A 112,743-nucleotide genomic window follows, 5' to 3' on the forward strand; every position below is an offset into this window, starting at 1 on the left:
TACTTCTCCGACGTTCGCATCAGTGTCTCCGGCAGCACGCTCGTCGTTGTCGTCGACGAGAACCGTCTGATCAACCAGGTCGTCTTCAACGGCAACCGCAAGATCAAGGACGACAAGCTTGCAGGAATCGTCCGTTCCCAGTCGCTCGGCCCGTTCAGCGAGTCGACGATCGAAAGCGACATTCAGTCGATCAAGGACGCCTATGCGGCGATCGGGCGCAGCGATGCGACGGTCACGACGCAGACCTACGATGTCGGCAACGGTCGCGTGAATCTTGCTTTCGTGATCAACGAAGGCGATCGCACGAAGATCGCGGGGATCAACTTCGTCGGCAACAATGCCTATAGCGACGGTCGCCTGCGTTCTGTCGTGAACACGAAGAAGTCCGGACCGCTATCGTTCCTGACCCGCAAGGACGTCTATGACGAGATGAAGATGCGCGCCGACGAAGAGGCGCTGCGCCAGTTCTACTTCAACCGTGGCTATGCCGACTTCCAGGTCGTCTCTTCCGATGCCGTTCTGGACGAGAGCACGAACGAATACACCATCACCTTCACCGTCGAGGAAGGCGAACGTTACAAGTTCGGCGACATCACGGTCGAATCGACAGTCGAAGGTGTCGATGCGAACGAGCTGAGGGCGCTGCTGGAATCGCGCGCCGGTGAAGTCTACCGCGCCAACGATGTTCAGGATTCGATGTCGGAGATTTCCCGCGTCGTGTCGGCGAGAGGCTATCCGTTTGCCCGTGTCACGCCCCGCGGCAACCGCGATTTCGCGAACCATACGATTGCGGTGGATTATCTGGTCGACCAGGGCGATCGCGCCTATGTCGAGCGGATCGAGATCCGCGGCAACACCCGCACGCGCGATTTCGTCATCCGTCGCGAATTCGACATCAGTGAAGGCGACGCGTTCAACCAGGAGGTCGTCAACAGCGCCAAGCGGCGCCTGGATGCCCTCGGCTTCTTCTCGACGGTCAATATCACTACCGCTCCGGGCAGCGCGTCCGACCGCGTCGTTCTCATCGTCGACGTTCAGGATCAGTCGACCGGTACCTTCGGTATCGGTGCTGGCTATTCGACGGGCAGCGACGGCGGCTTCAAGCTGGAAGCCTCGATCGAAGAGCGCAACTTCCTCGGACGCGGACAGTACATCCGCATCGCCGCAGGCGGCGGTTCGGATACGCGCAATTACAACCTTTCGTTCACGGAGCCGTATTTCCTCGGTTACCGTCTTGCTGCCGGTTTCGACATCTTCAGCAACACGGACGATTCGGAAGACTTCTACGACGTCGACAACCGGGGCTTCACGCTGCGCGTGACGGCGCCGATCACCGAGGATCTGTCGACGACGCTGCGCTACAACTACACCAAGTTCGACTACACGACGAGCGTGGACGAGGAAGAGGATCTGGCGAAGGCGCCGGAAGATCGCAAGTTGTCGCGTCCTTATTGGGATGCTGTCGATGGCAGCCCCTGGGTGCGTTCGTCGATTTCTCATTCGATGACCTACGATACGCTTGATGACCGCAAGCTGCCGCGCGACGGTATCTATGCGACCTTCACGCAGGAATTTGCGGGCGTCGGCGGCGACTCCGATTTCTACAAGATCTACGGTAAGGCGCGTTACTTCCGCACGCTCTTGGAAGATGCCGACGTCATCGGTTCGCTTTCTGCGGGTGCGGGCTACATGACGCCGACCAGCGGCGACCTGCTCGTATTCGACCAGTTCCAGCTGAACGCCAACGACCTTCGCGGTTTCGAAAGCGGCGGCATCGGCCCACGCATGGCCAATGGCGATGCGCTCGGCGGTACCACCTACTTCACCCTTTCGGCCGAGACGTCGTTCCCGCTGCCATTCATCGCGCGTGACGCCGGTTTCCGTGGCGCATTCTTCGCTGACGCCGGCACGCTCTACGGCAACGACGTCGATATCGGAGACGACAGCGCCCGTGGTACGAGTATGGCCTGGCGTGCATCCGTCGGTGCGAGCTTGATCTGGTCGTCGCCGTTCGGTCCGCTGCGTGTCGATTACGCGGTTCCGGTGGTCAAGGAAGACTTCGACAAGACGCAGCGGTTCAAGTTCGGCATTTCGTCGAGCTTCTGATCCTGGCAGTCCAGAACTGCGTAGAACGGACTGTTCTGGAGTCTATGCTGATGGAACACAATTGGTTCTTCCCGCCGCATGACGGCGTTCGCCTCGACGATCTGGCGACGCGTCTTGGGGCGGAACTCTCCGACCAGGGAGCGGCCGCAAAGGTCGTGCGCAACGTTTCGCCCGTCTATCGGGCGAAGGACGGCGACCTTTGCTATCTTCTTTCGCGCAAGGGCAAGGCCGAGCTTGAAACCTGTCAGGCGACGGCGATCCTTTGCGACCCGTCTCTGGCCTCTCTGGTCCCCGCGCACATCACGGTTCTGCTGACACCGCGCGCGCACATGGCTTTTGCCCTTGCCGGCGAAATCCTCCAGCCTGCCGCCATGCGGCCTGCCTTTGTCACCTCGGACGTCTCCGGTGTCTCGCCCATGGCCTATGTCGATTCGACAGCGCGGCTCGAGGCGGATGTCATTGTCGAGCCGATGGCTGTTATCGGTGCTAATGTCGAGATAGGCGAGGGAACGCGCATCGGGCCGGGCGTCGTGATCGGGGCGGGTGTCCGGATCGGCCGGGACTGCACCATATCGGCAGGCGCGAAGATCCAATGCGCCCTGATCGGCAACCGCGTCATTCTCCATCCCGGCGCCTGCATCGGGCAGGACGGTTTCGGCTACGGTCCGAGCCCCAAGGGCGGCATGATCAAGATCGTCCAGGTCGGACGGGTGATCATACAGGACGATGTTGAGATCGGCGCGAATACGACGATCGACCGCGGAACGATGGACGATACCGTCATCGGAGAAGGCACCAAGATCGACAATCAGGTGCAGATTGGCCACAACGTCCGGATTGGCCGTCATTGCGGCATCGTCAGCAAGGTCGGGATTGCAGGCAGCACGACTGTCGGTGATGGCGTGATGATCGGCGGCGCTGCCGGTGTCAACGGTCACATCAAGATCGGCGACGGCGTCCAGATCGCTGCGATGAGCGGCGTGGTGTCGGACGTTCCCGCCGGCGAACGCTATGGCGGCATACCGGCAAGGCCGATGCGCGACTTTCTCCGGGACGTGGCAGAGATGACGGCGCGAATCAACAACAGAAAAAAGACGGGTGACAAGGAATGAGCGAGGAAAAGAAGGAGGCCCTGGGCGTCGCGGAACTGAAGGATATCCTGAAGCTTCTGCCGCACCGCTACCCGTTCCTCCTGGTTGACAAGATCATCGAGATCGATGGCGACAACTCCGCGATCGGCGTGAAGAACGTCACCGTCAACGAGCCCCAGTTCACCGGGCATTTTCCTGATCATCCGATCATGCCGGGCGTTCTCTTGATCGAGGGAATGGCGCAGACGGCTGGCGCCATCTGCGCGCGCAAGACCGGCACGGGCACCAATCTCGTCTACTTCATGACGATCGACAATGCCCGTTTCCGCAAGCCGGTCGTGCCCGGTGACCGGGTCGAGTATCATGTGGTCAAGCAGAAGCAGCGCGGGAATATCTGGAAATTTCATTGCGACGCAAAAGTTGATGGGCAACTTGTCGCCGAAGCTGATATCGGCGCGATGATCGTCAACAAGGAAGACGCCTGAACATGATTGCTGCCAGTGCCAAGATCCATCCGTTGTCCGTCGTCGACGATGGGGCGGTGGTCGGCGAAAACGTCGTCGTCGGTCCGTTCTGCCACGTGGGGCCGAAGGTCGTTCTGGGTGACGATGTCGAACTGCTGACCCATGTCGTGGTCTCAGGGCGCACGACCATCGGCCGCGGCACGCGCATCTTTCCGTCGGCGGTCATTGGCGGCGATCCGCAGAGCATTCATCACGCCGGTGAGGAGACGACGCTGACCGTCGGTGAGCGCAACGTCATCCGCGAAGGCGTGACGATGAACACGGGGACGACGGGCGGCGGCGGCAAGACGGTCGTCGGCGACGACAACCTGTTCCTGGCCTATTCGCACATCGCCCACGACTGCATCGTCGGCAACGGCGTCATCCTGTCGAACAACGTCATGCTGGCGGGCCACGTGACGGTCGAGGACCGCGCCATTCTCGGCGGCGGCTCGGCGGTGCACCAGTTTGCCCGTGTCGGCCGCCATGCTTTCGTCGGAGGACTTTCGGCCGTCGCCTACGATGTCATTCCCTACGGCATGCTGAACGGCAATCCCGGCATCCTTGGCGGCATTAACGTCGTCGGCATGTCGCGTTCGGGCATGGACAAGGCGACGATCCATCGCGTCCGTCGCGCCTTCAAGCAGATCTTCGAGGGCGACGGCTCGATCCGCGCCAACGCAGCCGCCATCCGAGACGAGTATTTCGACAGCGAGCAGGTGCTGCACATCCTCGACTTTATCGCCGCCGACAGCGATCGGGCACTTTCCTCGCCGAACCGAAACAAGGGCTGAGCCACATGGAGGCCCCCCGGCCGGAGACGGGCTCGCGGCTGGGCATCATCGCCGGCGGCGGCCGGCTGCCGCTCTATGTGGCCGAGGCCGCCCGGGTTCATGGCGAAGATCCCTATATCCTGGCCCTGACAGACGAATCCGAACAGGATTGGACGGGGTTCGACCACGCCGTTGTCGGCGTCGGTGACTATGGCGGCCTGAGCCGGATATTCGCGCGCGAAGGCATCGGGCGCGTGGTTCTGTCGGGAGCTGTCCGGAGGCGGCCGGAATGGCGCGAAATCCGCCCGAACATCCGCACGCTCCTGCAGGTTCCCGCCATCATTCGCACGCTTTTGAACGGCGGCGACGATACGGTGCTAAAAATGGTTATCCGCCTGATCGAGGCGAACGGAGTGCGGGTCGTCGGCGCCGACGAGATCGCGCCGGAGTTGCTGGCGTCGGAAGGACCCATTGGCGAGATGTCGCCGGATGCCGATGATCGCCGCGATATCGCAGCCGCGTCCGCTGCGGCGCTCGCGCTGGGGGCGCTCGATGTCGGGCAGGGCGCTGTCGCCGTCGGCGGGCGCGTGATCGCGCTCGAGGGGGCCGAGGGGACGGACCAGATGCTGGAGCGGGTGACGGCGCTGCGCCAGGAGGGACGGATATCCCGCCGGCGGAAAGGGGTGCTCGTCAAGCTGTGCAAGCCGCGCCAGGATACGCGGGCCGATCTGCCATCGATCGGCGCGGACACGGTGCGTCGCGCCGCGGCGGCAGGTCTGGCCGGCATTGCCTGCGAGGCGGGTCGGTCGCTCGTGCTCGACCGCGACCGGCTGGTGGAGGAGGCAAACCGGGCCGGGCTGTTCGTGACCGGTATCGTGCCGCGTGTCGGGGGAGAGGGAAAATGACCCGGTCGCTCAAACTGGCCGTCATCGCCGGGGAAGTGTCCGGCGACCTTCTCGGCGGCGACCTCGTAGCTGCGTTGCGACGACAGGTTCGAAACGAGATTTCGCTCGTGGGCGTCGGCGGTGAGGCCCTTCAGGCCGAGGGGCTCATATCGCTGTTCGATTATTCCGAGCTGTCGATCATGGGATTTTCACAGGTCGTGGCGAAGCTGCCGAAGTTGATGCGGCTGATACGGCAGACCGCTGCTGCCATCGTTGCCGCACGGCCGGACATGCTGGTCATCATCGACAGCCCGGATTTTACCCATCGCGTCGCCCGGCTTGTCCGCAAGGACCTGCCCGATCTCCCGGTCGTGAACTATGTCTGCCCGAGCGTCTGGGCGTGGAAGGAGGAGCGCGCGCCGCGCATGCGCTCCTACGTCGACCACGTCCTTGCGGTACTGCCGTTCGAGCCGTCGGTGATGGCGCGGCTGCAGGGGCCGCCGACGACCTATGTCGGGCACCGGCTTTCCAGCGACCCGCACGTGGAAGCCGTCAGGTCTGCCCAGATGGCGAAGGCCGCACCGCTGCTTGGCAGCGGCGAGCGGCGGACTTGCCTGTTGCTGCCGGGATCGCGGGCCGGGGAGATCAGTCGGCTGCTGCCGGCCTTCGGTGAGGCGGTCGCGGAGCTGTCGACAGGCGAGGTCCAGTTCGAATTTCGTCTGCCGACCGTTCCCCGCCAGGCGGAACTGGTCCGCAAGATCATTGCGGACTGGCCGGTGAAGCCGGCGGTCACCGTGGAAAATTCCGAAAAGTGGAAGGCGTTTCAGGCGGCGGATGTCGCCATCGCGGCGTCGGGCACTGTTCTGCTCGAACTCGGTCTCGCACGCGTGCCGGTCGTGTCCTGCTACAAGCTGGACTGGATCGCAAAACTGATGACCCGCAAGATCAAGACCTGGACCGGGGCCCTGCCGAACCTGATTGCGGACTATCCGGTGATACCGGAATACCTGAACGAAGTGGTCCGCCCCGGAAGCCTGGCGCGCTGGGCCGTGCGCCTGTCGCATGACACGCTGCAGCGCCGTGCGATGCTGGAAGGCTTCGATCTTGTCCACTCGCGGATGCGCGAGGAGCGATCGCCTGGCGACAAGGCCGCGGATGTCATCATCGACGTGCTGAAACAAAAAAAGCCCGGCCTGATCTGACCGGGCTTTTATTGTGATGGGCGGCGAATATCAGCGCTTGGAAACGGGCACGTAGTCGCGCTTCGGTGCACCGATATAGAGCTGGCGCGGACGGCCGATCCGCTGCTCCGGATCCTCGATCATTTCGTTCCACTGCGCGATCCAGCCGACGGTACGAGCCAGCGCAAACAGAACGGTGAACATGGTGGTGGGGAAGCCCAGCGCCTTCAGCGTGATGCCGGAGTAGAAGTCGATGTTCGGATAGAGCTTTTTCTCGATGAAGTATTCATCGGTCAGCGCGATGCGCTCCAGTTCCATCGCGACTTCGAGCATCGGGTCGTCCTTGATGCCGAGTTCGCCCAGAACCTCATGCGTGGTCTTCTGCATGATGCGGGCGCGCGGGTCGTAATTCTTGTACACGCGGTGGCCGAAGCCCATCAGGCGGAACGGATCGTTCTTGTCCTTGGCCCTGGCGACATATTCCGGAATACGGTCGACGGAGCCGATTTCGGAAAGCATGTTCAGTGCTGCCTCGTTGGCGCCGCCATGGGCCGGACCCCACAGGCAAGCGATGCCGGCCGCGATGCAGGCGAACGGGTTGGCACCCGAGGAGCCGGCAAGGCGAACCGTCGAGGTCGACGCGTTCTGCTCGTGGTCTGCGTGCAGGATGAAGATGCGGTCCATCGCGCGCGACAGCACCGGATTGACGACATACTCCTCACACGGGACGGCAAAGCACATGCGCAGGAAGTTCGAGGCGTAGTCGAGATCGTTCTTCGGGTAAACGAAGGGCTGGCCGATGTGGTACTTGTAGGCCATTGCCGCAATCGTCGGCATCTTGGCGATCATGCGCAGCGAAGCAACCATGCGCTGATGCGGATCGGTGATGTCCGTCGAGTCGTGATAGAAGGCCGACAGGGCGCCGACGCAGCCGCACATCACGGCCATCGGGTGGGCGTCGCGGCGGAAGCCGGTGAAGAAGCGCGACATCTGCTCGTGCACCATGGTGTGGTGCGTCACGCGGTAGTCGAAGTCGTCCTTCTGGGTCTTCGTCGGCAGTTCGCCGTAGAGCAGCAGGTAGCAGACTTCGAGAAAATCGCCATGTTCTGCAAGCTGTTCGATCGGGTAACCGCGATGCAGCAGAACGCCTTCGTCGCCGTCGATATAGGTGATCTTGGATTCGCAGGAGGCCGTCGAGGTGAAGCCTGGGTCGTAGGTGAAAGTTTCGGTCTGCTTGTACAGCGTGCCGATGTCCACCACCGACGGACCGATCGTACCCTGTCGCAGGGGCAGCTCCACCTTCTTGTCACCGATGGTGACGTCCGCGCTCTTTCCCGTCATGAGGACCTCCATTGCTTCATTGTGGCACGGGCGTGCCCAAACCTTGCGGTGCCGCTTTGCTACCCCATTTGCCCCGCCCTGCCAAGCAGAACTAAAGGCACATTTGTGCGATGCAATACGACGCCCCGGCAACGCAATATCTACTCTTCCGCGTCAGTTGCAAGCAACTTATAAGGGAGCTGCCGGGATTATTGAGGTGGCATTCTTTTTCGATGCGTATGCGTGGCGTTAACTCTTTTCAGTTGCGGGCCTAAATCCTGAGTTGCAGTATGGCGAGGTCTGGGGGCGAGGGGCTTCGACATGGCATTGGGACCTGCGACAAATGCCGCCAAGCCGGTGCGGCTACCGGTCGAGACGCCGGCGACCGCGTTGCCTACCATTCGGCAGGAGGCCACGCCACGGGCGACGGAGCGCTCGGCGCAGGCGGTTCGCGCCACAAAAGCCGTTCTGTCGGCCGTATTCGATGCCGGACGCCTTGGCGCAGCCTGGCGCAGCGAGAGGGAGTATGGAGCGGGGTTTCTCTTCATCCCGCTCTTCGTCGGGGGCGGCGCCTGGAGTTGGTATCTCTATGCACCAACACCGTATTTGCTGGTCATCGGCCTTGTCACAGCGGGCCTCGCGTCCTGCGTGACATGGCATCGGCCGGGGATGCTGCCGCCCGCCATACGGCTCGGCTTTTTCCTGCTTCTCGGGCTGGTCCTTGCGGCGATCGAAAGCTTACGGTTGTCGACCGTGCTGCTCGATCAGCCGGTGACGACGTTCATTGCTGGGCAGGTATTGTCGCGGGAGGCTGACGATCGGGGGCGCATGCGCTACCGCGTCGCTCTGGAGCGCACGGAAGATCCCGTGTTGAGGCGGCCGCCGTCCGTTGTCAACCTGCTTGCCCGCAGCCCTCATGAGGCGGTCGCCATCGGCGGGACGATCGCGGGGCGCGCGCGACTAAGCCCGCCCTCCGGCCCCGCCTTGCCCGGCCTGAACGATTTCGCCTTCGATGCCTATTTCGCCGGCACTGGCGCGGTTGGCTTCTTCTATGGCAGGCCGACGGCACTCCCTCCAGCGCCCGCCGCCGATGGCGGCACCCTTGCCATCGACGCCAGCAAGATGATCGCCGGCTGGCGCAATGCGATCACCGAGCGGATCCGCGGCCAGATCGGCGGCGATGCCGGGGCGATTGCCGCAGCGCTCGTGACCGCCGAGCAGCGTGGCATCAGTCCGGATACGGTCGAGGCGCTGCGCCAGGCCGGGCTGGCGCATGTGCTTGCGATCTCCGGCCTGAACATGGTGCTGGCCGCAGGCACCTTTCTTGTCGGCGCCCGCCTGCTGCTGGCGCTCCTGCCCGGTATTGCTGAGCGATATGCCGTCAAGAAGATCGCCGCCGCCGGCGGACTGGTGATGGTGACGCTGTACATCCTGATCTCGGGCGGCGCGATTTCCGCCATCCGCTCGTGGCTAATGATCGTCGTCATGCTGACCGCGGTACTGTTCGATCGCGTCGCGATCAGCATGCGCAACATCGCCTTGTCGGCGCTGATCATCCTGGTCGTGACGCCATCGGCGGTCACGGGCCCAGGCTTCCAGATGTCTTACGCTGCGACACTGGGGCTTGTCGCCGGCTATGCCGCCTGGCGCGAGCGTTCCATTCATCGCGAACGGCCGAAGAATCCCTATCTCCGGCTGGCGGAGGCGGCATCGACCTTCTTTGCCGGATTGCTTCTCTCCTCGCTGATCGGTGGTGCTGCGACGTTCATCTATTCCGTCGGCCATTTTCACCGCATTCCGGCATATGGGCTCGTTGGCAATCTCGTCGCCATGCCGATCATCTCGATCGTGGTGATGCCGATGGCGGTCATTGCGATGATGCTGATGCCGTTCGGGCTCGATTGGCTGCCGCTGAAGATCATGGGCTGGGGCATCGAGTGGATGATCGCCATGGCGGCGTGGGTCTCGGGCTGGGATGGCGACATCGTGACCGGGCGCCTACCTGCGCCGGCCTTCGTCCTCATCGCGCTTGGCGGTGGGCTCATCTGCCTGTTCCGCACGCGCCTGGCTTTCGTGGGCCTTTTGCCGGTTGCGGCAGGGGTGGCGCTCGCGATGGCCGATGGACCGATGTCCCGGCCGCAACTTCTCGTTTCAGAGGACGCAAAACTCGTCGCGCTTGTTTCAGGCGATGGCGTGGCGACCAACCGGCCACGGCCTCCGGGCTTCCTCTATGACCAGTGGCGCCGTGCCTTGCAGCTTTCCACGCATCAGCCGCCACGCTTGCTCACCGACTTAGATCGAGGAGGGCAAGGTGAAAGTGCGGCGGCGCCCGAACTCGGACACGGCAAGGATCGCGGCAGGTTGAGCGAGGCCGAACTTGCCCGGGCGCGCGCGGAGATACCCGCGGCCCTCGCCGACGCGGCTGACGAGGGGCGTTTCCTATGCCGGCGCGCGGCTTGGTGCGCCGGCGTGGCACAGGCAGGCTGGCGTGTCGTGTGGATAGAAAACCCAGGCTATCTCGGGGTCGCCTGCGACAGCGCCGAAATTGTCGTTTCCACCCATTATCGTGGCTTGGAAGCCTGTCGCTCCGGTAGTCGGCTGGTCACGGCGGGTTCGCTACGAAGAACCGGCGCTCTGGAATTCTCGCCCGTCAAGGATGCGCGCCTGGCCACCGATCGCCCCGCCTACACAGTCACGCAAGCGGTTACGGCACTCGATCGTCCCTGGAACCGGCACCGCCTCTATGACTGGCGAACGAACCGATAAGCCGACGCGCCGGAAGACGCGACACCTACTGATAGCGGCGAATGAGGCCGACGAGCTTGCCCTGGATCTTGACGCGGTCGGGTCCGAAGATCCTGGTCTCGTAGGCCGGGTTTGCCGCCTCGAGCGCGATCGAGGCGCCTTTGCGGCGGAAGCGCTTCAGCGTCGCCTCCTCGTCGTCGACAAGTGCCACGACAATGTCTCCGGGAGAGGCGGTGTTGATGTTGCGGATGATGACGGTATCGCCGTCGAGAATACCGGCCTCGATCATCGAGTCACCCTTGACCTCCAGCGCATAATGCTCGCCCCCGCCAAGCATTTCCATCGGTACGGCAATGTCGTGCGTGTTGTTCTGAATAGCCGAAATCGGAACGCCAGCGGCGATCCTGCCCATGACCGGCACCGATACCGAACCTTCGGCTGCCGCTGGCGCCTGTTTTTCCTCGGCCGGCCTGGCCTTGCCGAGGCTGCCTTCGATGACCGATGGCGAGAAGCCGCGGCGCGCCTTCAGGCTTGGCGTATAGGCCTCGGGCAGTTTGATGACCTCAAGCGCCCGCGCCCTGTTCGGCAGCCTGCGAATGAAGCCCCGCTCTTCGAGCGCCGTGATGAGACGGTGGATACCCGACTTGGAGGCGAGATCCAGCGCGTCCTTCATTTCGTCGAAAGAAGGCGGAATACCGCTCTCCTTCATCCGTTCGTGAATGAAGAGAAGCAATTCCTGTTGCTTGCGGGTCAGCATGGCTCATCCACCAGAATCTTGAAACAAATACGGAACAAACACTATCTGTTCCATATGTGTTCCGCAAGCCTCTAAATTTCCGCGAACATATTGGAGGCGCGAAAGCGAATCCGGTTTCTGGCGGTATAACCAAGCTTCTGCGGCTGCGTTCATCCGAATATCGTCAGTGAAAGGTTAGGGCACCGCGCGATCGTCCCCTTCCTCGTGCGCTATCCGCCTATCGCGCCGGGGCTGCAGGCAATTGCGGTGGAGCAAGTTGACGCGGCAATCAAAGCTGTTAAAAAGCGAACCATCGAGTGATTGGGTAGAAAAGCGGTGGCAAATGCCGTTTTCGAGAAATCCGGAATTCTTGGTTTTCTCAATCTGATCGATCAGATGGAAGAGTGTCCGAGTGGTTTAAGGAACCGGTCTTGAAATTCTATTTCGCCGGTCCTCGCTCATCCCAATTGATCCCAACAATCCCCGGCTTATCAGTGCATTGACGGCGACAGCGTGGCTGTCGGTGCCGAACGATACCTGAACGTGCCGCGGAGTTCAGTTGCAAAAATCGTAGCAATCTGTTCTGCTATCGTTCTCCGGCCTTTTCCTCGTTGGGTCGGGACGATCCAGCGACATTGAAGGTGCGACGGGACGCGATATGCCTGACAAGAACGGTGACGAGAAGCTGCTGTACAGTGCCGCCGAGACGGCTAGGCTTTTGAGCATATCCACCAAGACGCTCCGAGAGTTCGTCCGTGCAGGGGAGATCGTCTATGTCCCCCTCGGCCGCGGGAGGACGAAGCCGCGCCTCGGGTTCCACCTGGACGACATCAACGACTTCGTCAAAGGACGGAGGGTGCGCGAGCCTCTGCCGGCTACCACACGAACTGTAAGAACTACGTCAATCCATCAGTCTCCGGTCTATAGCTTCATGGCGCTCCGCGAACAGCGAAACGCAGAAAAACAGGCGAAGAAAAACAAGAAGTAGGCGGCACCGGACCACCTACTGGCTGGCAGCCATGCCGGCGTGGTTGCCTGGCCCCGTGACGCCGACCCGAGACTGGGCGAGTATGGACCGCCCGAGGTACTGTTTCACGCCGGCGACATTCCGGATATGGAATGACCGAGCGCGGTTGCGAAGTTCAACGGAGGAGGAACTTGCGTGGAAGAAGCAGATATTGAGACCATAAAGGACGCCGTTCATTTCCTTCTCAGCGAGGAATACAACAAGCTACGACGATATCCCTTCAACGTGGCCCGCCTTGCCGGCAAGATCGAGGAGACGGAATCTGCGCGGGGCATTGATGTTACAACCAACGAAGCGCAAGCGATCATTGAAGAAACCATCGTGCGTGAAGTCGAACGACAAGCGGCGCGAGGTCAGCAGATACGCTATGTCGAGGTCCACGAAGTTATCCCCGGTGAACGCAGGTGGCTATGGCAAGACACTGACCCGGTGGAGTTCAAGGAGCGGGGATAACGCATGATGCGTGATCCCTGGTGGGCCTACGCGGTTGGGGCCATCGCGGCGTTGGCCGCGGTGGCGAGTGTCGTGGGGAGAGCCGGACAGGCGTTTGGCTGGTGGTGAGCGGGAGGAGCGGCGCCAAAACCTCGCCGTTTCTGTCACGCGGCGGGAAACGGCTTCCTGCCCGTGGTTTTGAACAGTTCGTATTCCATTTTCGCGTGGCTGTCGGCGTCAGCCATTTTTATCCGGTTCTCATAGCCCGGAAACCAGCGCTTTGGCGGTAACTGGCTTGTTGTTTTGGAGCGTAATTTAGTCGAATAGCTTTGCCACTAGGTTTGCCGCAATGGCCACACAAGTGGCCTCATCATTGCTTCCAATCAGCAAGCCGGCGAGCTCGGTTCCATTTGCCACAACCGGTCCGCCTGAATAGCCGAGTTCGGCTTTGATGGTGCAATGTACAACATTGTCTAGGGCTTTACCTTTAGCTTTTTGCTGGTCGGGCGGCCACTGCGCTCCAGCATCGGGATAACCGTACGCCACCAGCTTCTGTCCCTTTTTGCAAAGGTAGGGCTTATCAAGCTGAAATACATAGCATTTCTCCGCTAGGGAGGAGATAACACTTTCAGACAATTCGAAAGAGAGCATGTCCGCAATAGTTCCATCTGCCCACCTCTTGAAAGTAAATGACGGATCTCCGTCCTTGGTAAAGAGAGGAAAGGATTTCCAGGCGCCATCAATTCTCAGTTCAAATTCCCTCGGCCAGTTATGAAAATCGTCGGTGACATGCTTTCCCTGGGGGGTGTGGGCGCAGGTTACAAGGAGTATATTTCCATTGCGCTTAGCAAGAAACGCTGACCCTATTCCGTTGTCAGTGTCCGATCTACGAACTAGAAAAGGAAGTGCATAATTCATTGATTAGAAACTCCCGCGAATATTTCGCAGCTTACCTACGCTCACGCAAGAGTTCTGTCTACTCCATAGACCAGAGAGTGGAGTCAGTATGATGGGCGCGAGCTCGTCCCGGCGGACCCTTGGGCTGATCAACCGGGAATGTGGAATCCGCCCTTGACCATGAAGGCAACCACAGCCGCCAGCATTGCGCCGAGGATGACCTTTACCGCCCATTTAAGGGTACCGTTCAGATCGTCGATCTTTTTGTTGAGAAGCGAGAAGCTGTCCGTCAGCGCCTTGAACTGCTCGTCGCGGCGAGCGTTGAAAATGTCCATTTGACGCTGCCACGCCTCGAGCGCCGATAGCCTGGTGTCTAACGTCATCAGCTTCTGCTCGTTTGCGGCATTGCGAGCGCGAAGATCCGCGACTTCCATAACTTCATCCTCAGCCATCTATCCCCATGCCCTCATAATGCGTCGTGCGGTATTCAGTTCATTTTCTGGTGTCACTTGCCGGTCACGACGATATCGGGCACCCCGGCAGGCGTCTTGATCACCACCGGGCTCTCGTCCGGGATCTGTTTGTCGATAGCCTTAGCTGCCTCGGCGGCCTTGTCCGAGCTGGACTTGGTCCAGATGGCATAGAGCGGCACTGCCGCAGTTACGACGGCCGCGACAGCGCCAAGCAGTTCCGGTACCTGCCGCGTCAATGCTTCCGCCTGCTCCGGCGTCAGCCAGCCGAGGATAGCCAAAATTGCGATGACCGATCCGACGATCGTGGTGAGGTAGCGGACGGCGACACCGATAGAGGTTGCCGTGGTCAAGGGTGTGAGAAGCTTTTCGAACATGCTGAAATCCTTTCAGGCTAGCTTGGCGCGCACTTCGGCACGCATCTTGTCGCCGCACGCTTTGGCACCGACGACGGATAGATCGAAGGCAAGTCGGGTGACGTCCCACTTGCCCCGCTGCGGGATGCCGAGGTTGTTCTGCACTTCGGCATGGGTGAGGACGGTCTTGTCCGTGACCGGGATGCCGTAGCGCCGGCACAGATCAGCGACGGCCCAGGTCATGGCGTCCCACTGCTCGAGCGTCATCGGGTACTTGCCGGCACTGAAGGGACTTTCGACAGCCCCACCCATGCAGCACATCGAGACGCCGATGGCGCCGGAGTTGCAGTTCAGGGTGTGCGCCGCATACCCGCTTCCCGCCTTCACAACCTCATTGAGCTTGATCGACGGCTTGCCGCGCACAGGCTTGCCCGAGCCCTCTAGCAGCACATGATAGTGGGCGCGGTCGTTCTCGCTCGCGACATGCGTGCCCGCAGTCCAGTGCACGATGATGCGCTGCATCTTCGCATCAGGCATCCAGTCGGCCGGGATCGTGTATGCCAGGAAGGACTTTACCGGCGATAGAGCTGGATCAGCACCACCGCGCCGCTTCACCAGCTCGTCGAGCGCTTTATCCATGGCAGCTATCGTCTCACCGCCAGGATCGCCGTCAGCGCCGAACCTTGGGAGAGGAAAGCCAAGCGCGATCAAGCGCCGCTGCAGGTCCTGCACGGTCGAAGTCATGTGATGTCCTTTGATTTCGCCTTGCGGTTGTCGCCCTGCTAAGGCATATCGGTAAACGAGATTGGGCGAAGGAGGACCGGCATGGCAGTAGGTGGCAAGCAGGAAATGAATGACGAGCTCGAACTCGCAGTGTACTCGGTGCCGGATGCCTTATCGTATGGGCAGAGTCGCATTATCGTCGCTGCTATAGAAGCGCTTTGCGCCAATTCCGAAAATCCAGCGCGCGTCAAGGCTGATATCCTCAGCGCTCTTTCCGCGTTAAGTGCCGAGTCCTTCAAAAATGTCGGCAGTTCCTACGGCTCAATGGGATCGGAAGTACTGCGAGCAGCAACGGCAACGGCTGAGACGCTTGTTGCCGCGTGCGACCGCGCAGAAACTCGGATGGCGCCGGTAGATTAAACCGCAATTCCCATCCGCGAAGCGACCTCCTGTGCGACCGGATAGAGGGCTCTGGCCTCGTCGAGCGTAATTGCACGCTGCAGGATGCCAGCCATTATGTGATCGCTCCGCCCTGGATACGATGACGAATAGCTAGAGCCGATCCTGTATGTGTTCGAACCCAGCGCCCGGGGGTACGTGAGATTCGCGCTCTTATCGATCCCGTGAGTGAGGTCGAGATAACGGGCGGCGCCAGAGGCATTAACGATCCACACCCTGAACCCCCAGGCGTTGGGATTCTGCGTCTCCGTCGCGGACACAATGACGGAAGATCCGCCATTGTTGCCCTGCAGCGACCCGCCGATACGCACCTCGTCAGGTGCATAGATGCTGCTGCCGGCGCTGCCGATCCCGGCGGCAGAGAAGTTGCTAATGAACATGGCGCGCGTGCCGGTGTCCACGATACCGACGCCCCGGCTGAGCGTGACCAGTGTCAGGTTGCTCGTCTCTGCAATTCCGCTCTGCAGATAGTTTGCCTGTCCGGTGAACTCAGCCCACCCAGCTGCATTGAAGGTCGGCAATCCTGCGGCGGTCAGGGCTGGTTTACCGTTGATAAGGTTGCGGCGAAGCGTGGCCGCACCGTCGAATATATTGAAGTACTCAAAGCCAGAGATCGGCGGCTCGAAATCGAGGCTGTCGCTTGCGTCCAGCCCAGGCATAATGATGTGCGTCATGGTGTCCTCACAGGTTGAGAAGATAGGCAATGGGACTAGCAGCAACCCCGTAGCCGTAAAGGTTCGGGTGCAGGTTGTCGGTGACGAGCCCGGCGGTATTCGCAGCGCCCCAGGTTCCCAACACCTCGCCGATGTCCGCAAGCGGAAGGTCATACTCGGCGGCCAGATCGTACATGATCGCCCGGTACTCTGACCAAGCCCACGTCCTTGAGCCGTTAGGCGTCATCGGAATGACCATGATCACGTCCTTACCGCCGCCTCGGATCGTCTCAATGATCTCGCGCATGCTGGCTTCGAATAGCTCGGGGGCACGCTCCTCGCTCCAGTCGTTGAGCCCAAGGGACAGGACAAACACCGAGGCGCCGGTCGAAAGCAGCGCGCTGCGGGGGCTGAACCATCCCGCTGCATGTGCGTAATCGTCAGATCGCCAGCCGGATTTGCCGCCACCAAGCACGGAGACGCCCTTCTTGGTGCTGTCGTAGCAGTCCCACCCAATCAGCCTTACGCCGCCACTGATACGTTTGATCTGGAACTGCTGAATAGCAACGGCCGGCGCGGTATAGGTTAGCTTCACGATTGACCCCGTGGCGGGAGTATACGGAGTGAGAGAGCCAGCAACGCCGACTTCCAGCGAGGCGGCCGCATCAATTGCAACCCACACATCAATCGTGTCGCACGGAACCGTCGGCGTGTACCCCAGCACGTTAGTGGTGGTGCTGTTGACCCACATTTCTCCACCCAGCGAGTTTGAGGAACTGGTGGCCCCCCATCCCGCGCCAACGCTGATCCTAGGGTCGTATGTCTCGTAACCAGCGTCAGCGATGATCGCGCGACCGAAGTAATTCTCGGATGTTGCGCTCAATGCCTTGCCGAGGAGTTTGGAGACGACCATTGGGATAGACTGGAGACGATTGTGCGTTCCAGACGAGCCACCGGCGTTCCAGCCCATCATGTTGCTGTCGCCGATGCAGAAGACGGCGGTGCGAGCCGCACCCTGGACGACACCAGCGCGCGCCTTCTGCCACACCCCGATGCTACGCACGTCCGTCCGCTTAGCGGCGTGTCGGTTGAACTCTATGTCGGCAGGCGATGTGGTGGCGGGCGTCAAAGGCTGCCCCATATGGCTGATGCCATCCTTGTCGGCGCGGAGGAGGACGAAACCAAGGCTGTCCTTGATGACGAAACTGTCACCAAGAAAGTCAGCCAGAACCTGACGCCCCTTAAACGCGATTCCCGCTTCCGAGAGCCTGTAGAGTACGAAGCCGAGAGCATCGCGGATCGCGAGACTGGCCCCGAGAAGATCACCAAGGAACGGACGCCCCCGGTATTTCATAAGGCCATCAAGGAAGCGATAAACAGCAAACCCGATGCTGTCTCCGAAGACGACAGACCCGTCGTCGCCCGGCCGAACCGAAGTAAGACGAGCTGCGGCCTCGCCATCCACAGCCTCCACGATATCCGCCTCGTAATTGAGTGCTGCGCGCGCTTGGGCCACTGTCATGTCGGTTGGTGCGCCCGTACCGGCACCCGCTACCCGGCCTTTAAAGGTTGCCTCGGGCATCTGGGCCAAGCCAACGCCATCCACATCGATCGAAAGGCCCCTAACCGTGGCGAGCTGTTCGACGGCGCCGGTACCGGACGAACGGCGGCCAAGAATTCGATTGGTCGCGGACGTGTTGTCGAGCTTTCCCGTCTCCAGCAAGTCAACCTGAGCCTGTAGTTCCGAGACGTCACCACCTGGCAGAGGACCAATTCTGGTCCAAGAGCCGGAACCGGACGCCCCGGACTTCTTATAGATGCCTATGTAGGCCTCGTTGCTGTCGCCAAAGACACGACCGATCTTTCCAGCCGCCCAGTTCAGATCAGCATAGAGCTGCGCCCGCGTCTCGTAGGAGACATCGTACCCCTGAGGCAAGCCATAGATGATGTCCTCGATCAGCCCGAATAACCGGCGGATTAGGCTCTTCTCCGGTTTGTCTGGATTAGACGACTGCCCATCCTCATAGGTCGCGTTGGCGGCATCTCTGATTTGTCCCATGACGATTTCCCATGTGAAAACACGCCGCGGCGGCAGCGTTTTGTTGCTCGCCTATCGGCAGCGACTAGACGATTGTGACAGTGATTGGTCCCGACGCAGGACCGTCGATTCCTGATCCATTGAACGGCACGGCGTAGTAGTCCCACCGCCCTTGCGGGGCGCAAGAGGGCGTGGAGATGTATGCGTACCAGTCGTCAAGTGATCCCACGAATGACGCGTCCTTACGGATACTGATAGTCGTGGAACCACCAGACGGAACCGCCAGCGTTTCGAGGAACGTGCCGTTTGCAGTCTTGTCGGCGCCGTCGGCTATGGCTGTGCCCTGGAGCCTCATACGTACTGCGCCGGCCGTCCTAGAGGAGACCGTGAGTGCGGCTCTGACGACGGCTCCATCGGAGAACGTTGCGGCTTGACTGGCGAAGCTGGCAACTCCTGCTGCCCCATTGAGCTTGCCACTCCCAACCGACCACCCCGTCCCAAGAAGGGTGAACCCTGAGGAATCGTCGAACGTGGAATTGGGGACCGCGTTCGTGCGCGTGCCATCTCCGTCAAGGTAGTCGTAGGACTGCGACGGGCCAACATAGATCGGAACCGAGTTCACGGCTGTTGCGGTATTCACATTAAACGGCGCGCCGGCGGCCACTCGGTAGAGATTTACCCAACGGACACTGCGATCGTTGCCGGTCCGAATTTCAAACTGGACGCGACCGAGATTCACCGTCGACGTCAATAGGAAGTTGGCAAGCCCCGCAGGCGGCGTTGGGTTGGAGACTGCGAGGATGTTCTCGAAAAGCACCCAGCCGGACGGCTTCCCATCCGGCTCCAGCCACCGCACCCGCACGTCGTAAAGCTCACCGTCGACCAGACCGATCGCCTCGGCCCTGACCTCGTTGTCGGCGACGGTAATGTTGCTCCAGTCCTCCTCGTCGGCGATCGAGATCTGCGCCTGCGCCGAAAGGTCATCGCGATCCGGATAAGCGTCCCACGTCGCCACCAGCAGCGCTACAGTATCGCCGCCAACGTTCCGCTGTTGCATCGAGACCGCGAAGTTCTGAGGCGGCGTAAGCGTCTCATCGTCTAGATCCTCTGGAATGGTCGGCGGCGTTCCTTCCTCGGCGAATGTGAGGTCGTGCATCGTTTCGGGATCTTCCGGCAGACTGACAACGTCGATGATGACGGTCATGTCATCGTCGCCCTCGCGGATATCCATGATTTCGAAAGGCTCGAAGTCGATGCCGAGGTCGCGCACCTCGAGGTAAATGTACTGCTCCTCCCAGGCCTCCAGGCCGAAGAGATCAGTGACGATCGTGCCGCGCCACCGCGCCGTTGCCCGCTGCGCCCGCCGCTTGGCAACGCGCCGCGCATGGTGGTGCTCCTGGATCTCGTAGGCCTGGATCGGGATCGGCTTGCGCGTCCCGTCCGTATCGATGATCCATGGATCGCAGGTCGCCTCTGTGTGCCGCGCCAGCTTGTTCTGGTAGCGGACGGTGACTTCGGTGCCTTCGCGCAGCGGCCCGCTGGAATCCTTCAGCGAATAACTGACGATCACGGCATCGGGGATCGACACCGTAGGCGCCACGTACTTGCCTGCCCTGTAACCGATCTTGCCGGAGCGCTTCAGGAACAGCCGTCCGTCCGTAGCCGTGATCATCCGCTCGATGATATCGATCGGCTCTTCTTCCAGCTTGTAGTCGAGCTGGCCGTGATACCGCCGGACCGTGCCGCCGCCGGATGTCGCCAGCAGTTCGTCGCCGATATCCGCCGCCAGCTCGAAATCGTCTTCATCGATCATGCTGGCCGGCAGACCGGCGCCGTCGAGGTCGATGAGATAGCTGCGAAAGATCAGCGGCAGGTTTGCCGAATAGGCGGTCAATCCCGTCCGCGGATCGAAGACCTTGTTTCGACGGGCGACCGGCACGAGCTGCGGCAGGCGGTTCGGATAGACCTCGGTGATCTTCTCCGTCTTGACCTTGTTGGCCTTGACCATGACGGTGACGCAACCGCGGCAACGGTGCGTCGCGTCGTAGATCTCCGGGAAAATGTCCGCGACGCGGTCATAGTGGAGCTGGCTCGCGGATCCAAGGCGAAACTCGACCTCCACCTTTCCATCGATCGGCGAGGTGTTGATGTTTCCATCCGGCTCTACGGTGACGATACGCTCGTCCAGGCGCCATTCGGTGAAGGCGTCGATCCCCAGTTCGCCGCCCTCGCCGAGATAGAGGATCTGCACCAGCGCGCCGTCGCGGACCTCGAAAAAGATGATGGCGGCGCCCATCGGCCCCTCGCCATAACTCTTGCGCCGCGGGGCCACCGACTGCCGGACAGTTCCGCGCATCTCTGCCGGCTTCGGCGCATCCTCCCGGAACAGCGCGTTTGCACCATAGGAGATGCCGAACCCGATAGCGCCGGCCAGAAGGTTGCCGCCGAGTGTCAGCGCGCCGGACGCGGTAACGAGGCCGGGGATCCCGGCCGCAGCGATGAGACCAACGATCGCCTGAGGCATTAGACGCTCCACGCCGCCAGAACGGCGCAGCCGCGAAATCCGGCAACGCCCCGCTCAGCCTTCACGATCCAGCGGCCGGTGGCGGACAGGATCGCACAATACTGCACGCCTGCGACCTCGATCACGCCGAAGTCGCCGGGCTTGTTACCGACGGACCTGGAAGCGCCGGCCGATTCAGCAATCGCGGCAATCATCGGCACAAGACCGCCGCGATCGGCGATCAATTGCTTGGCGCCGACCGCATCAGCAACCGCCCCCCGAAGGTCCGCCGCAGGATCGACGCCGTGATTGACCTGCCACCAGTCGGCCAGCTCCAGCCCGCAATTCATCTCACGCCAGCAAAACGGCTTTTGCGCCATGTCGGCGATGAAGGCGTCGAGAACAGTCAAAGCCATTTGTATTCTTTCGCATCAATGCCGGCAGTGCGGCTCATCCCATTGTCACCGGGATAGCGGTTCTGCTGGTCACGATCGGTAACGTATCCGAATGGTGCCCGACGCTTGTTCGAGAAAGGGCCTTCGGCCGAGATCGAAACGGTTCGGACGAAGCCGCCGCTGTCATCAGCTGCGCGGGTTGCTTCCATTCCGCGCATCTTCCCCCACGTCACGGCATAGGGATCGTCGAGGCACTGGGCGTCCTCGTCGAAGTATTGCGAGAACACGGTAACAAGCCGGTCGAAATATTCTGAAGCCTCCCCCTTCACCTTGCTCCCAAATGTCTCATCGACCCCGGACACGGTGAACCGCAGTTCTGGCGCTTTCCCGTTGATCGCCTGGGCAATTCCCGAAACCTGTCCCAGCTCGCCGAAGCCGAGCCACGTGCGGCCGTCATTCGTCTCCAGGCGCCCGAACCCGTTCCAGACACCGATCGGCCCGGAAGCGAAGTCGAACAGCACGAGGCGGCCACGTCGAACCACGCGCCCTGCGTGCTGCGCACGGACTGCTGCACTGAAGGTCATGGATCAGAGCCCGTTCCAGCTTTCGACAAGTTCAAGCGACGGCCTGCCCCACCGCCCCATATCGAGGTCGAGCGCGCCTTCGTCGGACGAAGCCAGGTTCATGACAGCCTTCGGCGTGGCGAAATCGACCGTCTCGCCGCTCTTGACGGGAAAACGCAGCGGCGGTCGAAACTGTATCGTCGCCTGATCGCCCGAGATTTCCGGTGTCTTCGTGATGATATGCAGGGAGGGACGCAACCCATCATAAACCGAGAAATACATTCCGCGCCGCAGCGCCCCGGCCTGATGCACGGTCACGACCGCCGATGTCGCGCGAAGCGGCAGATCACCGGCAAGCGTGATGCGAATGGTCGACTGGCTGTAACCGCTCCCATCGGAAAACTTCGCGCCGTCGGAATGCGGAATGCCGGTAATGACCGGTGGAAAGGACCCGAACGTCGGCGCACGCAAATCGTCGAAGGGCCCGACGACGAGATCGCCCGCCATCCCCTCCAGCGATGCGACGATCCCGCGCCAGTCGAGGATCTGGTCGCGGTGAACGATCGGAAACTCAGCCAGACTGGCAACCCAGTACCCGGAATCGGTCACCCCCACTTGCTGCTTGCCGCTGAAGGAACGAGGACCGAGCGTCTGGAGCGGCTTGATCCGGAACATCAGCCGCACTGGAACAATGTGCGAAGGCAGAACTTCCATCAGCGCCACTCGTTCTCGCGGGCATAAGCCAGCTTCTGGTTGTTCTCGTTGATCGCCTGGCGGATCAGTCCGACCGTTTTCTCGGACGCGTCGCCCTGGATGATGATGTCGCCGCCACGAATGCTCGTCGCGCCGCTCCGGCGACCTTGCGTGTTTGGATCGTAGATATCGACCTGTTCACTGGGCTTCTTGCGGAAGGCCACCACCTGGCTATCGACGCCGGTGAAGTTCGAAGCTCCGCCCGGAAGGATGGACCCGCCCTGCGAAAACCCGAACAGGGATTTCACGATGCTCCCGACAATATTACCGAAGCCGCCGCCAGCGCCCCCCGCGCCAGCCGCTCCGCCACCAAAGGCATTGGTGAGCGCCTGAAGGCCGGAGTTGAGCGCCGCTTCGCCCAGCTGCTTCAGCAGCCCCTTGATCGCCTGCTTCGCCTCGTCGCCACCTTTGACCAGGCCGGAGAATACGTCTCCGATACTGGAGGCAAGGCTCTGCCCCACGCTCTGCAACTCGCCGAATGCACCGGTAACATCGTTCGCGGTCTGGGCGGCGACCCCCTGCACATTGCCCTGCAGGCTGGCCATGCCGTTCGAGAGACCCTGCATGATATTGACGCCGACCTCGTGCATGACACGAGACGGCGAATGGATACCGAGGGTGCTCTTGACGGTATCGGCAATGCCCGTGCCGAGATCCCGAATGCCGCCCTTTACCGTTTCCCATTTGGCCTTGATGCCATTCCAGAGCCCGTCGATGATCTGCCCGCCGATCTCCATCATCTTCGCCGGCAGCGCGGCAAAAGCTGCAATCACATCATTGGTGAACTGCACCACGGCCTGTCCGACCGAGCGGACCTTCTCGATCATGCCATCCCAGGCTGAGACGAAGCCCGCCCAGGCGCCCGAAAGGAAAGACTGGATGGCCGCGGCCGCCGCATTGATCTCCGGCCAGAACGCCACGATAGCAACCGTCAGGGCCGTGACACCGGCGACGACGGCCAGTACCGGTGCGCTGATCGCCGCAATTGCGGTGAGGAAAAGACCAAGCCCGGCAACGATGGGGCCGATCGCAGCAGCGGCGCCAGCAATCACCGTGCCCCATTTCAGCAGTTCCGGGTTCGTCTTTGCCAGCGCCTGGACGATCGAGGTCAGTTGCTGGACGAGGCTCGTGATGAACTCCAGCACGCCGCTCGAAGCAATGGCGATCGTCACGCCCTTGATCGCCTCTCCAAGCGCCCGCATGGAGTCGTTGTAGCTCTTCAGTCCCGCCGCCTGATCTTCGGAAATGACGGCAGCCCCTTCGCCCAGCTTGCGGAAGCCTTCGCCGCCTTGCTCGAGGAGTGGGATCAGCGCGGTTGCGTCCGATGCCATCGCTTCGAGATAGAAGGTAAGATCCTGCTGGGAAGCACCTGCCTTTTTCAGGCTGTCATAATAGAGCTGCAGCGCCTGCGGTCCGGACAGGTTCTTGAAGGCATCGGCAGTGAGGCCGATCTTCGGCGCGATGGTCTCGAAGAAATCCTTCATCGGGCCGCCGCCCGTGGCATTGAAGTCGCCAACCCGGTCGTTCACATCCTTGAAGATGTCGGCCAGCTTGTCGCCCTCGATCCCGACAGATCGGGCAGCGAAGGCGAGCTTCTGGAATTCCTCAAACCCTACATTCGAGATCTGCGCGGACTTGCGCAGCTCGTCGATATCCTTCGCCATCTGGCCCGCGGCAATCGCGACTGCACCGCCGGCGGCGGCAAGCGGTGCGGTGATATAGGTCGAGAGCTTTACGCCCCATCCCTGCAGCTGCTTGCCGACATTCGCCATGCTGGCGCGAACGCCGTTCAGCCCCTCGGTGAACTGGGCGGTATCAATGCCCAGGTTGACGCGCAGCGCGCCGATGACCGCCGATGCCATGCTTCACCTTCTCGTTCGGGATGACAGCCATGAGCGCGTGATCGCTTCGATCTGCTCCGGGCTCATTCGCCTGCCTGTCGGCTTCGTCTGGCTGCCGAGGAGGGATTCCAGCTTCGGCAACTTCTTTGTTCGCGCTAGCGCCTCAATGTGCCAGGCCAGCCACGCAAGCTCGCTTCGCTCTCGTCGCAGGCGCGAAACGGCGCCATCCATGATCACGCTGATCTCGCGTGGGGTCAGGCTCCAGAACTGCGAGGGATCCTGGCCGCATTCCACCCATGACGTGAGCAGACCTAGCGGCGAGAAGCCCCCGCCTTCCGAGGGTTTGCCTTCTTCTCCCCCTCCGGAAACGCCAGCTTGAAGGCTTTCCCGATCGCCTCCATGCACACTGGCACGGTCGCTTCGGTCATAACGGCGCCGGCCTCCTTCAGATCGATTTCCGGATGATGATCCTGAAGACCGGCCCAGACGATCGTCCGAACCGTCGACATCCGGATATTGGCCTGATCGTTCAGGCCCTCCGCCACCTTGCCAATCGGCGCGCCCAGCTCGTCCTCGAGAACGCAAAGCGCGTTGATCGAAAAAGACATGGTGAATGTGCGATCGCCGACCGGAAGCGAAACGGAACCACGAATCGGATTTGCCATTTAAGCGGCCTCTCCCCAGGTCTCCGCGCCGGAAACGGCGACAGTGATGGTGGCGGTCATGCGGTCGTCGATGGGGGCCGTCTTCTCGTAGCCCGTGATGACGGCCTTGTAGGTAACCGTCACGTTGTTCGGGAACGTGATCCGATGATCGACCGATGCGCCGGATTCGAACAGCCCGCGGATAAGTTCGTCGGTCGAGCTTCCCGGAACCCAGTTGATCTCGAATGAAGCCTCGCCGTTGTCGATCAGGCCGGCAATGTACTCCCGACGCCGGTTCGGGCTCTTCATATGGGTGGCGTCAATCCGGTCGGCCGTGGACGCGCCCGGAGTGACGTTGATCACCTCGGCTGCCTCGACGAAGGCAGGTGTCGAAAGCGACGCATCCCAGATCGCGTATCCGGTATTGTAGCCGATCATTGCATCGGTCATGGCTCAGTCTCCATGGTGAATGGTAAAGTCGATGGAAGTGCGGAAAAGGCTTGAAACATCGCCAGCGTCCGCAGCCGGCAGATCCCGTTGACCGTCGAGGAACATCCCCTGGATGGTGCCGCCCCTGTAGCCGGAGAGCGCTGCGGTGACAGCGCGTGCGGTGACCTTCGCCTCCGTCCTCGTGTCGGCATAGCAGTCGATCTGAACGCGGCTAAGCACGTATCCGCTCGGACCCTTCATGTGGTAATTCGCACGCCCGGTAATGCGCTGCATCACGACATAGGGGCGAGGCGCGTCCTGCGGTGCCTGGAACCAGTGCCGGCGGCCGCCAGCGACACCAGCGAGGAGAGCGGTGATCTCTTCCTCCATCACGCGCCGCCTTTCTTCGCTAGCCGCTTGGCCGCCTTCTCGATCGAGACCCACAGACCGTCCGAGATGAGCGTGATCGTGCTCATCTTATGGGCGTCCCACGCTGGCCGCATGAACGGCTGTGCGATGTGGCCGGGCCCGGTACCGAACTCCTGGAAGACGCCGGCGGGATTGTTTGTGCCGACGAACATCTCCTGAAAGGTCGGCTTGTTTTCTTCGCGATGAAGCCCGCGCTGGCGCCCGTTCAGCCGGGTAGAGACGTCGATGCTCTCGTAGAGGTGCATGTCGTGCCGAGGCGCACCCAGGCGCGCCGCGCGCGCGATCGGCTCGCCGGCATCCTTCAGCACCTGGCGCAGCACCGCCTTTGCCGTAGACTTCGGGAGGGCGCCGAGTGCCCGATCTAGCTCCCGCAGACCTTCAACTTTCACCGTGGACTTTGCCATCAGTCCACACTCACGCTGGCGGTGATCTCAAGGAAGCGATGACGACCTTCGGAGGTCTCCTTGATGCCTTTGATGTCCCAGTCCTTGCCCTCGTGGCGAAGCATGTCACTCGGCACGATGCCCCGCGTGTTGACGCTGGATCGCACCACGAAGCGCGCCTGCAGGTATGCCCCCACGGTGCCGGCCGCAGAGCGCTCGCCATCGGAGACATCCCGCCGACTGGCGCGGACGGCTACGACGGGCACCCAGACGCCTACAGCTTCGTTCAGCGTGTTGCGTGCGCTCTCGTCGAACCGCAACACCGTAATGGCGCGATCGAGTTCCTGGACGGTCGTCATGTCAGGCCAGCGTCGGTTTGCGCATCATGCAGAGCAGTGCGACGATCGGGTTCTTCGGGTCCGAAGTACCCAGCCCCGATAGCAGTTCGACCTGGTCGGGATCATATAGACCCTGAACGGCGATCACGACGGCTTGGCGCACCGCCGCCGGCGTGGTGGATTCATCCCAATCGTCGTTGGCTCCCTCCTTCAGGTACCGGACGACCGCCTCCGAAGCCGTGTCGATGTAGGCCTGCAGAACGCCGTCGTCCTCGTGATCAAGGATGTTGCCTTCATCATCGCGCTCGGCGATCCGAAGCGCCTGTTTGACGAAATCCAGGCTGACCAACGCCATTATCGGACATCCCCGCCGGCGCGGATGCGGAGCGGTGCGTGTGCCTTCGCTTCCTTCATCACGCCATCCTTGCCGTCGCGACCCTTCTTCGCCGCAAGCGTCCAGTGCTTCTCGGCGCTGTCGGGCTTCTCGTCGGTCTTGTCGGCGTCGCAGTGCCAGAGACTGCCACCCCAGGTGACAGTGTCACCCTTCTGGTAGGAGCTGCCGTCCTGATAGACGCCGCGGTAGATCATGGTCGGAATGCCGAGTTCGACCTTGAACGACTGGTCGTTGCTGACGAACGCGAGCAGGACGGTCCTGCCATCATCCATCAGGGTAGCGTCGAAGTCTTCGAGCGAGAACCCATCTCGACCAGGCTTGCCCGGCTCGCCATCCTTGCCTACCACCGGCCCGAGATCCTTCACTGTGCCGTCGGACATGGTCAGGACGAGATTGCCGGTGCGATCGATTAGCGCGTTGACGACGTCGACCGGGGTGCCGGCATCGGCCAGACGCTTTTCCAGATCTGCGATGCGCGCTTCCATCGGGGAGATCTGCGCCTTGACGATCGCGGCGAGTTCCTGGCCGAGGGCCTTTGCGTCGATCATGCCGCGATACCTTTCTGGAACGACAGAGCCAGCTCGGCCGCAAATGCCCGCTGCTCGGCTTCCTCCCGCGACGCGTCGTCATCCTCGGCAGGAGGCGGCACCGGTGCAGCGACGGGAGCGGGCGGGTTCTTGGACTGCTCGATTAGCTGCGCATCTCGCGCGGCGATCGCCTCGAGCGAGTGATCCTGCTGCTGCATGTAGATCGTGTCGCCGCCGGTAACGCTCTTGAGGTCGAGGCGCTTGCGGCGCTCGTCGAGGGTCATAACGCTCTTCGCCTTATCCAGGACGTCCATCTGCGTGACGCTGTCCATGCGGAGAAGGTTATCGACGTCGAGCTCGGTGCCCACGCCTTCCTTCATTTCCAGACCTTCGTCGAGGCAAAGCTCGATGGATTCGATCAGCACCTGGAGGCACTGCGAATAGTATTCGACGTTGAGCGCCTGGACGTTGTTGTGGCTCGGCATGCTGCCGACGCCGATCTTGTAGGGCGGAACGTGGTAGGTCGAGCAGACGACCTCGGCTGTCCATTTCAGGGACTCGATCATCTGGGAGTCCGTCGCCTTGGCTTTCATGGCCTCGTATTTGAGGCCATCGCCGAGCACCGCGACCTTGCCCGAGTTCTCGCCGGCAAAGTTGGTATCCCAGTAGTCCTTTACCCGCTTGGCCGTATCGTCTTCGATAGCGCCGGGCGCCGTGAGGACACCGCCGGGATTCGCGCCGTTCTGGAAGAACCTCGCGTTGTCGTTCTGGATGGCGAGGCCCTGCATGGCAGCTAGGCCGCCGGCGAAGATCGGCGAGAGGCCGACCAGCGGGTGGTAGAAGCAGTTGAACCGGTCGTGGATGATCTCACGCGCAGGGACGATCACTGACTGCTTCACGCCCGTCAGATCGTCCGCGTTGAGCTGATAGAACACGCTGCCGTCGCTGGACACGAGAGGGGTCACCAGACGCGGATCGAGCACGTAGAGCTTCCGCACTACGCCGCTGCCGTCCCGCTGCTTCAGGACGTAGGTATTGCCGTGCTGCAGCTTCGACAGCACCCAGGATTCCATGAACTGGATGCGGTTCTGGAAGTCGTTCGGCTTGCGCAGGACCGGCGAATGGGCAGTATTGCTGAACTCGGTCCAGACGCCTTCCTTGTCCCGGCCGACCAGCTTAATCCGAAGCTTCGAGATATCGGAAGCGATCAGCGTACGGCAGGCGAAGTCGGCATGGTTGGAAAGCACGCTGTCGAACCGAACCTCGACGTTCCGCTGGAATGCGCCCGGGAAGCTCTCGAAGATCCGATACCAGCCGCCACGGCCCTGCGTGACAGGGGCGATAGCCTTCTCGAACATCGGCTCAACGCGCCGCTCTCGCGAGATTTGCGGCACACGCATCAGGCGGCTCCTGCCTCTTTGATCTTCGCTCGAAGCGCGTCCGCATCCCAGCCGTGATAGGGGCGCTTCCCGATCGACTTGAAATACTGATCACGCAGGACGGTGAGGTCGTCTGCCTTGGCGGGCTGCACCTTCGGCTTGCTCTTCGGCTCTGCAGCAACGAGGTCCGTCCGCTCATAGCCGAGTTTGCCGAGAATACGAGCGAAGCGCGGGTCGCGGGCCCTAAGGGCGCGGGTCATATAGGAGTTCATGGCCGTCTCCTCGTTGAGGTACCGGCCCCATGAGCGGGGCCGGCTGTCATCAGATCCGGGAGGATCAGGGAGTTACGACCGGGTCGCCCCAGGTGATGTTGTCCATCCAGGCGACGGCCGATGCGCGACGACGAGCCCAGTTCAGGGTCCGTTCGGCGCGGAAGGCCACGCTATTGGTCTGGAACATCGAGACGAGCTCGCTGTCGACCGGAGTGGCGGCACCCGAATCCTGCGTCGGGTTATCGACCATCTCGAGCGAGGCTTCCGTCGACATCGCGATATCGATGCCGCCTTCGTCTGCGAACCAGATGTCCTCGGCGTTCACCAGAGCGACATAGTCGGTCAGGTAATTGGACACGATAACCGGCAGCTCGAAGAACGTCCCACCCTGCATGGTGATGCCGGGGAATTCCCGCTGACCGAGGGGGTTCAGCATCATCATGAGCCGCAGAGCGTAGGTCGCGGACATCACCCAGACGCCGGACTGCAGCGCGTTATTCGCCGCGACGAAGGCACCGATTAGCGCCTGGACGTCTTCGCGGACGCCATCGGCACCGGTGGCTTCGCTGTTCACGATAGCGGTTACGCCGTTAAGGATCGAGCCCGGCTTCACACCGGCGCTGGCCGCCGAAGTCGGATCGATGAACGACAGGTCCGAGCGCTTCGCGATGGCCTTCGCCAGCGAGTTGCGGATCAAGACGTCGGAGGACGGCGAGCTGTCCCGGATCAGTTCCATCGTCTGGACGGCGATGGTGGCGATCTTGAGCGGGCCGAGCTCGGTTCTGCCGGCGCCCATCTTCGTCAGGGGCTTACCCTTGCCTTCACCAACCCACTGCGCATCGCTCTCCGAGGTCTCGGAAATCAGCGGCACCCGGAAGGGAACACGCGTCAGCGCCGGGATATTGCCGGTACCGAAACGGCCGAGAACGGTCATGGGACGAAGGAACTCGACGAAGTCGGCGAAGCCGCCCTCGTTGCCGATCAGGGCGTCGGTGTTCGCCGACGTCATCGCCGAGACCGCTGCCTTCACGATGTCGACGAGATCCGGGTCGCTCTTACCATAGAGACCTTCGGCCACGCGGTCGAGCGGCTGGTGGGTCTTGTGGGCGATGCCGAGGCACTTCGCGTAGCGGGCGAAGCGAATGCCCTTTTCCGGCGCCGGTGGGGCAAGCGGCAGGCCGTTCCGCAGTGCGGTGGCATCGGCGGCGGTCTTGATCTGGTTGGCGATAACCGGCTTTGCCGTTACGGCCTGCGCCTTTTCCAGCGACCGGAGACGCTTGAGGTCGCCGTCGATCTGGTCGATCTCCTGCTCGAGGGTGTCGAACTCTTCCTGCTCGGCCTGGTCGGTGGAGCGGTTTTCGTCGATCGACTTCTGCATGATGGAAGCCATGCGGCCGGCATTCGCGGCGCGCTTGGATTCGAGAGCAACGATCTGCTCGGCAAGGGTCTTCATGTCGGTGGCCTCCTTCGGCCTCAGGTTCACGGATTTGATGGTTTTCCCCGAGACGCCGGGAGAGACATCGGCAGCGGGTCCAGTATGGCCGGACGCGGCCGGGACACCGGTGTCGAAGGACTTGATGACCGCGATAGCCGCGGCATCCATGTTCTTGCCGAAGCTGGTGATTACCGCATCGGACTGGGCTGGGATCGTGACGGCGGAGAGCTCGTAAACCTCGGTCTCCGAAAACCGGATGCCGCCGTTCTCGATGAAGCTGTATTCGATGGCTCGGAAGCCGATGGACACGGCACGAACGAGGCCGATCTTGATGCTCTGCCAGGCTTCGTCGACGCGATCCTTCAGCGTGCCGGGCTCGTCGATGATCGGGATCTCGGCCTCGAAGGTGATGCCGTCGGCGGTCGGCTTGTCGAACTTGACCGTGCCGATCGGCTGCTTGTGGTCGTGCTGCCACAGAAAGGCGAGCGGGTTCTGAAACTTCACCCCCAGCGGCTCGACGATGTCGCCGACGCGATCGACGGCGGGCGTCGTGGCGATGCCGCGGATGATCCGCTTTTCCTCGTTGACCGCCTTGACCTCGAATAACGAGTAAGCGCGCCGCGTCATGGTCATGACCGGACCTCCGGATTCAATCAGTTTTCGGGTTGCTCAGCGGCCGACGACCAGCATCTGATACGTCGGCTTCAGCTTGGTCTGGACCGTGCTCGCTATGCTGCGCGCCATCGCCAGGGCGATCATTCCGTCGATGCGGCCGCTGGCCTTTGCCTTGTCGAGTTTCCGGTCGCCGGCCGGGTTCTGGGTAACGACGGCGTTTGCAGCGCACATTGTCAGCACTGGATGATTGCCGTGGACGATCCGCCCGTCGAGAAGATCAGCTTCGAGCGTCCGCAGCGCGGGAGACATCGAGGCGAACCCTTGCCCGAACGGATGGAACAGTGACCCGTCGTCATCCTCGGATACCTGCTTTTCCGAAAACCCCACCTTCAAAAGCCAGGGTTTCAGGTGCCGAAAGTTCCAGCGATCGAAAGCAATCTTCCTTATGTCCATCGACTCACAGTCTCGGAATAGCGAGGCGGCCACGAACTCATAGTCTACCGTCCGTCCAGGACAGGTCCGCAGGTGGCCTTGCTCCGCCCATGTGTCATAGGGCACACGGTCGTTGCGAGACTTCTCCTTCAGACCTTCCTTCGGGAGCCAGAAGGTCGAGCGAACGTGCCAGTCCAGGCCGACGCCGGCGACGTAGACCTTCGCTGTCAGGTCGCTGACGCTGGAGAGATCGAGGCCGCCATAGACTGGCAGGCCCTGCCAATCGGTCGAGATCGCTCCGCCGCATGCCGCCCATACCGAGCGGGAGACAAACGGGGAGAACATTTCGACCCGTTGGTTCAGGATCAGGTTCCGATATTCGGGCTCCCGGCTCGGCATGCGCCTGGCGTCCTCGGCCATCGCCTGCACTTCGTCGGCGTTCTGAAAATCTCCGTAGGCTGGATTTGCCAGCTTGATCGTCTTCGGCGCGAACGGGTCGGCATCGTCCGGCGCTGTGTAGAGGCTCAGCACGACGCGAGGATCAAGGCCGGTCTGCGCATCGTCGATCAGCACCGACAGCAGATCATCCGGGTTCGGCGCCTGCGTCGAGATGACGATCGACAGCGGGTTGTCCTGCGCGCCTGTCGCCGTCTCCAGCGCCTCATACAGCTCCGACCGAGGTCCGCGGACCTGGCCGAGTTCGTCGTGAACGATGAACACCGGTGATAGGCCGTAGGCCGTTGCCGCTTCCGCCGACAGCGCCCGGTAAGTCGTCCCAAGCTCCGGGCAGTGAATGCGCTTGCTCGAATCGACGATTGTCACGCAGTCGTTGAGATCCGAAGACAGCCGGACCACCTTCGCCGCCAGGCTGAAGAGGATGGCCGCCTGATCTCTCGACTGTGCTGCCGAGTAAAGCTGCGAGTTGGGGCGAGCCTCGGGGCCGCAGGTGTGCAGCAGCAGGAGGAAGGACGCCAACGCCGTCTTGCCGTTCTTTCTCCCGAACGAGATGATGGCGCGGCGGGTACCGGCCGGATTGTCGTAGATCTTGCGGATCTCCTTACGCTGCCATTCGCGCAACCGGACAGGCTGTCCGACGTGGCGACCTTCCGGCACACGGCAATAGCGTTCAATCCATTTGATGTTGCGCTCAGCGCGCGTCTTAGCCTTCCCAGGGCTTCCGGGCTGCGGTCTTGGTTTTGTTGCCACGGTGGTTCGTCAGCGCCTGGTTGGTGATCCGCATCTTCGTCGCCATTGTGGCGATCGCCCGGCTCTCCCGTTCCTGCATCTTCAGCAGGCGGTCATAGTCGAGGATAGAGAGTTCGGGATCAGAGACGGCCTTCTCGATCAGTTCAGCGATCCGACGAGCGGATATGACATGCCGGCAGTAAGCAGCGACGATCGGCGCGGTAGATGCCGCAAACCAGTCCGCAGGGTGGCTGTCGACGACCGTAGCCCAGACTTCGACCTCCTCATCGGTAAGGTCATGTGGAGCCTGGAGGCGAGGGACGATCTCCACCGGCACAACGGCATTGATTTCGACCGCTGCGGCGGAGACGCGACCTCTGGTTTTCATCCGGCTATTCCTCAAATCTTACGGTTTAGCGAAAGAAAACTCCCCGCGCCGGTCCCAGAGGGGTCTCCTCCGGCCTTCTGGATACCCCCCCCCAGTTCGGGTCACTTGATCGGGGCTGCGAGGTCCGCTCCGTTGCCGTTGCTGTTGTCGATCTCGATCACTGCAACGTTCGGGTCCACCTCAAGCCGCTGCTCATCGAACCAGCGACCTTCCTTCTCCCCGTTCTTCGGGATGAGGAGGTACTGATCGCAGCCGGTGATGTAGGTGGCCTTACCGGTGACGACGCCTGCGAATGTGCTGATGCGGTCGGATGCGAATGCGCCAAGCTTGATCATGATTTCCCTTGGAGTTGACGGGCTGAGATTTCAGCCGGTTGAGCTTGAATGCCGCCACCACAAGCGTTGGCAGGGTGTGCCTCGTCGATCGGCCAGCCGTCTTCACCTATGGCCTTGTCGTAGCCTCTGGCCTCGATGCTCTGCTTCTCGCTGTCGTGGCATGGAGCGCATAGGCTCTGGGTATTGCTAAAGGCGAAGAAGAGATCCCTGTCACCCTTGTGCTCGGTGATGTGGTCGACAACGGTGGCGACGGTGATGTGCCCACGCTTGCTGCACGTCCGGCATAGGGGCTCCAGGGATAGGCGCCTGGCACGAATGCCGTGTTTCCCTCGCCAGCGCTTGTCCTTGTAGAAGGCGCGATACGCCTCCGCCTCAGGCGAGCGATGCGCTGAAAATCGTTGCGTCACGCTTTTTGTGGACGGCTATGAGAACGGGTTGCCTGCGCGTCAGACCAATCTAGCGTTGAGATAATGAGATTCGGAGGGTGTGATGGACAAATTTCTCATCGATGTATTCCGCGGGCAAATAAAACTTCAGTGCCAGTTTGTTGTCGCCTCAGCCCTGGAGATCAACTCTGGTCTCCAGAATCGACGTACTCAGCAAGTTTTCTACGCACTACAAAATCTTCTGAATGCGAGTGCCAATATCTCTAAGGCACTGTGGGGCGCAGGCGGCAAAAAAGCGGATGAGCGGAAGGCTCTTCGCGAACATCTCGGCGTTCAAGATGACTCTCCCTTGCGAGAAGTCACCATGCGAAATAACTTCGAGCACATTGATGAACGAATTCTTCACTGGGCTGCCAACAGTAAGCTTAGACATTACGTTGACATCTGTTATGGCCCTAAAGGAAGCTTCGAAACAGCTGAGCCAATCGACGCGTTCCGCGTGTTCGAAACAGACACAACCAACCTCGTGTTTTGGGGCCAGGAATTCAACGTGAACCGTATTGTGGAGGCAACTGAGGATCTTCTCGATCGTATCGTCGAGATCCAGAACCGCGAATTCAGCCCGTTTGCTCGGCCATTCAATACAGCAAACTGATGCTGCGGAGGCTGCTCGAAGAGCCGTGCCGCGTCGACGCAACTTCCCCGTCGCGCCGAGTGCTATCGCTCGGCAGTTGGGACCGGCAGCAGCCCAGCGCGAAGCATGGGGAGCGCAAAGGAATTCTGTCATCCCGCGTAGGAATTTATACCGCTTCGCGATATTCATCAAGGGCCTTGTCGTCCTCAATCGCATCCAATGCGGACATAATTCCCATGACTCGTTCACGCACTCGATCGGGCAGCAACTGTATGCAGGCGTCGGCGTGGGACCTTAGCGACACGGTCCTGCTCCTGCCGCGGGGGAGGAGACGGCCGAGTTCGCCGTGCAGGTTCTGGCGCCTCTTGATGCGGGCTGTTTCGATCTTGTGCTCACGGTGGAGGCGGTAGTCCTGGTGACGGTGGAACATCTCCATCATCAGGAACCGAATGTCGTCCTCGTTGAGTTCGGCGGGGCCACTCCCGTTCCTAACAATATCGAGGACGCCGTCTACGTCGCGCACGGCCGCGAAACCACGCGATGGATCGTGTCGGATGAAGACGTAGCCCACCAGAAGCGGGAATCGCCGCTCCCGGAGCTTCCGGCTGCGATGCGCGCGTATCTCTCGCCAGAAGGCCGGCATGCATACATCGATCCCGGCCTCGCGCAGATTGCGCTCGATAACGGTCTCTCCGCGACGATGCTCTGGAACGTCCTTCAGCTGCCTCGCCATAGCCTGCGACCCAGGCCTTGTGCGGATAGCGAACCACCGTTCCCCCGTAGCTCGCGCCGTGCTCGGATGTCTGCTGTCTATCGTCATGCTCGGTTCTGCTCCGCTATCCTGCGCTTCAAAAGGCTTCGACGTTCCGGCGTAAGCCGCACAAATGCGGGGCGCCAATTGATCGGAGTGAGCCAAACACGCGACGGCGGATCTATCCGGTACCAGCAGCCATCGGTGTCGAGGAAGTAGTGCAGCCCCTCAGTCCCGAAGTCGCCGACCATATCGTTGAACAGTAGTTCGCAGATTGTACCGTCGGCTTTAACGTCCTTCATCGGGCGCCAGGGGTTTTCGCGATTGTAGGCCTCCCGGGCCTGTCGCTCAGCTATGGTCATGTTGTGCTCCTTGTTATTGCTGAGTGAGGCGGTCCGTCGGCTTTGCTCGGAACCAAGGTGCCGTCCGCCCGTTCCAAGAGCGCGGCATCCCGCCCACGGAGGAGATTTCAATGGGCATCGAACATGCACCGACGAAGCAGGGCAACGAATCCGCGCGCGGCCTGCGTAAGGCCGCTGCCGCCGAGGAACGCAAGATCGAAGCCGAAAAGGGCTCTGACCTCGCCAAGGGCGCGGATCGGTTCGAGGAGCGGTCGCGCAGTTCCGACGGCAAGAGCGCCAACGAGAAGCAGCAGGACTGAGTTCTGGTAGCAGGGTGGACGCTTCGAGCGTTCATCTGCGCACCCTCGATGCAACGGACAACTTGTCCAGTGCATCCTGTCTGCCAATCTCTGCCAGTTGATCGGCACGCTCGTTGCCGACGATGCCGGCATGGCCCTTGACCCACTTGATGGCGACGTAACCAGTTTCGGACGCACCTAGAGCTGCGTCGATCGCCTGCCAGATCTCAGCATTCTTCACGAGCTCGGACGCTCGGGGGGATTTGCGCCAGCCCTGGCGCTTCCATTTATGTCTCCAGTCGTTTGCCCCGTTGACGCAGTACTTGCTGTCAGACCAGATCGTGACGCGGGCAGGTATCCGCGCGGCAGTCTCGATAGCGATCAGAAGCGCGCTCATCTCCATGCGGTTATTTGTGGTGTCGGGCTCGCCACCCTTAAGGGCTTCAACCTCGACACCGTCACGATAGACGACAACGCCCCAACCGCCGGCCCCCGGATTTGGTACTGCCGCGCCATCAGCAAAGATGTGATACCCGGTGGAGAATTGGCATCTGGCCTCGTTCCATTCTGCGGTGGGCCGAGAAGAGATGGTTGTCTCTGCTCTCGAGCCGCCCAGATCTTTTTCGAAGCAATCGAAGACAGGTTGCACATTGGTCAAGCTGCACCGCCATTTCCGCGCCCGCCGCAGTAGGCCAGACGGACCATCTCGGAGTGAACCGCTTCGTGAAAGCTACCCAGTTCGGCTTCGATGTCATCTTGATCCAAGCCGATCCGCGTCAAATGCTTTCGGTTCGCCGCCATGACCTGTTTCCAGTAGAGGATGGCATCCTCGCCATGCTTCGAGGACAGCAGTTGAGCCGTGTGACGGACCTTGCCAACGCGTTTGACCAGCGGGAACAGGATCACCTTGCAGGGCGGTGTCCAGCTGAGGAGAGGAAGATCATCGTCCCTCATTGGCCTTACCTCCCATGGTATATCTATATGTGGGCCTGAGGTGCCCCTGTGAAATGCCGAAAAATGGCTCCACAGGGCTTGAGGTGCCCCTGTCACGCATGAAAAGCCTCCTTTTTCGGTGCCGTGTGGACCTGTGATGCCCCTGTATGGACCTGTGGTGCCCCTGTGTTTTTTTCGCAGGGCTGCCAGCGGATGAACTCTTTCGTCGGCAATTCGCCAGTCACGTCGCAGGAGTACTCGGTCAGTCGCCATTCCGTTGCGACCCGGCTCTTCATGTTGAAGCCGCTAAGTTTGGCCTTCTTGATCAAGCCCTTTTCGATGAGTTCGCCAAGGGCACGGCGGGCGGTCTCCCGGCTCGTGTGGAGGTCCGCAGCGAGTTCTCGCTCGCCAAGCGCGATCCGGCCGTTGTTGGTCCCGTCGTAACGCCATTTCACTTCGAGGTAGGTGGCACGAGCATTCGGCGTCAGAGCCCTCCAAGCGGCACTGCGCTTCACGTAGGCCTCGATCATGATGAACTTGGCTTTGCCTTTCCGTTTGAATTTGCTGCTCAACCGTGAGCCCTCCTGAGCGTGCGGAACCGGTCGGCCATGGCGATTGCCTGGCAGGCCTCAAGTGCCGACAGATTGAACCGCCCCTTCAGGGCAGGCACGGCCCGGGAAGGCGGCGGGGTTTGATCTGCGAGCCACTGGGCGGCCACAAGGACCGCCTCGCTGTGTTCGGGAGTGACTTCTGCGCTCATGCTCGCCTCCCATGCGCCGCATTGACGACGCTGCGGGCTGCATCAAGCTTCCGGAGACCGTTGTCGATGGTGGCGGCAACGTGGAGGAGCATGTCATTGTCCACCCATTGGGTTGCGTTCAGCGCCAGCCAAGCGGTCTTGATGAGGTCGCGGGCCTCATCGATCTGGTCAATAAGCGGCTCCTCTTTCATCTTTGGTCTCCCAGAAGAGGGGCGGCGTATATCGTGGCCGCCATGTAGTCGTCCTGCATTACGTACCAAAGTGATTTCCCGCTGACCTCCCGCATGGCCTGGGACGCCCTCTTAAGGTGCCAGAGGGCGCGATCCTCCGCGTCGAGCCGTTCGACCTCGATCGGGATTTTCACGTCGTTGCAGGAATCGGTGACGACGAACGCGATCGGGAACTTCCGCTTCGTCGAAGGATAGACGACAGCATGGAAACGCTTGTCGGCGTGCTCGTCGAGTGCTTCCGACAGCTCGGCGGTTAGACGCTTGACGCGTTCGGCCGCGGTTTCTGTTTGCTTGTCGAAGGAACGGGTATCGCGATCGGACCCGGTGTGTACTTCCTTTTTCCGGGTGACGATGGTATCAATTGCTGTGTTCATCTCTTTCTCCTTGCCGGGATTGTTTGAACCGTGGCTCGGAGAGGTTGCAGCCTCTGCCGGGCCTTTTGTTTCGCTGAGCTTGTCGGTCATTGGTGTCTTGCCCCTTCTTCGTGCAGCATGAAAACAATGCTGTTGCCTTCAGCGATGATCGAGCGGCGTACGATGTCGATCGAGACTGCGATGTCGGCGCTGCACACACCATTGCTTTCAAGGAAGTCGCGGGTGTCTTCGGTCGCTGCCTCTAAGCCGGCATTAAACTGGTCGAGCGACAGGTTGTCCGAGATGACCGCTTGCATGATTGCCCGACCATAGGGGCGACCAATGTCCCTGAGCATCTGGACGCATGCCCCCGCATCTTCGGCATGGCTAAGCCGCTGTGCTGGGGAGCCGATCATGCTGACAGACCAAAGTTCGTCCGGAGCCCCAGCTTCGCGGCCAGCGGCGCGACGGGGACCATGAGGCGACCACCGACTTCGATTGTCTGGAAATCGCCCCGCTTTGCTGCGGCATAAGACGTGTTTCGGCCGATTCCGAAAAACAGTTTGCCTGCGTCTGGGACGGGGATGGTTGGGCGGGATAGGGCTTCTTCCAAGGTCATGTCATCGAACTCCTCTGTTCTAAATCAGCGCCTTTTGTGCCGATTTTTGGAGCTTAAGGCTATATTAAGATGTTTGCAATACTCTCTTGTGCTGCTTGTGCCGATTTTATAATGTTGCGTAACTCTGAAGGTGGGGAAAATGGTGAAGCCGCGTGAAAACCGTGTTCCGATCATGATGTCGGATGCAGAGTTGAAGGCGATCGACGATTGGCGTTTTGCAAACAGGGTAGCCACGCGATCCGAAGCGGTCCGGCGCCTATGTCAGATCGGCCTTCAAGTCGAGGAGCCTCTACTGAAGCTCTTTGACAGTGCGAGGGCGCACCTTGCGGAAACCGAGACCCCAGAGTTTTTGTCCATGTGGAATGATGAAGCTCTCAAGGCGGCGTGGACCGATAAAACCGCTTTCAACAGTGTTCAGATGGCCGTTCGCGCGCTGCAGATCGCGGAAATAATGATCTCCCTGCAGCAAGGTGCCAGCGTTGAGGAGGCGGTGAGCACCGCGGCGCTAGAGAAAGAACGATTCGAACATTGGTTCCGGTCTGCCCCGAAGGAGAATGAAGAATGAAAGGCCACATTCGCGAACGTTCCCCTGGAAAATGGGCCATCGTCCTCGACGTCGGCGAGCCTGATCCCAAGACCGGCAAGAAGAAGCGCAAATGGCACTCCTTCACCGGAACGAAGCGTCAGGCCCAATCAGAGTGCGCGCGTCTCATCGCCGAGATCACCAGCGGCGGATATGTCGAGCCGACCAAGCAGACGGTCGCTGAATTCCTGGCCGAGTGGCTGAAGTTCATCAAGCCGACCGTGACGCCGAAGACCCACGAGCGGTATACGGAGATCTGTGAAAAGAATCTTGGGCCGCTGATCGGCGACGTGGCGCTCGCGAAACTCAAGACGGATCGGATCGACGCCGCGTTCGCCAAAGCTCTCACGGAAGGCCGGAGGAGGGCAGGAGGCGGCCTCGCGCCTCGCACGGTTCATCATATGCGCCGCGTGTTGATCAAGGCCTTGAACCAGGCGGTGACATGGGATCGGCTTGCGAAGAACCCTGCAACGGCTACGACGCCGCCGAAGATCGAGCGCGTCAAGATGCTCGCCTACGATGCCGACCAAACGGCCACGCTTATCGAAGCGTTTCGGCCGAACCGCATGTTCATTCCCATGCTGCTAGCCGTGATGTGTGGACTGAGGAGAGGGGAGATATTGGCGCTGCGCTGGCGGCATGTCGACCTGAGTGACGGCCGGCGGATGCTCTCGGTCAGAGATAGCGCAGAGCAAACAAAGGATGGTGTCCGCTACAAGGAACCAAAGTCGGGGAGGGCACGCACGGTGGCCCTGTCGTCGATGATGCTGACGGAGCTCAAGGCACACCGGACGAGACAGGCAGAAGAGCAGCTAAAGCTGGGCGTCCGTCCCGACGACGATTCGTTCGTGGTTGCCCAAGTGGACGGCCGGCCGCTAAAGCCGGTGTCGCTTACCCACGAATGGACGAGGCTGCTGGCAAAGACCTCGTTGCCGCGCATCCGTTTCCATGATCTCCGGCACACTCACGCATCGCAGATGCTTGCCGCCGGGGTTCATCCGAAGGTTGCCAGCGAACGTTTGGGGCATTCCACAATCGGGATTACCCTCGATCTCTATTCCCATGTTATGCCGGGAATGCAGGCTGATGCTGCCGAACAAGTTGACGCAGCGTTGCAAGCCGCTATAAGCGCAAGTCGGAAAACGAAATAGTTGCAAAGTGCGTAGCAATTAGCGTTTTTCACTTCTGATATCTGAGATGAAAGTTCTTTGATATCAAATAGATGGAAGAGTGTCCGAGTGGTTTAAGGAACCGGTCTTGAAAACCGGCGTGCGGGAAACCGTACCGTGGGTTCGAATCCCACCTCTTCCGCCATAAGTCTCTGCAAACATTTAACAAATTCAATTTCGCAAGTCTGTGGCGCGGGTAGGCGCCTTGCGAATCCCGATGAGGCCGCGATGCCGCCGGCACTCATCAAATTCTCCTTGACGCCCGGTATGCGCCCCTGCTGCTGCAGGACGTTCCTCGCAGGAAGGGGGTGATGCGCACAGAGCGCCACGCCAGAAACTTGCAGGGCTGCCTGGGGGCCCGGTTTTCGTCCCGCAAGCGCTGCCCGGCCTCCGGCAAAGCGCGGAGGCCGGGCAGGCGGCGGGCAGGGAATCAGTTGACGGAGGTCAGCGTCATCGAGGTGCCGGTGGCGGCGATGTTGAGGCCGAGCTGGCCGGTCAGGCTGATCGTCTGAAGATGGATGGAGCCGGACGTGCCGCCGACAAGGATGTTGGCGCCGACGCCCGCGCCGACCGTCGCTTCGGCGGTTGCGCCCTGGTAGATGCCGCCAAGCGAACCTTCGTGATATCCGGCGGTCGGTGCGAGAACGGCCCAGACGAGGCGGCCTCGCGTGGTGAAGCCGAGATCGACGCCGAGCTTGCGGATCTCGCCGCGATAGTGATCGACGGGTTCGCTGCCCATCGTGGTCACGAAGGCGCAATCCACTTCCTTGGCCGATCCGAGAACATAACCGGCGCCCCCGCCGATCGAGCAATCGAGGTAACCGATCCGCACGCCGTCGCGTGCCCCGGATTCCACGACGACCGGTACGTCGGGCTTGACCATGTCGGCAGCGCGCGCGCCCGAAACGCCGGCGGCGGCAATGGTCATCGCGCTCAGGGCAACGGCAACAAACTTCTTCATTTCATTCTCTCCTGTTTCGGCAACGCGTTGATTGCGCGCCGTTATTCGATGCGTGTGGTTCGACGACAGGAACGCGGCTTCATGGCGCGAGGTTCCCTGCAAGACGAATCCGACGCCGTACTCGTCGCTTCGCATTGAGGCGTTTCAACGGCACGCTCAAGCGCGCTGCGAGGGTATGCAACCCTTGTGCAGCGAGGCCTTGCGAACCTCCAGATGAAGTTGGTCATTTGACAGATTGACAGACTGCCGTTGTCGCGCACGCGGGAACGAATGCAGCCTTTTCCTCCGTCTGCAAGTATATCCGCACGGCTGGGAGGGCGGTGGATTGATTAAAGTTTTCATTAACTATGATTCAAATCTGTTCGTCTGTTGCAGCGTATCCTCGTTGCGCCGTTCGCATTTTTGCCATTTTGAGGTCATGATTAATGTATTGTTTTGATCAGGCGACTATCGAATGACCGATCGCAGGGCAGGCGATCTTCTACCGAATTCCGACGGGGACCAGCGGCGTGGGACATATGAACAGCGGTATTTTCTCGGCCGGCACGCGCACGGCTATCCGTCTTGCGGCCATCCCGGCCATGTGCGTCGGCCTCGCGGCCTGCAACACCACCGGCGAAACGGCGAAGAAAGCGGGTCGCAGCAAGGAATATTTCGCAGAGTCCGAATACGGCGTCAAAGCGAGCCCGCGGGTCGTGCAGGAAGGGCAGCGGGTGCCGAAGGGCGGTGGCCGTTACCAGGTCGGCCAGCCCTACGTCGTGCGCGGCAAGTGGTACACGCCGAAGGAAGACCCCAACTACAACAAGACCGGTCTGGCCTCGTGGTACGGCTCGGCGTTTCACGGTCGTTACACGGCGAATGGCGAAGTCTACGACAAGTATCACCTGTCTGCCGCCCATCCCACGTTTCCACTGCCGAGCTATGCCCGCGTCACCAACCTGGAAAACGGCTCTTCGGTCATCGTGCGCGTCAACGATCGCGGCCCCTATTCGAAGGGGCGCATCATCGACGTGTCCTCCAAGGCGGCAGAGATGCTGGACGTGAAAGGCAAGGGTACTGCGAACGTCCGCGTGCAGTATGTCGGCAAGGCGCCGCTTGACGGCCATGACATGCCGTTCCTGATGGCGTCCTACGTTCCGAAGGGCGCTCGCGGCCCGGTCGTCAATCCCGGCGGGCAGATCGCGACCGGCGTGATGGTCGCTTCCGCCGCCCCGATGTCGGAAACCTTCGCAGCCGCCGTTCCGACCTTTGCCGAGCGTAGCGTCGAGCCTTCGTCGTCCAGCATGACGGCCCTTGCCGAAGAGGCGCCCGAAACGCCGGCTTTCGCGACGATGGGACAGTTCGTGATGTTGCCGGAAATCGGCCCCGTTCCGCGGGAGCGTCCCGATTCGGGTTCGGGGTACAATCCGAGCTTTGCCGCAGCCTATGCGTCGGATGCCGCCGAGCCTTCCGCCGCGGCTGCGTTCGATGCCATCCTTCAGCGCGACGGTTCGATGATCCTGCTGTCGCGGCCGGCCGGCCCGGAAACAAGAAGCTGAGGGAAGGGGCGCTCGCCGCTTGCCGAACGCGCCGAGGTGTAGGACCCTGATGCGGTCGCGACCTTTCAGATTCGCTCCTGACGCTTTGGGCCTTTGATTTTACGCATGTCGTCAGCAAAACCGCCGCACACGTTTGTGCGACATGCTTCAGGACGGTCTCAGGGAGATTACATGTCCTTGCGCTCGCTCGCCGCCTTCCTTCTCTGCCTGTTCCTGCCCCTCTGTGCGCTTGCCCAGACGGCGCCGGCATCCGGCGCTTTCGATACCAAGGCGAAGCAGGCGTTCCTGGTGGATAGCCGCACCGGCACCATCCTGTTTTCGCGTCGCGAAGACGAGGCGGTCACCGCCGCATCGCTGGCGAAGGCGATGACGCTCGCCGTCGTCTTCAAGGCACTGCGTGCAGGAGAGATCAGCCTCGATACAACCTATCCCGTTTCGGAATATGCCTGGCGCACGGGCGGAGCACCGTCGCGCACGGCAACGATGTTCGCGGCGCTGAAGTCGCAGGTGCGTGTCGAGGATCTCATCCGGGGCGTCGCGGTTCAGGCGGCGAACGACGCATGCATCATCCTTGCCGAAGGTATGTCCGGTTCGGAGGGGGCGTTTGCCGCCCGGATGAACGAGGAAGCCAGGGCGCTAGGGCTCACGAACTCGCATTTTGCCAACGCCACCGGTCTGCCCGATCCCGGAAACCGCGTCAGCATGCGCGATCTGGTGACGCTGGCGCGCCATCTCCAGCAGACCTATCCGGAATTCTACCGCTACTACGCCGAACCGGAGTTCGAGTGGAACCGGATCAAGCAGCGCAACCGCAATCCGCTCGTGGCGATGAACATCGGGGCAGACGGTCTAGTGATGGGATTTGCGGAGGACGCCGGATACGGGCTCGTCGCTTCCGTGGAGCGCGACGGCCGCGGGCTGCTACTGGCGATGAGCGGCCTTTCGAGCGACAAGGAACGGCTGGAGGAGGCCCGGCGCATCATCGACTGGGGAATGACAGCGTTTGCGACGAAGACGCTGTTCAAGGCGGGCGAAACAGTGGCCGAAGCCAGCGTCTACGGCGGCAGCGGCGGCGGGGTGATACTGGTGACGCCGCAGGACGTGGACGTGCTTCTTCCCGTCGACAATTCCGAACGCCTCTCGGCGCGCGTCGTCTATTCCTGGCCCTTGCGCGCACCTGTCGCGCCCGGCCAGCAGGTCGGCGCGCTGAGGATCTGGAACGGCGATCGCTTCCTGCGGGAGGTGCCGCTTCAGACCGCAGGCACGGTCGAGGTGGGTACGCTGACGCGCCGCGCACGCGACGCCCTGCAGGAACTGCTGTTCTTCTGGCTGTAATATGATGGGCCGAGGGGGTAATTGCCGGAAGCGTTTTCCCGGCATAGAGCCGCAAATCGATTTTCCGTTGTCGCCGATTTGGTCTACTAAAGCGCGGCGTTGTTTTCCGGATTCGTAATCGGCGCCGTAGTTTTTGACCATGGAGGCATGGTCGTCGCAAATTCGCTGCACGCGATCGCGCGACATGCTCTATTGGGTGGGATTGGCCTGCAAGGGCGCTGACCGGCATTGGCGCCGGGACGATAGAAGGTCGGGTTTGGCTGGTTTGTCCGGATTGTTCATAACGTTCGAGGGCGGCGAGGGGGCCGGGAAGTCCACCCAGATCCGATTGCTTGCGGAAGCGCTGCGTGAACGGGGCCACAGCGTCGTTCTGACACGGGAGCCGGGCGGTTCTCCGGGCGCCGAGGCGGTTCGGCACGTGATCCTTTCGGGTGCCGCGGAGCGTTTCGGCACGCGGATGGAGGCGCTGCTTTTCGCTGCCGCCCGCAGCGACCATGTCGAGGAGGTCATCCGGCCGGCGCTACGTGCGGGCAAGATCGTGCTATGCGACCGCTTTCTGGATTCGTCCCGCGTCTATCAGGGCATCACCGGCAATCTGGAACCGGATTTCGTCGAACGGCTGCAGCGTGTCGCGGTAAACGGCGTGATGCCGGATTGCACGCTGATCCTGGACCTGCCGGCCGCCATCGGCCTGGAGCGGGCCCGCCAGCGCGCCGGAGGCCCGATCGACAGCGAACCGGACCGCTTCGAGAAGGAAGAGATCCAAACCCACGAAAAGCGCCGCGAGGCGTTTCTCGATCTTGCCGTTGGCGAGCCGCTGCGGTGCCGGGTGATCGATGCGACGCAATCGCGCGAGGATATCGCGCGCCAGGTGCTTGCCACGGTGGAACCGCTGCTGCCGCTGTCGCGGCGTGACCGGCCGGCCATTTCGGAGGATGCAAGTTGAGTGCGGAGCACCCGGGCGTGCTCGACGGCGCCGTTGCGCCCTCCGAGCAGACGCGACTTTTCGGCCATGGCGAAGCTGCGGCCTTCCTCGCCCAATCCTATCGATCGGGCAAGGGGCACCATGCGATCCTGATCGAGGGTCCGGAGGGCATCGGCAAGGCGACGCTGGCCTTCCGCTTCGCCCATCACATCCTTTCGCATCCCGATCCGCGCACGGCGCCGGAGACGATGGCCGATCCCGATCCTTCCTCGCCGTTCGGGCGCCAGATCGCCTCCGGAGCGTCGCACAATCTGCTTCATCTGTCCCGGCCGGTGGACGAGAAGACGGGCAAGATGCGTGCCGCGATCACCGTCGACGAGGTGAGGCGGGCGGGCAAGTTCTTCTCGCAGACGTCCGGCACCGGCGGCTGGCGCATCGTCATCATCGATCCGGCCGACGACCTGAACCGGAACGCTGCGAACGCGATCCTGAAAATTCTGGAAGAGCCGCCGCGCAATGCGCTGTTCCTGGTCTTGACGCATGCGCCGGGCAAGCTTCTTCCGACGATCCGGTCGCGCTGCCTTCCCTTGAGCCTTTCGGTCCTGCCGGAGCGCGAACTGGCGCAGGTGTTGGACAACCTCGGCGTGACGCTGCCCGCCGACCAGAGGGAACGGGTGCTTGCCGCGGCCGGCGGCAGCGTGGCAACGGCGCTGAAGCTGATCAATTACGGCGGCTTCGATATCCTCGAGGCGTTCAGGGCGATCGTCGCGCAGGCGGGTGGTGCGCCGCGCAAGGACGTGCACAAGCTGGCGGACGTGCTGGCTGCGCGAGACGGCGATACGCTTTACGATTTCTTTTGCAGCCAGGCCATCGATCACGTGGTGGAAAAGGCTAGGGCTGTGGGAATAGCTGGCGACGTCGTTGCCGCCGAGCGGATGGCCCGGCTTGTGTCCTCGCTATCGGAAAAGATCACCGTCGCAGCGGCCTACAACCTCGACCGCAAGCAGACCGTCATCGAAGTGCTTGACGAGATCGCGCTGCAGGCCGGCGGCTGATGGCGCTCAGGTAAAGACGAGCTTCGATCCGACCAGTGCCAGCGTGATCGCCAGCATGACGCTGACGAACCGTTCGGAGAGGCGCGGAGAAATGTGACTGCCGATCACGATGCCGGGAATGGAGCCCACGAGCAGCGTTGCCAGCATCAGCCAGTCGACCTCGCCGATCACCCAGTAGCCGATACCGGCGACAAATGTCAGCGGCACGGCGTGCACGATGTCGGAGCCGACGATTTCCCGCACCGCAAGGCTCGGATAGAGCGCCAGCAGCACGGTGACGCCGAGTGCTCCGGCACCAACCGACGTGAGCGTGACGAGGACGCCGATCGTCAGGCCGAGAACGATGGTGAGAACTCCGACAGTCGCGGGATCGACACTCTTCTTCGTCCGCCTGATGTCGCCGATCTTCTCTATGATCCGGCGACGAAACAGCAGAAGAATCGAAGTGAGGATCAGCATGTAACCGAGCGCCATGGTGATCGTGCCGACGGCTGCCACGCTCTTGCGGTCGATGCCCGAGATCAGCCAGAGGGTGACGGCTGCGGCGGGAAGGCTGCCGGCCGCCAGTCTGCCGACGACGCGCCAGTCGACCGTCTTGTTGCGGCCGTGCACGGCCGTTCCCGCGGTCTTGGTGATGGCGGCATAGAGGAGGTCAGTACCGACTGCGGTGACGGGATGAACGCCGAAGAAGAGAACGAGGAGCGGCGTCATCAGCGAACCGCCACCGACGCCGGTTATACCGACGAGAAGTCCAACAAAGAAGCCTGAGACGGAGAAGAGTGGATTGAACGAATTCCAGAGATCCAAACAGTGCTTCCTTACGGTTCCGAGCGCTTTCGACGATCTTCGGTTCGAAACCTCACGAGTCTCAGACATAAGGCGGTTAATGGTGGCGCTGGCCTGTGTCAAGCGGCGCCGGGCTGCTTGTGGGGCAGGACAGGCGCGCAAACTTGCTGTTTCCCTATCTGCCCGCATGCGGTAATAGCTGCCACCATCACAAGAAAAGACAGGCCAAGCTTCGCCATGAGAGATACCTCGCCCTTCTATATCACCACGGCCATCGCCTACCCGAACGGCAAGCCGCATATCGGTCATGCCTACGAGTTGATCGCGACGGATGCCGTGGCCCGCTATCAGCGGCTCGACGGGCGCGACGTGTTCTTCCTGACCGGCACCGACGAGCATGGCCAGAAGATGCAGCAGACCGCGCGCAAGGAGGGGATTTCCGCTCAGGAGCTTGCCGACCGCAACACCGCTGAATTCCAGAAGATGGCGGTTCTGCTGAACGCTTCCAACGACGATTTCATCCGCACCACCGAGAAGCGTCACCATGAAGCCAGCCAGATCATCTGGAAGCGCATGGCCGCTGCCGGTGACATCTACAAGGACAGCTATTCGGGCTGGTACTCCGTCCGCGACGAGGCCTACTACCAGGAGGGCGAGACGGAATTGCGCGATGACGGCGTCCGCTACGGTCCGCAGGGGACGCCCGTGGAATGGGTGGAGGAGGAGAGCTACTTCTTCCGCCTGTCCGATTATCAGGAGCGGCTGCTGAAGCTCTACGACGACAATCCGGACTTCATCGGGCCGGCAGAGCGCCGCAACGAGGTCGTATCGTTCGTAAAGTCGGGGCTGAAGGATCTTTCGGTATCGCGCACGACCTTCGACTGGGGCATCAAGGTGCCGGACGATCCGGCGCACGTCATGTATGTCTGGGTCGACGCGCTGACCAACTACATCACCGCGACCGGCTATCTCAGCGATCCGGACGGGCCGCGCGCGAAATACTGGCCGGCCGACATTCACATGATCGGCAAGGACATCATCCGCTTCCACGCCGTCTACTGGCCGGCCTTCCTGATGTCGGCGGGGCTGCCGCTGCCCAAGCGCGTCTTCGCGCACGGCTTCCTGCTCAACAAGGGCGAGAAGATGTCGAAGTCGCTCGGCAACGTCGTCGATCCCGTCAATCTGGTCGAGCACTTCGGCCTCGACCAGATCCGCTACTTTCTGCTGCGCGAAGTCTCCTTCGGCCAGGACGGCAGCTACAGCGAGGAGGGGATCGCAACGCGGATCAACTCCGACCTTGCCAACGGTATCGGCAATCTGGCCAGCCGTTCGCTGTCGATGATCGTCAAGAACTGCGACGGCAAGATGCCGGTCTGCGGACCGCTGAGCGAGGCCGATCGGGCGATGCTGGCTTCTGTCGATGCCCTGCATTCGATCACCCGCGACGAGATGGGCAAGCTGATGATCCACCGCGCACTGACGGCGATCATCGCCGTCGTGTCGGAAGCCGACCGCTACTTCGCCGGCGAGGCGCCATGGGCGCTGAAGAAGACCGATCCTGAGCGGATGGGCACCGTCCTCTACGTGACGGCCGAAGTCGTCCGCCAGATCGCCATCCTGCTGCAGCCGTTCATGCCAGCGTCCGCCGGCAAGCTGCTGGATCTGGTTGCGGCGCCGGACGACAAGCGGGACTTTGCCGCACTCGGTGAAGCCGGCCGCCTCGTCAGCGGCACGCCGCTTGCGGCGCCGGCACCTGTCTTCCCGCGCTACGTGGCGCCGGAGGCGTGAGGGTCGGACGATGCTGATCGATACCCATTGCCATCTGGACTTTCCCGACTTCGAGGCGGAGCGCGACGAGATCGTCGCGCGCGCCCATGCAGCCGGCGTCGCGCAGATGGTGACGATTTCGACGCGGGTCAAAAAGTTTTCGACGATCCTGGCGATCGCGGAAAAATATCCGACGGTGTTCTGCTCGGTCGGCACGCATCCGCACAATGCCGACGAGGAACTGGACGTGACCGTGGACGAACTGGTCCGGCTGGCCCAGCATCCGCGCGTCGTGGCGATCGGCGAGGCCGGCCTCGACTATTTCTACGACAACGCCCCGCGTGAGGCACAGGCGCAGGGCCTGCGTAACCATATCGCGGCCGCCCGCATCACCGGCCTGCCGCTCGTCATTCACAGCCGTTCGGCCGACGAGGACATGGCGGCGATCCTGACGCAGGAGACGGAGAAGGGTGCCTTTCCTTTCCTGCTCCATTGCTTCTCGTCGGGTGCGGAGCTGGCGCGGGTTGGCGTCGAACTCGGCGGCTATGTTTCCTTTTCGGGGATCCTGACCTTTCCGAAATCCGAAGAGCTTCGTGAGATCGCAAAGACGGTTCCGACTGACCGCATGCTGGTGGAGACGGACGCGCCCTACCTGGCGCCGAAGCCCTTCCGGGGCAAGCGCAACGAGCCGGCCTATGTTGCCCATACGGCTGCCGTCCTGGCGCAGACGCTCGGTATCGGCGAGGCGGAGATGGCGGCTGTCACCACCGAAAACGCATTCCGCATCTTTTCCAAGATGCCGAGGGTCTGAAACCGTGATCCACATGCGCCGCTTCACCATTCTCGGCTGCGGATCATCCCCGGGCACGCCCAGGATCACCGGTGACTGGGGCGCCTGCGATCCGGGCAACCCGAAGAACCGCCGTACGCGCGCGGCGCTATTGGTCGAGCAGGTGGGGCCCGAAGGCCGCACGACGGTCGTGATCGACACTGGGCCGGACTTTCGCGAGCAGATGATTGCCGCGAAGGTCAGGCACATCGACGCCGTCCTCTATACGCATCCCCATGCCGACCACATTCACGGCATCGACGACATCCGCGGCTTCGTCGTCAACAACCAGAGCCGGATGCCGATCTGGGCGGACGTGCCGACGATGGCGCGCATCCGCGAGGGGTTTCCCTATTGCATCGAGACGCCGCCGGGCGGCTTCTATCCGCCGATCGTGAGCGCCAACCTGATCGAGCCGCCTGAAAAGCCTGTCGTCATCGATGGCGCGGGCGGGCCGATCTGCTTCCAGCCGCTGCTGCAGGTGCACGGCGCGATTCACTCGCTCGGCTTTCGCATCGGCGACGTCGCCTACTGCACCGATGTCAGCGCCTTTCCGGAGGAGACCGCTGCGCGCCTTGGCGGTCTCGACCTCCTGGTCATCGACGCGCTGCAATATCGCCCGCATGTCAGCCATTTCTCGCTTGGCCAGGCACTCGAATGGATCGAAACGCTGAAGCCGCGCCGGGCCGTTCTGACCCATATGCATGTGCCGCTTGATTACGACACCGTCATGCGCGAGACGCCGGGGCACGTCGAGCCGGGTTACGACCAGCTCGCCATCGAATTCGACGTGACTGACGAGGTCAAGGCGCTAGAGGCTGCGGCGAGCTGACCTCAGGGCGCACGACGGGTGGGCAGTTCGGACGAGACCGCAAACGCCGCGATGCACCTTACGATGCGCCTTGTGCAATGCGATACTTCAAATTCGATCCGTAACCAGCTGTGATGAAAGTCATTTCGTAAAGTATGGCCGCAGGTTCTCACGAATCCGGTCAAGCACCGTCGCGCCCGACATGTCCGGAACGAACGTTTTTCCGGTGATGGTTTCGTAGGCCTGGATATAGACTTTCGATGTCTGCTCGATCAGGTCGGTCGGGATTTCCGGGATCGGGTCCTTGTAGGGATCGCAGCGTTCGGTGACCCAGGCGCGGACGAAGTCCTTGTCGAAACTCTGCGGGCGCTTGCCGGAGGTGAAAGCGTCCTCGTAGCTGTCGGCGATCCAGTAACGGCTGCTGTCGGGCGTGTGAATTTCGTCGGCCAGCACGATGCGGCCGTCCTTGTCGGTTCCGAATTCGTACTTGGTGTCGACGAGGATCAGGCCGCGCTCGGCCGCGAGCTTCTGGCCGCGGGCGAACAGCGCTAGTGCATAGCGCGAGACGGTTTCCCATTGCGCGGCTGTCAAAAGGCCCTGGGCGAGGATCTCCTCGCCGGAGAGCGGCTCGTCGTGACCGCCGTCGAAGGCCTTGCTGGTCGGCGTTATGATCGGCTGTGGGAGCTTTTCGTTGTCGCGCATGCCGTCCGGCAAGGAGATGCCGTACATGTCCCGTTCGCCGTTCTTGTACTTCGTCAGGATCGAGGTGCTCGTTGTTCCGGCCAGATAGCCGCGGACCACGACCTCGACCGGCAGGATGTCGAGGCGCGTACCGATGACGACGTTCGGATCGGGATAGGCCAGGACGTGGTTGGGGCAGATGTCGGCGGTCTCCTCGAACCAGTAACGCGCCGTCTGCGTCAGCACCTGCCCCTTGAAGGGGATCGAGGTCAGGATGATGTCGAAGGCGCTGAGGCGGTCCGTCGCGATGATGATGCGGCTGCCGTCGGCGAGATCATAGTTCTCCCGGACCTTGCCATTGTAGCGCCCCGGCAGCTCGGGGATGAAGGCATCTGAAAGTACGCGCAGTTCACTCATGGCCAAGTCTCGCATCAAAGGAATGTCGTAGGGCTAAAGCAGGCATGGCCGCCAAGGTCAAGGCGCCGAATGCGGGGCGGACGGAACAGATATCCTATCCCGCCTGCTTCACTTCCCGAAAACGAAAAAGGGGCGGACACGGGGACCGCCCCTTCGATGCCATTGGAGAAAAAATCAGTGCAGGATCTGGCTCAGGAAGAGCTTGGTGCGCTCGTGCTGGGGATTGTCGAAGAAATTCTGCGGATCGTTCTGCTCGACGATCTGCCCCTGGTCCATGAAGATCACGCGGTTGGCCACCTGGCGGGCGAAGCCCATTTCGTGGGTGACGCAGATCATCGTCATGCCTTCCTCGGCGAGCGACACCATCGTGTCGAGCACTTCCTTGACCATTTCCGGGTCCAGTGCCGAGGTCGGTTCGTCGAACAGCATGATCTTCGGCTTCATGCATAGCGAACGGGCGATCGCCACGCGCTGCTGCTGGCCGCCGGACAGCTGGCCGGGATACTTGTGCGCCTGTTCGGGGATCTTGACCCGCTCGAGGTAGTGCATGGCGACCTTTTCGGCTTCCTTCTTCGGCATCTTCCGCACCCAGATCGGCGCAAGCGTGCAGTTCTCCAGGATCGTCAGGTGCGGGAACAGGTTGAAGTGCTGGAACACCATGCCGACCTCGCGGCGCACTTCGTCGATCTTCTTCAGGTCGTTCGTCAGTTCGATCCCGTCGACGAGGATCTGGCCCTTCTGGTGTTCCTCCAGCCGATTGATGCAGCGGATCATCGTGGACTTGCCGGAACCGGACGGTCCGGCAACGACGATGCGCTCCCCGCGCATCACCTTCAGATTGACGTCGCGCAGCACGTGGAAGTCGCCGTACCACTTGTTCATGTTGATGATATCGATCGCGACGTCGGTCGCCGACACGGTCATCGTTTTGGGCTGGGCCAGGTTTGCCATTGTTTTGTTCCCTTGATTATCGTTTGTGGCCCGTGTCGAGCCGGCGTTCCACGAAAGCTGAATAGCGCGACATGCCGAAGCAGAAAAGCCAGAAGACGAAGCCTGCGAAGATCAGGCCTGTCAGCGGCGTCACCGGCGTAATCCAGCCCGAGTCTCCAAAGCTTGCCTTCACGACGCCGAGCAGGTCGTACATCGAGATGATGGTCACAAGCGAGGTGTCCTTGAACATGCCGATGAAGGTGTTGACGATGCCGGGAATGACCAGCTTGATCGCCTGCGGCAGCACGATGAACGTCATCTTGTGGAAGTAGTTGAGGCCCAGCGCGTCGGCCGCCTCGTACTGGCCTTTCGGGATCGCCTGGAGCCCGCCGCGGATGACTTCGGCCATATAGGCCGAGGCGAAGATCGACACGCCGATCAGCGCGCGCAGGAACTTGTCGATGTTGTTGCCCGGCTCGAGGAACAGCGGCAGAAGCACGCTCGCCATGAACAGGACGGTGATCAGCGGCACGCCGCGGATGAGCTCGATGAAGACGATACAGGCCGTCTTCAGGATCGGCATCTGCGAGCGGCGCCCGAGTGCTAGAAGAATTCCCGCCGGCAGCGAGATGACGATGCCGACGAAGGAGAGGATCAGCGTCACCATCAGCCCGCCCCAGAGCGAGGTCTCGACGTGACGCAGCCCGAAGCGGCCGCCCAGCAGCAGGATATAGGCGAAGATCGGGAGGCCGACGAGCAGGAGCAGGGCGTTCAAACCCTTCCGCGGCACCCTCGGTATCAGGAAGGGCACCAGCAAGGCGACGAAAACGGCTGCCACCAGCAACGGCCGCCAGAGCTGGTCGCGCGGATAGGAGCCGAACATGAACTGCACGAAACGGTCGCCGACATAGGCCCAGCACGCACCGCTCCAGCCGGTCGGCAAGGCGCCGCCTTGATCGACCGTCAGGCACGCGGTCCGGTCCGTGCCCGTCCAGACGGCGGACAGGAACAGCCAGTCGATCGCCGGCGGCAGATAGTAGAGGATTGCCAGGATCGCGACGATCGTCAGAACACTGTCGCTCCAGGAGGCAAACAGGTTGCGACGGATCCAGCCGTACGCGGATGCATCCGAGATCGGCGGGCTTTCGGCCGGTATGAAGCGCTCACGGACGTAGGAAATATCGGACATCTCAGCGCTCCACCAGTGCCATCTTGGCGTTGAACCAGTTCATGAACAGCGACGTCACGAGGCTGATCGAGACATAGACGAGCATCCAGATCGCGATGATCTCGATCGCCTTGCCGGCCTGGTTGAGGATGGTGCCCCCGACGGCGACCAGATCGGCGTAGCCCACGGCCACGGCCAGCGATGAGTTCTTGATGAGGTTGAGATATTGCGAGGTGAGCGGCGGAATGATGATGCGCAACGCCTGCGGCAGCACGACCAGCCGCGTCGTCTGGCCCGGTCGCAGCCCGAGCGCATAAGACGCTTCGGTCTGGCCCTTCGCCACGCCGCGAATGCCGGCGCGGACGATCTCGGCAATGAACGACGCGGTATACAGTGAAAGCGCCAGGAAGAGGGCGAGAAACTCCGGCCCAATCGACATGCCGCCGCGCATGTTGAACGATCCGGGGATCGCATAGTCGAGGGAAAGCGGCATGCCGGCAAACAGAAATACGACAACCGGCATGAGCACGATCAGTCCCAGGCTGACCATCAGCACGGGCGGACGCTTGCCGGTGGCACGCTGGCGGGCATTTGCCCAGATCGCGAACGCGATCGCCGCGACGATGCCGATGGCGAACGCTGTCAGCACATAGCCGAAGCCTTCGCCGAAGACGGGTGCCGGCATGTAGATGCCGCGGTTCGAGATGAAGAACACCGCATCCGGATTTTCCTCCAGATGCTGGAAGATGGTGCGGATCGACGGCAGCAGCGCGAGCACGCCGAGATACCAGAAGAAGATGACCAGCAGCGGCGGGATGTTGCGGAAGATCTCGACATATACCGTGCAGAGCCGCGCTATCAGCCAGTTTTGCGAAAGCCGCCCGATGCCGACGAGCAGGCCGACAATCGTGGCGGTGACGATGCCTGCGGCCGATACGACCAGCGTATTGATCAAGCCGACCTGCAGCGCCCGGAAATAGGTCGAATCGCTGGAATAGGCGATCAGGCTCTGGGCGACGTCGAAGCCGGCACGGCTGTTGAGAAAGCCGAATCCGGCCGTCATGTTGGCGCGCGCCAGGTTCTGCGAGGCGTTGTGCCAGGCATACCAGATGACCCAGGCGATCACGACGATCGTGACGATCTGGTAGACATAGCTGCGCAGAGCTGGATTGTAGAGAAGCGATACTTTCGGTGGGTCGCCGGACCCGGTACGGGCGTCCGCAATTGCCATTCAGAACCCCTGTCATTGTTTTCGCCCTGTTTTCCGGGCGTTTGTCCTTACAGGGAGGGTGGCGAACCACCCTCCCGATTTTCGAGCGCGTGCGCTACCGCTTAGCGGATCGGCGGTGCGTACTGCAGGCCACCCTTGGTCCAGAGCGCGTTCAGGCCACGGTCGATCTTGAGCGGAGAACCCTGGCCGACGTTACGCTCGAACGAATCGCCGTAGTTGCCCACGGCCTTGACGATCTGGACAGCCCAGTCCTTCGGCAGGCCGAGGTCGGCGCCGAGCGTGGAATCAGCTTCTTCGCCCAGGAAGCGCTTGATGTCCGGGTTGGCGGACTTCTTCATTTCCTCGACATTTTCCTGGTTGATACCGAATTCCTCGGCAGCGACCATCGCGTAGTGCGACCAGCTTACCACGTCGAGCCACTTGGAATCGTTCTGGCGAACGGCCGGGCCGAGCGGCTCCTTGGAGATGATTTCCGGCAGGACCATGTGATCGTCCGGATTGGCCATCTTCAGGCGGATCGAGTAGAGGCCGGAAGCGTCGGTCGTGTAGGCGTCGCAGCGGCCGGCGTTGTAGGCGGCATCCGCTTCGTCCTGGGCTTCGAAGACCACCGGCTTGAAGTCCATGTTGTTGGCGCGGAAATAGTCGGCGAGGTTCAATTCGGTCGTGGTGCCGGACTGCACGCAGATGGACGCGCCGCTGAGTTCGAGCGCGGATTTGACGCCGAGTTCCTTCTTCACCATGAAGCCCTGACCGTCATAGTAGTTAACAGCGCGGAAATCGAAACCGAGCTGCGAATCGCGGCTGGTGCTCCAGGTGGTGTTGCGGGCCAGCATGTCGATTTCGCCGGACTGCAGGGCAGGGAAGCGATCCTTTGCCGATAGAGGCGTGTACTTGACCTTGGTCGCGTCACCGAAGACCGCTGCGGCGACAGCCTTGCAGAGATCCACGTCCAGTCCCGACCAGTTGCCGGCCGAATCCTGCGCGCCGAAACCGGCAAGGTTCGAACCATTCACGCCGCACTGTACGAACCCCTTGGCCTTGACGTCCGAAAGCGTATCGGCCTGTGCGGCCTGAGCGCCAATCCCCATGACGGCTGCACCGATGACGGCTGCCACAATCTTCTTTGCCATTTTTTACAACCTTTTTTCTACGTTCTTGTTTGTATCGCGTCGCGCTGGCTTTGTGCGGGAGCAACGCGCACTCGCAAACCTCCCGGTGCGAGATGACCTATCTCATGCGCAAATCGACGCAGGGTCAAGAGAGGCAGCCTTTTTTCCAATCAGAGGCATTCATTGTGCCTGGATTGGCCAATTATTGAGCAAAATCATAGGCAAAATTGCCATCTTCGCCTAAAAATCGAACGGAATGGTCGGTGCTGGGAGCGAAGGCATGTAACTTCGGCGTGATGGGTTGTTCAGGATTTTTGGCTTGACCGAACAATTCAAGGCGCAGAAAAGTCGCGAATTTAGCAAATGCACAATTTTCGGATGCGCCAGATGAAAGACAAAGCAGAAGTGTTCGCCGCGGCAGGGCCAAATACCCGTCTCGCTCATGCCGGCAATGACCCCGCGGACTTCTTCGGTTTCGTCAATCCGCCCGTCGTCCACGCATCGACCGTGCTTTTCCCCGATGCGGCCACGATGGAGAAGCGGGCCCAGAAGTACAGCTACGGCACCCGCGGAACGCCGACGACGGATGCGCTTTGCGCCGCGATCGATGAGCTCGAAGGGTCTGCCGGCACCATTCTGGTGCCTTCCGGCCTTGCCGCCGTGACCGTGCCGTTCCTGGCGTTCCTTTCAGCCGGCGATCACGCGCTCGTGGTTGATTCGGTCTACAGCCCCACGCGTCATTTCTGCGACACGATGCTCACACGGCTTGGCGTGACGGTAGAATATTACGACCCGGCGATCGGCGCGGGAATTTCCACCCTGATGAAGCCGAATACGAAACTCGTGCACCTCGAGGCGCCGGGCTCGAACACGTTCGAAATGCAGGACGTGCGCGCCATCGCCGATGCCGCCCACCAGGGCGGTGCGGTCGTGACCCTCGACAACACATGGGCGACGCCGCTGTATTTCAGGCCGCTTGACCACGGCGTCGATATTTCGATCCATGCCGCCACCAAGTATCCCTCGGGGCATTCGGACATTCTTATGGGCACCGTCTCCGCCAACGCGAGGCATTGGCAGCGGCTGTGGGACGGCAATTTCGCGCTCGGCATCTGCGGATCGCCCGACGACTCCTACCAGATCCTGCGCGGCCTGCGTACGATGGGGCTGCGGCTGGAGCGCCACCAGGAAAGCGCCCTGCGGCTGGCAGAATGGCTGGAGGGCCTTGATGACGTCGCCCGCGTCCTGCATCCGGCCCTGCCGAGCTTCCCCGGTCACGAACTCTGGAAGCGGGACTTCAAGGGCGCGAGCGGCATTTTCTCGTTCGTGCTTCAGGGCGGCAGCCCGGACCGCTTCAAGGCAAAGGCGCATGCCTTCCTCGACGCGTTGCGCATCTTCGGCCTCGGCTACTCCTGGGGCGGCTATGAGAGCCTTGCTGTCCACGTCAACCTGAGCGACCGCAAGATCTGCACGGCCCCGAAGGAAGGGCCGGTGATGCGGCTGCAAATCGGCCTAGAGGACATTGCCGACATCCGTGCCGACGTCGAACGGGGCCTTGCGGCCGCACGTGCCGAATAGGACGGGCAGTCAGGGGCGATACAGTGAAGGGCGGCGGTTGCGCCCGCCGCATCCTCAGATCTGCGGACGATAGCCGTAAAGCCAGTCGAAATCTGCGGCGAGGCTTTCCGGGCTGCGCAGTGCGAGCACAGCATTGCGTGCCAGCGCGACCGGGCCGCGGGCGTGATAGGCGAAGCGGTTGAAATCGGCGCGGGAGCGGACCCGGCGTAGGCGCTCGCGCCGGCGTGTTTCGAAGCCGGAAATCGCCGTTACAATCTCGGGGGCGTTGGCGATTGCCTCTGCGAGCTCGGCCGCGTCCTCGATTGCCATTGCCGCGCCTTGGGCCGCAAACGGCGTCGTGGCATGTGCGGCGTCCCCGATCAAAAGCAAGCCATCGTCGTCGAACCAGCGGCCGTCGCCGCATTCGTAGAGCGGCCATGCAAGAGGTACCGCTGCCTGCTGCAGCATTTTCACGATGTCGCCGTTCCAGCTTGCGAACTTGTCCGTCCGCAAGGTCATGCCGGCGTCGCCGGATGGGTGCGACCAGCCGTGGGCGCCCGACGCACTCTTGTGGATCGCGACGATGTTGAAGGCCTTCGCCTCGCGGAGAGGATAGGCGACGAGGTGGGCGTGCGGCCCGACCCAGGCGAAGACGCGCCGCGGATGAAGAAAGTCCGGTGCGCCTTCAAACGGCACCATGAAGCGCCATGCGACGTGCCCGCTGAAGCGCGCCGTGGCGGCGCCGGGAACACTGGCGCGCATCTTTGACCAGACCCCGTCCGCTGCGATCGTGAGGTCCGGGCGGACTCCGATCACCTCGCCTATCGCCGCGCGATCGTAGCGCTCGACCGGCGTCCCGAGATGCAGGTGGGCGAGGGGGCATTCGGCCACGGCGTCAAGCAACGCGCGCTGCAATGTTGCACGGTGAAGGATGCCATAGGGTCGATGCCAGCGATCTCGGGCATCGCGGCCGGCCGGAACCTCTGCGAGCGTTCGCAGATTTCGTCCGGAAGCCAGTACGATACGCTCAGGCTCGATCCACTGCCGTTCAAGCGCCGGCAGCACGCCAAGCGCCGAAAGCACGAAAGACGCGTTCGGCGAAACCTGCAGGCCTGCGCCCACTTCCTCCAGCCGGTCGGCCTGTTCGAGGATATGGCTGGAAATTCCCTTGCGGGCGAGGCACAGCGCCGTGGTCAGGCCGGCGATGCCGGCCCCGACGATAGCGATCGTCCGGGCGCTCATCGACGCAGCACGTCGGAAGGCATGAGGTCAGGCGGCCTGGTTTGCGAAGGTGCAGCCGACGGGGTTGGTCTGCGTCGCCTTGAGCGACGGGTTGTAGCGGTAAAGCGTCGAGCAGTAGCCGCAGACCTTCTCGTTGTCGTCGCCCATGTCGATGAAGATGTGGGGATGATCGAAGGGAACCGAGGCGCCGACGCACATGAATTCCTTCACGCCGATCTCGATCGCTGCGTGTCCGCCGTCGTTCTGGAAGTGAGGAATGCTGTGGCCAGCCATGGGATGCTCCGATGTGGGTATGTCGCGTTTCGCGGCGGACCATATAGCCGTTGAACACAAATGTGTAGCGGCAAACATCAAGTCTTTGGCGAGAAAAAGCGGCCCCGGGCGTTCCATCGCGCGGCAAAGCGTCCTAAGAGCGGGGAGACAGTCGCGTGCCAGAGGTACCTCATGAATCTCGATCCTCCGACCTTTTCCCGCTTCCGCCACGAAGGGCTCGAACTTGCCTTTTTCGACGAGGGCGATCCCTCCGGCGCACCGGTGCTGCTGATTCACGGGTTTGCCTCCAGCGCGAGCGTCAACTGGGTCTATCCCGGGTGGCTGAAGACGCTCGGGGATGCCGGATACCGGGTGATCGGCATCGACAATCGCGGCCATGGTGCCAGCGACAAGCCGCACGATCCGGCGCTCTATCATCCACCGTCGATGGCGGGTGATGCCGCCGCTCTGCTCGATCATCTCGGCATTTCCGAAGCCCATGTCATGGGATATTCCATGGGGGCCCGCATCACCGCCTTCATGGCTCTCGGACACCCGCACCGGGTGCGCTCGGTCGTCTTCGGCGGGCTGGGGATCGGCATGGTCGAGGGCGTCGGCGACTGGGATCCGATCGCGGGTGCGCTTCTCGCTGAATCCCTCGACGACGTTGACCATGAACGCGGTCGCATGTTCCGTTCGTTCGCGGAGCAGACGAAATCGGACCGCAATGCCCTTGCCGCCTGCATCATGACGTCGCGCGACCTGCTGACGCCGGCAGACATGGCCCGCATTGACGTACCTGCACTGGTGGCCGTCGGCACCAAGGACGACATCGCGGGCTCCGCGCAAGCGCTCGCCCATCTGATGCCGGATGCCCGGGCGCTGGACATCCCCGGACGGGATCACATGCTGGCGGTGGGCGACAGGGTCTTCAAGAAGGCGGTGCTGGAGTTCTATGCCGGGATCGACGGGCGCTAGGGGATGCTGCACGCGGCGGGGCATTCCGCTTGGAACCCGTTTGCTCTATAACTGGAACCGGAAGCGAAAAGGAGTAGGGCGATGGTCGCCAGCAATGAGAAGCGAGCCGACGAAAAGCTCAAGGTGATGGACCCGATCTGGGATAGCCTTCAGCAGGAAGCGCGCATCGCAGCTCAGGAGGATCCGCTGCTTGCGGCATTCCTCTACTCGACCGTGATCAACCAGCCTTCGCTGGAGGCGAGCGTCATTCACCGCATCTGCGAGCGTCTCGACCATCCGGACCTGCAGGCGAACCTTTTGCGCCAGACCTACGAGGAAATGCAGGTGGCATGGCCGGAGTGGGGCTCGATTCTGCGCGTCGACATTCAGGCGGTCTACGACCGCGATCCCGCGTGCACGCGCTTCATCGAGCCGGTTCTCTATTTCAAGGGCTTCCACGCGATCCAGACCCACCGGCTGGCGCATTGGCTCTACAGCAACGGTCGGCGTGACTTTGCGCTCTATCTGCAGAGCCGCTCTTCGAGCGTCTTCCAGACGGACATCAATCCGGCGGCGCGCATCGGCAAGGGGATCTTCCTCGACCATGCAACCGGTCTGGTCGTCGGCGAGACGGCGGTGATCGGCGACAATGTCTCGATCCTGCATAACGTCACTCTCGGCGGAACCGGCAAGGAAGGCGGCGACCGCCATCCCAAGATCGACAACGGCGTACTGATCGGGGCGGGCGCGAAGATTCTCGGCAATATCCATATCGGCCATTGCTCGCGCATTGCGGCCGGTTCGGTGGTGCTGAAGGATATGCCGCCGAAATCGACCGTGGCGGGCGTCCCGGCCAAGGTGGTGGGCGAGGCCGGCTGTTCCGAGCCGTCGCGGGCCATGGACCAGATCCTGCACGGCGCAGGCTTCGACATCTGAACGCAAATCTGCTGGAAACTGGCCTCATTCAGGGTTTACAGCATCCCGCGCAGGTGCGAGAAGCGGCGCGAACGAACCGATACGGAGACGCAATCGTGAAGCCCGAAGAGATCAGGAAGCTTGAGGCCTACTTCAAGCGGAACTTCAACAAGGATATGGTCATCAAGGCGCGTCCGAAGAAGGACGAGTCTGCGGAAGTCTATCTCGCGGATGAGTTTTTGGGCGTCGTGTTCCGCGACGAGGAGGATGGCGAACTCTCCTACAACTTCTCGATGGCGATCCTCGACATCGACCTCTAAGAATCTCCTTCTCGAAGGTATTCTCATGAACCCGGCGCCCAGGCGCCGGGTTTTTGCGTTTTGTACGCTCCCGTCATCAAGTATTTGCAATCGCTCACTAATATTGCGATGCGTCAATTCGTTGACTTTATTGTGCATTGCATATAATTTTCGGTCATCTGAACGGAACGAAAGGAGCGTCCCATGTTCAACTTGGAAGAGGCCAACAAGAGGGGGAAAGAAGCCGTGGACACAGTCGTGAAGAGCTATTCCTCGTTGGCGAAGGGCATGCAGGCGATCGCCACGGAGGCGACCGACTACTCCAAGAAGTCCTTCGAGGAGGGCGTCGCACATTTCGAGAAACTGTCGAGCGCGAAGAGCTTCGAAGCAGCCTTCGAACTCCAGACGTCCTATCTGAAGAAGAGCTACGAATCCTATATCGCGGAAGCGACGAAGATCGGCGAGATGTATTCCGATCTCGCGAAGGATGCCTATAAGCCTTACGAGGCGCCGATTGCCAAGGCAACGGCAGCGGCAAAGTCAGCCGTCGCAGCCTGATAGCGCCTTTCCCATCCATGAGAAAGCCGGCGGCACAGGCGTGTCGCCGGCTTTGCTGTCTCTGCCTGTAGCGCCTTTGACGTCTGGCGTCGGCCGCGATCCGAACGACGGAGACCCGCTTTGGTCCGCGGCTGAAATTCGTGTTTCCGCTGCTTTCGGAAATGCCTCAGGCCAGAAGAAAATCGCCCTTGTCGAGATCGGCTTTCTCGAAGTTCTTCAGAAGAAGAATGTCGGTCGAGGCAAACTTGAGCTGAACGTCTTGATCAACCTGCGCGGCCTTTTTCAGCACCGCTGAAATGCTGTCGAAGCCGTAGCTGCGAAGATCGATCTGGTCGACGTCATCCTTGAAATCCTGGATGGTGTCCTTGCCGTATCCCTTCTTGAAGACGAAGGTGTCGCTGCCCGGACCGCCGGTCAGCGTGTCCTTGCCGCGGCCGCCATCGAGTATGTCGCCGCCGCCTGCGCCCTTCAGGACATCATTGCCGCCGCCGCCCGCCAGGCGGTTGGCAACACTGTTGCCGATCAGTTTGTCGGCATAGGCCGTGCCGGACAGGTTCTCGATCGAAGAGTACTTGTCTCCCCTGGCGTCGTTCGTGTTCGACGAGGGGGAGAGCAGGCTTGCGATAACGCCCTTCGATGCCGTCTCGTAAGAAGCGGTGTCGATACCCTTGCCGCCGACAAGCCTGTCCGCTCCGCTGCCGCCAATCAGGATGTCCTTGCCGGCACCGCCGTCCAGCATGTCGTTGCCCCTGCCGCCGATGAGCCGGTTGGAGCCGCTGTTGCCTGTCAGTTTGTCGGCATAGGCCGAACCGCTGAGGTTCTCGATCGACGAGTAGGTGTCGCCGGCGGCATCGTTCGTGTTGATGGATGGCTTGGCGAGGCTCGCGGCGACGCCGGCGCGCGCTGATCCGTAGGATGCGGTGTCATGGCCGGTTCCGCCGATCAGTTTGTCCGCGCCCGCGCCGCCGCTCAGGATGTCGTTACCGCTGCCGCCGTCGAGCGTGTCCCGACCTACGCCGCCATACAGAATGTCCTTGCCGCCGAGGCCGTACAGCTTGTCGTTGCCGCCGTTGCCATAGAGCGTGTTGTTTGCCTGGTTGCCGCTGATGGCGTCGTTGCCGGAACCGCCCTTGGCGTTCTCGATCAGCGAGCGCGTATTGCCTTCGAACAGCAGCGCGTTGAAGATGTTGCCGCGGGCATAGTTGCCATTGCCGAGATTGGTGAGTTGCTCGTCGCTGAAGGCGGAGTAGGAGCCGGGCGCGAGATCGATCTTCAACGCGGTCTGGTAGGCCGACAGATCGTAGGTATCGACGCCGCCCCCGTCCCAGATGGTGGCGAAGATGCGGTTGGCGCCGGGGCTGATGGCGACCTGGCCATCGACAAAGGTCTTGCCGCTCGACGGATCCCATTTGTAGGTGGTGCTGCCGGAATTGGTGCTGTAGTCGGCGCCGTACATGTACTGCAGCGCCTGGATATCGGCCATCATGAAGGTCTGCGGCCCGCCGTACTCTTCATAGAGATATCCGGCAGACCAGTCCGCGCCCACGTAGCTGCGATAGGTCATCACGGTATATTCGATGGAATCGTACTTGGAGGGCATGGTGGCGAAGCCCTCATCGGTGTGGGCGTGGTTGAGGCCCAAGGCGTGCCCAAGCTCATGGATCACCGTGTGCCAGGCGTAGTTGCCCGCAACCGGATTGCGCATGTCGAGGTCGGTTCCGGCATATTCGGTACCGAACCAAAGATCGCCCGCCTCTTCGTACTGGCCGGGAAAATAGGCCTTTGCGGTTTCGTTGTCATAGGTCGATTCCGCAAAGCGAAGATTGGCGGTTGTCGCACTCCCTTGGGAAAAACTCAGCTTGGTGAAGCCTTTAACCGAGAAGCCGTCATTCGCCTTTGCGCGGTAGGACTGCTCCATGGCGAAAAGCGCAGTCGAACGAAGCTTGGCCGAAACGGCGCCGAAGCCATAAAGCGGCTCAAACGACTCGGAATAATCGTACTGGATGCTGGAGGTCGGAAAGGCGTAGGTAACGCTACCGCTCCAGGCGGTGTCGCCAAGGACGGAATCAACAAAGTCGGAGCCGGTTGCCGATATCGACTTGGTATTCTTTCCAATTCCGGTCATTCAAAGTTCCTTGTTCGAATGCAGTGGCGAACGGATTGCCGCGATCAGCAAGCTCGGCCACGACTATAGGTCGATTCTCAATATTTCGTCACGTCCCGGCGGTGTCCGGTCAGTAACTCCGTGGTCTAATGTGGCTTGCCGTAGTCCTGTCGACGTCCGAGGCAAGGTACATCGCCATCGCGCAAGTTCTCCCGATATACTGCGATGCGGAGTGCGAAAGACAACGACGCAGCCATTCTGGAAACAAGCGGCCGATCGGCCGCTCTATCCGCCGGTAGCGTGAGATTATGCCCGTCTCAAGGCATCTTCAGATCGCATGTCTTCCCTGACCCTCCATTTCCAGTGCAAATGTTTGAAACATGCCTCCTGGCCGGCATGATGAGAACAGCAGCCTTTGGAAATCAGTTACCGGAGGGTGATTGGATTAACCGTGCCAAACGTCCTATGCAAAGGCGTGCACGAATGTTCCGTTCTCTGTTTCGTGCATCGGCAAATCACATGCGAAGCAAACCATATTTGAAACGATTATTGCCTGGCGTCGCGAACGTGGCGGCGTCCAGTCGATTCAACGGTTAGTGGGCGGCGGCCGAAGCAGGAGGATCTCGCACGGGTCCCCGGCTTCGGCCGGTTCCGCAAACGGTGGCCGCACGATCAGGCAGTCGGCTGACGCGAAGATCTTCATCATCGACGAGTCCTGTTTCTCGAACGGCGTGGCGACCATCGCACCGTCGTCCCGCAGAGATAGTTTCGCGCGCAGGTGATCCTGACGATGATCGTTGCCGGACAGTGGCGATCCCGCCACGGCGAACGCGCGGCGCTCGGCCCCGGGCAGCCGTGCCAGTTGCCGGACGAGCGGATCGAGAAAGAGCAGCGAGCAGACCATAGCGGAGACAGGGTTTCCGGGAAGGCCGACGATCTGCATCCCGCCCAGCCGGCCGACCATCAGCGGCTTTCCCGGCCGCATGGCGATGCGCCAGAAATCGAGCTCCATCCCCGCGGAACGAAGCACCGGCTGGACCAGGTCGAGATCCCCCACCGATGCCCCGCCGAGCGTGACCAGTACGTCGGCGCCACAGGCCTTGGCCCAGTCGACGGCATCGAGGATGGCGTTGCTCTCGTCGCCGGCGATACCAAGGTCGATCACTTCGGCTCCCGCCTCGCGGGCGATCGCGGCAACCCCATAGCCATTCGAGGCGACGATCTGGCTGGCGTTCAGCGCCGAACCGGGCGGCACGAGTTCGTCACCTGTCGCAAGCAGCGCCACTTTCGGCCGGGCGTAGACGTGAAGCACGGGATGGTTCATGGCGGCGGCGACCGTCAGCCTGCCGGCGTCCAGCAGCTCGCCTTGTCTCAGCACGCATTCGCCTTCGAGGAAGTCCTGTCCGCGGGGGCGGATGTGGCGGCCTTTCGGCGGGACGAAGGTGGTGCGGATGCGCTCGCCCTCCAGCGCCTCGGCGTCCTCCTGCAACAGCACCGTATCGGCGCCGGCGGGGACCGGGGCCCCCGTGAAGATTCGCACCGCGTCGCCCTTTCCGACGGTGCCGGAGAAGGCGTGGCCGGCCGCGGCGCGGCCGATGACGTTCAGCGTGGAGCCGAGTTCGGCGATGTCCTCATGGCGCAGCGCATAGCCGTCCATTGCGGAGTTGTCGAAGGGCGGCTGGGTCAGTCGGGCGGTCACGTCGCTCGAGAGCACCCGTCCGCAGGCTTCGTGCAGCGGGACGCTTTCGCTCTTGTCCGGTGGACTCGCCGAATGCAGCAGACGTTCAAGCGCATCCTCGACCGGCAAAAGCGACATGTCTAACCGTGCTCCCCTCGCTGATAATCGCCGGAACGGCCGCCGGACTTGGCGACGAGCCGAATTCCGCCGATCTCCATCTCCTTGTCGGCAGCCTTTGCCATATCGTAGATCGTCAGGCAGGCGACGCTGACGGCGGTCAGCGCTTCCATTTCGACGCCGGTGCGACCAGTGAGCTTTGCGGTGGCCTCGACCCGCAGGCCGGGCAGGGCGTCGTCTTCGGTAATTTCGACGGCAACCTTGGTCAGCATCAGCGGGTGGCAAAGCGGAATGAGATTGGCCGTCTGCTTCGCCGCCATGATGCCGGCCAGTCGGGCGGTGCCGATGACGTCGCCCTTCTTGGCATCGCCGTCGCGGATCAGTTCCAGCGTTTCCGGCCGCATCCGCACCATGCCTTCGGCAACCGCGATCCGAACGGTCTCGGCCTTGTCGCCGACATCGACCATGTTGGCCTCGCCCGAGGCACCAATATGCGTCAGGGCGCCGCCGCCGGCCGTCATCACTCTGCCGCCATCATCGGGTCGCTTCCGTTGAGAAGCGTGCGGGTGGCGGCGGCGACGTCGTCCTTGCGCATCAGGCTTTCGCCGACGAGGAAGGTCGAGATGCCCGACGCCTTGAGACGTTCGCAGTCGGCATGGGTGAAGATGCCGCTCTCGCCCACCAGAAGCCGGTCCTCCGGCACCATGCGGGACAGACGTTCGGAAACCGCAAGATCGACCTCGAACGTGCGCAGGTTGCGGTTGTTGATGCCGAGGAGCTTGGATTTCAGATTGAGTGCGCGCTCCATCTCTTCTTCGTCATGCACCTCGACGAGAACGTCCATGGCGAGCGAGAAGGCATGGTCCTGCAGCCGCTTGGCTTCCTCGTCGGAAAGCGAGGCCATGATCAGCAGGATGCAGTCCGCACCCCAGGCGCGGGCTTCCTGAACCTGATAGGTGTCGAACATGAAGTCCTTGCGCAGCGCCGGAAGACTGCAGGCCGCACGGGCTTGCGTCAGGAAATCCGGTGCGCCCTGGAAGCTCGGGCCATCCGTCAGGACCGAAAGGCAGGCAGCCCCGCCCGCCTCATAGGCCTTGGCAAGCGCCGGCGGATCGAAGTCCGGCCGGATCAGCCCCTTGGACGGGCTCGCCTTCTTGATCTCCGCGATCAGTCCGAATTCGCCTCTCGCCTTCTTCGTCAAAAGGTTGGCGAAGAAACCGCGCGGGGGCTCCTGGTCGCGGCAGATCGCGCGCAGTTCGTTGAGCGGAACGCGCGCCTTGGCGGCCTCGATTTCCTGGCGCTTGTAGGCCTCGATCTTCTTGAGAATATCGGTCATCGGCAGAGCCTACCCCTGAACTTCGGCGTTGGAAACCGCGACGAGCGTCTCGAGCGCTCTGCGCGCGCTGCCGCTTTCCAGCGACTGGCGGGCAAGCGCCATGCCTTCGGCGATCGAGCCGGCCTTGCCGGCGACCAGCAGGGCCGCCGCGGCATTGGCAAGCGAAATGTCGCGGTAGGGCGTCTCGGCGCCGCCGAGCACCGAAAGGAGCGCTTCGGCGTTATGCGCACCGTCGCCGCCACGCAAATCGTCCAGCGCCACCTGCGGCAGGCCGAAATCGGCAGGCGTCAGCTCGAAGGTGCGAATGCGGCCGTCCTCGAGCGCGGCAACCTGCGTGGTGCCCGTGGTGGTGATCTCGTCGAGACCGGAACCGTGGACAACCCAGATCCGTTCGGAGCCGAGGTCGCGCAGGACTTCGGCCACCGGCACCAGCCATTGCGCCGAGTAGACGCCAAGGAGCTGCCGCCTGACGCTGCCGGGGTTCGAAAGCGGGCCGAGCAGGTTGAAGATCGTCCGCGTGCCGAGTTCCACGCGAGAGGGGCCGACATGCTTCATGGCCGGGTGATGGAGTTGGGCGAACATGAAGCCGAGGCCGGCCTCGGCCACGCAGCGCGCGATCGCCTCGGGCCCGATGTCGAGCTTGACGCCGAGGCAGGAGAGGGCGTCGGCCGTGCCGGATTTGGAGCTGAGCGCTCGGTTTCCGTGCTTTGCGACCGGTACGCCGGCGCCGGCAACGATGATCGAGGCCAGCGTCGAGATGTTGTAGGTGCCAGCGCCGTCACCGCCCGTGCCGACGATATCGATCGCGTCGTCGGGAACACTGACCGGAAGCATCCGTGCGCGCATCGAGCCGACGGCGCCGTAGATCTCGTCGACGGTCTCGCCACGGACCCGCAGCGCCATAAGGAAGCCGCCGATCTGGGAGGGCGTCGCCGAACCGGACATGATGATCTCGAAGGCGGCGCGCGCCTCCTCGCGATCGAGCGGCGCTCCGGTGGCGACCTTGGCGATGAAGGGTTTCAGGTCAGACATGTGGCACGGATCCCGGCTTCGTCATTGCATGCTGCGCTCGGCGGCCGACCGGTTGATCGACACGCCATATGCGCCCTGGAGGCTCGTGACCATCTGGTCGAGGATGTCGTCGCCGCTGGCGCGGGCGATCGCCTCGATCTGCTGGTCGGAGTTGGCGAGCGCGTCGCCGGAGGCTTCGCTGTTGACGTCGGTGACCTGAAGGACGATCTGACCTTCGCCGCCGATTCCCGGCGCATTCGCCACATGCCCAACCGGGCCGCTGAAAACCGCGGTAACGGCGGCCGGGCTCAGCGTGATGTCTTCAACGCCGCGGGTCAGGCCGGCCTTGGTCTCGACCGCCATGCCCATGTCGGCTGCGATATCGGCCATCTTCTCGCCCTTGCGGATGCGTTCGGCAATTTCAGCCGCCTTCTTCGCCAGCGCCTCGCGCTGCTGTTCGGCCGCCCAGTCTGCCGCGACAGTCTCGCGGACCTCGTCGAGCGTGCGGTCGCGCGCGGGCATGATGTCGTTGACCTCGTACCAGATATAGCCCTCGCGGCCGTAGTTGACCGGCGGGCTTTCCAGGCCGACATCCGTCTTGAAGACCTCGGCAAGCAGGCCGGTTTCCTCGGGAAGGGCGATGTCCTCGCCGTCCTGGCCGCGGCCGGTCGAGTCGACCGCATCGATGGTCACCGGCTTCAAATGTGCCTCCGTGGCAGCGTCGGCGATCGCAGCACCATTGGCCTGCGCCTCCTCGAAGCGGTCGTGAACGGCCATCAGGTCCTGGCTGGCCTGGGAAAGCGCAAGTTCGTTGCGCAGTTCGTCCTTCACGTCGTCATAGGTCTTCGTGGTTTCCGGTTGAATGTTCGACACGCGCAGGATGACCGGGCCGAATACGCCCTCGACGACCGGCGACGTGCCGCCGGCTGCAGGAATTGCAAAGGCCGCTTCGGCAAGCGTCTGATCGGGCATCGAGGCCTTGGTGAAATCGCCAAGCGTGACGTCGGATTCCATCTTGCCCTGTTCGGCAACGAGCGCATCGAAGGTCGTTCCGGACGCGAGTTTGACTGCTGCAGCATCGGCCGCTGCGCGATCGGGGAACGTCAACTGCTGGACGGTGCGCGTCTCCGCCGTGCGGTACTTGTCCTTGTTCTTCTCGTAGTCTTCGCGCACTGCCGCGTCATCGATGGTCGTCGGATCGGCAATGTCCTTCGGAGCCAGCGCGACATAGGTGAACTTGCGGAATTCGGGCGCGCGGTACTTGTCCTTGTTCTTGTCGAACCATGCCGCCAGCACGTCGTCGGCCGGCGCCTTGATCGGATCGATGTTGGCGTTGGACATCAGCAGGTAGTCGACGGTACGCGCTTCATTGCGATACTGCTTGAGGGCGCTGGTCAGCGCTTCCGGCGCACGGTAGCCGTCCGAAATCGCCTCGACGATCTGGCTGCGGACGGCGACCTGGCTGCGGTTGTTGATGTAGTCGTCCTCGCGCAGCCCGGCATTACGCAGGATCGAGGAGAAGGCGACGCGGTCGAAGCGACCGTTCGGGCCGCGGAATGCGGGATCTTCCGCAATCAGCTGCGCCAGGCGATCCTTGCTCAGGCCGAGGCTCATGTCGCTTGAAAGCTGGTCGAGCGCGGCACCGGCGACGAGTTCGGCATAAACCTGGTTTTCGACGCCGAGCGCGCGGGCCTGGTCGGGCGTCAGGCGTGTTCCGAAGCGCTGGGACAGTGCGGAAACCTGTCTCTCATAGGCAAGGCGGAAATCCGTCGGAGAAACCTTGACGTCGCCAACCGTTACCACAGCATTGGATGTGCCGGTCACGAGCGAGCTCGAAATGCCCCATACGCCAAAAGAGGCGACCAGGATCAGCAACAGGGCTTTGGCCACCCAGGTCTGGGCGCCTTTTCTCAAAGATTCGAGCATACTTCGCATTCCTCGCTTGCTCGGCACGGGGCCGGACCGAAACCGTCTCATAACGGAAAGTTCGCAGGAATAGAAGGGCATGGATGACGCGGCGGCAGCGCAGCGGGAGGGAGCGGCAGGACGCGCGCGTCCGATGCGGTGAAAGGGTATGTGCCGACAGCAAAATCCCGCGCCGCAAACGCGCCAGCAACTGACGATTTCCTTTGCCGGCAAACGAATTTATTCTGAAATAATTGATGAATTGCACTATGTGCGCTTTGTGCGAAGTTCGCGTCAGCATGTGTGCGCCGGACAGATGCGGGCAATGATCGAATAGTTGAAAGAAGGCATCGGTATGGAGTCGGTGATCGTCATGATCAACCTGTTCGGGGCGGTGGCGTTGCTGCTGTTCGGTCTGGCGCAGGTCAAGGACGGGGCAACGCGCGCCCTGGGCGGGCGGCTGCGCAAGAGCCTGACACTGGGCACCGGCGGCCCCATGCGCGCCTTCGTGTCCGGTTTTCTGGCGACAATTGCGCTGCAGAGTTCGACTGCGACGGCGCTGATGACGGCCTCATTCGTCGAAAAGAACCTCATCCGCTCGCGGATGGCGCAGATCGTCCTTCTCGGCGCGAATGTCGGAACCGCCGTCACGGCCTGGATCGTCGCGACGGGGATCGAATGGGTTGCGCCGATGGTCATCCTCGTCGGCGTCATTCTCTATCGGGGCGCTTCGACCGTGCGGAAGGGGGCGGGCGCCGCAATGGTCGGTATCGGTCTCATGCTCCTGTCGCTGCAACTTCTGAGCCAGGCGACGGAGCCGATGCGGCAATCCCAGGCGCTTGCGGCCTTCCTGACCCTTCTCGACGGTGCGTGGCCGGTGGCACTGGTGTTTTCGACCGTTCTTGCCTTCATGTCGTCGTCGAGCCTTGCGGTGGTCGTGCTCATTCTCTCTCTGGCGTCGACCGGTATCGTTTCGCCGGGGCTGACGGTCGTCCTGGTGCTGGGCGCCAATCTCGGCGGTGCCATCCCGCCGGTCATCGCGACGCTGAAGGCGCCTGCGCCGGCGCGTCGGGTCACCATCGCAAACCTCTTCGTGCGTGCGGTTGGGTGCCTGATCGCACTTCCGTTCGCAGGTCTTGCCGCCGATGCACTGACGATGCTGCCACTGCCGCACTCGAAATTGCCCGTCGACGCGCACCTGGCCTTCAATCTGGCGGTGGCTGCGGTCTTCTGGCCGCTGTCGCCGCTGCTTGCCAGGCTGATGGAGAAGCTCGTGCCGGACGAACCGCCCGGCGAGACGGGTCCGCAGTATCTCGACGAAACGGCACTGGCTACGCCTGTCGTCGCCCTTTCCGGTGCGACGCGTGAAGTGCTGCGCGTCGGCGACCTGATCGAGACCATGCTCATCCAGACGATGAAGGCCTTCGAGGAAAACAATCTGACTGAACTCGACCGAATCGGCGCGCTGGAGAAGCAGGTCGACGAACTGCAGCAGGCGATCAAGATCTATCTGTCGCGGCTTGGCCACAAGGGGCTCAGCGAAGACAACTCCGCCCGGTCGATCGTGATCATCGACTACGCGATCAATCTCGAGCACATCGGCGACATCATCGAGAAGGGTCTTCAGGACCAGGTGCGGAAGAAGGTTCTGAACGGCTTGCGCTTTTCGACGGATGGCTATTCCGAACTCTCGGGCCTGTTCCAACTGACCATCGAAAACCTGCGGATCGCGCAGACCATCCTCGTTAGTCGCGACGCGTCGCTCGCCCGGCAACTGGTCGAGGTGAAGGTGTCGGTAAGGCATATGGAGAAGCAATCCGCCGAGCGGCATCTCGCGCGGCTGCGCGACGGACGGCTGGACAGCCTGCAGACAAGCTCGCTGCACCTGGACATGCTGCGCGATCTCAAGCGCATCACCGCCCATCTCGTTTCCGTCGCCTATCCGATTCTCGACGAAAGCGGACTGCTTGTCGAAAGCCGCCTGCGGGAAGCGGAATAGCTGCGGATTTCCTTTGTCTGGCGCGGGGTGCGTTTGATATGCAACGGCATCCGACAGCATGAAACGGGGATGACGATGCAAAAGGAAGAGACCAAACGCAGCTGCCTGGCGGTCATTCTGGCGGCCGGAGAAAGCACCCGGATGAAGTCGTCCCAGTCGAAGGTGCTGCATCCGATCGGCAACCGGCCGATGATCGCCCATGTCGTCGACGCGCTGGCGGCTGCGGGGATCAGCGAGATTGCGCTCGTTCTCGGCCGAGACGCCGAAAAGGTCGAGGCGGCGGCGCGCCATCCCGCCGTCAGGGCGGAGACGTATATCCAGAAGGAGCGGTTGGGAACGGCACATGCGGTGCTGGCGGCCCGCGAGGCGATCGCTAGAGGCTATGACGACGTTTTGGTCGTTTTCGGTGATACGCCGCTTTTGACGCAGGCGCCGCTGCAAGACGCGCGCGCCGGGCTTGCCGGCGGCAGCGATGTCGTCGTCGTCGGTTTCATGGCCGCCGATCCGTTCGGCTATGGGAGGCTCCTCGTCGAGAACGGAGAGCTGGTCGCGATCCGCGAGGAGAAAGATGCGACACCGGCGGAACGTGCCATTGCCTTTTGCAACGGCGGGCTGATGGCGATCGACGGGCGCAAGGCGCTCGGCCTGATCGAGCAGATCGGCAACGCCAACGCCAAGGGCGAGTATTATCTGACCGACATCGTGGAGGTCGTACGCGCCGCCGGTGGCCACGCCACGACGGTCGAGGCGCCGGAGGAGGAACTGACCGGCTGCAACACCCGCGCCGAACTCGCCTTCATCGAGCGCCTCTGGCAGCAGCGCCGCCGCACCGCTCTGATGCTGTCCGGTGTCTCCATGCTGGCGCCCGAAACCGTGTTTCTGTCTTATGACACCCGCATCGCGCAGGATGTGACGATCGAGCCGAACGTGGTGTTCGGTCCGGGCGTGAGCGTCGAAAGCGGTGCGGTCCTCCACGCCTTCTCGCATATCGAGGGCGCGCATGTCGGCGCCGGCGCGTCGGTCGGCCCGTTTGCCCGTCTGCGCCCGGGAGCCAACCTTGGGCCGGACTCGAAGGTCGGAAACTTCTGCGAGGTGAAGAAGGCCGAGATAGGGGCGGGCGCGAAGGTCAACCACCTCACCTATATCGGCGACGCCTTCATCGGCGCGGGCAGCAACATCGGCGCAGGCACCATCACCTGCAACTATGACGGCATCAACAAGCACGAGACGCGGATCGGCGAGAACGCCTTCATCGGCTCCAATTCGGCTCTGGTCGCCCCGGTGACGATCGGCGACGGCGCCTACGTCGCCTCCGGTAGCGTCATCACGCAGGACGTGCCCGCGAATGCGGTCGCCTTCGGCCGGGCGCGCCAGGAAAACAAGCCGGAGCGCGCCAGGCTCGTCCGCGAACGTAACGCCGCGCTCAAGGCAGCCCGGAAGAAGGCGGCCGAGTAGTCTTCGGCGTTAACGCCTGAAACCGAAAGTGAGCGCGGGGCGATTGCGCTCACTCCAAAAATCACTACCAGAATGCGGCACTTACACCGCATACCCCCGAAAGTCGGAATCGATTTTCGCTTCGGGTTGTGCGCCGAATACAATGGCCGCATTTTCCTGTCCCGCTCTCGGACGCGAAACCTGCGGCAGTCCAAGGACGGAGTGGTTTTCATGTGCGGTATTGTCGGCATCGTCGGGACGGAGCCTGTCGCCGGGCGGCTGGTGGAGGCGTTGAAGCGTCTGGAGTACCGCGGATATGATTCGGCCGGCGTGGCGACCATCCGCGACGGGCGGCTGGAGCGCCGCCGCGCGGAAGGCAAGCTCGTCAATCTGGAAGCCCGGCTCGCAGAGCAGCCGCTCGCAGGCACGATCGGCATCGCCCATACCCGCTGGGCCACACACGGTGCGCCGACCGAGGGCAACGCCCACCCGCATTTCACCGAAGGCGTCGCGGTGGTCCACAACGGCATCATCGAGAACTTCTCCGAGATCAAGGACGAGTTGATCGCCGGCGGCGCGACCTTCGCAACCCAGACGGACACGGAGGTTGTCGCCCAGTTGCTGGCGAAGCTTCGGCGCGAAGGCTACGGCCGGCGCGATGCCATGCTCGCCATGCTGCAGCGGGTGAGCGGCGCCTATGCGCTGGCGGTGATGTTCGAGGACGACCCGTTGACGATCATGGTCGCCCGCAACGGCCCGCCGCTGGCAATCGGCCACGGACAGGGCGAGATGTTCCTCGGCTCCGACGCGATCGCGCTTGCGCCCTTCACCTCCGAGATCACCTATCTGGTGGATGGCGACTGGGCGGTGGTCGGCCGCAATGGCGTGCACATCTTTGACCTGGAGGGCAACCCGGTCGAACGCCGACGGCAGGTCTCGAGCGCTGCGGCCTACATGATCGACAAGGGCAACCATCGGCATTTCATGGAGAAGGAGATCCATGAGCAGTCAGAAGTGGTGTCGCACACGCTCAGCCACTATATCGACTTCATCGAAAACAAGGTGAGAAAACCTGCGGAGGAAATTGATTTTTCTTCTGTTTCAAGCCTGGCAATCTCCGCTTGCGGTACCGCATACCTTGCCGGCCTTGTCGGCAAGTACTGGTTCGAGCGACTGGCGCGGCTGCCGGTGGAAATCGATGTCGCGTCCGAATTCCGCTACCGGGAGATGCCGCTCAGCCCGACGTCAGCGGCGCTGTTCATCTCGCAGTCCGGCGAGACGGCCGACACGCTCGCGTCCCTTCGCTACTGCAAAGATGCCGGGCTGAAGATCGGCGCCATCGTCAATGCGCCGGAATCGACCATTGCCCGCGAGGCCGATGTGGTGTTTCCGACGCTGGCCGGACCGGAGATCGGTGTCGCCTCCACCAAGGCGTTTACCTGCCAGCTCGCCGTGCTGGCTTCGCTGGCGATCCAGGCCGGCCATGCGCGCGGCACGCTGTCCGCGGAGGACGAGGGCGCGCTGGTGCGCAATCTCGCAGAAACGCCGCGGCTGATCGCCAATGTGCTCAATACCATCCAGCCGTCCATCGAGCTTCTGGCGCGTGAACTGTCGAAGTGCCGGGACGTGCTCTATCTCGGCCGCGGCACCAGCTATCCGCTGGCCCTGGAGGGCGCGCTGAAGTTGAAGGAAATCTCCTACATTCACGCGGAAGGCTATGCGGCGGGCGAACTGAAGCACGGACCGATCGCGCTGATCGACGAGAACATGCCCGTCATCGTGATCGCGCCGTTCGATCGCTTCTTCGAAAAGACCGTCTCGAACATGCAGGAAGTGGCGGCGCGCGGCGGCCGGATCATCTTCATCACCGACGAGCGCGGCGCGGCTGCGACCAAGCTCGAAACGATGGCGACGATCGTTCTGCCGGCGGTCGACGAGATCATCGCGCCGGTGCTCTACGCGCTGCCGATCCAGCTGATCGCCTATCATACCGCCGTTTTCATGGGGACCGACGTCGACCAGCCGCGCAACCTCGCGAAATCCGTGACGGTCGAATGATCATCCGCGACGAGACGCCGCCGGACGTCGAAGCCATCGGCGCCCTGACGGCGGAGGCCTTTGCCACCATGCCGTACAGCGTTGGGTCCGAGCCGGCCATCATCGCACGCCTGCGGGCCGTCGGTGCGCTGACATTCTCCCTCGTCGCCGAGGAAGACGGGGTGATCATCGGCCACATAGCGTTCTCCCCGGTCACGATTTCCCGAGAGGACGGCGCGTGGTTCGGTCTCGGACCGATCTCGGTGGCGCCGGCGCGACAGCGGGCCGGCGTCGGCAGCGCGCTGGTGCGGGCGGGGCTTGAGCGCCTCAGACAGATCGGCGCGAAGGGGTGCGTGCTGGCGGGCGATCCCGGCTACTACGGCCGTTTCGGTTTCGCCTGCGATCCGACCTTCACCTCGCCGGGTATCCCTCACGAGTATTTCATGAGATTGGCCCTTTCTCCGGTTTACGCAGGCGGGACGGTTACCTATCATCCGGCTTTCTTCGGCTGAGGTTCCCGGCGGCACACTGGCGATGACCGATATAGTTCCGCGACTTTCCGTGGCCACGCGGCTGCGCAACAATTTCCTGACCGGGCTCGTCATCTGCGCCCCGATCGCGATCACCATCTGGCTGACCTGGACATTCATCCACTGGGCTGACAGCTGGGTGAAGCCTTACATTCCGACCAGGTACAATCCGGAGAACTACTTCCAGTTCGCCATTCCCGGCTTCGGACTCTTGATCGCACTGGTGGTCATCACGCTCGTCGGCTTTCTCGGCAAGAACCTGATCGGGCGGTCGATCGTCAATTTCGGCGAGAGTATCCTCAACCGGACACCGCTGGTCAGCACGATCTACAAGAGCCTCAAGCAGATCTTCGAATCGGTCCTGAAGGAGAAGGGCACATCCTTCAACAAGGCCGGACTGATCGAGTATCCGAGCGCAGGCCTTTGGTCCGTCGTCTTCATCGCCACCGATGCCAAGGGCGAGATGAAGTCGAAGTTCGATGCCATGGGCCGCGACATGGTGGCCTGCTTCCTGCCGCCGACGCCGTTCCCGACAGCCGGCTACCTCGTCTTCGTGCCACGCGAGAAGATCGTGCTGCTCGACATGAGCGCGGAGGACGCGGCCAAGCTGATCATCTCGGTCGGCCTGGTCAATCCGCCGGACAAGCTTCTGAGCGCGCCGACACCGTTCGCGGCGAAGCTGAAAGAGAAGTTCCGCAAATAGAGCAAGTCCGGTGAAATCCGGCTCGCCGGAATTGCTCCGGATTCATGTTTTTCCCGCATTATCCGGCGCGCAGGAAGCGGATCGCCTCGTCGCGACGGAAAAGATAGAGCAGGGTGCGGATTGCCTGTCCGCGTTCGCCTTCGAGGTTGGGGTCCTTTTCCAGCACGTAAGCAGCCTCCTTGCGGGCGATCTCCAGAAGGTCGCCATGCGCCTCGATGCTGGCGACAAGAAAGCCGGGCGTGCCGGACTGGCGGGTGCCGAGCAGTTCGCCCTCGCCGCGCAGCTTCAGGTCCTCCTCGGCAATACGGAAGCCGTCCTCCGTTTCGCGCAGGATGCCGAGCCGCGCCCGGCCGTTTTCGCTGAGCGGTCCCTTGTAGAGCAGGATGCAGGAGGAGGCGCCTTGCCCGCGGCCGACCCGCCCGCGCAGCTGATGGAGCTGGGCGAGCCCGAAGCGTTCGGCATGCTCGATCACCATGATCGTCGCATCAGGCACATCTACTCCGACCTCGACGACCGTGGTGGCGACGAGCAGGCGCGTCTCGCCACTCTTGAACGCGAGCATGGCCTCGTCCTTCTGCGGCCCGCTCATGCGCCCGTGCACGAGGCCGACGGCGTCGCCGAACACGCTTTTCAGCGTCTCGTGCCGCTCCTCGACCGACATCAGGTCGGATTCCTCGGTCTCCTCGACCAGCGGGCAGATCCAGTAGGCCTTCTTGCCCTCGGAGATGGCCGTGCGCATCCGGTCGACGATCTCGCCGGTGCGCTCCTGCGGCATCACCACCGTCTGGATCGGCTGGCGGCCGGCGGGCTTCTCGGTCAGCTTGGAGACGTCCATGTCGCCGAAGGCGGCAAGCACGAGCGTGCGCGGGATCGGCGTCGCCGTCATCACCAACATATGCGGCGAGATGCCCTTGGCCGTCAGCCGCAGCCGTTGGTGGACGCCGAACCGGTGCTGTTCGTCCACGACGGCAAGCGCCAGGTCGCGGTAGACCACGGTGTCCTGGAACAGCGCGTGCGTGCCGACGACGATGTTCGTCTCGCCGCTTTCGATGCGCTCGAGGATCTGGTCGCGCTCGCGGCCCTTGGTGCGGCCGGTCAGAACGTCGATATGGATGCCGGCGGGTGCGGCCATCTTCGACAGAGTCGCGTGGTGCTGACGGGCCAGGATTTCGGTCGGCGCCATCAGCACCGCCTGCCCACCGGCCTCGACGGCCGCCAGCATCGCCATCAGCGCCACCGCCGTCTTGCCCGAGCCGACGTCGCCCTGCAAGAGCCGCAGCATGCGCTGGTCGGTCGCCATGTCGGCCTTGATCTCGGCGATCGCCGAAGACTGGCTGCCTGTCAAAGCGAAGGGCAGGGCGGAAAGCACCGGACCGGACAGCTTTCCCGTCGCCACCACCGGGCGTCCTGCGATGCGGCGCAACGTCTGGCGCACCAGCGCCAGCGAGATCTGGCCGGCCAGGAACTCGTCATGGGCGAGCCTGCGGCGGGCGGGCGCCTGCAGGTCGAGGTCGTGGCCGTCCTGCGGGTGATGGAGGGCAGAAATGGCCTCAGTTGCCGCGGGAAAGCCTTCGCGCGCGGCGAGGGCCGCGTCGATCCATTCGGGAAGTTGCGGCACACGCGCCACCGCGGCCTCGATCGCCTTGCGCAGGGTGCGCGGCGAAAGGCCGGCCGTCAGCCCGTAGACCGGTTCGACCAGCGGCATCGTGTCCGCCTCCGATGCCTTCACCATGAAATCGGGATGCACCATCGAGGCGCGGCCGTTGAACCAGTCGACCTTGCCGCTGACGATCACCTGCTCGTCCACCGGCAGGCTCTTTTCCAGCCAGTCGCCCTTGGCGCGGAAGAAGGTCAGCGCCAGCTCGCCGGTGTCGTCGTGCAGGAAGACGCGGTAGGGCACGTTCGACTTGCCCCGTGGTGGCGGCTGATGTCGGTCGACGCGGCCGGAGACGGTGACGATCGTGCCCTGCGGTGCATGCGCGATGCCGGGCTGGTTGCGACGGTCGATCAGGCTGTGGGGCAGATGGAAGACAAGATCGACGACGCGGCAGTCGTCGATGCTCTCCTGGCCGAGCAGCTTTGCAAAGAGTTCGCCCGTCTTCGGGCCAATGCCGGGAAGCGAGGCGAGGGAGGCGAACAGGGGATCGAGCAGGGCAGGACGCATGGCCGCAAGATGCGCCGGACGATTGCCGCTTGGCAAGGCTGACAATCGTCTTTCGAGCGTCTATAGAAACGCCGGCGAGGGTCGGCGGTACTACCGCCGGGCGTTCGTCCTGCGTTCCGGTCGCGACAGACCGTCGTGCAGCAAGCGATTGAATTCGCGCATGAAGCCGTGGCGGCCGCGGAGCGGTGCTCGAGCCGAGATGCGCCTGGTCCCGTACGCTCCGAACGGGCGGACGGGCGAGAACTCATGCGGGAAAGACAAGGCCATGACCGGCACCACACGCTCCAGCGCAGATATCGAACCGCGACGCAAGCGCATCCTCTTCCGCTGCTGGCATCGCGGCATCCGCGAGATGGATCTGGTGCTCGGCTCCTTTGCCGATGCCGAGATCGAGACGCTGTCGCTGGCCGAACTGGACGAACTGGAGGAGATCATGGCGGAGAACGATCGCGATCTCGTCATGTGGGTGACGGGCGAGCGCCCCGTTCCAGAGCGTTTTCGCACCGGCCTGTTCCCGCGCATCTGCGCCTTCACCCCTGATTTCTCGCCGGTGACGGCCGAAAATTTCGGAAAAGCGAAATGATTCCAGGTCTCGATACCGCAGCCCTTGCCACGATCGGCCAGCCGGCCACCATCGGCGCCGTGCCGAGCGGCGCCGAGCCGCTGGTGCTGGCCGAACTCGCCCGCAAGCTCGGGCCGGTCGCCTATGTCATGTCCGACGGCCAGCGCATCGGCGACATGGAGCAGATGCTGGGCTTTGCAGCCCCTGACATCCCGGTGCTGACGCTTCCGGGCTGGGACTGTCTGCCCTATGACCGTGTTTCGCCGAGCGCGGACACGTCCGCCAGAAGGCTTTCGTCGCTTTCGTCGCTGATCGCACACGGGAAGAAGCCGCATCCGGCAATCGTGCTCGTCACCGTCAACGCCATGCTGCAGAAGATGGCGCCGCGGCAGGTGATCGCCGATCTCGCCTTCTCCGCCCGGCCGGGCAACCAGGTCCGCATGGACGATCTCGCCGGCAGGCTGGAGCGCAACGGCTTCGACCGGGTGGCGACCGTGCGCGAGGTCGGCGAATATGCGGTGCGCGGCGGCATCCTCGATGTCTTCGTGCCCGGCAGTTCCGAGCCGGTTCGCCTCGATTTCTTCGGCGACACGCTGGAGAGCATCCGCACCTTCGATCCGGCCAGCCAGCGCACGACCGGGCAGGCCAGGAGCCTCGACCTCAATCCGATGAGCGAGGTGACGCTGACGCCGGAGACGATCAGCCATTTCCGCAAGGAATACCTGTCGCTGTTCGGGGCTGCGACCCGTGACGACGCGCTCTACCAGGCGGTTTCAGAGGGGCGCCGCTATGCCGGCATGGAGCACTGGTTGCCGCTGTTCTACGACGAGCTGGAGACGTCGTTCGACTATCTCGCCGGTTTTCGGATCGTCACAGACCATGCCGCGCGCGAGGCGGCCGCCGAGCGCTCGAAGCTTGTGCGCGACTATTACGACGCGCGGCTGAATTCGGCCTCCGCCAAGGGGCAGCTGGCCCAGGCCACGCCCTACAAGCCGGTGCCCCCTGGCCAGCTCTACCTCGACGACGATAGCTTTGCCCGCCTTCTGAGCGAGCACGACGCTATCCGCATCTCGCCCTTCAACGAGCACGAGGGCGAGGCGCGCCGCGTGTTCACGCTGGAGGCGCGCGCGGGCGCCCGCTGGGCGAAGGCGGCAAAGGAGGGCGAGGACGGAACGGAACGCGTCAACGTCTTCGACCAGGTGGTGAAATACATCGCCGACCTGCGGTCGGCCGGCAAGAAGGTGCTGGTGACCGGCTGGAGCGAAGGCTCACTCGATAGGCTGATGCAGGTTCTCTCCGAGCACGGTCTCGGCAATGTTGTCGGCGTCGCCGACCTGTCGGGCCTGCGCAAGCTGAAGCCGGGCGAGGCGGGATCGGCAGTGCTCAGCCTGGAGAGCGGCTTCGAGGCCGGCGACCTCGTCTTCATCGGCGAGCAGGACATTCTCGGCGACCGCATGGTTCGTCGCTCCCGCCGGCGCAAGCGCGGCGCCGATTTCATCGCCGAGGTCGCAGGCCTCGATGAAGGCAGCATCGTCGTCCATGCCGAGCACGGTATCGGCCGCTTCGTCGGTCTGCAGACGATCGAGGCGGCCGGCGCGCCGCATGCCTGCCTTGAACTGCGCTACGCCGACGACGCCAAGCTCTATCTTCCGGTGGAAAACATCGACCTTCTGTCGCGCTATGGCGGCGAGGGGACGGATGCGATCCTCGACAAGCTCGGCGGTGTCGCCTGGCAGGCGCGCAAGGCCAAGCTGAAGAAGCGGCTGTTGGACATGGCCAACGGGCTGATCCAGATCGCCGCCGCCCGCCTCGTCCGTCACGCGCCGGTGCTTTCCGCGCAGGACGGCGTCTATGACGAGTTCGCCGCGCGCTTCCCCTATGACGAGACCGACGACCAGGCGAACGCCATCGACGCGGTGCGCGAAGACCTCGGCGCCGGGCGGCCGATGGACCGGCTGGTCTGCGGCGATGTCGGCTTCGGCAAGACCGAAGTGGCGCTGCGCGCCGCCTTCATCGCCGCCATGAACGGGGTGCAGGTGGCCGTCGTCGTGCCGACGACCTTGCTCGCCCGCCAGCACTTCAAGACATTCGCCGAGCGCTTCCGCGGTCTGCCGATCCGCCTGCAGCAGGCCTCTCGCCTGGTCGGCTCGAAAGAGCTGGCGCTGACGAAGAAGGAGGTGGCCGAGGGCAAGACCGACATCGTGGTCGGCACTCATGCGCTGCTTGGCAGCTCGATCAAGTTCGCCAATCTCGGCCTTCTGATCATCGACGAGGAGCAGCATTTCGGCGTCAAGCACAAGGAGAGGCTGAAGGAACTGAAGAGCGATATCCACGTGCTGACGCTCTCTGCCACGCCGATCCCGCGCACGCTGCAGCTCGCCATGACGGGCGTGCGCGAACTGTCGCTGATCACAACGCCGCCGGTGGACCGCATGGCGGTACGCACCTTCATCTCGCCCTTTGATCCGCTGGTCATCCGCGAGACGCTGATGCGCGAGCATTTTCGCGGCGGCCAGAGCTTCTACGTCTGCCCGCGGCTCAGTGACCTTGCCGTGATCCAGGAGTTCCTGCAGCAGGACGTGCCGGAGCTGAAAGTGGCGGTTGCCCACGGCCAGATGCCGGCGACAGAGCTGGAAGACATCATGAACGCCTTCTACGACGGTCGCTACGACGTGCTGCTGTCGACCACCATCGTCGAATCGGGGCTGGACGTGCCGACGGCGAACACGCTGATCGTGCACCGCGCCGACATGTTCGGGCTGGCGCAGCTCTACCAGCTGCGCGGTCGCGTGGGGCGTTCGAAGGTCCGCGCCTTCGCGCTGCTGACGCTGCCGGTCAACAAGAAGCTGACGGCGACCGCAGAACGGCGGCTGAAGGTCCTGCAGTCGCTGGACACGCTCGGTGCCGGGTTCCAGCTCGCCAGCCACGACCTGGACATCCGCGGCGCCGGTAACCTGCTCGGCGAGGAGCAGTCCGGCCATATCAAGGAGGTCGGCTTCGAACTCTACCAGCAGATGCTTGAGGAGGCCGTCGCCGAGATCAAGGGCGACGAGGAGATCGTCGATACCGGTTGGTCGCCGCAGATTTCGGTCGGAACGCCTGTGATGATCCCCGACGACTACGTGCCCGACCTGCATCTGCGTCTCGGCCTCTACCGCCGGCTTGGCGAGATCACCGAGCTGTCGGATATCGACGGCTTCGGCGCCGAGCTGATCGACCGCTTCGGGCCGCTGCCGATCGAGGTGCAGCATCTTTTGAAAATCGTCTACATCAAGTCGCTCTGCCGCGTGGCCAATGTGGAGAAGCTGGATGCGGGGCCGAAGGGCGTCGTCGTGCAGTTCCGCCACAAGGAATTCCCGAACCCGGCGGCGCTCGTCGGCTACATCGCCAAACAGGGGACGCTGGCGAAGATCCGCCCGGACCAGAGCCTGTTCCTCTCACGCGACCTGCCGACGCCGGAAAAGCGGCTGACGGGTGCGGCACAGCTGATGACGCAACTGGCGGGACTGGCGAAGCAGCCAGCAGCCTGAGAAATATCGGTAGGGAATGGAAGAGGGTCAGGCCTCTGCGGCCGCTTCCGCCTTTTTCAATGCGGCGACCTCGCGAAGGGCGCTGGCCAGGACATCCACGGTCTGGGCGCCCATCACCGCATACTTGTTGTCGATGATGAAGCAGGGAACCCCGGTCACACCCATTTCGCGCGCCATGCCGATTTCCTGCTTCACCGATTCGATGTCGGCGTTGGCGGAGAACAGGGCGCAGACCACCGCCCGGTCCATGCCGGCGGCCCCTGCGATGTCGAGCAGCACATTGCGATCGCCGACATTCTTGCCGTCCTCGAAATAGGCCTTGAACAGCGCCTGTGAGACCCTGCTCTGGACGTCGGGTCCTTCGATCATCGCCCAGCGCAGCAGCCGGTGCGCGTCGAGCGTGTTGGGGCTCAGCGCAATAGCGTCGAAATTGAAGTCGATACCATCTTCGTGCCCGAGATTGGTGAGCATGCCATGGGCGCGGTCGACCGCTTCGCTGCCGCCGAGTTTTTCCGCCAGATGCTTCTTGTGGTCGAGGCCGGCGGCCGGCAGGTCAGGGTTGAGCTGATAGGGGCGGAAGGTCACGTTGACGTTCACGTCGCCGGCAACCGCGTCGATCGCCTTCTCCAGCCGCTTCTTGCCGAGATAGCACCACGGGCAGACTACGTCGGATACGACGTCGATCGTTACGTTTTCCATGTCCTGATCGCTTTCCTACTCGGTCATGAACCGCAGATAGTTTGCCTGGCCGATGAGTTCAATGGCCATGAGCGCCTGAACAAGCTGCGCCTGCTGCGGTTGCAGTGCTATTTTTGCGCCCGCACATCCCACCAGACCGGAAGCTGGTAACCGTAGAGAGGCACGGCATCAGGACGGTCGATGTAGTCGTGCCGGGCAACCCATTGCCGGCCGAGATGGTACAGCGGCAGCACGTAATGGTTGGAAAGCAGGAGGCGATCATGCGCGCGGACGGCGGAGTGGAAATCCTCGGCGCTGCGTGCGTTCAGGATCGCGTCCACCACGCGGTCGACGTCGGGATCGTTGGCGCCGGCAAAAGCTTCACTGCCCTCACGGTCACGATAGTCCGAGCGCCAGCGCACGGCCTGCTCGAGGCCCGGCGATAGCGATGAAGCGTAGGCGCGCACAATCACATCGTAGTCAAACGTCTGCGTGCGGCTCTGATACTGCGAATCATCCACCGTCCGCACGGCGGCGCGAATGCCGAGGGCGGCGAGAAAGCGCTGATAGGCCAGCGCCAGTTTTTCCTGGTCGGCGTTCTGCGTCATGATCTCGAAGGCGAGCGGCTTGCCATTGGCATCGCTCATCACGCCATCCTTGATGGTGTAGCCGGCCTCCTTCATCAACATGACGGCCTGTTTCAGTACCGTGCGGTCGCGGCCGGACGCATTCGTCTTCGGCCAGCGATAGGTGCCATCGAGGATTTCGGGCTCGATCCGCGCCAGCGCCGGCCCCAGCAACCTCCGTTCGCTTTGGTCCGCCGGAACGCCCAGCGAAGAAAGGTCGGAGTTCTGCCAGAAGCTCTCCGTCCGCCTGTAGGCGTTTTCGAAGAGGTTCCTGTTCACCCATTCGAAATCGAAGACGAGCGAAAGACCGTGGCGCAGGCGCGCATCGGCGAACATCGGGCGCCGCGTATTGAAGACGAAGCCCAGCATGCCCGAGGGTACCTTTGGCGTGAATTCCTCCTTGACGATCCTGCCGGACGTGACGGCCGGGAAATCGTAGCCTCGCGCCCATTTCGTCGGATTTCCTTCCTGGAAGATATCGACACTGCCCTTCTTGAACGCTTCGAACAGCGTGTTTTCCTGCAGGAAGTATTCGACGCTGATCTGGTCGTAGTTGTCGAAGCCGATCTTGGAGGGAATATCCTTGGCCCAATAGTCCGGATTGCGCTCGTAGACGATCTTCTCGCCAGGGCGGACGTCCTTGACGCGGTAGGGACCGGAACCGAGGGGGAACGTCAGCGACGTCCGGTCGAAGCTCTCTACGTCGATCGCATGCTTCGGCAAGACCGGCGACAGCGCCAGAAGCAGTGGCGATTCTCGGTCGGCCTTGTCGTTGAAGGTGAAGCGGACGCCGTACTGGCCGATCTTTTCCGTCTTCTCGACGACGTCGAGCCTGCGGCTGAAGGGCGAACGTCCCTTGTCGCGCAGCAGTTCGAAGGAGAAGATGACGTCGTCGGGCGTGACCGGCTGTCCGTCTGCCCAGCGCGCCTTCGGGTTCAGGTTGAACTGGATGAAGCTGCGCTCGTCATCCCACTCCACTGTCTCGGCCAGCAATCCGTACATCGAGAACGCCTCGTCGCGCGAGCGCTGCATCAGCGACTCATAGACGAGATTGCCGAATTCGGGGTCCCACATGCCGCGCGCTGTGGTGCGCATGCTCTTCAGGATGAAGGGGTTGAGGTTGTCGAAGGTGCCGACGACGCCATAGGTGATCTTGCCACCCTTTCTGACGTCCGGATTCACATAGGGAAAGTGCTTGTAGTCCGGCGGCAGCGCGGGCTCGCCGTGCATTGCTATGCCATGCACCGGTGCCGCATGCGCCTGGCCGAACGGGGCTGCAAGAGCAAGGCAGAGTGCCGTCAATAGAACTCGCAACGTGATACCTCTTCAACAACGCATATCGATTCGCGACAACTTACAGTCTCGGACATGCGGCAAACAATGATGGTTCCGCTATTTCAGGAACTGCGGGTAAAAATGCGACGAAAGACTGGATATCCATCGCGCCACATTGTAACAGGATGCCTGAAAGCGGGTCATTCAAATGCCTCAATTCGCCGACAGAGAGCGCATAGCTGACCAGAACATTTCATGGGCGAAAAAACGCTCGGCATCGGACTTCAGGAGACGGAACCGGTTATGATCTTTAAATCGAGCTTTACCAAGCAGGCAGTGCTTTCCGCATTTGCAGTTTCGCTTGCTGCCGGCGCGCTGCCTTCCACCGCCGCCGCACAGCAGGCCGGGGCACCGCAGGGCTGGTTCAAGGTCTGCACGAAGCAGGAAGACAACGATGTCTGCATCGTCCAGAACCTTCTGACCGCCGGCGGCGGCCAACTGCTGACGGCCGTTGGCCTGATCACGGTAGAGGGCAAGGTGAACCGCAAGATCATGCAGGTCTCGGTGCCGAGCGCGCGGCTGATCCCGCCGGGCGTCGCCATGCAGATCGATGGCGGCAAGGCGCAGAAGCTCGATTACGCCATCTGTATGCCGGACAAGTGCGTGGCCGAAGTTCCGCTGACCGACCAGATGCTGGCCAGCCTGAAGAAGGGCGGCGAGGTTGTGTTTACCTCGATCAATTTCCAGCGTTCGCCGAACCCGATCAAGATGTCGCTCGCCGGTTTCACGGGCGCCTTCGATGGCGAACCGATCGAGCAGTCGAAGCTTGAGGAGCGCCAGCGCCTGCTGCAGGAAGAAATGCAGAAGAAGGCCGACGAAGCCCGCAAGAAGCTCGAAGACGCCCAGAAGGCGGCCAAGAGCCAGTAAACGGCTTTTCCCTGGAATTGCGAAAAACCCGGCCTTGCGGCCGGGTTTTTTGATTCACCATGCACGATGATCCAATCGTCGTCTAAGAACGGTCAGTGGACGATGCCGGCGTCGATTTTCCAGTGATAGGTGCCACCGTCGTCGGGCGCCATTAACGCCCGCACCTGCGCATGCCGGAGCGGAACGCCGCTGTCGTCCGGCACGAGGTTCTGCTCGGAGACATAGGCGACGTATTCGGTTTCGTCGTTCTCGGCGAACAGGTGGTAGAACGGCTGGTCTTTCGACGGGCGAATTTCCGTAGGGATCGAATTCCACCACTCTTCGGTGTTGGCGAATTCGGGATCGACGTCAAAGACCACGCCGCGGAACGGATAGGTCCGGTGGCGGACCACGTCTCCTATACCGTACTTCGCAGTTCTGATTCTCATATCGGGCCTTCCTTTCAAGTTATATTTGGGAAGGATCGCGTAAAACTCAAGGGCTTAACGCAGTTACGGAAAAATCCGCTTTAAGTGGCGCGCTTTGCTTCGCCGGCCGGGGAGACTTCGTGGCGAAGCGCCCCTTCGCCAAGCTCAGCCGCTTGGTCGTGCAAGGCCCGCTGATTGCGTCGCTGCATTTTTCCCGGCGCGGGACTTCGTCTGACCACTTTACAGAAAAGCCCGGCACGTGGCCGGGCTTCTCCAGTTCGTGCTCCTGGCATGCGCCGGAGCGATCGGCATCAGGCCGAGTAGTACATGTCGAACTCGACCGGGTGCGGCGTCATTTCGTAACGCATGACTTCCGCCATCTTCAGTTCGATGTAGGCGTCGATCTGGTCGTCGTCGAAGACGCCGCCGGCCGTCAGGAACTTGCGGTCCTTGTCGAGGTTCTCGAGCGCTTCGCGCAGCGAGCCGCAGACGGTCGGGATCTTCTTCAATTCCTTCGGCGGCAGGTCGTACAGGTCCTTGTCCATGGCCTTGCCCGGATGGATCTTGTTCTTGATGCCGTCGAGGCCCGCCATCAGCATGGCGGCGAAGCCGAGGTAGGGGTTGCCGAGCGGGTCGGGGAAGCGGACTTCAACGCGCTTGGACTTCGGACCCGTACCGAACGGGATGCGGCACGATGCCGAACGGTTTCGAGCCGAATAGGCGAGCAGAACCGGAGCCTCATAGCCCGGGACGAGACGCTTGTAGGAGTTCGTCGTCGGGTTGGTGAAGGCGTTGATCGCCTTGGCGTGCTTGATGATGCCGCCGATGTAGAACAGGCAGCTCTCGGAGAGGCCGGCATACTCGTCGCCTGCGAAGGTCGGCTTGCCGTCCTTCCAGATCGACTGGTGGACGTGCATGCCCGAGCCGTTGTCGCCGAAGATCGGCTTCGGCATGAAGGTTGCCGTCTTGCCGTAGGCATTGGCGACCTGGTGGACGACGTACTTGTAGATCTGCATCTTGTCGGCGTTGCGAACCAGCGTGTCGAACTTGACGCCGAGCTCGTGCTGGGCAGCAGCCACTTCATGGTGCTGCTTTTCAACGACGACGCCCATTTCGGCCAGAACCGTCAGCATTTCGGAACGCATGTCCTGGCAGCTGTCGATCGGCGGAACCGGGAAATAGCCGCCCTTGACGCGCGGACGGTGACCGAGGTTGCCGGTGTCGTAGTCGGTGTCGTCATTGGACGGCAGTTCGGAGGAGTCGAGCTTGAAGCCGGTGTTGTAGGGATCAGCCTTGTACTTGACGTCGTCGAAGACGAAGAATTCGGGCTCGGGGCCCACGTAGATGGTGTCGCCGATTCCGGAAGCCTTGAGGTAGGCTTCGGCCTTCTTGGCAACGCCGCGCGGGTCGCGGTTGTAGGCTTCGCCGGACACCGGATCGAGAATGTCACAGAAGATGACCATCGTGGACTGGGCGAAGAAAGGATCCATGTGGACAGTTGCCGGATCCGGCATCAGGACCATGTCCGACTCGTTGATGGCCTTCCAGCCTGCGATCGAGGAGCCGTCGAACATAACGCCATCGGCGAACATGTCTTCATCGACGCAGGAGACGTCCATCGTCACGTGCTGCAGCTTGCCCTTAACGTCGGTAAAGCGCAAGTCCACGAACTTGACGTCGTTCTCCTTGATTTGCTTCAGGATATCGTTGGCAGTCGTCATGTTTTGAAAGTCCCTATTTGAGATGACGAGGTAGAAAACCTTGGCCGGACGGCCAGGCGGGGATTAGATGGCATCAACGCCGGTTTCGCCGGTACGGATGCGGATGACTTCTTCGACGTTGGAAACGAAGATCTTGCCATCGCCGATGCGGCCGGTCTGCGCTGCATTCCGGATCGCTTCGATCACCGCATCCGCATTCTCGTCGGCCAGGACGACTTCAACCTTTACCTTCGGCAGGAAATCGACCACGTATTCGGCGCCGCGATAGAGCTCGGTGTGGCCCTTCTGGCGGCCGAAGCCCTTCGCTTCCGTGACCGTGATGCCCTGCAGGCCGACTTCTTGAAGCGCTTCCTTCACTTCGTCGAGCTTGAACGGCTTTATGATCGCTTCGATCTTTTTCATGAGAAAATGTCTCTCCGCTTCTCCCGTTTGCGCAGGATTTGGTGCCTGCCGCTTATGTTGATGCATTTTACGTGCCAATCTTTGCATAATGCGTGCCAGTTTCGTGGCGCGCATGCTGCTTACCCTGGACGAGTTGTCGCACCCTCCGCAAGCGCCGACTTCTCCAGCCGCCGCAACGGCGGTTTCTGCCTAAAATTCGGACTGCAAACGGACGTTTTTTCTTGGGGCAGCGCCAACGAGAGCTGCTATTCGGCTTTTCGCACGTATTTTAAGCACCAAATGGATGCAGATGCACAAATAATACCCAGGAGTGGTTGAAATTTTAAGCCTTGGCGACGGTGATCCTTTGAGTGCATTGTCGAGCGATGCACAAGGAGCTCGATACGATCGTCGTCACGCCGGAGGAAATGGCCGGCATCGACAAGGCGGCCGCCGACAGCGGCATCGACAGCCTTGCGCTGATGGAGCGGGCAGGGCAGGCGGTGGCGGCCGCAGCGCTTCGCCGCTTTCCGGGCGCCCTGCGATTTGTCGTCCTCGCCGGGCCGGGCAACAATGGCGGCGACGGCTATGTGGCCGCCAGGGCCCTTGCTGAGGCCGGGGCCGCCGTTTTCCTCTATCGGCTGGCCACGCCCCGCGCCCGATCCGACGCCGGCAGGGCGAGCGAGCGCTTCGGCGGCTCCATCAACCCGCTCGACCAGTATGTGCCGGCGATCGGCGACGTGGTGATCGACGCACTCTTCGGCGCGGGATTGTCGCGCGATCTCGATCCTGTGGTTTGCAAACTCATTGACCGCGTCAACGGGCTGGCGCTGCCGGTCCTGGCTGTCGACCTGCCGAGCGGTGTAGACGGACGTACCGGCCTGGTTCGGGGGGGCGCCTTCGAGGCCGTCCACACGGTGACCTTCATGTGCCGGAAGCCCGGCCATCTGCTGATGCCTGGCCGGTCGCTATGCGGTGAGCTCGAGGTGTTCGATATCGGCGTTCCTCCCCGGATTGTTCTTGCCGCGTCCCATCATCTGCGCGTCAATGTGCCCGACGTGTGGGCGATGAGCCTGCCGAAAGCAGCAGCGAGTGCGCACAAATACGGGCACGGGCATCTGGCCGTCTTTTCCGGCGGGGCGCTTGCCACCGGCGCCGCGCGCCTCTCGGCGACGGCCGGATTGCATGCCGGGGCGGGGCTCGTCACCGTCCTCTCGCCGGCCGGGGCAGGCGCAGCCAATGCAGCCCAGCTGACGGCGGTGATGCTGCGTGAGATAGACGGTGTGGCGGCTCTAGACGCACTTCTCGCCGATCCCCGCTATTCCGCCTTCGTGCTTGGCCCCGGCTTCGGTGATCTGGACCGGGCCAGAGCCTACGTTGGGAGGCTCTCGGAACGACCGCTGGTTCTCGACGCCGACGGCATCACGGCGTTTCGCGAGCGGCCGGAAGCGCTGTTCGAAGCCTTCGACGGCGGGCAGACGCGGCTCGTGCTGACACCGCATGACGGCGAATTCTCCCGGCTGTTTCCCGATATCGCCGCGGACGCCGCCCTTTCGAAGGTCGACAGAGCCAGAGCGGCTGCGGCACGCAGCCATGCGGTCATCGTTCTGAAGGGGGCGGACACGGTGATCGCAGCGCCGGACGGACGGGCGCTGATCAACGACAACGCCCCGCCGTGGCTTGCAACCGCCGGCTCCGGGGACGTGCTTTCCGGCATCATCGGCGCGCATCTGGCGCAGGGTATGCCGGCCTTCGAGGCCGCCGCCGCCGGTGTGTGGCGACACGGAGAAGCCGCGCACCGCGCCGGCCCCGGCCTGACCGCCGAAGACCTCGTCGATTTCCTGAAGGGGATCGCCGAGTTCGAGTGACACGGGACAGGGTCACGTGCTCCCCGGTGCGGCGCTCCGATCGCAGCCTGCCCTGTCAGTTCCGGTAACGCAATTGGCGGGGCAGCAGGCATTGCCAACACCTACGCTCTCACGTGGCCAGCTGCGCGCCCCGCCGTGTCTGGCATCGCAAGGATCACGCCTCCTCGTCATGCGTCGTGGGCGATCGCCGCCGGTGTACGTCAAAGTCAGAACTTTCCCATCGTGCTCTGCACCCATGAGCCCGGAACGCTTCCCTTTGGCGATGAACGGCTCTAAAGCATTGCCAATCGCAGCGAAGATGGTGGACGCCGACGCATGGGCCTGATCGACATCGCTCTCCTGGTGCTGGTCGCAGCCGTCTGGGGTTTCAATTTCGTCGTCATCAAGATCGGGATCGCGAACTTCCCGCCTATCCTGTTTTCAGCGCTCCGCTTCCTCTTCGCAGCCCTGCCGCTGGTCTTTTTCCTGCCGCGTCCCGCCGTGCCGCTGCGCCTCATTCTCGGCATCGGGCTTATTCTGGGCGTCGTGAAGTTCAGCCTGCTCTTCATCGGCATGGATATCGGCATTTCCGCCGGGCTCGCTTCGCTGCTGCTGCAGTCACAGGCCTTCTTCACCGTCATTCTGGCGGCGTCGATCTATGGCGAGCGGCCGAGGCCGGTGCAGATTGCCGGCATTCTTGTCGCCCTCGGCGGAATGGCCGCGATCGCCACGACCGTCGATGCCGGCTTCACCTATACGGGATTGGCACTGGTGCTGGCGGCCGGCCTGTCCTGGGCCGTTTCGAACATTCTGATGAAGAAGGTCGGCAAGGTAGACATGCTGGCGCTGATGGTATGGGTCAGCCTCGTTCCCCCGATCCCCCTGGCCATCATTTCGCTTCTGACGGAGGGATGGGACCGCGACCTGATGGCTCTCGCCACCCTGTCCTGGGAAGGAATCGGCGCCGTCGCCTACATCGCCTACGCCACCACAGTCTTCGGCTTCGGCGTCTGGGGCTACATGATCCGCAAGCACGGTGTCTCCACCGTGGCGCCGTTTTCTCTGCTGGTTCCCGTGTTCGGCATGAGTTCCTCCGCTCTCGTTCTCGGCGAGAGTTTCGGCAATTCGCGTCTTGCCGGCGCCGCCCTCGTCGTCTGCGGGCTGGTGCTGACTGCGCTCGGCCCCCGGATCGTCGATCGCATGCGTCCTCCCGTGACGGCGGAGACGTAGCGCGCGGCCGTCACGGCCGCGCCACCGCGGAGCCTTCATGTGCGGTGAGGTCTAGCAGAAGTGGTAGTCGGTGCTTGATGAGTTTGACGTCGGCTGGCGAGGCAAAGCCAAGATGCCGATTTGTCACGTCGACTATTGGCTCTTTCGGTCATTTATGAGGCGGGGGCTCGCAGAGGACGCGCATGCCGAAGTCGCCCGAACTCAACCCGGTCGAAAACCTCTGGCAATTCATGCGCGATAACTGGCTTTCAAACTGAGTCTTTAAATCCTACGACCACATCGTGGACCACTGCTGCGATGCCTGGTGAAAGCTGCAACGCCAGCCGTGGTGCATCATGTCTATCGGCCGAAGAAAATGGGCCAGTGAGTTTTGATCATCGAGACTTGGTATTAAGCCTTCTTGAGGCGAACCAGTATTGTTTTCGGGTTATCGGGTGCTCGCTCAACATCGACGATACCGGATGACCTCACGAGATCGCTTAGCCTGGGGAAGCCGTAGTTGCGTGCATCAAAGTCGGGCGCTTGCTTCGCCAGATGCCCTCCCACTTGGGCCAGATTGGCTCGACCGTCTTCATCAGCAGTTGCGATAATCGCTTTGGTCAACATGTCTCGTGCCACTCTATCCAAGGTCGCCTTTTTGGGCGTTGCCTTTGCGGCGGCAGGCTTGGCCTGGACTGGGTTTTGGGCGGGGGGCGCTGCTTCTTCGACCTCCGCAGCCTGAGCACTGAGCACGTCGAAATAGACGAACTTGTCGCAGGCGGTGATGAACGGGCGAGGAGTCTTCCGCTCACCGAACCCATAGACGGTTACACCTTGTTCCCGGATTCTGGCCGCCAGCCGCGCAAAATCGCTGTCACTTGAGACAATGCAGAATCCCGAGAAACGACCCGTATACAACAAGTCCATGGCGTCGATGATCATTGCGCCATCTGTCGCGTTCTTTCCGGTCGTGTAGGCGAACTGTTGAATTGGCTGGATGGAATGTTCGAGCAGGCATTCTTTCCAACCCTTTAGGCTGGGAGCGGTCCAGTCACCGTAGATGCGTTTGACGCTAGCGGTTCCGTAGTTGGCGATCTCAGCCATGAGACCGACGACGATCTTTGGCGAAGCGTTGTCGCCATCGATCAGCAGCGCTAAGGTTCCGGAACTTCCTGTTGCCATTTATCTCTCCCATGTTGCTCGCAAAAATATACATTGTATAGCCTATTGCAACTGCGTGCGCACAGGACGTTGATAAGGATGTCGAGAACGGAAAGGATACCTGGCCCGCCGCGAAGCATGTCGACCTGATGCCGTTCAGGATCGCTTTAGGCTTACGATGACCAACGGCCTCGTTGCCCGCCTGAACTTAGCTTCGGTGACTTTAATGCTCGTCTGGCTCTTGTGGCAATTGCTCCATCATGCCGCAAAAGTGCAAAGCGGTTTTACGATCACGACATGCGTCAGAGCAAGCGCCGGAGGCGCCGGAAGCGGCTCTGAAAGGTCCGACCCGCCTTAGCCCGCGGACGCCAGCCAGCGGCGGCAGTCTTCCAGAGCGCGCGCGGCCAGCGCCTGCTTCTTTGCCGCCGCCTTTTCCTTGCCACGGAAGCGCTTGACGCCCTCCGGCTTGACGATCGATCCCGCCTCAAGCTCGGGAAACAGGCCGAAATTGATGTTCATCGGCTGGAACGAGCGCTTGCCCGGTTCGTCGTTGGACATGATGTGGCCGCCGGTGATGTGGTTGAGCAACGCGCCGAAGGCTGATGTCACAGGAGGCAGCGACACGTGTTGGCCAAGGCGTTCGGCGGCGGCGAACCGTCCGGCCAGAAGTCCGATGCTGGCGCTTTCGACATAGCCCTCGCAGCCGGTGATCTGGCCGGCAAAGCGTAGCCCCGGACGGCCCTTCAGCGTCAGCGAAGAATCGAGCAGGACAGGCGATTGCAGATAGGTGTTGCGGTGCAGGCCGCCGAGCCGCGCGAATTCCGCGTTCTCCAGTCCCGGTATCATCCGGAAGATCTCGCCCTGCGCGCCGTATTTCAGCTTCGTCTGGAAGCCGACCATATTGTAGAGCGTGCCCAGCGCATTGTCCTGGCGAAGCTGGACGACCGCATAGGCCTTGACGGAGGGGTTGTGCGCATTGGTCAGGCCCATCGGTTTCATCGGACCGTGGCGCAGCGTCTCGCGGCCACGCTCGGCCATTACCTCGATCGGCAGGCAGCCGTCGAAATAGGGCGTGCCTTCCCATTCCTTGAAGCCGGTCGTGTCGGCGGCGATCAGCGCATCGACGAAGGCGTTGTACTGCGCCTCGTCCATCGGGCAGTTGATGTAGTCCTTGCCCGTGCCGCCGGGGCCGACCTTGTCGTAGCGCGACTGGTACCAGCAGATGTCCATGTCGATAGAGTGCGTGTGCACGATCGGCGCGATCGCATCGAAAAAGGCAAGCGCATCCGCGCCCGTCCGTTCCTGGATCGCGGCTGCGAGGTCGGGTGCGGTCAGCGGCCCGGTGGCGATGATCGCCTGGTCCCATTCCTGTGGCGGCAGGCCCTTGATCTCCTCGCGAACCACCGTGATCAGCGGGTGCCCCTCGATCGCAGCGGTTACGGCGGCGGAGAAACCCTCGCGGTCGACGGCGAGCGCGCCGCCCGCCGGCACCTGGTTGGCGTCGGCCGAACGCATGATCAGCGAGCCGGCAAGCCGCATCTCGGCATGGATCACGCCGACCGCATTGCTGGTGGCGTCGTCGGAGCGGAAGGAGTTCGAACATACGAGCTCGGCCAGCCCGTCCGTCTTGTGGGCATCCGTGCCGCGCACGCCGCGCATTTCGTGCAGGATGACGGGAATGCCGCGCTCGGCGATCTGCCAGGCGGCTTCGCTGCCGGCAAGGCCGCCGCCGATGATGTGGATGGGGGAATGGGAGGTCGTTTTCGTCATGGGCGGCTGCATATCACGCGCGTGCTGCGCTTCCAATCGCCGGAATCAAAAACGGCACCGTTTGGTGCCGTTCGATGCGTCCCGCAGCAGACGGGGCGGCAAGCCTTCCGGCGCCGCCAGCCCGACGATTAGCGGAAGGAACGTGCCGCGATGCCGCGGATGTCGTAGCGGGTAAGGCCGATGTCCGAAAGCGTATGGGAGGAAAGGTTGCCGAGTTCGCTGAGGGTGCGGCGGTAGCTGAGCCAGTTCTTTGCAAGGCGGATCGGGTTCATGACAGGTCTCCTGAAAGGTTTGGGCGGGACGACTGCGTCCTCGTCTGTTGCCCTTTATCTACTCCTTTCCCTGTCAATGGTGCAGTGCAAAGAAAATGCAGCTGCTATGCAATTGTGCAACTAGATGGATAGAAAATATGCACATGTTGGCGAGGATCGAAAAATGAGCAGATGCTGAATTGGCTGTATCCCTTGATTTTCAGGGAGTGCGCGACTGAATGAACCGGCCGCGAGCCTTCGCTGTCAATGCTGATGCGGAGCGCGCCTTGCGCACAAAAAGAAACGCCTCCCGGAGTGCTCCGGAAGGCGTTTGAGCCGGACCGTTGGGTCGCCGGCGAAGGCTTAGCGGACGGCTTCGCGTGCGACGCGGCGGATGTCCGAGCGGCCGATGCCGAGGTCGTTCAGTTCACGGTCGCTCATGCGGCCGAGTTCGGTGACGGTCTGACGGTACTTGCGCCAATTGTTGAACGAGTGTGCGAAGTTCATGGTCGTATCCCTTCCTGGGCTTCGATGCCGGCGGCCCCTATCGGCGCCGGCCCTGATCTGATGGCTGGAATATACGTCCGGAACGCCCTGAATTACAGCGATATTGCAGAATGGCAGCTATGTCGTTTGTGCATGTCAAGGGAAAAGTGCGCTGAAATTCTGATCATGTCCGCTCCATTTCTGGATGGGGCGGCGAATTGAGGCTGCGCAGAAAAAGAAAACGCCCGCCGGGGGAGGAGGTCCGGCGGGCGCATATCCTGATTGGCGACTTTGGGAGGAGGAGTTGTCACCAATCGCATCGGGCTTGGCTGGGAGGAGGAGTGCCGTGCCCGACTGATGGTGTTGTACCCGGCCTACCTCTGACTCGGAAGTTCGTAGTTTGAATACCACCAATGCATATAATGCATGCCTTGCGTAGCGTGAGGCGCGATTCTGGATCTAAATGCACATTGATTGTGCAGATCCGACGGCGCAGCCAAGCATGAAGAAGAAGTGATATCCTCGTAGCGCATGGCGCTGGAATCGATACGCCCGCCGGGGGAGGAGGTCCGGCGGGCGTTGATCCTGATTGACAACTTGGGAGGAGGAGGGTTGCCAATCGCATCGGGTCTGGCTGGGAGGAGGAGTGCCGCGCCCGATTGATGATGTGTTTATAGCCGTTCCCATTCGTGCGGGGTAGGTGTCGAACAGAATAGCACCAATGCAAAAACATCATGGCTAGACGAAATTTTCGCCTGATTCGCCATGCAGATGCATAAAAAGTGCGCAAATAGGGCGATCCAGGCCCTATGCGCCAGGGGGCGCTATCGCAAAATCGCATCGAGGAGGGAGGAAACAATAACGCCCGCCGGGGGAGGAGATCCGGCGGGCGTCATTTGGGATGATTGGCAACTGGGAGGAGGAGTGTTGCCAATCGTATCGAAGAGGCGCTGGGAGGAGGAGTGCGCCGCTTCGAATTCTGTCAGCCACCTTTCGGCCGCCGGGTCTTTCCGGATTTGCATCCGGGCGGCTGACCGTCGCCGCTTTGACAATGTCCCGTCGCCGATGTTGGCGCCTCTGGATCTCGTCGCTTCGGATCATCTCCGATCCGATGAATTCAATATAGTCCGACAAATCGGTTTTGTGCAGTGCAATATAAGCATGGATGATATGCGTCGTATGCATGCCCTTCGTGTTCGTCAATTTATGCATCGATTACACTGCTAGACGCTCATTTGATGATGCTTCGCGCCACTTTCAAGGCATTCGGCGTCGGGAACGGCGAGATTTTGTCTGACAAATGGAAAGTCCCGCCGATTTTGCGTTTTGTCATGCCGTTTCCGTTTCCCGTTCGCTTTCGCTTGACTTCGGAAAAACTGCTTGCACGACTGCTTCGGGGAACAAGGTGAGGTGAAGTGGCGATGTATCGGGGGCGGCTGGAACGGGATCTGAACGGCTGGGCTGCGAAAGGGCTTCTCGATCCGGCCCTCGTTCCCGCATTGCTTGCCGACTACGACCAGCGCGAGAGCGCTTTCAGTCTCGGCCGGGTATTGATGGCGATGGCCGCCTTGCTGATCGGCGGCGCAGTCGTCCTGCTGATCGCGGCCAACTGGGAGGTGATTCCACGCATTGCGCGGCTTGTCGGCATCGTGGCGTTCATCTGGTCTACCTACCTCAAGGCAGCATATTGGAAGTCGCACAATTCACCCCGCCTTTCGGAGGCATCGCTGGTAGCGGGGCTGTTGTTTTTCGGTGGCGGGATTGCGCTGGTGGGGCAGATGTACCATCTGTCGGGCGATTCGACGCAAGCCGCCATCATCTGGTTTGCCGGCGCGGCTCTCACCGCCGTTCTTTTCCGGTCCCCCGCTGCAGCCGCCGTGTGCGGCTTTCTGGCGTTCGTCGTCGCAGGCACGGAGTGGTCCGACAGTTTCGTCCTGCGCGACAACCTTCTGCTCTGGCTGATGCCGGCCATGGCCGTCGTCGTCATCGGTCTTGCCCGCTTCACGGGTGCGGGGCGGACGCGGCATCTGGCTTACCTCTTGATAGTATGCTGGGTCCTCATTCTATATGGGCAGCACGAGGCGCCGGTGACCGCCCTTGCGATCGCGGCGGCGGGCGCGGTCTGCTACCTGCTTGCAGCACTGCCGGCGTCGCCGCTGAACGGGCTGGCCCGCAATGCCGGCGCAGCACCGTCCTTCTATTCCTTCCTGCTTCTGATGATGGGTCTCCTTCTGCTGCATTTCGAGGCGGAAGGCCTCGTTGAGCAGGTCGTTCTCGGCATTGCCACGCTGGTTGCGGCGATCGCCGGGCTTTTCCTGTCCGGGCGCGACAACGGTGCGGTCCGTTATCTGGCTTACGCGGCCTTTGCCGCCGAAACGCTGTATCTTTCGTCCGCGACGCTCGGGACCATCCTTGGCACCTCTGGCTTCTTCCTGATCTCCGGCCTCGTGGTCGCCATGGTGGCCTGGCTCGTCGTCCGTTTGGAACGAAGCTTTTCGGCCCGCAACGGCGTGACGGAGGCGGGACGATGACGGACACTGCGAAGGCATGGCGTGTTCCGCCGTTCGTGGCTGCCGTACTGGCGGCGCTGATCCAGACAGCGGTCCTCGGCTACATGGTCGAAAGCCGTGCGACAATCCTGAGAAATGGTGCCGAGGTGCGCCTGCAGACCGTCCCGGTTGATCCGCGTGATCTGATGCGCGGCGACTATGTGACATTGAGCTATCCGATTTCACGCATCGATGGCGCGATCGTGGAAGGTGAAGTGCCGAAGGTGTCTGGCCGGCAATCGTTGCTCGTCCGTCTTGCGCCAGGCCCCGATGGGCTGTGGAACGCCACCGAGGCCTCCTTCGAGGCGCTGCCGGCGATGTCCGGAACGGTCGTGGTGCGATCCCTGCCTTTTGAATTCTATCCCGACAGCGACGGCGCCGTCGGCGATTTCATTTCGGTGACCTACGGCATCGAACGCTACTATGTCCCGGAAGGCGAGGGCAGGGTGCTGGAGACGGCCCGGAACGCGCAGGCGCTGGAGGTCGTCGCCCGCGTTTCTCCGCAGGGCCAGATGCAGATCCGCCAGATCCTCTTGAACGGCGCCCCCGCCTACGACGAGCCGCTTTATTGAGGGACCTGCCACCGTTAGGCATACGCGAACGATGACAGCCCCGAAGGCCAATTTCGCGGGCACCGAGAAGTTCGGCTGCTGGACCTCTTTTACTGGGAGCACCGCATGGGGATGTGGGGAGCCTCCATGCTCAGCGAACTCGCCCCCGCAATCTGCAGCCTTGTTGCCCTCAACTGCCGTCCTCTTTGTGTTGCGGCCTTTGGTTTGCCCGACGACGACCGACTGACGAAGGAACTGCTGCTCGACGTGGTGCGGATGTATGATGAGAAATGGGTGGACATTCCCTATCTATGACAGCCCCTATGCATGACGGCCTGCATGACACAGGCGCGCTTGACCTTCATCGAGCGTCGTGACATATCGCCCACCAACGCGGGTATGGCGGAATTGGTAGACGCACTTGGTTTAGGTCCAAGCGCCAAAAGCGTGGGAGTTCGAGTCTCTCTACCCGCACCACAAACCGAGGCATGGCGGATCGGCCGGGCCGACGGAATGCCGTCTTGCCAAGCGCATCTCCAACGAGAGATGCGTGGCGCGGACGAAGAATTTGGCGCATGATGTTCCTTCGGAGCGGTTTGAGCGAAGGATGCGTGCGCTTTAGCGCCATTTTGCTTGCCAAAAGGCCATTGATGACAGTAAAGCCACTCCCGGCAAATGGACCCGGAGGGGTGCTCGCCGATAGAGCCGGTCTCCGGCCGGGGCACCGCCAAATCGAAATGAAGGTTTGAACATGCAGGTAATCGAAACGCTCGCTGAAGGGCTGAAGCGCGAACTCAAGGTCGTCATTCCGGCCAAGGACATGGAAGCCCAGATGAACGAACGCCTGGCCGATGCCAAGGATCGCGTTCGCATCAACGGTTTCCGTCCGGGCAAGGTTCCGGTCGCTCACCTGAAGAAGGTCTACGGCAAGTCGATCATGGCCGATCTCGTCAACGAGATCATCCGCGACCGTCCGACGGCGATCCTGTCCGAGCGCGGCGAAAAGTCGGCGACCCAGCCCGAGATCGCCATGACCGAGGACCAGGACGAGGCGGAAAAGATTCTCGCGGCCGAAGCCGACCTCGAGTTCACCCTGTCCTACGAGATCATCCCGGCGATCGAGCTGAAGGACGCCTCCGGCATCAAGGTCACCCGCGAAGTCGTCGCCATCGACGACAAGGAAGTCGACGATCAGATCCTGAAGATCGCCGAAAGCGCCCGTTCCTACGAGACCAAGAAGGGCAAGGCCGCCGAAGGCGACCGCGTCACCATGGACTATCTCGGCAAGGTCGACGGTGAAGCCTTCGACGGCGGCAAGGACGAAGACGCCGAACTCGTCATCGGTTCCAACCGCTTCATCCCGGGCTTCGAGGATCAGCTGGTCGGCGTCAAGGCCGGCGACGAAAAGGTTGTCACCGTAACGTTCCCGGCCGACTACCCGGCAGCACATCTGGCCGGCAAGGAAGCGACCTTCGACATCAAGGTCAAGGATGTCGCAGCTCCCGGTGAGGTCACCATCGACGACGAGCTGGCCAAGAAGCTTGGCCTGGAATCGGCCGAGCGCCTGCGCGAAGTCGTGCGCGGCCAGATCGAAAGCCAGTACGGCTCGCTTACCCGCCAGAAGATCAAGCGTCAGATTCTCGACCAGCTGGACGAACTGTACAAGTTCGACACGCCGGAGCGTCTCGTAGAGGCCGAGTTCGAAAACATCTGGCGCCAGGTCAACACCGATCTGCAGCAGGCCGGCAAGACCTTTGCAGACGAGGAAACCACCGAGGAAGAAGCCCGCGAGGAGTACCGCAAGCTCGCTGAGCGCCGCGTCCGTCTCGGCCTGGTGCTCTCGGAAATCGGCGAAAAGGCCGCTGTCCAGGTGAGCGAAGAGGAAATGCAGCGTTCGCTGTTCGAGCAGCTGCGCCAGTTCCCCGGCCAGGAGAAGGAAATCCTCGATTATTTCCGCAAGACCCCGGGTGCTTCCGCCTCGCTGCGCGCTCCGCTCTTCGAAGAAAAGGTCATCGACCATCTGCTGACGGAAGTCGCAGTCACCGACAAGACCGTTTCCAAGGAAGAGCTGCTGGCTGACGACGAAGCTTCGGACGAAGCCAAGCCGGCTTCCAAGAAGAAGGCTGCTGCGAAGGCTGAAGGCGATGAAGCCGCCGCTCCGAAGAAGAAGGCACCGGCCAAGAAGAAGGCCGCTGACGAGAGCGCCGAGTAATCGGCCCGAGCAATCGGCGTTTGTGCATCGAGAATTGCTGAAAGGGCCGCCCGATGGGCGGCCCTTTTGCGTTGCGGGTGTCCTGAAGCGCCGGCCGTTTCGGCGCTCCGGCCGTCTCAGACGATGACGAAATCGAGATGCGTCAGCGCCAGGTCCGATGCGAGGGAGGCGAACTGGACGCGGCCGCCGCCGGCATTTCCGTTGGAATCGTAGAACAGGCGTCCCGCATCCTTTTCGTAGATGATCCGGTCGGAAGCGTCGGCGGCCTGGCCGCTCGAATTGGAGCGGAATGCGGATGCGGCAAGCGTCCCGGCTCCGCCGAGCGCAGCGAAGATGGCATTCTCCAGCAGGATCGTGTCACTCGGCACATAGAAGTCGGTGATATGGTCGATATTGCTGGCGGCACTCGGGGCGGTGTTGAACAGGAAGGAATCCCTGCCTGTATTGCCCGTGAGCGTGTCGAATCCGGCGTTGCCGGCCAGTAGGTCGTTTCCCGCGGCGCCGTTTATGACGTTGTTGCCCGAATTGCCGATCAGCCGGTCGGCGTGCGAGGATCCGGCGAGGTTCTCGATCGAGGAGTAAGTGTCGCCCTTTGCGTCGCCCGTATTGGTCCAGGGCGAGGCAAGGCGCGCGATCACGCCAGCGGTCGCTCCGGCATAGGAAGCGGTGTCGAGCCCGGCACCGCCCACGAGCGCATCCGCACCCGCCCGGCCAACAAGAACGTCGTTGCCGGAAGAGCCGCTGAGCCGGTTCTTGCCGCTGTTGCCGTAGAGGACGTCTCCAAACGCCGAGCCGGTCAGATTCTCGATCGCCGTATAGGTGTCGCCTGCCGCTTCGCCGGTATTGCCGCCCGGATTGGTCAGGTTGGCCCTGACGCCGGCGGCGGCGTAGAGATAGGATGCGGTGTCGCTGCCCGTTCCACCGTCAAGCTTGTCGGCGCCGAGGCCGCCGATCAGCAGGTCGTCAGCTGCGCGCCCGAACAGTTCGTCGTCGCCTGCACCGGCGCTGAGACGGTTGCCGACGCCGGACCCTGTCAGGATGTCGTCGCCGTCGCCTGAGACCGCGTTCTCGACGCTGGAGAGGTCGATGGTGCCGGTGTTGCCGGGCGTATAGGTGAATTCGCCGGACGTGAGGTTGATGAAGGCGTTGAAGCCGGCGAACACAACGGTCGAGGTGTCGAACGTATCCGAGCCGGCGCCGCCGAAGAACGCTTCGCCTGTCCCGCCCGTCCAGCCGACGAGGATGGAGAAGCGATCGTTGCCGTCATTGCCGTAGACGACATCGACGCCGGAACCTCCTTCCAGCGTATCGTTGCCCGCACCGCCGTGCAGCGTATCGTTGCCGGCGCCGCCCTTCAGCGTGTCGTTTCCGTCGTCACCATAAAGGGTGTCGGCGCCGGTCCCGCCGTCGATACTGTCATTGCCGGCATTCCCGCGCAGCACGTTCTCTGCGGCGTTGCCCGTCATCGTGTCGTTGTTCGAGCCACCATTGGCGTTTTCGATCAGGGACCGTGAATCCCCATTGAACTGGAAGGCGTTGAAGACGTTGCCGCGCGCAAATCCATTGTTGGGACCGCCGCCGAGGAAGGCGAGCTGGGCCGCGGAGAAAGTGGAGCTTTCGCCGGGCCTGAGGTCGATCCGCATCGCTGTGGTGTAGTTGGAGAGATTGTAGGTATCGATGCCGTTACCGTCCCAGATGGTGGAAAAGATGCGGTTGGCGCCGGGCGAAATGGCAAGGCCACCGTTGATATAGGCCTGCCCTGTGGACGGGTTCCAGGTGTAGACGGTGTTGCCGCTGTTGACGTTGAAATCGGCGCCATACATCGTCTGCAGGGCGAGGATGTCGATCATCATGTAGGTCTGCGGGGCGCCGAACGCCTCGTAGTCGTAGCCGCCCGTCGTATCGCCGATGTAGCTGGAGTAGGTCATCACGGTGAATTCGATGGAGTTGTATGACGCCGGCACCGCCGTGTTTCCGGGGCCGCCCGCCTGATGGCCATGTTTCAGGCCGAGCGAATGTCCGAGTTCATGAAACATGGTGTGCCAGGCATAGTTTCCGGCGATCGGGTTCTTGAGACTGTTGGACGTCCCGTCATAGGCGTTGCCGAAAAACGTATCGCCGCCGTAGACGTTGCTTGCGGGATAGAAGGCATAGGCAGTGCCAGCGTCGCCCGAATTGGCCGCGCGGATCGTCGAGTTTCCCGTTCCGGAACCCTGATAGTCGATAGCCAGGTTGGTGAATGCCTCCACGGAAAAGGCTGTCGCGGCGGAAAGCTGCGTGTAGACGGCCTGGTTCAGGGCGGCGTGAAGGGCGAGCCGTTGTGCGGCCGTGAATTGGGAGAAGCCCTCCAACTGGGCGCTGATGCCGTTGCCGTTCTGGTCGGAATTGTATCCGGTCTGATAGTCGGCAGACGAATCCGTGTCGCTGTAGGTGATCAGCGACTGACTCCAGCGCGTGCCAATCAGGACGCCGTCGATGATGGCATTGCCGGTCGCGGCAACGGCGACCGCCGTCGAGAGGCTGCCGTTCTCGTTCGGCAGTTGCGTCGCGTCGACTCCGAACCGCTGGGTCGAAATGGCGTCGTCGGCCTGGTCGGGACCTACCGGAAACTGGCTCGCGCTGGCGACGGTTGCCCGCTCCGCCACAGGCATGAGCCTCAGATCCGGCAGACCGGAGTTGCCGATGCCGTCGCTGAACGGAGCAACCGACGCGTCGATGTGGAAGGTCAGCCCGGCCCGGGCCGCCTTGGCGGCTTCCTGATGCGATGCGGACAATATGTCATCGGAAGATGCATCGTCGAACAGGATCGAATTCATGCGCGCTATTATGGTCATAACTCCTCCTTTGTCGCGCCGCGCGGTAGCCCGGCAACGCAACTCGGTTCCACGAATGTCCATGTAGCTTTGGTCGAAGAATCCTGGCCGCGATGAAGGTCGCCCTTGGCTCAGGTCGCCTGACTGTCAGAGGAGCGGCCGGTAAGCACGGTCGGAGTTCCCAGGCAGATGCTTCTTTTCCCTCCTATGGATCGAGACAAGCGATACAGTCGCTCGCCGCGTGGCGGGCGCGTCGCTCGGAATGCCTGAAACAGGTTTGTTCGGCCTCAATTGCGCCGGATGAAATCAATAAATTAGCCTAAGCTAAATCACCTAGGCAGACAACAAATTTGCGTGAATACCTCTCGATCCAAGAGCGGAAACTCAGGCGTACGATTTTTAAAATTTGCGCAAAAATAGTGGCCTAAACTCACGTATTAAAGTGAAAATTTAGTATCGGAGTAACGTCATGATCGGCGGAATGCGTTCAAGTCCTACTGCGGGATTTTATGCAGCGATATGTATCTTCGCCCTTGTCGGCTCCGGTTTAGGCAAGGCGGGAACGGTCATCGCGATGGACACACCTCCGGATCCCGACAAAGCCGTCGCCGCCGAATACCAGCGTGTGCAGGATTCGGGGACGGCGGAGGCATATGCGCTGTTCATCGAGCGTCACCCCGATCATCCGCTTGCCGCCGAAGCGCGCAAGATGTTGGAGCGCCTTTCGGCCAAATAGCCGGCACCGGCGCGCCCGGGATCTGGCGCGCCGCGAAGATTTTCTGTCGGATCAGCTTGCCGAGGACAGGCACTGCTTCAACGAGTTCGCGAGGCCACGCATCAGGTCGAAATAGAGTGACGGGCCTTCCGTCAGCGTTCCCGCTTCCGGATCGAGCGTGCCGGCCTTTGCCGGCGTTCCCTCAAGCACGACATTGACGAGCTTCGGTTCGAACTGCGGCTCTGCGAAGACGCAGGTCGCGCCGAGATCGACGACCTTCTGGCGAATCTGTGAGACGCGTTCGGCACCGGGTATGGTTTCCGGGCTGACCGTGATCGATCCGACCACTTTCACGCCATAACGGTGCTCGAAATACTGGTAGGCGTCGTGAAAGACGATAAAGGGCTTGTCCTTCACAAGGGCGATCGTGTCGGCGATTTCCGCATCCAGGGCGTCGATGTTCGCGTCGAGGGCTGCGAGGTTCGCCTTGTACGTTGTCGCGTTCGCTGGGTCCTTTGCCGACAGGGCTTTCTCGACTTCCGTCGCAATCGCCTTTGCATTCATCGGATCGAGCCACAGATGCGTGTCGAAGGCGCCTTCATGCGAATGCTCATCGTGGTCATGGCCCTTTTCGGCTGCGTGCTCTCTGCCATGGTCATGGTCGGCCTCGCCATGCTCATGCCCCCCGCCTTCGCCTTCGTGGCCGTGATCATGCGTCTCGAAAGCGCCGCCTTCGCGGAATTTCAGCTTCTCCAGTCCGGGTGCATCCTCGAGTTCGACGACCGTCGCATTGCTGCCAAGCGCCTCGAGAGGCTTCTCCAGGAACGCTTCCAACCCGTGCCCGACCCAGAACACCACGTCGGCGTCCTGAAGGGCTGCGGCATTGGACGGCTTGAGCGAATAGGTGTGCGGCGATGCCGCGCCCTCGACGATCAGCTTCGGCTCGCCGACGCCCTGCATGATCGAGGCGACAAGCGAGTGGATCGGCTTGATCGAAACGACGACGTTGGGCGCTTCTGCCCGGGCGTTACCGGCTGCGGCGAAGAGCAGGGCGGTGGAAAGCAGGAGATGAGACATCTTCATTATGGGAAACTCCGTATCGCAGGGCGTGTAATGTTATTACATAAGTTGCGTTATGCTATAACGTGTGCCATAGCAAGAGGCAATCGAGCATCCGGACGATACAAATGCTGCAGACCAATCCATCCACATCGCCGCCGCCGCTGGTTTCGTTGTCGGCCGCCGGTGTCCGCCGCAAGGGCCGCTGGCTGGTGCGCGGCGTCGATTTTTCCATCGCGCGGGGCGAGATTGTCACGCTCATCGGGCCGAACGGCTCGGGAAAATCGACAACCGCCAAGATGGCGATCGGCGTTACGCGGCCGGATGAGGGGCACGTGACCCGCATTCCCAGTCTGCGCGTCGGCTACGTGCCGCAGAAGCTTGCGATCGACTGGACGATGCCGCTCACCGTGGACCGTCTTATGACGCTGACGCAGCCCTTGCGCGGCCGCGATATCGATGCGGCTCTGGAGGCGACCGGTATCCGCCATCTGGCCCGCGCCGAGGTCCAGCACCTTTCCGGTGGTGAGTTCCAGCGTGCGCTGCTGGCGCGCGCCATCGCCCGCAAGCCCGACCTGCTCGTCCTGGACGAACCGGTGCAGGGCGTCGATTTTGCCGGCGAGATCGCCCTGTATGACCTGATCAAGACCATCAGGAATACGACGGGTTGCGGCATCCTGCTGATTTCCCACGATCTTCATGTGGTCATGGCGGAAACTGATACCGTAATCTGCCTCAACGGCCATGTCTGTTGCCGCGGCACGCCGGAGGCGGTGAGCCGTAGCCCGGAATATCTGCGCCTGTTCGGCGCGCGTGCGGGCCAGACGCTGGCGTTCTACAGCCATCACCACGATCACACCCATCTTCCCGATGGCCGCGTGCTGCATTCCGACGGCACGGTCACCGATCACTGCCACCCCGACGACGGTCACCATCATGAGGACAGCCTGCCGGTCGGCCGGGCTGGTCCGATGCGGATCGTCCACGCCCACGGGCCGAACTGCGGCTGTGGCGATCATGGAGACGAGAAACCGGAGGGGAATCCGGGCACGCTTCAGGAGCGCGGCGATGCTTGACGATTTCTTCATCCGCGCACTTCTCGCTGGAACCGGTCTGGCGCTGACCACGGGGCCTCTCGGATGCTTCGTCATCTGGCGGCGCATGGCCTATTTCGGTGATACGATGGCCCATTCCGCGCTGCTCGGTGTCGCGCTGTCGCTGTTGTTCCAGATGAACCTCACGATCAGCGTCTTTGCCGTTGCCGCGATCGTCTCGCTGGCGCTGCTGCTGCTTCAGAAGCGCGGTTCGCTGTCCACCGATGCGCTGCTCGGCATCCTTTCCCATGCCACGCTCGCAACGGGCCTCGTGATCGTCTCCTTCATGACCTGGGTCCGGATCGACCTCGTCGGCTTCCTCTTCGGCGACATCCTCGCCGTCACGCCGCAGGATGTCAGCCTCGTGTGGGGCGGGGGGATTCTCGTGCTCTTTGCCATCGTCTATCTGTGGCGACCGCTGATTGCCTCGACCGTCAATCCCGAGCTTGCCGCCGCCGAGGGGCTTGAGCCGGAGCGTGCGCGCCTTGCCTTCATGCTGCTGATGGCGCTGGTGATCGCGATCGCGATGAAGATCGTGGGGATTCTGCTGATCACCTCACTGCTCATCATCCCGGCGGCGACCGCGCGCCGCTTCTCGGCAAGCCCGGAAGTCATGGCGGTGGTTGCGTCTCTTCTCGGCGCCATAGCCGTTGCCGGCGGTCTTTTCGGATCGCTGAAATTCGATACCCCGTCCGGGCCGTCGATCGTCGTCGCGGCGCTGGCAATCTTCCTTTTCAGCCTCTTGCCGTGGCGCCGCCGCGCAGAGGAAGGCGCCATACAGCCAGATACCGGAGGACACCACTGATGACGTCCACGCAACTGACCCGCAACCAGACACTCGTGCTGGGCGCGCTGTCGCAATCCGAGGCGCCGCTGAGCGCCTATACGATCCTCGACAAGCTCCGCGGCGAGGGGTTTCGGGCCCCGCTGCAGGTCTATCGGGCGCTCGAAAAGCTGCTGGAATTCGGCCTCGTCCACCGCCTGGAAAGCATCAACGCCTTCGTCGCCTGCGCCCATCCGCATCAGGATTGCTGCTCGCACGGCCTGACCGCTTTCACCATCTGCGAGAGTTGCGGCAAGGTCACCGAATTCCACGACCACGTGATCGAGGAACGACTTGCCGGCTTCGCCCGCGACAGGAACTTCAAGCCCGGCAAGACGACGATCGAAATCCGCGGCCACTGCGACGGTTGCGCCTGACGATGCGTCGCGCGGAAAACGGTTTAGGCGACGGCTTTAAGTCTTTGTTTTTGCGTATGTCGTAGTCGAAAAACGCTGCGTGCCATGACAAACATGCGGGCGGCGGCTGTACGGCAGCGTCAATCAATCCGTCGCAGTTCCGCCTTGAAGCGCTTCCAGTTTCGCACATAGCCCTCGGCGGATTTCCGCAATCCGGCGATCTGTTCTTCGTCCAGCGTGCGAACGACGCGGGCGGGTGAACCGACGATCAGGGAATTGTCCGGAAACACCTTTCCCTCCGTCACAAGCGCGTTGGCGCCGACGAGGCAGTTGTTGCCGATCACAGCCCCGTTCAGAACCGTGGCGCCCATGCCGACCAGGGAATTGTTCCCGATCGTGCAGCCATGGATGATCGCGCCGTGGCCGATGGTGCAGCCTTCGCCGATCTGGACCGGCTTGCCGGGATCGGTATGGACGATGGTGCCTTCCTGGATGTTCGTCCGGGCGCCAAGCACGATCGGTTCGTTGTCGCCGCGAAGGGTGGCGCCGAACCAGATTCCGACGTCTGGCCCGATTTCGACCTTGCCCATCACATGCGCATCCGGCGCCACCCAGTAGCGGTCGTCGTCGGGCAGGGTGGGGGCGTGTTCGCCGAGGGCATAAAGCGGCATGGACAGATCCTCAGATGACGGTAAGCGAAAGGGTGGCAATGCCATCGACGCCGCAGGCGATGCGGTCGCCGCGCCGGACGGGGCCGACGCCAGCCGGCGTCCCGGTGAAGATGACGTCACCCGGCGCGAGCGCGAAAAGCTTGGAGAGTTCGGCGATGATCTCGGGCACCTTCCAGCTCATCTGGCCGAGATCGCCGTCCTGCCTGACCACGTCGTTGACCTCCAGCCAGATCCGTCCCGTCGCGGGATGGCCGCTGCGCGAAGCCGGCACTACCGGGGAGACGGGCGCGGAATGCTCGAAAGCCTTCGCAGCCGTCCACGGCTTGCCCGCCGTCTTGGCTGCCGCCTGCAGGTCGCGGCGGGTGAAGTCGATGCCGACGCCATAGCCGTAGACCAGCGAAAGCGCATCGGCCGCATCGACGTCGTTGCCGCCGGACTTCAGGAATACCACCAGTTCCACCTCGTGATGGACGTCCTCCGAGCGCGGCGGATAGGGAAAGCCCTGGCCGGCCGGCAGCAGGTTGTCCGGGTTCTTCTGGAAGAAGAACGGTGCCTCGCGCGTCGGGTCGCCTCCCATTTCCACCACGTGGTGGGCATAGTTGCGACCGACACAATAGACGCGGCGGACCGGAAAGCTCTGGTCCGTGCCTTCGATGGGCAGCACCGTGGGCGGGGTGGCGGGAAAAGCCAGCGGCATGACGTGTTCTCCCCTTGCTGTCGATTCTCGCGCCACATTACCACCGCGCGCGGCGATGCGGACAGGAATTGATCGTAAATTGGGTCCGCGAGGGGCGATCGCGTTTGGGATCTAAACCGCGACGGCGGATAGGACTTCGCCATTGCAGCCGCTGGAAAAAGACATCCTTGCCTGCGGTGGTCCGCAGCAGCGCGCCCTCGATAAGGATCGATAGCGTTACGGCCGGACGAGAATCATCTGATTCCCGGCGCAGCGGAAAAATGCACGTCCTGGTATCGGATTTTCACGCCTGGATTGGTCAGTTTCATCCTATAAGAGTGTCATTTTTGCCGCATTGCCACGAGAAGCATTTGTTGATGCATCGCCACACGTGCATTCCGCTTGGCCCGGTGGGAGAGCGCCAATAAACCTCTTGTGTCACGACATGCGTCCAAAAATCAGCATTCGTTGTCGACGGCTTGAGCGGATTTGGGGGGGACACGTGTTCGCAAAGGGAGTTCTTCTGACGGTTTCGGCCGTCTGCGTTGTTGTACTGTCGTCGGGTGCCCGTGCTGCGGATCAGACGCTTTCGGCACCTGCGGCGTCCTGGTCCGGTTGCTATGTCGGCGCCAATGTCGGTTACGCTCGCGCGGATTCCGACGTGACGGACGCGCCTTTCCGTGACGGTGCCTATGCCGGCAGCGGCTTTTCCTGGAATGCCGCCGGTGCCCCCTACGACACCTTCGGGACGGACGACGCCGGTATCGCAGGCGGCGTCGAAGCCGGATGCGACCGCCAGTTCGATCTCGGCGGCAACGCCTTCGTCCTGGGCGGAGTAATTGATTTCTCGCTCACCAATCTTGGCGGAACCCGAACCTCTGCGATCAGCAGCGACACCCATGCCGGCTTCGACGTCGACTGGACGGCGAGCGCGCGACTGCGGGCCGGCATCGCTGCCTCCGACGTGCTGCTCTATGTGACCGGCGGCTATGCGCTCGCCAACATCGACGTGCGTGCCTACGACCGGACCTTGCCGACGGTGATGGATGTTTCCGGTGGCGGGACGGAGAACGGCTGGGTGGCGGGCGGCGGCGTCGAGTGGCGGTTCAAGCCGGACTGGTCGGTCGGGCTTGAATACCTGCACTACGATTTCGGCAAGGTGACGGCCACAGGGGCTGCGACCTTCCCCTCGGAGGCCTATCCGCGCTTCGAAAACGACGTGACCTTCGACACGATCCGCATCGGACTGAAGTGGCGGATGTAGCCGCCGACATCCGTTTTATACCAACGTCCCGGACAGCCCCGCTGGAGCAAAGTCACCATGGCCCTGCCTGAAACACTGGACTTCGACGACATCGCACTCCCCGACGGCATGTACAGCTATGGTGAGAGCCAGCGCCAGTTCGGCAACTGGACCGTCACGCTCTATGACGGTAACGGCAACATCGCGGATCCGCTGAATAATTTTCTCGACGTGACCAACGATCCCGCCCCGACCGATCTTGCCGGTTCCGGCGACAACGCGCTGATCGTTAATGGCTTCTATGGGCAGTCAGCGGCGGCAAGCTTCGCTTCGACGGGCGGGGACGCGTTCTGGCTGGAGAGTTTCCACATCCAGAACTACGGGATGGACGGCTCGCTGCCTGCGGCGACGGTGTGGGTGGTCGGCTATCGCGACGGCGTGGAGCTGGATCGCATGTCCTTGATCCTCGGCGCGGACCCGGTGCTGGTCAGCCCGACGGGTACGGCCTGGCGCAGCATCGACGAATTTCGCATCGTGCAGGATGAGACCGGTGAGACAGGGGGCGAGTTCCAGCCGGCGGACATCGCCTTCTCCATCGATGACATCGTCGTTGCGGCGCCCGTGCCGACCGCCAGCATCGTCGTTGCCGACGGCGCCTTGACGGCCGGCGAGACCTCGCTCGTCACCATCACCTTCAGCGAGGCCGTTACCGGCTTCACCAACGCCGACCTGACGGTGGAAAACGGAACGTTGAGCTTCGTTTCCTCCAGCGACGGCGGCGTCACCTGGACGGCAACATTCACCCCGACTGCGAGCATTACCGACGCCACCAATGTGATCACGCTGGACAATAGTGGCATTTCCACCATTGCCGGCAATGCCGGTATCGGAACGACCACTTCGAACAACTATGCGATCGACACGCAGCGTCCGACCGCGACGATTGTGGTGGCGGATACGGCGCTTAGGATCGGCGAGACCTCGCAGGTGACGATCACCTTCAGTGAGGCTGTCACCGGCTTCACCCTCGCGGACCTGACAGCCCAGGGAGGGGCGTTGAGTGGCCTCTCGACGAGCGACAACATCGTCTATACCGCGACGTTCACGCCGTCTGCGAGCTATTCTGACACGACCAATCTGATCACGCTGGACAACAGCGGCGTTGTCGACGGGGCCGGAAATGCCGGGACCGGCACGACGAACTCGAACAACTATGCGATCGACACGCTGCGCCCGGCCGCAACGATCGTGATTTCAGACACTGCGCTGACTGCTGGCGAGACCTCGCTCGTGACGATCACCTTCAGCGAGGCCGTTACCGGCTTCACCAACGCCGACCTGACGGTAGAAAACGGAACGTTGAGCGTCCTTTCCTCCAGCGACGGCGGCATCACCTGGACCGCGACGTTCACCCCATCTGCGAGCATCACCGACACCACCAACGTGATCACGCTGGACAATACCGGTGTTGCCGACGCTGCCGGCAATGCCGGGACTGGAGCGACCACCTCGAACAACTATGAGATCGACACGGTGCGTCCGACGGCGACGATTGTGGTCGGGGACACGGCGTTGAGGATCGGCGAGACCTCGACGGTGACGATCACCTTCAGCGAGGCCGTCTCCGGCTTCGACAACGCCGACCTGACGGTCGAAAACGGAACGTTGAGCGCCGTTTCCTCCACCGATGGCGGCATCACCTGGACGGCGACGTTCACGCCATCTGCGAGCACCACCGACGCCACCAACGTGATCACGCTGGACAATAGTGGTGTTGCCAACTTTGGCAATGCCGGGACCGGGACGACGACCTCGAACAACTACGCGATCGACACGCAGCGGCCGACAGCAACGATCGTGATGACGGATACGGCACTGGCGATCGGCGAGACCTCGCTGGTGACGATTACCTTCAGCGAGGCTGTCACCGGCCTCACCAACGCCGACCTGACGGTGGAAAACGGTACGTTGACCGCCGTTTCCTCCAGCGACGGCGGCATCACCTGGATGGCGACGTTCACGCCATCGGCGAGCATCGCCGACACCAGCAACGTGATCACGCTGGACAATACCGGTATCGCCGACGCTGCCGGCAATGCCGGGACCGGCACGACGAC

112 protein-coding genes, 2 tRNA genes and 1 pseudogene (2 of these 115 running past the window's edge) are annotated in these 112,743 nt (G+C 62.2%); 49 read left to right on the top strand and 66 right to left on the bottom strand.

The window, feature by feature from the left end; genetic code table 11:
- The 6 genes in view from bamA to lpxB are tightly spaced (at most 50 nt apart) and all read left to right on the top strand, a layout consistent with a single transcriptional unit that may run on beyond the window.
- Positions 1-2,106 carry the 3' portion of an outer membrane protein assembly factor BamA gene (gene bamA, locus HV823_RS11820; protein ID WP_176949923.1) on the top strand. The gene continues 255 nt to the left of window position 1, outside the view, so 2,106 of the gene's 2,361 nt are visible here — the last part of the coding sequence; its start codon lies beyond the left edge, outside the window; the stop codon is at positions 2,104-2,106.
- Positions 2,107-2,156: 50 nt separating this feature from the next.
- A complete protein-coding gene (gene lpxD, locus HV823_RS11825; RefSeq protein WP_176949924.1) occupies positions 2,157-3,218 on the top strand; it encodes a UDP-3-O-(3-hydroxymyristoyl)glucosamine N-acyltransferase in 1,062 nt (353 codons plus the stop codon).
- On the top strand, positions 3,215-3,682 hold the full coding sequence (fabZ, locus tag HV823_RS11830) for a 3-hydroxyacyl-ACP dehydratase FabZ (protein ID WP_176949925.1): 468 nt from the start codon (positions 3,215-3,217) through the stop codon (positions 3,680-3,682). The genes lpxD and fabZ overlap by 4 nt, the downstream gene beginning before the upstream one ends.
- Positions 3,679-4,494 carry an acyl-ACP--UDP-N-acetylglucosamine O-acyltransferase gene (lpxA, locus tag HV823_RS11835; protein ID WP_176950082.1) on the top strand — a complete coding sequence of 272 codons (816 nt, stop codon included), beginning with the start codon at positions 3,679-3,681 and terminating at the stop codon, positions 4,492-4,494. The genes fabZ and lpxA overlap by 4 nt, the downstream gene beginning before the upstream one ends.
- A gap of 5 nt (positions 4,495-4,499) precedes the next feature.
- A complete protein-coding gene (locus tag HV823_RS11840; RefSeq protein WP_176949926.1) occupies positions 4,500-5,378 on the top strand; it encodes an LpxI family protein in 879 nt (292 codons plus the stop codon).
- Positions 5,375-6,559, top strand: a complete 1,185-nt coding sequence (gene lpxB, locus HV823_RS11845; RefSeq protein ID WP_176949927.1) for a lipid-A-disaccharide synthase — start codon at positions 5,375-5,377, stop codon at positions 6,557-6,559. The genes HV823_RS11840 and lpxB overlap by 4 nt, the downstream gene beginning before the upstream one ends.
- Positions 6,560-6,589: 30 nt before the next feature.
- On the opposite strand, the gene gltA is transcribed toward lpxB, so the two are convergent.
- Positions 6,590-7,879 carry a citrate synthase gene (gene gltA / locus HV823_RS11850; protein WP_176949928.1) on the bottom strand — a complete coding sequence of 430 codons (1,290 nt, stop codon included), beginning with the start codon at positions 7,877-7,879 and terminating at the stop codon, positions 6,590-6,592.
- Positions 7,880-8,179: 300 nt separating this feature from the next.
- On the opposite strand from gltA, the gene HV823_RS11855 reads away from it, so the two are divergent.
- A complete protein-coding gene (locus HV823_RS11855) occupies positions 8,180-10,624 on the top strand; it encodes a ComEC/Rec2 family competence protein (RefSeq protein ID WP_176949929.1) in 2,445 nt (814 codons plus the stop codon).
- Positions 10,625-10,649: 25 nt separating this feature from the next.
- Here HV823_RS11855 and lexA read toward each other — a convergent pair whose 3' ends face one another.
- Positions 10,650-11,360 (bottom strand): transcriptional repressor LexA, encoded by a 711-nt coding sequence (gene lexA, locus HV823_RS11860; RefSeq protein WP_176949930.1) that lies wholly within the window; start codon positions 11,358-11,360, stop codon positions 10,650-10,652.
- 637 nt (positions 11,361-11,997) lie between these two features.
- Between lexA and HV823_RS11865 the strand changes: the two genes are divergently transcribed.
- Both HV823_RS11865 and HV823_RS11870 read left to right on the top strand, forming a co-directional pair.
- Positions 11,998-12,327: a helix-turn-helix domain-containing protein gene (locus tag HV823_RS11865; RefSeq protein ID WP_176949931.1), complete on the top strand. Its 330-nt coding sequence runs from the start codon at positions 11,998-12,000 to the stop codon at positions 12,325-12,327.
- 174 nt (positions 12,328-12,501) lie between these two features.
- Complete coding sequence (locus tag HV823_RS11870; RefSeq protein WP_176949932.1) at positions 12,502-12,819, top strand: hypothetical protein; 318 nt, start codon at positions 12,502-12,504, stop codon at positions 12,817-12,819.
- Between the two features lie 294 nt (positions 12,820-13,113).
- On the opposite strand, the gene HV823_RS11875 is transcribed toward HV823_RS11870, so the two are convergent.
- From HV823_RS11875 to HV823_RS11890, 4 genes are all read right to left on the bottom strand, one after another.
- Positions 13,114-13,716: a S1 family serine peptidase gene (locus tag HV823_RS11875; protein WP_176949933.1), complete on the bottom strand. Its 603-nt coding sequence runs from the start codon at positions 13,714-13,716 to the stop codon at positions 13,114-13,116.
- 128 nt (positions 13,717-13,844) lie between these two features.
- Entirely contained in the window at positions 13,845-14,147 is a 303-nt protein-coding gene (locus HV823_RS11880) for a hemolysin XhlA family protein (protein ID WP_246301188.1), read from the bottom strand.
- 53 nt (positions 14,148-14,200) lie between these two features.
- The gene (locus tag HV823_RS11885) at positions 14,201-14,542 is read right to left on the bottom strand and encodes a hypothetical protein (RefSeq protein ID WP_176949934.1); all 342 of its coding nucleotides are present in this window, start codon (positions 14,540-14,542) and stop codon (positions 14,201-14,203) included.
- 12 nt (positions 14,543-14,554) lie between these two features.
- The gene (locus HV823_RS11890; RefSeq protein WP_176949935.1) at positions 14,555-15,265 is read right to left on the bottom strand and encodes a peptidoglycan recognition protein family protein; all 711 of its coding nucleotides are present in this window, start codon (positions 15,263-15,265) and stop codon (positions 14,555-14,557) included.
- 81 nt (positions 15,266-15,346) lie between these two features.
- Here HV823_RS11890 and HV823_RS11895 point away from each other — a divergent pair, with 81 nt between their 5' ends.
- On the top strand, positions 15,347-15,664 hold the full coding sequence (locus tag HV823_RS11895) for a hypothetical protein (protein WP_176949936.1): 318 nt from the start codon (positions 15,347-15,349) through the stop codon (positions 15,662-15,664).
- Here the strand turns inward: HV823_RS11895 and HV823_RS11900 are convergent.
- The 21 genes from HV823_RS11900 to HV823_RS12000 all read right to left on the bottom strand — a co-directional run bounded on the left by HV823_RS11900 (position 15,661) and on the right by HV823_RS12000 (position 34,041).
- Positions 15,661-16,377 (bottom strand): hypothetical protein, encoded by a 717-nt coding sequence (locus HV823_RS11900; RefSeq protein WP_176949937.1) that lies wholly within the window; start codon positions 16,375-16,377, stop codon positions 15,661-15,663. The genes HV823_RS11895 and HV823_RS11900 overlap by 4 nt on opposite strands.
- Before the next feature lie 7 nt (positions 16,378-16,384).
- Positions 16,385-18,415, bottom strand: a complete 2,031-nt coding sequence (locus HV823_RS11905) for an SGNH/GDSL hydrolase family protein (protein WP_176949938.1) — start codon at positions 18,413-18,415, stop codon at positions 16,385-16,387.
- Between the two features lie 64 nt (positions 18,416-18,479).
- Complete coding sequence (locus HV823_RS11910) at positions 18,480-20,918, bottom strand: phage tail protein (protein ID WP_176949939.1); 2,439 nt, start codon at positions 20,916-20,918, stop codon at positions 18,480-18,482.
- The gene (locus HV823_RS11915; RefSeq protein ID WP_176949940.1) at positions 20,918-21,313 is read right to left on the bottom strand and encodes a DUF6950 family protein; all 396 of its coding nucleotides are present in this window, start codon (positions 21,311-21,313) and stop codon (positions 20,918-20,920) included. Before HV823_RS11915 ends, HV823_RS11910 begins: the two co-directional genes overlap by 1 nt.
- Positions 21,304-21,876: a hypothetical protein gene (locus tag HV823_RS11920; protein WP_176949941.1), complete on the bottom strand. Its 573-nt coding sequence runs from the start codon at positions 21,874-21,876 to the stop codon at positions 21,304-21,306. Before HV823_RS11920 ends, HV823_RS11915 begins: the two co-directional genes overlap by 10 nt.
- 3 nt (positions 21,877-21,879) lie before the next feature.
- Positions 21,880-22,578: a hypothetical protein gene (locus HV823_RS11925; RefSeq protein WP_176949942.1), complete on the bottom strand. Its 699-nt coding sequence runs from the start codon at positions 22,576-22,578 to the stop codon at positions 21,880-21,882.
- Positions 22,569-24,470 (bottom strand): phage tail protein, encoded by a 1,902-nt coding sequence (locus tag HV823_RS11930; RefSeq protein WP_176949943.1) that lies wholly within the window; start codon positions 24,468-24,470, stop codon positions 22,569-22,571. Before HV823_RS11930 ends, HV823_RS11925 begins: the two co-directional genes overlap by 10 nt.
- A gap of 290 nt (positions 24,471-24,760) precedes the next feature.
- Positions 24,761-25,114, bottom strand: coding sequence for a GTA-gp10 family protein (locus HV823_RS11935; RefSeq protein WP_176949944.1), 354 nt, complete (start codon positions 25,112-25,114; stop codon positions 24,761-24,763).
- Positions 25,115-25,543, bottom strand: a complete 429-nt coding sequence (locus tag HV823_RS11940) for a phage tail tube protein (RefSeq protein WP_176949945.1) — start codon at positions 25,541-25,543, stop codon at positions 25,115-25,117.
- 3 nt (positions 25,544-25,546) lie between these two features.
- Positions 25,547-25,912, bottom strand: a complete 366-nt coding sequence (locus HV823_RS11945) for a DUF3168 domain-containing protein (protein WP_176949946.1) — start codon at positions 25,910-25,912, stop codon at positions 25,547-25,549.
- Complete coding sequence (locus HV823_RS11950; RefSeq protein ID WP_176949947.1) at positions 25,912-26,355, bottom strand: HK97 gp10 family phage protein; 444 nt, start codon at positions 26,353-26,355, stop codon at positions 25,912-25,914. Before HV823_RS11950 ends, HV823_RS11945 begins: the two co-directional genes overlap by 1 nt.
- Entirely contained in the window at positions 26,355-26,693 is a 339-nt protein-coding gene (locus tag HV823_RS11955) for a phage head completion protein (RefSeq protein ID WP_176949948.1), read from the bottom strand. Before HV823_RS11955 ends, HV823_RS11950 begins: the two co-directional genes overlap by 1 nt.
- Position 26,694: 1 nt before the next feature.
- Entirely contained in the window at positions 26,695-27,027 is a 333-nt protein-coding gene (locus tag HV823_RS11960; RefSeq protein WP_176949949.1) for a head-tail connector protein, read from the bottom strand.
- Positions 27,027-27,614: a hypothetical protein gene (locus tag HV823_RS11965; protein ID WP_176949950.1), complete on the bottom strand. Its 588-nt coding sequence runs from the start codon at positions 27,612-27,614 to the stop codon at positions 27,027-27,029. Before HV823_RS11965 ends, HV823_RS11960 begins: the two co-directional genes overlap by 1 nt.
- Positions 27,611-28,993 (bottom strand): phage portal protein, encoded by a 1,383-nt coding sequence (locus tag HV823_RS11970; RefSeq protein WP_176949951.1) that lies wholly within the window; start codon positions 28,991-28,993, stop codon positions 27,611-27,613. Before HV823_RS11970 ends, HV823_RS11965 begins: the two co-directional genes overlap by 4 nt.
- Complete coding sequence (locus HV823_RS11975) at positions 28,993-29,244, bottom strand: hypothetical protein (protein ID WP_176949952.1); 252 nt, start codon at positions 29,242-29,244, stop codon at positions 28,993-28,995. The genes HV823_RS11970 and HV823_RS11975 overlap by 1 nt, the downstream gene beginning before the upstream one ends.
- 64 nt (positions 29,245-29,308) lie before the next feature.
- On the bottom strand, positions 29,309-31,312 hold the full coding sequence (locus tag HV823_RS11980) for a phage major capsid protein (RefSeq protein ID WP_176949953.1): 2,004 nt from the start codon (positions 31,310-31,312) through the stop codon (positions 29,309-29,311).
- Between the two features lie 36 nt (positions 31,313-31,348).
- A complete protein-coding gene (locus HV823_RS11985) occupies positions 31,349-32,803 on the bottom strand; it encodes a terminase large subunit (protein ID WP_210270765.1) in 1,455 nt (484 codons plus the stop codon).
- An 82-nt stretch (positions 32,804-32,885) separates the two neighbouring features.
- On the bottom strand, positions 32,886-33,299 hold the full coding sequence (locus tag HV823_RS11990) for a hypothetical protein (RefSeq protein WP_176949955.1): 414 nt from the start codon (positions 33,297-33,299) through the stop codon (positions 32,886-32,888).
- A gap of 101 nt (positions 33,300-33,400) precedes the next feature.
- Entirely contained in the window at positions 33,401-33,634 is a 234-nt protein-coding gene (locus tag HV823_RS11995) for a hypothetical protein (RefSeq protein ID WP_176949956.1), read from the bottom strand.
- Positions 33,631-34,041 carry an HNH endonuclease gene (locus tag HV823_RS12000; protein ID WP_176949957.1) on the bottom strand — a complete coding sequence of 137 codons (411 nt, stop codon included), beginning with the start codon at positions 34,039-34,041 and terminating at the stop codon, positions 33,631-33,633. The genes HV823_RS11995 and HV823_RS12000 overlap by 4 nt, the downstream gene beginning before the upstream one ends.
- A gap of 82 nt (positions 34,042-34,123) precedes the next feature.
- Between HV823_RS12000 and HV823_RS12005 the strand changes: the two genes are divergently transcribed.
- Positions 34,124-34,675, top strand: a complete 552-nt coding sequence (locus HV823_RS12005) for a hypothetical protein (protein WP_176949958.1) — start codon at positions 34,124-34,126, stop codon at positions 34,673-34,675.
- Positions 34,676-34,820: 145 nt separating this feature from the next.
- On the opposite strand, the gene HV823_RS12010 is transcribed toward HV823_RS12005, so the two are convergent.
- Together HV823_RS12010 and HV823_RS12015 are read right to left on the bottom strand one after the other, a co-directional pair.
- The gene (locus HV823_RS12010) at positions 34,821-35,387 is read right to left on the bottom strand and encodes a transcription termination/antitermination NusG family protein (protein WP_176949959.1); all 567 of its coding nucleotides are present in this window, start codon (positions 35,385-35,387) and stop codon (positions 34,821-34,823) included.
- A gap of 83 nt (positions 35,388-35,470) precedes the next feature.
- Positions 35,471-35,767 carry a hypothetical protein gene (locus HV823_RS12015; protein ID WP_176949960.1) on the bottom strand — a complete coding sequence of 99 codons (297 nt, stop codon included), beginning with the start codon at positions 35,765-35,767 and terminating at the stop codon, positions 35,471-35,473.
- Positions 35,768-35,877: 110 nt separating this feature from the next.
- Between HV823_RS12015 and HV823_RS12020 the strand changes: the two genes are divergently transcribed.
- On the top strand, positions 35,878-36,066 hold the full coding sequence (locus tag HV823_RS12020) for a hypothetical protein (protein ID WP_176949961.1): 189 nt from the start codon (positions 35,878-35,880) through the stop codon (positions 36,064-36,066).
- A 31-nt stretch (positions 36,067-36,097) separates the two neighbouring features.
- Here the strand turns inward: HV823_RS12020 and HV823_RS12025 are convergent, their stop codons facing one another.
- The 8 genes from HV823_RS12025 to HV823_RS12060 form a co-directional block, all read right to left on the bottom strand.
- Positions 36,098-36,694 carry a ribonuclease H family protein gene (locus HV823_RS12025; protein ID WP_343051858.1) on the bottom strand — a complete coding sequence of 199 codons (597 nt, stop codon included), beginning with the start codon at positions 36,692-36,694 and terminating at the stop codon, positions 36,098-36,100.
- 5 nt (positions 36,695-36,699) lie between these two features.
- The gene (locus HV823_RS12030; RefSeq protein ID WP_176949962.1) at positions 36,700-36,999 is read right to left on the bottom strand and encodes a DUF6074 family protein; all 300 of its coding nucleotides are present in this window, start codon (positions 36,997-36,999) and stop codon (positions 36,700-36,702) included.
- A gap of 92 nt (positions 37,000-37,091) precedes the next feature.
- Positions 37,092-37,508, bottom strand: a complete 417-nt coding sequence (locus tag HV823_RS12035) for a GntR family transcriptional regulator (RefSeq protein ID WP_246301198.1) — start codon at positions 37,506-37,508, stop codon at positions 37,092-37,094.
- A gap of 38 nt (positions 37,509-37,546) precedes the next feature.
- Positions 37,547-37,738, bottom strand: a complete 192-nt coding sequence (locus tag HV823_RS12040; protein ID WP_176949964.1) for a hypothetical protein — start codon at positions 37,736-37,738, stop codon at positions 37,547-37,549.
- A complete protein-coding gene (locus HV823_RS12045; RefSeq protein WP_176949965.1) occupies positions 37,735-37,929 on the bottom strand; it encodes a hypothetical protein in 195 nt (64 codons plus the stop codon). The genes HV823_RS12040 and HV823_RS12045 overlap by 4 nt, the downstream gene beginning before the upstream one ends.
- Complete coding sequence (locus HV823_RS12050; RefSeq protein ID WP_176949966.1) at positions 37,926-38,432, bottom strand: hypothetical protein; 507 nt, start codon at positions 38,430-38,432, stop codon at positions 37,926-37,928. Before HV823_RS12050 ends, HV823_RS12045 begins: the two co-directional genes overlap by 4 nt.
- Complete coding sequence (locus tag HV823_RS12055; RefSeq protein ID WP_176949967.1) at positions 38,429-38,737, bottom strand: hypothetical protein; 309 nt, start codon at positions 38,735-38,737, stop codon at positions 38,429-38,431. Before HV823_RS12055 ends, HV823_RS12050 begins: the two co-directional genes overlap by 4 nt.
- The gene (locus HV823_RS12060) at positions 38,734-38,940 is read right to left on the bottom strand and encodes a DNA-binding protein (RefSeq protein WP_176949968.1); all 207 of its coding nucleotides are present in this window, start codon (positions 38,938-38,940) and stop codon (positions 38,734-38,736) included. Before HV823_RS12060 ends, HV823_RS12055 begins: the two co-directional genes overlap by 4 nt.
- 139 nt (positions 38,941-39,079) lie before the next feature.
- On the opposite strand from HV823_RS12060, the gene HV823_RS12065 reads away from it, so the two are divergent.
- The 3 genes from HV823_RS12065 to HV823_RS12075 all read left to right on the top strand — a co-directional run bounded on the left by HV823_RS12065 (position 39,080) and on the right by HV823_RS12075 (position 40,837).
- Complete coding sequence (locus HV823_RS12065; protein WP_176949969.1) at positions 39,080-39,505, top strand: hypothetical protein; 426 nt, start codon at positions 39,080-39,082, stop codon at positions 39,503-39,505.
- Entirely contained in the window at positions 39,502-40,674 is a 1,173-nt protein-coding gene (locus tag HV823_RS12070) for a site-specific integrase (RefSeq protein WP_176949970.1), read from the top strand. Before HV823_RS12065 ends, HV823_RS12070 begins: the two co-directional genes overlap by 4 nt.
- Positions 40,675-40,747: 73 nt before the next feature.
- A tRNA-Ser gene (locus tag HV823_RS12075) sits at positions 40,748-40,837 on the top strand.
- A 285-nt stretch (positions 40,838-41,122) separates the two neighbouring features.
- Here HV823_RS12075 and HV823_RS12080 read toward each other — a convergent pair.
- Positions 41,123-41,653, bottom strand: a complete 531-nt coding sequence (locus HV823_RS12080) for a DUF992 domain-containing protein (protein ID WP_176949971.1) — start codon at positions 41,651-41,653, stop codon at positions 41,123-41,125.
- 518 nt (positions 41,654-42,171) lie between these two features.
- Here HV823_RS12080 and HV823_RS12085 point away from each other — a divergent pair.
- The 4 genes from HV823_RS12085 to HV823_RS12100 all read left to right on the top strand — a co-directional run bounded on the left by HV823_RS12085 (position 42,172) and on the right by HV823_RS12100 (position 46,506).
- Positions 42,172-43,191 (top strand): septal ring lytic transglycosylase RlpA family protein, encoded by a 1,020-nt coding sequence (locus tag HV823_RS12085; protein ID WP_176949972.1) that lies wholly within the window; start codon positions 42,172-42,174, stop codon positions 43,189-43,191.
- Between the two features lie 171 nt (positions 43,192-43,362).
- Positions 43,363-44,526 (top strand): D-alanyl-D-alanine carboxypeptidase family protein, encoded by a 1,164-nt coding sequence (locus HV823_RS12090; protein WP_176949973.1) that lies wholly within the window; start codon positions 43,363-43,365, stop codon positions 44,524-44,526.
- A gap of 256 nt (positions 44,527-44,782) precedes the next feature.
- Positions 44,783-45,472, top strand: a complete 690-nt coding sequence (gene tmk, locus HV823_RS12095) for a dTMP kinase (RefSeq protein ID WP_246301208.1) — start codon at positions 44,783-44,785, stop codon at positions 45,470-45,472.
- On the top strand, positions 45,469-46,506 hold the full coding sequence (locus tag HV823_RS12100; protein WP_176949975.1) for a DNA polymerase III subunit delta': 1,038 nt from the start codon (positions 45,469-45,471) through the stop codon (positions 46,504-46,506). The genes tmk and HV823_RS12100 overlap by 4 nt, the downstream gene beginning before the upstream one ends.
- 6 nt (positions 46,507-46,512) lie before the next feature.
- Here the strand turns inward: HV823_RS12100 and HV823_RS12105 are convergent, their stop codons facing one another.
- Complete coding sequence (locus HV823_RS12105) at positions 46,513-47,313, bottom strand: sulfite exporter TauE/SafE family protein (protein ID WP_246301210.1); 801 nt, start codon at positions 47,311-47,313, stop codon at positions 46,513-46,515.
- 216 nt (positions 47,314-47,529) lie between these two features.
- Here HV823_RS12105 and metG point away from each other — a divergent pair, with 216 nt between their 5' ends.
- The 3 genes from metG to HV823_RS12120 are packed head-to-tail and all read left to right on the top strand — an operon-like array spanning position 47,530 to position 50,720.
- Complete coding sequence (metG, locus tag HV823_RS12110) at positions 47,530-49,080, top strand: methionine--tRNA ligase (protein WP_176949977.1); 1,551 nt, start codon at positions 47,530-47,532, stop codon at positions 49,078-49,080.
- A 10-nt stretch (positions 49,081-49,090) separates the two neighbouring features.
- Entirely contained in the window at positions 49,091-49,870 is a 780-nt protein-coding gene (locus HV823_RS12115; RefSeq protein WP_176949978.1) for a TatD family hydrolase, read from the top strand.
- Between the two features lie 13 nt (positions 49,871-49,883).
- Positions 49,884-50,720 carry an MBL fold metallo-hydrolase gene (locus HV823_RS12120; RefSeq protein WP_210270775.1) on the top strand — a complete coding sequence of 279 codons (837 nt, stop codon included), beginning with the start codon at positions 49,884-49,886 and terminating at the stop codon, positions 50,718-50,720.
- A gap of 120 nt (positions 50,721-50,840) precedes the next feature.
- On the opposite strand, the gene HV823_RS12125 is transcribed toward HV823_RS12120, so the two are convergent.
- The 5 genes from HV823_RS12125 to HV823_RS12145 all read right to left on the bottom strand — a co-directional run bounded on the left by HV823_RS12125 (position 50,841) and on the right by HV823_RS12145 (position 56,256).
- Complete coding sequence (locus HV823_RS12125; protein WP_176950085.1) at positions 50,841-51,788, bottom strand: phosphoribosylaminoimidazolesuccinocarboxamide synthase; 948 nt, start codon at positions 51,786-51,788, stop codon at positions 50,841-50,843.
- A 183-nt stretch (positions 51,789-51,971) separates the two neighbouring features.
- On the bottom strand, positions 51,972-52,748 hold the full coding sequence (locus HV823_RS12130; protein ID WP_281374076.1) for an amino acid ABC transporter ATP-binding protein: 777 nt from the start codon (positions 52,746-52,748) through the stop codon (positions 51,972-51,974).
- A 16-nt stretch (positions 52,749-52,764) separates the two neighbouring features.
- Positions 52,765-53,916, bottom strand: coding sequence for an amino acid ABC transporter permease (locus HV823_RS12135; RefSeq protein WP_176949980.1), 1,152 nt, complete (start codon positions 53,914-53,916; stop codon positions 52,765-52,767).
- A 1-nt stretch (position 53,917) separates the two neighbouring features.
- A complete protein-coding gene (locus tag HV823_RS12140; RefSeq protein WP_176949981.1) occupies positions 53,918-55,126 on the bottom strand; it encodes an amino acid ABC transporter permease in 1,209 nt (402 codons plus the stop codon).
- Positions 55,127-55,227: 101 nt separating this feature from the next.
- Positions 55,228-56,256, bottom strand: coding sequence for an amino acid ABC transporter substrate-binding protein (locus tag HV823_RS12145; RefSeq protein WP_176949982.1), 1,029 nt, complete (start codon positions 56,254-56,256; stop codon positions 55,228-55,230).
- Between the two features lie 366 nt (positions 56,257-56,622).
- Here HV823_RS12145 and HV823_RS12150 point away from each other — a divergent pair, with 366 nt between their 5' ends.
- On the top strand, positions 56,623-57,813 hold the full coding sequence (locus HV823_RS12150) for a cystathionine beta-lyase (protein ID WP_176949983.1): 1,191 nt from the start codon (positions 56,623-56,625) through the stop codon (positions 57,811-57,813).
- Positions 57,814-57,867: 54 nt separating this feature from the next.
- Here the strand turns inward: HV823_RS12150 and HV823_RS12155 are convergent, their stop codons facing one another.
- Positions 57,868-59,034, bottom strand: a complete 1,167-nt coding sequence (locus HV823_RS12155; RefSeq protein WP_176949984.1) for an FAD-dependent monooxygenase — start codon at positions 59,032-59,034, stop codon at positions 57,868-57,870.
- Positions 59,035-59,061: 27 nt separating this feature from the next.
- Entirely contained in the window at positions 59,062-59,307 is a 246-nt protein-coding gene (locus HV823_RS12160; RefSeq protein WP_176949985.1) for a zinc-finger domain-containing protein, read from the bottom strand.
- Positions 59,308-59,478: 171 nt separating this feature from the next.
- Here HV823_RS12160 and HV823_RS12165 point away from each other — a divergent pair, with 171 nt between their 5' ends.
- From HV823_RS12165 to HV823_RS12180, 4 genes are all read left to right on the top strand, one after another.
- On the top strand, positions 59,479-60,264 hold the full coding sequence (locus HV823_RS12165; RefSeq protein WP_176949986.1) for an alpha/beta fold hydrolase: 786 nt from the start codon (positions 59,479-59,481) through the stop codon (positions 60,262-60,264).
- A gap of 81 nt (positions 60,265-60,345) precedes the next feature.
- Positions 60,346-61,179, top strand: coding sequence for a serine O-acetyltransferase (gene cysE / locus HV823_RS12170; protein WP_176949987.1), 834 nt, complete (start codon positions 60,346-60,348; stop codon positions 61,177-61,179).
- Between the two features lie 95 nt (positions 61,180-61,274).
- Entirely contained in the window at positions 61,275-61,478 is a 204-nt protein-coding gene (locus HV823_RS12175) for a DUF3126 family protein (protein WP_097138383.1), read from the top strand.
- A gap of 183 nt (positions 61,479-61,661) precedes the next feature.
- Positions 61,662-62,015 carry a phasin family protein gene (locus tag HV823_RS12180; protein ID WP_176949988.1) on the top strand — a complete coding sequence of 118 codons (354 nt, stop codon included), beginning with the start codon at positions 61,662-61,664 and terminating at the stop codon, positions 62,013-62,015.
- Between the two features lie 166 nt (positions 62,016-62,181).
- Here HV823_RS12180 and HV823_RS12185 read toward each other — a convergent pair whose 3' ends face one another.
- The 6 genes from HV823_RS12185 to HV823_RS12210 form a co-directional block, all read right to left on the bottom strand.
- Complete coding sequence (locus HV823_RS12185) at positions 62,182-64,140, bottom strand: M10 family metallopeptidase (RefSeq protein WP_176949989.1); 1,959 nt, start codon at positions 64,138-64,140, stop codon at positions 62,182-62,184.
- Between the two features lie 565 nt (positions 64,141-64,705).
- A complete protein-coding gene (locus HV823_RS12190; protein WP_176949990.1) occupies positions 64,706-65,935 on the bottom strand; it encodes a molybdopterin molybdotransferase MoeA in 1,230 nt (409 codons plus the stop codon).
- A 2-nt stretch (positions 65,936-65,937) separates the two neighbouring features.
- A complete protein-coding gene (gene moaC, locus HV823_RS12195; protein ID WP_176949991.1) occupies positions 65,938-66,435 on the bottom strand; it encodes a cyclic pyranopterin monophosphate synthase MoaC in 498 nt (165 codons plus the stop codon).
- Positions 66,435-67,250: an indole-3-glycerol phosphate synthase TrpC gene (gene trpC / locus HV823_RS12200; RefSeq protein WP_176949992.1), complete on the bottom strand. Its 816-nt coding sequence runs from the start codon at positions 67,248-67,250 to the stop codon at positions 66,435-66,437. Before trpC ends, moaC begins: the two co-directional genes overlap by 1 nt.
- A gap of 9 nt (positions 67,251-67,259) precedes the next feature.
- Complete coding sequence (gene trpD, locus HV823_RS12205) at positions 67,260-68,282, bottom strand: anthranilate phosphoribosyltransferase (RefSeq protein WP_176949993.1); 1,023 nt, start codon at positions 68,280-68,282, stop codon at positions 67,260-67,262.
- A 21-nt stretch (positions 68,283-68,303) separates the two neighbouring features.
- Entirely contained in the window at positions 68,304-70,187 is a 1,884-nt protein-coding gene (locus tag HV823_RS12210; RefSeq protein ID WP_176949994.1) for a peptidylprolyl isomerase, read from the bottom strand.
- Positions 70,188-70,521: 334 nt separating this feature from the next.
- Between HV823_RS12210 and HV823_RS12215 the strand changes: the two genes are divergently transcribed.
- The 5 genes from HV823_RS12215 (at position 70,522) to HV823_RS12235 (ending at position 76,869) form a co-directional block, all read left to right on the top strand.
- Entirely contained in the window at positions 70,522-72,165 is a 1,644-nt protein-coding gene (locus tag HV823_RS12215; RefSeq protein ID WP_176949995.1) for a Na/Pi cotransporter family protein, read from the top strand.
- 75 nt (positions 72,166-72,240) lie between these two features.
- Positions 72,241-73,620, top strand: a complete 1,380-nt coding sequence (glmU, locus tag HV823_RS12220) for a bifunctional UDP-N-acetylglucosamine diphosphorylase/glucosamine-1-phosphate N-acetyltransferase GlmU (protein ID WP_176950087.1) — start codon at positions 72,241-72,243, stop codon at positions 73,618-73,620.
- 210 nt (positions 73,621-73,830) lie between these two features.
- Positions 73,831-75,657, top strand: a complete 1,827-nt coding sequence (glmS, locus tag HV823_RS12225) for a glutamine--fructose-6-phosphate transaminase (isomerizing) (protein ID WP_176949996.1) — start codon at positions 73,831-73,833, stop codon at positions 75,655-75,657.
- Positions 75,654-76,148, top strand: a complete 495-nt coding sequence (locus HV823_RS12230) for a GNAT family N-acetyltransferase (RefSeq protein WP_176949997.1) — start codon at positions 75,654-75,656, stop codon at positions 76,146-76,148. The genes glmS and HV823_RS12230 overlap by 4 nt, the downstream gene beginning before the upstream one ends.
- Before the next feature lie 22 nt (positions 76,149-76,170).
- On the top strand, positions 76,171-76,869 hold the full coding sequence (locus tag HV823_RS12235; protein WP_176949998.1) for a DUF502 domain-containing protein: 699 nt from the start codon (positions 76,171-76,173) through the stop codon (positions 76,867-76,869).
- A 58-nt stretch (positions 76,870-76,927) separates the two neighbouring features.
- Here HV823_RS12235 and recG read toward each other — a convergent pair whose 3' ends face one another.
- Positions 76,928-79,033, bottom strand: coding sequence for an ATP-dependent DNA helicase RecG (recG, locus tag HV823_RS12240; protein ID WP_176949999.1), 2,106 nt, complete (start codon positions 79,031-79,033; stop codon positions 76,928-76,930).
- 265 nt (positions 79,034-79,298) lie between these two features.
- Here recG and HV823_RS12245 point away from each other — a divergent pair, with 265 nt between their 5' ends.
- Positions 79,299-79,616, top strand: coding sequence for an FAD assembly factor SdhE (locus tag HV823_RS12245; protein WP_176950000.1), 318 nt, complete (start codon positions 79,299-79,301; stop codon positions 79,614-79,616).
- Entirely contained in the window at positions 79,613-83,125 is a 3,513-nt protein-coding gene (mfd, locus tag HV823_RS12250; protein WP_176950001.1) for a transcription-repair coupling factor, read from the top strand. The genes HV823_RS12245 and mfd overlap by 4 nt, the downstream gene beginning before the upstream one ends.
- A gap of 27 nt (positions 83,126-83,152) precedes the next feature.
- Here mfd and HV823_RS12255 read toward each other — a convergent pair whose 3' ends face one another.
- Entirely contained in the window at positions 83,153-83,824 is a 672-nt protein-coding gene (locus HV823_RS12255) for a DsbA family oxidoreductase (protein WP_176950002.1), read from the bottom strand.
- 107 nt (positions 83,825-83,931) lie between these two features.
- On the bottom strand, positions 83,932-85,743 hold the full coding sequence (locus tag HV823_RS12260; protein WP_425487656.1) for an extracellular solute-binding protein: 1,812 nt from the start codon (positions 85,741-85,743) through the stop codon (positions 83,932-83,934).
- A 264-nt stretch (positions 85,744-86,007) separates the two neighbouring features.
- On the opposite strand from HV823_RS12260, the gene HV823_RS12265 reads away from it, so the two are divergent.
- The gene (locus HV823_RS12265) at positions 86,008-86,631 is read left to right on the top strand and encodes an invasion associated locus B family protein (RefSeq protein WP_176950089.1); all 624 of its coding nucleotides are present in this window, start codon (positions 86,008-86,010) and stop codon (positions 86,629-86,631) included.
- A gap of 92 nt (positions 86,632-86,723) precedes the next feature.
- Here HV823_RS12265 and hspQ read toward each other — a convergent pair whose 3' ends face one another.
- The 3 genes from hspQ to HV823_RS12280 form a co-directional block, all read right to left on the bottom strand.
- Positions 86,724-87,059 carry a heat shock protein HspQ gene (hspQ, locus tag HV823_RS12270; protein ID WP_176950003.1) on the bottom strand — a complete coding sequence of 112 codons (336 nt, stop codon included), beginning with the start codon at positions 87,057-87,059 and terminating at the stop codon, positions 86,724-86,726.
- A gap of 290 nt (positions 87,060-87,349) precedes the next feature.
- The gene (gene glnA / locus HV823_RS12275) at positions 87,350-88,759 is read right to left on the bottom strand and encodes a type I glutamate--ammonia ligase (RefSeq protein WP_176950004.1); all 1,410 of its coding nucleotides are present in this window, start codon (positions 88,757-88,759) and stop codon (positions 87,350-87,352) included.
- Positions 88,760-88,822: 63 nt separating this feature from the next.
- On the bottom strand, positions 88,823-89,161 hold the full coding sequence (locus HV823_RS12280) for a P-II family nitrogen regulator (protein ID WP_007753933.1): 339 nt from the start codon (positions 89,159-89,161) through the stop codon (positions 88,823-88,825).
- Positions 89,162-89,526: 365 nt separating this feature from the next.
- Between HV823_RS12280 and HV823_RS12285 the strand changes: the two genes are divergently transcribed.
- From HV823_RS12285 to HV823_RS26660, 3 genes and pseudogenes are all read left to right on the top strand, one after another.
- On the top strand, positions 89,527-91,008 hold the full coding sequence (locus HV823_RS12285) for an NAD(P)H-hydrate dehydratase (protein ID WP_176950005.1): 1,482 nt from the start codon (positions 89,527-89,529) through the stop codon (positions 91,006-91,008).
- A 315-nt stretch (positions 91,009-91,323) separates the two neighbouring features.
- Positions 91,324-92,217, top strand: a complete 894-nt coding sequence (locus tag HV823_RS12290) for an EamA family transporter (protein ID WP_176950006.1) — start codon at positions 91,324-91,326, stop codon at positions 92,215-92,217.
- A gap of 185 nt (positions 92,218-92,402) precedes the next feature.
- Positions 92,403-92,591: pseudogene (locus tag HV823_RS26660) on the top strand (IS630 family transposase); the annotation flags it as partial.
- Positions 92,592-92,607: 16 nt separating this feature from the next.
- Here the strand turns inward: HV823_RS26660 and HV823_RS12295 are convergent.
- From HV823_RS12295 to HV823_RS12310, 4 genes are all read right to left on the bottom strand, one after another.
- Entirely contained in the window at positions 92,608-93,378 is a 771-nt protein-coding gene (locus HV823_RS12295; RefSeq protein ID WP_176950007.1) for an NYN domain-containing protein, read from the bottom strand.
- Between the two features lie 333 nt (positions 93,379-93,711).
- Positions 93,712-95,127 (bottom strand): methylenetetrahydrofolate--tRNA-(uracil(54)-C(5))-methyltransferase (FADH(2)-oxidizing) TrmFO, encoded by a 1,416-nt coding sequence (gene trmFO / locus HV823_RS12300; protein WP_176950008.1) that lies wholly within the window; start codon positions 95,125-95,127, stop codon positions 93,712-93,714.
- A 128-nt stretch (positions 95,128-95,255) separates the two neighbouring features.
- Positions 95,256-95,399, bottom strand: a complete 144-nt coding sequence (locus tag HV823_RS27210; RefSeq protein WP_097138188.1) for a DUF1127 domain-containing protein — start codon at positions 95,397-95,399, stop codon at positions 95,256-95,258.
- Positions 95,400-95,741: 342 nt separating this feature from the next.
- Positions 95,742-95,885 (bottom strand): DUF1127 domain-containing protein, encoded by a 144-nt coding sequence (locus HV823_RS12310; protein WP_097138190.1) that lies wholly within the window; start codon positions 95,883-95,885, stop codon positions 95,742-95,744.
- Between the two features lie 1,400 nt (positions 95,886-97,285).
- On the opposite strand from HV823_RS12310, the gene HV823_RS12315 reads away from it, so the two are divergent.
- The 5 genes from HV823_RS12315 (at position 97,286) to tig (ending at position 101,176) form a co-directional block, all read left to right on the top strand.
- Positions 97,286-98,395 (top strand): DUF2157 domain-containing protein, encoded by a 1,110-nt coding sequence (locus tag HV823_RS12315; RefSeq protein ID WP_176950090.1) that lies wholly within the window; start codon positions 97,286-97,288, stop codon positions 98,393-98,395.
- Positions 98,392-98,985, top strand: coding sequence for a GDYXXLXY domain-containing protein (locus HV823_RS12320; RefSeq protein WP_176950009.1), 594 nt, complete (start codon positions 98,392-98,394; stop codon positions 98,983-98,985). Before HV823_RS12315 ends, HV823_RS12320 begins: the two co-directional genes overlap by 4 nt.
- A 126-nt stretch (positions 98,986-99,111) precedes the next feature.
- Positions 99,112-99,279, top strand: coding sequence for a hypothetical protein (locus HV823_RS12325; protein WP_176950010.1), 168 nt, complete (start codon positions 99,112-99,114; stop codon positions 99,277-99,279).
- A 78-nt stretch (positions 99,280-99,357) separates the two neighbouring features.
- Positions 99,358-99,441: transfer RNA gene (locus HV823_RS12330), tRNA-Leu, on the top strand.
- A 274-nt stretch (positions 99,442-99,715) separates the two neighbouring features.
- Positions 99,716-101,176 carry a trigger factor gene (gene tig / locus HV823_RS12335; protein WP_176950011.1) on the top strand — a complete coding sequence of 487 codons (1,461 nt, stop codon included), beginning with the start codon at positions 99,716-99,718 and terminating at the stop codon, positions 101,174-101,176.
- 116 nt (positions 101,177-101,292) lie between these two features.
- Here the strand turns inward: tig and HV823_RS12340 are convergent, their stop codons facing one another.
- Positions 101,293-104,010, bottom strand: coding sequence for a M10 family metallopeptidase (locus HV823_RS12340; protein ID WP_210270767.1), 2,718 nt, complete (start codon positions 104,008-104,010; stop codon positions 101,293-101,295).
- A gap of 448 nt (positions 104,011-104,458) precedes the next feature.
- On the opposite strand from HV823_RS12340, the gene HV823_RS12345 reads away from it, so the two are divergent.
- Positions 104,459-104,725, top strand: coding sequence for a hypothetical protein (locus HV823_RS12345; RefSeq protein WP_176949768.1), 267 nt, complete (start codon positions 104,459-104,461; stop codon positions 104,723-104,725).
- A gap of 51 nt (positions 104,726-104,776) precedes the next feature.
- Here HV823_RS12345 and znuA read toward each other — a convergent pair whose 3' ends face one another.
- Positions 104,777-105,787: a zinc ABC transporter substrate-binding protein ZnuA gene (gene znuA / locus HV823_RS12350; protein WP_176950012.1), complete on the bottom strand. Its 1,011-nt coding sequence runs from the start codon at positions 105,785-105,787 to the stop codon at positions 104,777-104,779.
- A 104-nt stretch (positions 105,788-105,891) separates the two neighbouring features.
- Here znuA and HV823_RS12355 point away from each other — a divergent pair, with 104 nt between their 5' ends.
- Genes HV823_RS12355 through HV823_RS12365 form a run of 3 tightly spaced genes read left to right on the top strand, consistent with a single transcriptional unit; the run spans position 105,892 to position 108,057 of the window.
- Complete coding sequence (locus HV823_RS12355) at positions 105,892-106,839, top strand: ATP-binding cassette domain-containing protein (RefSeq protein WP_176950013.1); 948 nt, start codon at positions 105,892-105,894, stop codon at positions 106,837-106,839.
- Entirely contained in the window at positions 106,832-107,662 is an 831-nt protein-coding gene (locus HV823_RS12360; RefSeq protein WP_176950014.1) for an iron chelate uptake ABC transporter family permease subunit, read from the top strand. Before HV823_RS12355 ends, HV823_RS12360 begins: the two co-directional genes overlap by 8 nt.
- Entirely contained in the window at positions 107,662-108,057 is a 396-nt protein-coding gene (locus HV823_RS12365; RefSeq protein ID WP_176950015.1) for a Fur family transcriptional regulator, read from the top strand. Before HV823_RS12360 ends, HV823_RS12365 begins: the two co-directional genes overlap by 1 nt.
- A gap of 119 nt (positions 108,058-108,176) precedes the next feature.
- On the opposite strand, the gene HV823_RS12370 is transcribed toward HV823_RS12365, so the two are convergent.
- Positions 108,177-108,707 carry a gamma carbonic anhydrase family protein gene (locus HV823_RS12370; protein ID WP_176950016.1) on the bottom strand — a complete coding sequence of 177 codons (531 nt, stop codon included), beginning with the start codon at positions 108,705-108,707 and terminating at the stop codon, positions 108,177-108,179.
- A gap of 10 nt (positions 108,708-108,717) precedes the next feature.
- A complete protein-coding gene (locus HV823_RS12375) occupies positions 108,718-109,404 on the bottom strand; it encodes a fumarylacetoacetate hydrolase family protein (RefSeq protein ID WP_176950017.1) in 687 nt (228 codons plus the stop codon).
- A gap of 481 nt (positions 109,405-109,885) precedes the next feature.
- On the opposite strand from HV823_RS12375, the gene HV823_RS12380 reads away from it, so the two are divergent.
- Positions 109,886-110,647 (top strand): outer membrane beta-barrel protein, encoded by a 762-nt coding sequence (locus HV823_RS12380; protein ID WP_176950018.1) that lies wholly within the window; start codon positions 109,886-109,888, stop codon positions 110,645-110,647.
- Positions 110,648-110,704: 57 nt separating this feature from the next.
- A protein-coding gene (locus HV823_RS12385; protein ID WP_210270768.1) for an Ig-like domain-containing protein crosses the window boundary here: on the top strand, positions 110,705-112,743 show its 5' end (the start). It continues 3,187 nt past the right edge of the window; only the first 2,039 of its 5,226 coding nucleotides appear in the window; its start codon is at positions 110,705-110,707; the stop codon falls past the right edge of the window.

The sequence above is a fragment of the Mycoplana rhizolycopersici genome, assembly GCF_013378445.1.
Lineage (GTDB): Bacteria > Pseudomonadota > Alphaproteobacteria > Rhizobiales > Rhizobiaceae > Mycoplana > Mycoplana rhizolycopersici.

Coding starts and splice junctions, on each gene's coding strand:
- HV823_RS11950 (WP_176949947.1), bottom strand. CDS start 26,355: ATGGCAAAGTCCACGGTGAAAGTTGAAGGTCTGCGGGAGCTAGATCGG.
- HV823_RS12115 (WP_176949978.1), top strand. CDS start 49,091: ATGCTGATCGATACCCATTGCCATCTGGACTTTCCCGACTTCGAGGCG.
- HV823_RS12210 (WP_176949994.1), bottom strand. CDS start 70,187: ATGCTCGAATCTTTGAGAAAAGGCGCCCAGACCTGGGTGGCCAAAGCC.
- trpC (WP_176949992.1), bottom strand. CDS start 67,250: ATGACCGATATTCTCAAGAAGATCGAGGCCTACAAGCGCCAGGAAATC.
- HV823_RS12060 (WP_176949968.1), bottom strand. CDS start 38,940: ATGACCTTGGAAGAAGCCCTATCCCGCCCAACCATCCCCGTCCCAGAC.
- HV823_RS12015 (WP_176949960.1), bottom strand. CDS start 35,767: ATGACCATAGCTGAGCGACAGGCCCGGGAGGCCTACAATCGCGAAAAC.
- hspQ (WP_176950003.1), bottom strand. CDS start 87,059: ATGAGAATCAGAACTGCGAAGTACGGTATAGGAGACGTGGTCCGCCAC.
- metG (WP_176949977.1), top strand. CDS start 47,530: ATGAGAGATACCTCGCCCTTCTATATCACCACGGCCATCGCCTACCCG.
- HV823_RS12180 (WP_176949988.1), top strand. CDS start 61,662: ATGTTCAACTTGGAAGAGGCCAACAAGAGGGGGAAAGAAGCCGTGGAC.
- HV823_RS12030 (WP_176949962.1), bottom strand. CDS start 36,999: ATGAGGGACGATGATCTTCCTCTCCTCAGCTGGACACCGCCCTGCAAG.
- HV823_RS11935 (WP_176949944.1), bottom strand. CDS start 25,114: ATGGCAAATCCGATTCGTGGTTCCGTTTCGCTTCCGGTCGGCGATCGC.
- moaC (WP_176949991.1), bottom strand. CDS start 66,435: ATGACGGCCGGCGGCGGCGCCCTGACGCATATTGGTGCCTCGGGCGAG.
- HV823_RS12265 (WP_176950089.1), top strand. CDS start 86,008: ATGATCTTTAAATCGAGCTTTACCAAGCAGGCAGTGCTTTCCGCATTT.
- HV823_RS12255 (WP_176950002.1), bottom strand. CDS start 83,824: ATGGAAAACGTAACGATCGACGTCGTATCCGACGTAGTCTGCCCGTGG.
- HV823_RS11855 (WP_176949929.1), top strand. CDS start 8,180: ATGGCATTGGGACCTGCGACAAATGCCGCCAAGCCGGTGCGGCTACCG.
- HV823_RS12310 (WP_097138190.1), bottom strand. CDS start 95,885: ATGAACTTCGCACACTCGTTCAACAATTGGCGCAAGTACCGTCAGACC.
- HV823_RS12040 (WP_176949964.1), bottom strand. CDS start 37,738: ATGAGCGCAGAAGTCACTCCCGAACACAGCGAGGCGGTCCTTGTGGCC.
- HV823_RS12365 (WP_176950015.1), top strand. CDS start 107,662: ATGACGTCCACGCAACTGACCCGCAACCAGACACTCGTGCTGGGCGCG.
- HV823_RS12055 (WP_176949967.1), bottom strand. CDS start 38,737: ATGATCGGCTCCCCAGCACAGCGGCTTAGCCATGCCGAAGATGCGGGG.
- HV823_RS12130 (WP_281374076.1), bottom strand. CDS start 52,748: ATGGCAAACCTGGCCCAGCCCAAAACGATGACCGTGTCGGCGACCGAC.
- HV823_RS12280 (WP_007753933.1), bottom strand. CDS start 89,161: ATGAAAAAGATCGAAGCGATCATAAAGCCGTTCAAGCTCGACGAAGTG.
- HV823_RS12160 (WP_176949985.1), bottom strand. CDS start 59,307: ATGGCTGGCCACAGCATTCCTCACTTCCAGAACGACGGCGGACACGCA.
- HV823_RS12360 (WP_176950014.1), top strand. CDS start 106,832: ATGCTTGACGATTTCTTCATCCGCGCACTTCTCGCTGGAACCGGTCTG.
- recG (WP_176949999.1), bottom strand. CDS start 79,033: ATGCGTCCTGCCCTGCTCGATCCCCTGTTCGCCTCCCTCGCCTCGCTT.
- HV823_RS12070 (WP_176949970.1), top strand. CDS start 39,502: ATGAAAGGCCACATTCGCGAACGTTCCCCTGGAAAATGGGCCATCGTC.
- HV823_RS12065 (WP_176949969.1), top strand. CDS start 39,080: ATGGTGAAGCCGCGTGAAAACCGTGTTCCGATCATGATGTCGGATGCA.
- HV823_RS12145 (WP_176949982.1), bottom strand. CDS start 56,256: ATGGCAAAGAAGATTGTGGCAGCCGTCATCGGTGCAGCCGTCATGGGG.
- HV823_RS12230 (WP_176949997.1), top strand. CDS start 75,654: ATGATCATCCGCGACGAGACGCCGCCGGACGTCGAAGCCATCGGCGCC.
- fabZ (WP_176949925.1), top strand. CDS start 3,215: ATGAGCGAGGAAAAGAAGGAGGCCCTGGGCGTCGCGGAACTGAAGGAT.
- HV823_RS12135 (WP_176949980.1), bottom strand. CDS start 53,916: ATGTCCGATATTTCCTACGTCCGTGAGCGCTTCATACCGGCCGAAAGC.
- HV823_RS12345 (WP_176949768.1), top strand. CDS start 104,459: ATGATCGGCGGAATGCGTTCAAGTCCTACTGCGGGATTTTATGCAGCG.
- HV823_RS12355 (WP_176950013.1), top strand. CDS start 105,892: ATGCTGCAGACCAATCCATCCACATCGCCGCCGCCGCTGGTTTCGTTG.
- HV823_RS12120 (WP_210270775.1), top strand. CDS start 49,884: ATGCGCCGCTTCACCATTCTCGGCTGCGGATCATCCCCGGGCACGCCC.
- HV823_RS12315 (WP_176950090.1), top strand. CDS start 97,286: ATGTATCGGGGGCGGCTGGAACGGGATCTGAACGGCTGGGCTGCGAAA.
- mfd (WP_176950001.1), top strand. CDS start 79,613: ATGATTCCAGGTCTCGATACCGCAGCCCTTGCCACGATCGGCCAGCCG.
- HV823_RS11990 (WP_176949955.1), bottom strand. CDS start 33,299: ATGAAAACCAGAGGTCGCGTCTCCGCCGCAGCGGTCGAAATCAATGCC.
- HV823_RS12285 (WP_176950005.1), top strand. CDS start 89,527: ATGCACAAGGAGCTCGATACGATCGTCGTCACGCCGGAGGAAATGGCC.
- lpxD (WP_176949924.1), top strand. CDS start 2,157: ATGGAACACAATTGGTTCTTCCCGCCGCATGACGGCGTTCGCCTCGAC.
- HV823_RS12340 (WP_210270767.1), bottom strand. CDS start 104,010: ATGACCATAATAGCGCGCATGAATTCGATCCTGTTCGACGATGCATCT.
- glmU (WP_176950087.1), top strand. CDS start 72,241: ATGCAAAAGGAAGAGACCAAACGCAGCTGCCTGGCGGTCATTCTGGCG.
- HV823_RS11995 (WP_176949956.1), bottom strand. CDS start 33,634: ATGATCAAGCTTGGCGCATTCGCATCCGACCGCATCAGCACATTCGCA.
- HV823_RS11910 (WP_176949939.1), bottom strand. CDS start 20,918: ATGCCTCAGGCGATCGTTGGTCTCATCGCTGCGGCCGGGATCCCCGGC.
- HV823_RS12020 (WP_176949961.1), top strand. CDS start 35,878: ATGGGCATCGAACATGCACCGACGAAGCAGGGCAACGAATCCGCGCGC.
- trpD (WP_176949993.1), bottom strand. CDS start 68,282: ATGTCTGACCTGAAACCCTTCATCGCCAAGGTCGCCACCGGAGCGCCG.
- HV823_RS12190 (WP_176949990.1), bottom strand. CDS start 65,935: ATGTCGCTTTTGCCGGTCGAGGATGCGCTTGAACGTCTGCTGCATTCG.
- HV823_RS12045 (WP_176949965.1), bottom strand. CDS start 37,929: ATGAAAGAGGAGCCGCTTATTGACCAGATCGATGAGGCCCGCGACCTC.
- lpxB (WP_176949927.1), top strand. CDS start 5,375: ATGACCCGGTCGCTCAAACTGGCCGTCATCGCCGGGGAAGTGTCCGGC.
- HV823_RS12370 (WP_176950016.1), bottom strand. CDS start 108,707: ATGCCGCTTTATGCCCTCGGCGAACACGCCCCCACCCTGCCCGACGAC.
- HV823_RS11980 (WP_176949953.1), bottom strand. CDS start 31,312: ATGACCATGACGCGGCGCGCTTACTCGTTATTCGAGGTCAAGGCGGTC.
- HV823_RS11885 (WP_176949934.1), bottom strand. CDS start 14,542: ATGTTCGAAAAGCTTCTCACACCCTTGACCACGGCAACCTCTATCGGT.
- HV823_RS11930 (WP_176949943.1), bottom strand. CDS start 24,470: ATGGCATCGGCGGTCATCGGCGCGCTGCGCGTCAACCTGGGCATTGAT.
- HV823_RS11940 (WP_176949945.1), bottom strand. CDS start 25,543: ATGACCGATGCAATGATCGGCTACAATACCGGATACGCGATCTGGGAT.
- HV823_RS12080 (WP_176949971.1), bottom strand. CDS start 41,653: ATGAAGAAGTTTGTTGCCGTTGCCCTGAGCGCGATGACCATTGCCGCC.
- lexA (WP_176949930.1), bottom strand. CDS start 11,360: ATGCTGACCCGCAAGCAACAGGAATTGCTTCTCTTCATTCACGAACGG.
- HV823_RS12035 (WP_246301198.1), bottom strand. CDS start 37,508: ATGATCGAGGCCTACGTGAAGCGCAGTGCCGCTTGGAGGGCTCTGACG.
- glmS (WP_176949996.1), top strand. CDS start 73,831: ATGTGCGGTATTGTCGGCATCGTCGGGACGGAGCCTGTCGCCGGGCGG.
- HV823_RS11875 (WP_176949933.1), bottom strand. CDS start 13,716: ATGAATTATGCACTTCCTTTTCTAGTTCGTAGATCGGACACTGACAAC.
- HV823_RS12375 (WP_176950017.1), bottom strand. CDS start 109,404: ATGCCGCTGGCTTTTCCCGCCACCCCGCCCACGGTGCTGCCCATCGAA.
- HV823_RS12320 (WP_176950009.1), top strand. CDS start 98,392: ATGACGGACACTGCGAAGGCATGGCGTGTTCCGCCGTTCGTGGCTGCC.
- HV823_RS11840 (WP_176949926.1), top strand. CDS start 4,500: ATGGAGGCCCCCCGGCCGGAGACGGGCTCGCGGCTGGGCATCATCGCC.
- HV823_RS12215 (WP_176949995.1), top strand. CDS start 70,522: ATGGAGTCGGTGATCGTCATGATCAACCTGTTCGGGGCGGTGGCGTTG.
- HV823_RS11920 (WP_176949941.1), bottom strand. CDS start 21,876: ATGACCTTCAGTGCAGCAGTCCGTGCGCAGCACGCAGGGCGCGTGGTT.
- HV823_RS12295 (WP_176950007.1), bottom strand. CDS start 93,378: ATGGCAACAGGAAGTTCCGGAACCTTAGCGCTGCTGATCGATGGCGAC.
- trmFO (WP_176950008.1), bottom strand. CDS start 95,127: ATGACGAAAACGACCTCCCATTCCCCCATCCACATCATCGGCGGCGGC.
- HV823_RS11865 (WP_176949931.1), top strand. CDS start 11,998: ATGCCTGACAAGAACGGTGACGAGAAGCTGCTGTACAGTGCCGCCGAG.
- HV823_RS11945 (WP_176949946.1), bottom strand. CDS start 25,912: ATGGAGGAAGAGATCACCGCTCTCCTCGCTGGTGTCGCTGGCGGCCGC.
- glnA (WP_176950004.1), bottom strand. CDS start 88,759: ATGACGACTGCCAACGATATCCTGAAGCAAATCAAGGAGAACGACGTC.
- HV823_RS11955 (WP_176949948.1), bottom strand. CDS start 26,693: ATGACGACCGTCCAGGAACTCGATCGCGCCATTACGGTGTTGCGGTTC.
- HV823_RS12150 (WP_176949983.1), top strand. CDS start 56,623: ATGAAAGACAAAGCAGAAGTGTTCGCCGCGGCAGGGCCAAATACCCGT.
- HV823_RS12325 (WP_176950010.1), top strand. CDS start 99,112: ATGCTCAGCGAACTCGCCCCCGCAATCTGCAGCCTTGTTGCCCTCAAC.
- HV823_RS11975 (WP_176949952.1), bottom strand. CDS start 29,244: ATGAACTCCTATATGACCCGCGCCCTTAGGGCCCGCGACCCGCGCTTC.
- HV823_RS11880 (WP_246301188.1), bottom strand. CDS start 14,147: ATGGCTGAGGATGAAGTTATGGAAGTCGCGGATCTTCGCGCTCGCAAT.
- HV823_RS11915 (WP_176949940.1), bottom strand. CDS start 21,313: ATGGCTTTGACTGTTCTCGACGCCTTCATCGCCGACATGGCGCAAAAG.
- HV823_RS12010 (WP_176949959.1), bottom strand. CDS start 35,387: ATGGCGAGGCAGCTGAAGGACGTTCCAGAGCATCGTCGCGGAGAGACC.
- HV823_RS12005 (WP_176949958.1), top strand. CDS start 34,124: ATGGACAAATTTCTCATCGATGTATTCCGCGGGCAAATAAAACTTCAG.
- znuA (WP_176950012.1), bottom strand. CDS start 105,787: ATGAAGATGTCTCATCTCCTGCTTTCCACCGCCCTGCTCTTCGCCGCA.
- HV823_RS12050 (WP_176949966.1), bottom strand. CDS start 38,432: ATGACCGACAAGCTCAGCGAAACAAAAGGCCCGGCAGAGGCTGCAACC.
- HV823_RS12140 (WP_176949981.1), bottom strand. CDS start 55,126: ATGGCAATTGCGGACGCCCGTACCGGGTCCGGCGACCCACCGAAAGTA.
- tig (WP_176950011.1), top strand. CDS start 99,716: ATGCAGGTAATCGAAACGCTCGCTGAAGGGCTGAAGCGCGAACTCAAG.
- HV823_RS12185 (WP_176949989.1), bottom strand. CDS start 64,140: ATGACCGGAATTGGAAAGAATACCAAGTCGATATCGGCAACCGGCTCC.
- HV823_RS11970 (WP_176949951.1), bottom strand. CDS start 28,993: ATGCGTGTGCCGCAAATCTCGCGAGAGCGGCGCGTTGAGCCGATGTTC.
- HV823_RS27210 (WP_097138188.1), bottom strand. CDS start 95,399: ATGAACCCGATCCGCCTTGCAAAGAACTGGCTCAGCTACCGCCGCACC.
- HV823_RS12235 (WP_176949998.1), top strand. CDS start 76,171: ATGACCGATATAGTTCCGCGACTTTCCGTGGCCACGCGGCTGCGCAAC.
- HV823_RS12245 (WP_176950000.1), top strand. CDS start 79,299: ATGACCGGCACCACACGCTCCAGCGCAGATATCGAACCGCGACGCAAG.
- HV823_RS11895 (WP_176949936.1), top strand. CDS start 15,347: ATGGCAGTAGGTGGCAAGCAGGAAATGAATGACGAGCTCGAACTCGCA.
- HV823_RS11960 (WP_176949949.1), bottom strand. CDS start 27,027: ATGGCGTTGGTCAGCCTGGATTTCGTCAAACAGGCGCTTCGGATCGCC.
- HV823_RS12290 (WP_176950006.1), top strand. CDS start 91,324: ATGGGCCTGATCGACATCGCTCTCCTGGTGCTGGTCGCAGCCGTCTGG.
- HV823_RS11890 (WP_176949935.1), bottom strand. CDS start 15,265: ATGACTTCGACCGTGCAGGACCTGCAGCGGCGCTTGATCGCGCTTGGC.
- HV823_RS12085 (WP_176949972.1), top strand. CDS start 42,172: ATGAACAGCGGTATTTTCTCGGCCGGCACGCGCACGGCTATCCGTCTT.
- gltA (WP_176949928.1), bottom strand. CDS start 7,879: ATGACGGGAAAGAGCGCGGACGTCACCATCGGTGACAAGAAGGTGGAG.
- HV823_RS11905 (WP_176949938.1), bottom strand. CDS start 18,415: ATGGGACAAATCAGAGATGCCGCCAACGCGACCTATGAGGATGGGCAG.
- HV823_RS12090 (WP_176949973.1), top strand. CDS start 43,363: ATGTCCTTGCGCTCGCTCGCCGCCTTCCTTCTCTGCCTGTTCCTGCCC.
- HV823_RS12165 (WP_176949986.1), top strand. CDS start 59,479: ATGAATCTCGATCCTCCGACCTTTTCCCGCTTCCGCCACGAAGGGCTC.
- HV823_RS11900 (WP_176949937.1), bottom strand. CDS start 16,377: ATGACGCACATCATTATGCCTGGGCTGGACGCAAGCGACAGCCTCGAT.
- HV823_RS12155 (WP_176949984.1), bottom strand. CDS start 59,034: ATGAGCGCCCGGACGATCGCTATCGTCGGGGCCGGCATCGCCGGCCTG.
- cysE (WP_176949987.1), top strand. CDS start 60,346: ATGGTCGCCAGCAATGAGAAGCGAGCCGACGAAAAGCTCAAGGTGATG.
- HV823_RS11965 (WP_176949950.1), bottom strand. CDS start 27,614: ATGATCGACGCAAAGGCCCTCGGCCAGGAACTCGCCGCGATCGTCAAG.